Genomic DNA, 115,343 nt, shown 5'->3' with positions numbered 1-115,343 from the left:
CTTTTCGTGGTCAACTCGGACAACGTGCTCACCGGCGTCCTGCCGCTGCACTGGCTGCTGGTGAACTCGCCGGAGAAGATGGTCCACGAGATCATGGCGCCCGACGTGAACACGTTCCGTCCCGAGGACGACGCCTATGACGTGGCCCAGGCGTTCGAGCGCTACGACCTGGTCACGGCGCCCGTCGTGGATGCGCACCAGCGCCTGATCGGGCGTATCGCCGTCGACGCCATGCTCGATTTCATCCGTGAAGAGAGCGAAACCGAAGCCTTGTCGCGCGGCGGCCTGCGCGAGGAAGAAGATATCTTCGCCTCGGTATGGAAGTCCGTGCGCAACCGCTGGGCCTGGCTGGCCATCAACCTGGTCACCGCCTTCATCGCCTCGCGCGTCATCGGCCTGTTCGAGCACTCGATCGAGAAGCTCGTGGCACTGGCCACGCTGATGCCCATCGTGGCGGGCATCGGCGGCAATTCCGGCAACCAGACCATCACCATGATCGTCCGCGCGATGGCGCTGGAGCAGATCGGTGTTTCACAGGCCCGGCGCCTGTGGCGCAAGGAGATGGCGGTCTCCCTGGTCAACGGCATCGTGTGGGGAGGCGCGATCGGCATCGTCGCGTGGCTGCTCTACGGCAGCGTGTCGCTCGGCCTGGTGATGATGTCGGCGATGACTCTCAACCTGTTGCTCGCCGCGTTCATGGGCGTGGGTATTCCCATGCTGATGACGAAGCTCGGGCGCGACCCCGCGCTGGGTTCGAGCGTGCTCATCACCGCGATGACCGATAGCGGTGGCTTCTTCATTTTCCTCGGCCTCGCCACGCTGTTTCTGCTGTAAAGGCTTTCCATGAGCGACAACGAACTTCCTTTCGCCTTCGGCGTGCCGCCGCTGCGTGCCCGTTTGCGCTCGACGCCCGAGGATTTCTTCGTCGAGGAAATCCTCGGCTACGAGGCCGATGGCACCGGCGAACACGCCTTCCTCGTCGTGGAGAAGCGCGGCGCGAACACGGACTGGGTGGCGCGCGAGTTGGCGAAGTTCGCCGGTACCGCGCCGATGAACGTGGGCTACGCGGGCATGAAGGATCGCCACGCGGTGACCCGGCAGGTGTTCACGGTGCAGCTGCCGGGCAAGGCCGACCCGGACTGGTCGGCGTTTCCGCATGCCGACGTGACGATCCGTCCGCTGGGCCGGCATTCGCGCAAGATCAAGCGGGGTGCGCTGCGCGGCAATCGCTTCGTCCTCGTGTTGCGCGATATCGAAGGCGATCGCGCCGCCGCCGACGAGCGGCTGGGCGAGATCGGCCGGCGCGGCGTGCCGAATTATTTCGGTGAGCAGCGCTTCGGTCTTGGCGGCAACAACGTCGCGCAGGCGCGGGCCATGTTCGGCGGCCGCCGCGTCGATCGCGACAAGCGGTCGATCCTGCTCTCGGCGGCGCGCTCGCATATCTTCAATGGCGTGCTCGCGGAGCGCGTGGCCGCCGGTTGCTGGGATGCGCCGATGGATGGCGAGATATGGTCGCTGGAAGGCTCACGCTCATGGTTCGGCCCCGAGCCGTTCGACGATGCGCTGGCGGAACGGCTGGCGCGGTTCGACATCCATCCGTCCGGGCCCCTGTGGGGCCGTGGCGAAACGCCTGCCTCGGCCGCGGCGGGGGAGTTGGAGCGCGCGGTGGCGGCGCGCGATGAGGACCTGGCCAAGGGGCTCGCCGACGCGCGGATGGACCAGGAGCGGAGGCCCTTGCGCCTGCAACCGCGCGAGTTCTCGTGGCGTTGGCTCGAAGACGGAGCGCTGGAGGTTTCCTTCGGGCTTCCCGCCGGGGCTTATGCCACCACGGTGGTCCGCGAAGTCGCGGCGACCCTGTAGCCGTCGCCGACAAGGTCGGCTCCCATAGGGGAAGCCATCGCCGCTGAAGCGGCTCCCACGACGGCGAAACGTGCCGTTATCGAGGATGGATGATCCTGGCGGCAGGATGAGTGGACCTGTGGGAGGATGAGTGGACCGGTGGGAGCCGACTTGTCGGCGATCCCGCGGCAGCGGGCCAGGACGAGGCAAACACCCGTCACCCTTTCAACAAGACGACGACCGCCCCCGTGCCACCCTGCATCGGCCGCGCCGAGGCGAACGCCACCACGTCATCCCTTCGTCGCAGCAATCGATCGGTCAGTCCCTTCAACACCGGCCCGGCCGCCTTCGAGCGCAGGCCCTTGCCGTGAATGATGCGCACGCAGCGCACCCCGTCGCGACGGCATTCGGCGAGGAACTCCGCGATCGTCAGCTGCGCCGCCGCCACGTTCATCTGGTGCAGGTCGACATCGGCCTGGATGCTGAACTGCCCGCGCTTGAGCTGCTTCAGGAGCTTCGGCGGATAGCCGTCACGCAAGTACGACAGTTCTTCGCCGACCTCGAGGTCGGCGGGGTCATAGTCGAACAGCAGGGAATCGGCGGGCACGGCCGCCTCGTCGGCATCGCGCATGTGCGGATGCGGCTCCGGCCTCGGGCGGTCGGGCACGGCTTCGACGGGCGTCATGGGGCGAACGTCGCCGATCGCCTCGCGAAAGAGACGGCTATCGTCGTCATGTACCGTCGAAGGGCGTCGCTTCATGGCTCCCATCCTAGCGGGCTTTCGTGAATCCGGCTGCCCGGTCCGGTAGACTTGGACAGTCGGGCGGCTTTCCTGAGGTGGGGCCGCCGCACCCGTTTTTCGATCTGGATCAGCATGCAAGTTCTGGTTAGCAACGACGACGGCGTGGAGGCCCCTGGCATCCAGGTGCTGGCCGGGCGTCTGGCCGAGTTCGGTACGGTGACGGTGGTGGCGCCGGACCGCGACCGATCCGGCGCGAGCAATTCGCTCACCCTCGATGCGCCCATCCGCGTGCAGCGACTGGACAACGGCGCCTATCGCGTGGCCGGCACGCCCACCGACTGCGTTCATCTCGCGCTGTCCGGTCTGCTCGATCATGAAACGGACATCGTGGTGTCCGGCATCAACAACGTCGCCAACCTCGGTGACGACGTGATCTATTCGGGTACCGTGTCGGCCGCGATGGAAGGACGTTTCCTCGGGCTTCCCGCGATCGCCGTGTCGCTGGTGACGCAGGAGGGTTCGGGTCGCCACTTCCATGCCGCGGCGAACGCCGTGCTCATGCTGGTGCGTCGCCTGGTCGTCGACCCGCTGCCGGCGGACACGATCCTCAACGTGAACGTGCCCGACCTGCCTTGGGAGCAGATCCGCGGGTTCGAAGTCACCCGGCTCGGCAAGCGCCACCGGTCGGCGCCCGCGATCCGCACCACCGACCCGCGCGGCCGCGCGATGTGGTGGATCGGCCCGCCGGGCGAGATCGAAGACGATGGTCCCGGTACGGATTTCGATGCCGTCCGCCGCGGTTATGTCTCGGTCACGCCGATCCATACCGACCTCACGCGCTTCCAGGCGCTGGAGAAAGTCAGCAGCTGGGCACTTTCGCTGTCGTCGGCCATGGACAACGAGGAGGCGGCCTGAGGTGGTGAACCTGCATGCACTTCCGCCTTCCGCGCTGCGCGGCGAGGGGATGACTTCCCAGCGCGCACGCGATCGACTGGTGGCGAAGCTCGCCGAGGAGGGCATTCGCGACGAGCGCGTGCTCGAGGTGATCCGCCAGCTGCCGCGCCATCATTTCATCGACCAGGCGTTGCACAGCCGTGCCTACGAGAACACCGCGCTGCCGATCGGTCATGGCCAGACCATCTCGCAACCCTGGATCGTCGCGAGGATGACCGAGGCGCTGATCGAGCACGGCGTGCCCGATCGCGTGCTCGAAATCGGCACGGGTTCCGGTTACCAGGCCGCCGTGCTCGCCGGCATCGTGCCCACGGTCTACACGGTGGAGCGCATCGAGGAACTACTGCGCCAGGCACGGCGGCGTTTCCGCCAGCTGGGCATCGAGAACCTGCGGTCGCGACACGACGACGGCAAGCTCGGCTGGGAATCGGAGGCACCGTTCGAAGGCATCATCCTCACGGCGGCCGGCGATCGCATTCCGTCGAAACTGCTCGACCAGTTGAAGCCGGGTGGTGTGCTGGTGGCGCCCGTGGGCAGCCCCAGCCAGCAGATGCTCGTGCGCCTGCGCAAGGACGAGCACGGCGCCGTGATCCGCGAGGACCTGGGCGCCGTGAGTTTCGTGCCGCTTCTCGGCGGCATCGGTTGATGCGTTCCCATCACAAGGAAACCCGCTGAATGCGGATGTTCGCTTCGCTCTACGAGCGCGCCATCGTCTGGGCGCGCCACCGCCATGCGGTTCGCTATCTCGCCGGACTCTCCTTCGTCGAAGCCTTCATCTTTCCCGTGATGCCGGAAATCATGCTGGCACCGATGATGCTCGCCGAGCCACGCAAGGCGTTCCGTTTCGCCAACTGGAGCCTGCTGTTCTCGTTGCTGGGCTCGCTGGTGGGGTATGCCCTCGGCCATTTCGCTTACGAGGCGCTGAAGCCGTTGCTGGAATCGCTGCATCTGCTCGCGCCGATCCAGACGGGCGTGGCCAGCCTTCAGAAAGACATGCAGGCGCATTCGCTGGGCCTGTACATCGTCCTGGCCATGGCCGCCCTGCAACCGGTGGTGCCGATGAAATTCGTCACCTGGGCCTCGGGTATCGTCGGCGTGCCGGTGTTGCCGTTCCTCATCTGCATGATGATCGGCCGTGGCAAGCGCGTCTGGCTGCTGGCCCTGCTGGTCCGCCTGTTCGGTGAACGTGCGGAACAGATGCTGCGCAAACACATCGAATGGATAGGATGGGCTGTTATCGTAGCGATCATCCTCCTGGCTGCCTGGTGGTTCCTGTTGAGATGAGTGACCGTGAAGGGAAGTCCGCGATGCTCATGATCCGTCCGCTCGCGCTGGCCGCCGTGTTGGCCGCGGGCTTCATGCTTTCCGGATGCGACGTCACTCGCAGCTCGGTCGTCGTCACGCGCAGCCCGGGCAGCACCTACGCCCCCGCGCGGGCCGCCACGCCGGCACCTCCGCCGGGCGGCAGCTACCGGGTCGCCAAGGGCGACACGCTGTACAGCATCGCCTTCCGCAACAAGGTGGATTTCCGCGACCTGGCCAGCTGGAACGGCATCGCTTCGCCCTACACGATCTGGCCAGGTCAGGACCTGCGCCTTTCCCCACCGGGACACGAGGACAAGCCGGCGCCTTCACACGCCGCCCCCGTGGTCGCCGCGCCACCACCGGCACCGGCCGGGCGTCCCGCGCCGGCGCCAGCGGGTCAGGCGGTACAGCCGCCGGCCGCGACCCAACCGCCGCCGGCCCACGTGGCCGATACCGGGGCCGCCTTGCCACCGGCGGTCCCCGCGCCCGCGACCACGACGAACACCCCTGTCGTCATCGCGGGCAAGCCCGCGGAATCGCTGGTTCCCACGCCGCCACCACCGAGCGCTCCGGTGACGCAGCCGCCCGCGCCCGTCGAAAACCCGCCGGCCTCGACACCCATCGTGACCAGCGGGGCCACGCGCAATGCGGGCGGGATCAGCTGGCGCTGGCCGGCCGACGGTGCCATGTTGAAGAAATTCTCATCCAGCGATGCCATCCCTGGCATCGAGGTCGGGGGCAAGGCGGGCGATCCGGTCCGCGCCGCCGCCGATGGCGTCGTGGTGTACAGCGGCAACGGCCTGGTCGGCTACGGCGAACTCGTCATCATCAAGCACAGCGACAGCTTCCTTTCCGCCTATGGGCATAACCGCAAGCGCCTGGTGAAGGAAGGCGAGAAGGTGAAGGCCGGGCAGAGCGTGGCGGAGATGGGTTCCACCGGGGCCACGCGTGACGAGCTGCAATTCCAGATACGCCGCGACGGCAATCCGGTCGATCCGCTGCAGTACCTGCCGCCGCGCTAGGCATCGGTATCGGGCTCCCGTGGGAGCCGCTTCAGCGGCGATGGGTGCTGGCCTTCGCCTGGCCCGCTGCCGCGGGATCGCCGACAGGCTCCCACACCGAGGAGCGTCCGTCACTGGAGTGGCTCTTATGGTTTCAGCCGCCGCTCCGAGGTCAGCCGCCGCGCTTGCGCCTTGCTTCGAACGCCTGGAGGTGCACGAAGGCCACTTCCAGCATGGGTGCGTGGACACCGGCATCGCGGGCGCGCCGCAGCATGTCGCCGACGATGTGGTCGGACTCGATACGCTGGCCGGATTCCAGGTCGCGCAGCATCGATGCGGTCAGCGGCGAGCCCTCCTGCGTCAGCGTCTTCCAGGCGAACGATCGCGCGTTGTCCGGCACCGGGTGGCCTGACGCACGGGCCACGGCCAGGCACTCCTCGTACATCCGCTCGGTGAGGTGGCGGCCGTCGTCGGTGGCCACGATGTCGCCCACGCTGGCGCGGAACAGGCAGGTGGCGCCCGCGAGCGTAGCCAGGAAGGAGAACTTGGCCCAGAGGTCGCGCTGGATGTCGGTGGAATGGGTGTGGTCGACCTTCGCCGCGGCGAAGACGGCGGCGATGGCCTCGCAACGATCGCCGTGCTGCCGGCCGTCGCGCTCGCCGAAGGTGATCGAGGCGCCATTGCCCAGATGGAGGATCTCGCCTTCCGGGCCTTTCGCCGCACTGATGACGCAGAGGCCGCCGATGAGCTTGTCGGGCCCGAACCGCTTGTCGAGCACCGGGTAGTGGGCCAGGCCGTTGAGGATGGGCAGGATCGCGGTCGTGTCGCCCACGGCCGGATCGATCGCCTCGATGGCCGAGTGCAGGTCGTAGGCCTTGCAGGACAGCAGGACGAGATCGAAGGCCCCTGCGCCGGTCACGCTGTCGGCGGTGACGTGGTCGACCCGTACCGTGGCGTCGCCAAAGGGGCTGCGGATCACCAGCCCCTTCTCGTCCAGCGTCCTGGCCCGTTCGGGACGGACGAGAAAGGTGACGTCGGCGCCTGCCTGGGCCAGGCGGCCACCGAAGTAGCCGCCGGTGCCACCGGCTCCAAGAACGAGGATGCGCATGGGGATCCCTCAGGGGAGGATGAACGCCGCGACCACGCGCCGGCCTTCGCCCGCGAGCAGGCTGTAGGTCCGCGCCGCCGAACCGTTGGTCATCGCTTCGATACCGATGCCGCGGCGCAGGAAACCCGCCATCACCTCGCCCGGCGGGAAGACCTGGCGTTCGCCGGTGCCCAGCAGGACCAGCTCCGGCTCCAGGGCGACGATCTTCTCGACATCGGCCAGCGTGAGCCGGGAGGCATCGGTGGCGGTCCAGTCCTCGATGACCTCTTTCGGGGTCAGCAGGATGCTCTTGTGGAAGTCGCGGTCGACCACCGTGACCGTGTCGGCACCCACCCGGCGCACGAACAGGTACTCGCCGGGATGCTCGAACGACAGTTCCATGGGGGCTTACCGGGGCAGGGCCAGCTTCGGGTCCTGCTCGTTCCGGCGGAACAGGACGACGACGTGGCCGATTTCCTGGATCGTCTCCGATCCGGTCTGGCCGGTGAGGAAGGCGATCTGCGCCTGGCGCTCGTCCTTGTCACCCCCGGAGAGCTTCACCTTGACCAGCTCATGGATGTCGAGGGCCTGGGCCAGTTCCTTGGCGACCGCCTCGGTGGCGCCCTTGTTCCCCAGCAGGATGACGGGGCGGAGGTCGTGGGCGAGGCTGCGCAGGTAGCGGCGCTGTGTAGGGGAAAGCGACATTGCGTTCAGGTTCGATGTGCGGCTGACAGGCGTCAAAGGGTATCATGCACGACCTGCACCTTACTTATTGTTGGTCGAAAGCCCATGGCACGCAGCAAGAGCAGTTCCCGTTGGCTGCGGGAGCATTTCGACGATCCCTACGTCAAGAAGGCCCAGGCCGAGGGGCTTCGCTCCCGTGCCGTCTTCAAGCTCGAAGAGCTGATCGACCGCGATCGCCTGCTGAAGCCCGGCATGACCGTCGTCGACCTCGGCGCCGCTCCCGGCGGCTGGTCGCAGCTGGCGCGGCAGCGCATGGGCGACACGGGCACGGTCATCGCCCTGGACATCCTGCCCATGGCGGGCCTCGCCGGCGTGGACTTCATGCAGGGCGATTTCCGCGAGGAATCGGTCCTTCGCGAACTCGAAAGCAAGCTGGAAGGCCAGAAGGTCGATCTTGTCCTCTCGGACATGGCCCCCAATATGTCCGGTGTGGCACTCGCCGACCAGATCCGCGCCATGGACCTGTGCGACCTCGCCCGGCAGTTCAGCCTCGATTGGCTGAAACCCGGAGGGTCGTTCCTGGTGAAACTGTTCCAGGGGGCAGGGTTCGACGAGTACCTGAAGAACTTGCGCGCGGACTTCAGTCGCGTGACGATGCGTAAACCGAAGGCCTCCCGCGCACGTTCGCGAGAGGTCTATGCGCTGGCGACCGGCCTCAAGTCCGCGTCCCGGCAACCTGGCGAGAACCGCGCATGAATGAGATGGCGAAAAACCTGTTGCTCTGGCTGATCATCGCGGTGGTCCTGCTGACCGTGTTCCAGACGTTCAACCCGCGCGGCGGATCGTCGCAGGACATGTCCTACACGACCTTCGCCCAGCAGATCGACAACGGCAACGTGGCGAGCGGCACGATCACCTCGACCGCCCCGCCGACCATTACCGGCAAGTTGAAGGACGGCGGCTCCTACCGCACCGTGGTGCCGGTCGTGGGCCTGTCCACGAGCGACCTGGTCAAGCAGATGCGCGACAAGGGCGTCGAGCTTCGCCAGGAGCCGGCCGACAATGGCTTCTCGTTGCTCGGCCTGCTGTTCAACTGGCTGCCGATCATCATCTTCGTGGCCGTGCTGATCTGGTTCATGCGCCAGATGCAGGCGGGTTCGGGTGGCCGTGGCGCCATGAGCTTCGGCCGCTCGCGCGCCAAGCTGCAAGGCGAGGACCAGGTGAAGGTCAATTTCGGTGACGTCGCCGGTTGCGACGAAGCCAAGGAAGAAGTCAGCGAGCTGGTGGAATTCCTGCGCGATCCCGGCAAGTTCCAGAAGCTGGGCGGCAAGATCCCGCGTGGCGTGCTGATGGTCGGTCCGCCGGGTACCGGCAAGACCCTGCTCGCCAAGGCGATCGCGGGCGAGGCCAAGGTGCCGTTCTTCTCGATCTCCGGCTCCGACTTCGTCGAGATGTTCGTCGGCGTCGGTGCCAGCCGCGTCCGCGACATGTTCGAGCAGGCGAAGAAGCACGCGCCGTGCATCATCTTCATCGACGAGATCGACGCGGTCGGCCGCCATCGCGGCGCCGGCATGGGCGGCGGTCACGACGAGCGCGAGCAGACGCTCAACCAGCTGCTGGTCGAGATGGATGGATTCGAAGGCACCGAAGGCATCATCGTCATCGCCGCCACCAACCGTCCCGACGTGCTCGATCCGGCGCTGCTGCGTCCGGGCCGTTTCGACCGCCAGGTGGTCGTGGGCCTGCCGGACGTGAAGGGCCGTGAGCAGATCCTCAAGGTGCACATGCGCAAGGTGCCGACCGCGGCCGATGTCGAGGCGATGGTCATCGCGCGCGGCACGCCGGGCTTCTCCGGCGCGGATCTCGCCAACCTCGTCAACGAGGCGGCCTTGTTCGCCGCCCGCGAGAACGCGCGCGAAGTGCGCATGAGCCATCTCGATCGCGCACGCGACAAGATCCTCATGGGCTCCGAGCGCCGCTCGATGGCGATGAACGACGAAGAGAAGCGTCTCACCGCCTACCACGAAGCCGGCCACGCGATCATCGGCCGTCTCGTGCCCGAGCACGATCCGGTCTACAAGGTCACGATCATTCCACGCGGCCGCGCCCTCGGCGTGACGATGTACCTGCCGGAAGGCGACCGGTACAGCATCAACAAGGTCGCGATCGAATCGCAGCTGTGCTCGCTGTACGGCGGTCGCGTCGCCGAGGAACTCATCTTCGGCCACGACAAGGTCACCACGGGTGCTTCCAACGACATCGAGCGCGCGACGAAGATGGCGCGCAACATGGCGACCAAGTGGGGCTTGTCCGACGAACTCGGGCCGGTGACTTATGGCGAGGAAGAAGACGAGGTCTTCATCGGTCGCTCGGTCACGCAGCACAAGAGCGTGTCCAACGAGACCGCGCGCAAGATCGATGAAGTGGTGCGCACCATCCTCGACCGCGCTTATGCGCGCAGCAAGGAGCTGCTCACCACCAATATCGACAAGCTGCACGTGATGGCCGAGGCGCTGCTGCAGTACGAGACGATCGACGCTCGCCAGATCGACGACATCATGAACGATCGCGAGCCGGGCCCGCCGGCCGACTGGCAGAAGCCGGGTTCGACGCCGCCGCCTCCGCCGCCCCGTGGCGACGCCGGCTCCGCGCCGGACAAGGTCGGCAAGCCGGCCACGCAGCTGTAAAGGGAAGGGCGGCCAAGGCCGCCCTTCCTTCGTTCGGACGGCTATTTACAGCGACTGTTACGAATCCGAGAAAAAAAGATGCATAAAAGTGTTGACGGGTGCGTCCGATATCTGAATAATTCCGCTTCTCGGCACGGCGCTAACGCTTCACGGCGATAGTCACCGGGTCTAAAGTTTCAAGTGTGCGCCCGTAGCTCAGCTGGATAGAGTACCAGGCTACGAACTTGGTGGTCGGGAGTTCGAATCTCTCCGGGCGCACCATTTTTTAAGCAGCAAAGCCGTCGCCTTCGTGCAACGGTCGCGGTAGTTGAAAGTGTGGTGTGTTCATACAGATTGACGGGCTTGAGTTTGACCCGTAACATTTGAAGGCTTCACCCCGGTAAATCGGGATAGTGCTTTAAGTTTCGGGGTATAGCTCAGTCTGGTAGAGCGCCAGCTTTGGGAGCTGGATGTCGGGGGTTCGAATCCCTCTGCCCCGACCAGTTGGCGTTCTACATACAGTGCCTGCGCCTGTAGCTCAATCGGATAGAGCATCGGCCTTCTAAGCCGACGGTTGCAGGTTCGATTCCTGTCGGGCGCGCCAAATGGTGTTTTATGGTGGGCGTAGCTCAGCTGGTTAGAGTACCGGATTGTGATTCCGGATGTCGTGGGTTCGAGTCCCATCGTCCACCCCACTTACAACGTAGCTGCAAGTTTTAACGGGCCGTTAGCTCAGTTGGTAGAGCAGTTGACTCTTAATCAATTGGTCGTAAGTTCGAATCTTACACGGCCCACCAATTCAAGACGCCGGTAGCTCCCGCTACCGGCGTTTTCTTTTAGAATGGCTCGCTGCGCGAGAGTGGCGGAATTGGTAGACGCACCAGATTTAGGTTCTGACGGGGCAACCCGTGCGGGTTCGAGTCCCGCCTCTCGCACCATCCTGTTTCCCCTTGAATCAGATGCTTGGGGGTTGCAGCATCGTAAGGGTTACGTCTGATGCGGCTTTCTCTGTCCCGTAACGATTAACTCCTCGTAAGCGAGGTGCCGCGCATCAAAAAACCGCCTGTGCGGCGGGTTTCGTCGAGGATGCGCAGGTAGCGGCCAGGGCGCTACAGGACGCCCATGAGCTTCACGAAGCCGACGGTGGCAGCAAACAGGCCAGCAGTCGCGACGAAGGGATACCAGCGCGCTTCCGAGTTGATTTTCGCGGTCTCCGCCATGAGCTTGCCAATCTCGGCGCGGACTTTTGGTTATTTGTCGCCGAGTCTTCCGCGCTAGCCCCTTGTTGCCACGAACAGCCCCAGCGCGATCATGACGACGCCCGATACGCGGGACAGCAGGTGTTCTCGCCGCGCCTTGGCGTCCGATGCGAGGAAGCGGCTGGCGGCGAACACCGCGACCAGGTCGGCACTGGTGTTGAGCAGCACGCAGATCGAACCCAGCAGGATGAACTGCGGTGCGAAAGCATGTGCCGGCGAGACGAACTGCGGTATGAAAGCGATGAAGAACATGGCGGTCTTCACGTTCAGCGCTTCGACGACGATGCCGTCCCTGAAGGCTTTTTTCGCTCCGGCTCGGGCCAGGTGAGGCACGTCGGTGGCCTTCGGTCGCGCGAGCAGTATCTTCAGGCCCAGGTAAAGCAGGTAGGCCGCTCCCAGGTATTTGATCGCGGAGTACAGGACGGGCGATTCCGCGACGAGCAGGGACAACCCCAGCGCCGACAGCACGACGTGCACCATGCCGCCGCCGGCCGTTCCCACCGATGACGCGATGCCCTCTGCCCGGCCACCCGCCACCGTGCGGGCCACCACGTAAGCGATGCCTGGACCGGGCACGATCGCGAGGGTCGTCGCGGCAAGCAGGAACGATATCGAAGGGAGCATGACTGAGGCCGTCGCTGGGTTAATATATTGACCGTAAAGTTCAAGGTAATGACTAATGACCACAAAAGTCAATATATCGACCGCTCCGGATGCGGGCCTGGATGGAATCAGCGCGGCGCTGTCGACACGGATGAAGGCGCTTCGAGCGAACGCGGGGCTGACGCTCGATGGCCTTTCCAAACGCTCAGGCGTGAGCAAGGGCATGCTGGTGGAGATCGAGAAGGGGACCGCCAACCCGAGCATCGGCACGCTGTGCAAGGTCGCCGCGGCTTTCGGCGTGTCGGTCGCCGACATCGTCAGCGTCGCCCAGGCGTCGCCCGTCCGCCGTGTCGCCAGCGGCGATATTCCCACTCTGTGGACGGGAAGCGAGGGGGGTAGCGCGCGGTTGCTTGCCGGTACCTCGGGCCCCGACATGATCGAACTCTGGCGCTGGGTCATGCGCCCCGGTGAATCCTACGAGTCGCACGGGCACCCCACGGGAACGATGGAGTTGTTCCATGTGGAGAAGGGCGAACTTCACCTCGTCGTGGGTGACACGACGATCATGCTGCCGAAAGGCGACTCCGCGATCGCCCGCACCGACGTGCCGCACCGTTATGCGAACGAGGGAAGGACCGAACTCGTCTTCACGATGACGGTCGCGGAACTGCATCGACGCTAGCCGCCGACACACGCGACGACGATCAGAGCTTGATCAGGGTCGCGTCGATCAGGCGGTAGTCGGTATCGTTCACGCGTGTCCTTGCCATGAGTGTCCATGGAAAGACATTGTACACGCGCGATTCGAGGGGGATTTTCCGGCCAGGCCCGTTCGCGCGCGCGACTGCTCTATAGCGCGATCACGCCCCGACGCGCCGCGCGACGACCGTTCCCAGGACCGCCAGCACGACCGTGATAGCGAAATTCGCGGCGAACGCCGCGGTGTGCGAAACATCGAGCAAGGCGCCGAACAACGAGCCGCCGATCGCCAGCGTGGTCGCCACCATCAACGATTCGCATAGTTGCAACGCGGAACTGTTCGCACCTTGTTCGTGCTCGGCGGACATCGACAAGGCGAGCACGGCGACGGTGCCGTAGAGCATGCCCATGCCGAGGCCCGTCAGCAGCCAACCCGCGACGGAAGCGATGACCGGCATCCAGGCGAACGTGCTGAGCGACGCGACGATCACGCCGGTCACCATCAGGACGGTGCCGCGATTCAGCAGCGCCTGTCGCGAGATCTTCGCGTAATGACCCTGGTACCACGAACCCGAGAACCAGCCGATCGCGCCCACGCTGATGGCAATGCCCGCCCACATCGGCGACAGCCCGTGTTCGCTCGAAAAGGCCAGCGGCAGGAAGGCCTCGGTGCCGAAGAACGCGGAGGCGGCGACGCCACGCAGGGCGACCACGGCGGGCAGGCCGCGCGCCCCTCGCAAGGTGCCCGGCGGAAGCAGGCGTCGCCCGCAGAAATACAGCAACGCGATGGCTGGCGCGAACGACGCGACGGCGAGCCAGCCCTGTTCCTGCCCGGCGACGAACAGCAGGCAGACGCCGAGGGAGGCGCCGACCGCGTTCATCATCCGCCCGGGTGTTTCGCCGACGATGCCCGAGGGCTTGCCCAGGGAACGCAGCGCGCCCCGCAACCCCGCCGCGGCGGGAATCGCCAGCAGCGGCACGCCGAGGAAGACCCAGCGCCAGCCGACATGCTCGACGATGGCGCCGCTCACGGCGGGACCGATCAGCGCCGGCACGACCCAGCCGGCCGAGAATGAGGCGAATACCTTCGGTCTCAGCGATTCCGGATACAGTCGGCCCACGATCACGTAAAGGGCGGGCGAGAGACAGCCGGCGCCGAGGCCCTGGATCAGGCGACCGACCAGCAAGGTGGGCATGTCGTGGGCGAAGCCGGCGATGAGCAGGCCCACGACGAAGCCCGCCAGGCCGGTCCACATGGCCGGGGCGGGGCCCCGGCGGTCGCTCCAGCGCCCGGACAAGGTCATGCCGATGACGCTGGTGGCCAGGACACCGCCGAAGGCGAGGGCGTACGCCTTCAATCCGTCGAGGTCGCGCGCCACCGTGGGCATGGCCGTGGTGACCGCCAGGGCCTCGAAGGCGATCAGGGATATGAGGGCGACCATGCCGATGGTGGCCGCCCGGTAGGGAGGGGCGAGGATGCCGGGCGTGTGGGGTGGCGCTCCGGTGGCGCTCAAGATGTCTGGATCCGACGTACCCACGTTCATTCTGCTTCCTTGGGGAAAGGGGAGTTTCGCACGCTTGCGTGCCTGGCCCGGGAGGCGCAGCATGAGACCTCAACGTTTGTTGAGGTCAAGCGATGCGCGAACTGAGCGTGGGCGAGGCGGCGAAACGGTCCGGCCTGGCCGTGTCGGCGCTGCATTTTTACGAGCGCAAGGGCCTGATCCGCAGCCTGCGGACGGCCGGCAACCAGCGCCGCTATGGGGCCGATGTGCTCCGTCGACTCGCGGTGATCCGGGTCGCCCAGCGGGTCGGCGTGCCCTTGGAGGCCGTTCGCCGGGCTTTTTCCAGCCTGCCGGACGAGAGGACGCCTACGCGCGAGGAGTGGGCCAGGATGTCCGCCGCCTGGCGGGACGAACTGGAGGAGCGGATCACCCTGCTGGTCAACCTGAAGGATCGCCTGACGGATTGCATCGGCTGTGGCTGCCTGTCCCTGACGGCCTGCGCCCTGGCCAATCCGGGCGATGCGCTGGCCGTGGAGGGGGGCGGCCCCAGGCGCTGGGAGCCGGGTTGACGACGGTTGCGGCGGCAGGAGGCCAAAACGTAGAATGGGCAGTCATTTGCGGGGTTTTTCGCCGCCGGGGGGAAGGTCGCGGCGGCCGGCCCCGGATTCGCGGTGAATTCCTTTGTTTCGGTTACGGCGACGGATGTTCGCCATCGCGCCACGTCCGTGGTGGTTTCAGGAGAGGTCATGCAGGTTTCGGTTGAGAATGTCGGCAAGCTCGGGCGCAAGCTCACGGTGAAGTTCCCGGCGGAGCGTCTCGAGTCGCAGGTCAGCGAGCGCATCGCGGAAATGGGCCGTACGGTGCGGCTGAAGGGCTTCCGTCCTGGCAAGGTGCCGGCCAACGTGATCAAGCAGCGCTTCGGCGCGCAGGTCCGTGGCGAAGCCCTGTCCGAGCTCATCGGCAGCACGCTCCGCGATGCCGTCACGCAGGAAAAGCTGCAGCCGATCGCCAACCCGTCCGTCGACACCACGGGCAATGCCGAAAACGGCGAGATCGCCTACACGGCCACCTTCGAGGTGATGCCCGAATTCCCGGCCGTCGACGTCTCCGCCCTGGAGATCTCCCGTCCGAAGGCCGAGGTCAAGGACGCCGACATCGACAAGATGATCGAGACCCTGCGTACGCAGCGCCGCAGCTTCGACGAAGTATCGCGCGCGTCGAAGGAGGGCGATTTCGTCATGTTCGAATACGCCGCCGAAGCGGGCGAATACCGCTTCCCGGCCGAGGGCCTGGAGCGCGCGGGCAGCGTGCTGGGCTCGGGCACCCTGTTCAAGGCGTTGGACGAGGCCCTGACCGGCCGTGGCGCCGGCGAGGACCTGGTCCAGGATGTGGCCTTCCCCGAAGACTTCCGCAACCCGGACCTGGCCGGCAAGACCGCCAAGGTCACCTTCAAGATCGTGAAGGTGCAGGAGCCGAACCTGCCGGCCGTCGACGCCGATTTCGTGAAGATGTTCGGCGTGGCCGATGGCGACATCGAGACCTTCCGCAAGGAAGTCCGCGCCAACCTCGAGCGCGAGCTGAAGGCCACCCTGATGGCCCGCCTGAAGTCGGAAGTGGCGGAAAAGCTGGCCAACGCCTACCCGGACCTCGACGTGCCGGAGCTCATGGCCGACGCCGAGGCCCGCAGCCTCGCCGCCGGCAACCTGCCGCGTGGCCAGGAGCCGGGCCCGGAGATGATCGCCGAGGCGGCGCCGTTCGCCCGCAGGCGCGTCATCGCCGCTCTCCTGATGGGTGAGATCGCCCGCAAGAACGAGCTCCGCCTCGACCGCAAGCGCATGAGCGAGATGCTCACGGCGATCGCCTCGACCTATGAGGAACCGGAAAAGGTCATTGAACTGTATAACGGTGACCCCCAACTGATGTCGGGACTGCAGAACCGAGTGATGGAAGACCAGGTGGCCGAGTGGGTGGCGGACAATGCCAAGACCACCGACCAGGAACTGAGCTTCGACGAGGTGATGCGACCGATCGGCGCGTAAGCTCCATTCAGAGCACGCCGATCCACTGGCAACAACCGGGCCCCACACGAAGGAGAGACCCCATGTCCATGGCTCCGATCCAGAATCTCAACCTGGTGCCCATCGTCGTCGAGCAGACTTCGCGTGGCGAGCGTTCGTACGATATCTACTCGCGTCTCCTCAAGGAGCGCGTGATCTTTGCTGTCGGCCCGGTCGACGACTACATGGCCAATGTGATCGTCGCCCAGCTGCTGTTCCTCGAATCGGAGAACCCGGACAAGGACATCAGCCTGTACATCAACAGCCCGGGCGGCTCGGTCACCGCGGGCATGGCGATCTACGACACGATGCAGTTCGTGAAGCCGGACGTCAGCACGATGTGCATCGGCCAGGCCGCCTCCATGGGCGCCTTGCTGCTGGCCGCCGGCGCGGCCGGCAAGCGTTACTCGCTGCCGCATTCGCGCATCATGATCCACCAGCCCTGGGCTGGCGGCATCTCCGGCCAGGCCACGGACATCGAGATCCACGCCCGTGAGATCCTGACCATGCGCGAGCGGCTCAACGCGATCCTCGCCAACCACAGTGGCAAGACGGTGGAAGAGATCGCCCGTGACACCGAGCGCGACCGCTTCATGAGCGGCGCGGAAGCCCAGGCCTATGGCCTGATCGACTCGGTTCTCGACAAGCGTACGGTCGACACCGTCCGTTCAGCTTGATTGAACTTTTTCGCTTGTGAAAACCGGCACTTCGCCCCTGAGTCCAGGGGCGGAGGGCTGTGCTATTCTCAAAGCGCACCTGGATTCTCAGTAGGGCCCATAGCATGAGCGACGAGCGGCAAAGCCGTTCCAACGACGGCGGCAAGATCCTTTATTGCTCTTTCTGCGGCAAGAGCCAGCATGAAGTGCGCAAGCTGATCGCCGGCCCAAGCGTGTTCATCTGCGACGAATGCGTTGAGCTGTGCAACGACATCATTCGCGAGGAACTGGAAGAGAAGGCGGCCTCCGGTCGCACGCACCTTCCGAAGCCGCGCGAGATCATGGAAGCGCTCGACCAATACGTGGTGGGACAGACGCGCGCCAAGAAAGCGCTCTCCGTCGCGGTCTACAACCACTACAAGCGCATGGAGTCGCGGCAGAAGAACGACGACATCGAGTTGGGCAAGTCCAACATCCTCCTGATCGGTCCGACCGGTTCGGGCAAGACGCTGCTGGCCGAAACGCTGGCGCGCCTGCTCAACGTGCCGTTCACGATCGCCGACGCGACCACGCTGACCGAAGCCGGTTACGTGGGCGAGGATGTCGAGAACATCATCCAGAAGCTCCTGCAGAAGTGCGACTACGACGTCGAGAAGGCGCAGAGCGGCATCGTCTACATCGATGAGATCGACAAGATTTCGCGCAAGAGCGAAAACCCGTCGATCACCCGCGACGTCTCCGGCGAAGGCGTGCAGCAGGCCCTGCTCAAGCTCATCGAGGGCACGCTCGCATCGGTGCCGCCGCAGGGCGGGCGCAAGCATCCCCAGCAGGAGTTCCTGCAGGTCGACACGCGCAACATCCTCTTCATCTGCGGCGGCGCGTTCGCCGGGCTGGAGAAGGTGATCCAGCAGCGTTCCGAGACCACCGGCATCGGTTTCGGCGCCGAGGTGCGCTCGAAGGAGCGCACGGAGAACGTCGGCAAGATGCTCTCGGAAGTCGAGCCGGCGGATCTGGTCCGCTTCGGCCTGATTCCCGAGTTCGTGGGTCGCCTGCCCGTGGTCGCCACGCTCGACGAACTCGACGAGGCGGCCCTGGTACAGATCCTCACCGAGCCGAAGAACGCGGTCACCAAGCAGTTCCGCAAGCTGTTCGATATGGAAGGCGCCGAGCTGGAATTCCGTCCGGAGGCCTTGTCCGCCATCGCCCGTCGCGCGCTCAAGCGCAAGACCGGCGCGCGCGGACTGCGAACCATTCTCGAACAGGTATTGCTCGACACGATGTTCGAACTCCCTTCGCTGGAACATGTCAGCAAGGTCGTGGTCGACGACGCCGTGATCGACGGCCAGGCCGAGCCCTACCTGATCTACCGCGGCAACCTGCAACAGCAGCGGATCGCGGGCGAGGGCGGCGACGCGGCCTGATTCGTCAGGCGGAGCAAGTAACGGCGGCCCCGGCGTTTCACGACGCCGGGGCCGTTTTTGTTTGCATGCCCGGCTCTTGATCGGTCCTTCGCGAACCACCACTTGACGTCTATGGCGGCTCCGGCGCAGTGTCGGGGCGAGGCCCAAATCTTCCGAGGGAAACCCCAAGCACATGGCGAAGAATCGCAGCCAAACCACGAGCGGATCCGAGCTGGACCTGTTGCCGGTCCTGCCCCTGCGTGACGTCGTCGTCTACCCGCACATGGTCATCCCGCTCTTCGTCGGGCGCGACAAATCCATGCGTGCGCTGGAAAGGGCGATGGAAGGCGAGCGGCAGATTCTGCTCGTCGCGCAGAAGAGCCCGGACATCGACGATCCCTCCATCGGCGACCTGCACCAGGTGGGTACGCTCGCCGGTGTCCTGCAACTGCTGAAACTGCCCGATGGCACCGTGAAGGTGCTGGTCGAAGGACAGTCGCGCGTGCAGATCGACGCCTTCGAGGACGAGGCCGGCATGATGAGCGGCCGCGCCCGCGTCATCGAACCGATCTACACCAGCAACGAGCGTGAACTGGACGTGGTCTCGCGCTCGCTCGTTTCCCTGTTCGAACAACTGGTGAAGCAGAGCCGCAAGCTCCCGCCGGAGATCCTCGCCACGCTGTCGGGCATTGACGATCCCTCGCGCCTCGCCGATTCGATCGCCGCGCACCTCTCCGTGCGCATGGGCGACAAGCAGAAGGTGCTCGAGACGGCCGATGTCGGCCAGCGTCTTGAATTGCTCATCGGCCTGGTCGATGGCGAGATGGACCTGCAGCAGGTCGAAAAACGCATCCGCGGCCGCGTGAAGTCGCAGATGGAGAAGAGCCAGCGCGAGTACTACCTCAACGAGCAGATGAAGGCCATCCAGAAGGAACTGGGTGACGGTGAGGAAGGCGCGAACGAGATCGAAGAGCTGCAGAAGAAGATCGACGCGGCCGGCATGCCGAAGGCGGTGCTCGCCAAGGCGCGCCAGGAATTCAACAAGCTCAAGCAGATGTCCCCGATGTCGGCCGAGGCCACCGTCGTGCGCAACTACCTCGACTGGGTGGTGGGCGTGCCGTGGAAGAAGCGCAGCAAGGTTCGCAAGGATCTCGCGCTGGCCCAGGAAACGCTCGATGCCGACCACTTCGGCCTCGAGAAGGTGAAGGAGCGCATCCTCGAATACCTCGCTGTCCAGCAGCGGGTGAACACGATGAAGGGCCCGATCCTGTGCCTCGTCGGCCCGCCCGGCGTGGGCAAGACCTCGCTGGGACAGTCGATCGCCAAGGCGACCAACCGCAAGTTCGTCCGCATGAGCCTGGGTGGGGTGCGCGACGAGGCTGAGATCCGTGGCCATCGCCGCACCTACATCGGATCGATGCCTGGCCGGATCGTGCAGAACCTCAACAAGATCGGCACGAAGAATCCGCTGTTCGTCCTCGACGAGATCGACAAGATGTCGATGGATTTCCGCGGCGATCCTTCGTCGGCCCTGCTCGAGGTGCTCGATCCGGAGCAGAACAACGCGTTCAACGATCATTACCTGGAAGTCGACCTCGACCTCTCCGAGGTGATGTGGATCGCCACGGCCAACTCGTTGAACATCCCCGGGCCGTTGCTCGACCGCATGGAGGTGATCCGCATCCCGGGTTACACCGAGGACGAGAAGCTCAACATCGCGCAGAAGTACCTGCTGCCGAAACAGCTCAAGGCCAACGGCCTGCGCGCCGAGGAACTGGCGATAGGCGAGGACGCGCTGCGGGACATCGTGCGCTACTACACGCGCGAGTCCGGCGTGCGCAACCTCGAGCGCGAGATCTCGAAGATCTGCCGCAAGGTGGTCAAGGAGATCGCGCTGGGTACAGTACCGGCCAAGGCGAAGGCCAAGCCCAGGAAGGCGCCCGCGAAGGCCGCCAAGGGCAAGGCGCTGGCACCGGCCCAGGTCCGGGTCGATGGCGAGAACCTCGATCACTACCTCGGCGTGCGCCGCTTCGACTTCGGCCGGGCGGAGCAGCAGAACGAGGTGGGCCTGGTCACCGGCCTTGCCTGGACGCAGGTGGGTGGCGACTTGCTCAGCATCGAAGCCTCGGTCGTGCCGGGCAAGGGTAGGCTGGTCCACACCGGACAGCTCGGCGACGTGATGAAGGAATCGATCCAGGCCGCGTTGAGTGTCGTCCGGGCGCGCGTCGCGGCGCTCGGCATCGAGCCGGACTTCCACGAGAAGCTCGACATCCACATCCATGTGCCCGAAGGCGCCACGCCCAAGGACGGCCCGAGCGCGGGTATCGCGATGTGCACGGCGCTGGTCTCCGCGCTGACCAAGGTGCCCGTGCGCTCGGAGGTGGCCATGACCGGTGAGATCACCCTGCGTGGCCGCGTGCTGCCCATCGGCGGCCTCAAGGAGAAGTTGCTCGCGGCCCACCGTGGCGGCATCACCACGGTGATCATCCCCGAGGAAAACAAGAAGGATCTCGTCGACCTTCCGGAGAACATCACGGGGTCGCTCGACATCCACGCGGTGAAGTGGATCGATGAGGTGCTCGATCTCGCCCTGGAACGTCCGCTGAGCCCGAAGAAGACGGGAGAGGGTGGCGAAGACGTCGAGGTGCCGAGCCAGCCGGGCAAGCGTGGCAAGGGCAAGGCATCGCCGTCGCTCACGCACTGATATGTTTCATCGTTCCCCGTGACGAACAAGGGCACACATAAGTGTGCCCTTTTCGTTTTCGTCGTCCTGTCATGGCGCCTCCGCGATAATCGTTTTTCCCATCGCGCGCAAGCCTCCAAAGACCATGCATATGTGCTGAAAGCCTTGGTATACCTTGTCTTGCGATGGTGGGAGGGCGCTGGTATAAAGACGACACCGCAATCGCCCGCGCCGCAAGGGCGCCATGGATAGCGGGGTCGGAGAACGATGCCTCTGGGTTTCGATTCGACGATCTGCCGTCTTCTCGTACAGGATCGCTGTCCAGCGATTCGAATTACCTTTGAAGGGAGTTACGTAATGAACAAATCCGAACTGATCAATGCCATTGCCGAAAAGAGCGAGCTGTCCAAGACCGACGCCGGCAAGGCTCTCGAGGCGTTCATCGATGCGGTGAAGGACAGCCTCAAGAAGGGTGACGACGTCGCCCTCGTCGGCTTCGGCACCTTCAAGCTGCGCAGCCGCGCCGCCCGTACCGGCCGCAACCCGCGCACCAATGCGGAAATCAAGATCCCGGCGTCCAAGGCTCCGGCCTTCACCGCTGGCAAGGCGCTGAAGGATCACGTAAACTAATCGGTTCTTACCGTAGGGGGTGCTTAGCTCAGCGGTAGAGCGTCGCCTTTACACGGCGCTGGTCGGGGGTTCGATCCCCTCAGCACCCACCAAACGTAAGTGGAGTGGTAGTTCAGTCGGTTAGAATGCTGGCCTGTCACGCCGGAGGTCGCGGGTTCGAGTCCCGTCCACTCCGCCATTGGTCCGCAAAGGCGCCCGCGTGGCGCCTTTGCTTTATCTACCGCCGGTAAGGGTTATCGGCGTCACCTTCGCGAGTCGCATCATGCTGCAAGCCCTGCGTAACAAGATCCATGGCTGGCCCGCCGCCATCGTGCTCGGTATCTGTGTTTTCGCCGTCGCGTTCTTCGGTATCGAGTCGTACTTCGTGTCGCGCGTCGACACCTATGTCGCGAAGATCGGCGATCACGAGATCTCCCAGCAGGACTGGCAACAGCGGCTCAACGAGCTTCGCCAGCAGGCCGCGCAGGATCCGCGCTCGCCGTTCACGGCCGCCGACCTCGAAAAGCCCGAGCTGAAACAGCGCGTACTGGACGGCATGATCAGCCAGGCGCTGTTGCAGCAGGCCAACACCGACCTCGGCCTCGTGGTGTCCGATGCGAGCGTGCGTTCCGCGATCGGCAGCGATCCCGGGTTCCAGGTCAACGGCCAGTTCAGCCCGGAAGCGTATCGCGCGATCCTTTCGATGCAGGGCATGAGCCCCGGCATGTACGAGGCCAAGGTACGCGCCTCGCTCGCCACGCAGATCATTCCCGAGGCGATCGCGAACACCACGCTGGTCAGCGACGCCGATGTCGACGCGTTCTTCCGCCTGCGTTTGCAACAGCGCGACCTGCGCTTCGTCGAGCTTCCGCGTCCGTCGCTCACCGACGCCGGCGTCGCCGATGCCGACATCGACGCGTTCTACAAGGCGCATATCGCCGACTACACTACGCCGGAACAGGTTTCCGTGCAGTACCTCGAAGTGAAGCAGTCCGAACTCAAGGTGGGCGACCCCACCGACGAGCAGCTGCACGCGTTCTACGACAAGTTCAAGCAGCGCTACGCGCAGCCGGAACAGCGCGAGGCGTCGCACATCCTGGTCAACGTGCCGAAGAACGCCACGCCGGAGCAGCAGAAGGCCGCGCTCGATAAGGCGAAGAAGATCGCCGCGGAGGCCACGCCGGAGAACTTCGCCAAGCTCGCCGCCGAGAACTCGGACGACCTTGGCTCCAAGCGCAGCGGTGGCGACCTCGGCTGGTTGGAGAAAGGCGTGGCGAACGCCGCCTTCGACGCCGCGCTGTTCGGCATGAAGAAGGGCGATATCACGAAGGAGCCCGTGCTCTCGCCGGAAGAGGGCTACCACATCATCTGGTTGCGCGACGCGCGCGAAGGCGATGCCAAGCCGTTCGCCGAGGTGCGTGCGCAGTTGGCCGCGGACTGGGCCAAGAGCGAAGGCGAGCGCCTCTATAACGAGCGTGCGGGGCAGCTTGCCGATCTCGCCGACCGCAATCCCGGTTCGCTCGAACCGGCGGCGAAGGAGCTCGGCCTCGAGATCAAGACATCCCCGCTGTTCGGTCGCGACGGCGGCCCCGGCATTCCGTCGGATCCGAAATTCGTCGCCGCGGCCTTCGCCGACGACGTGCTGGCCCAGGGCAACAATTCGTCGCTGGTCCAGGTCGACAAGGGCGACGCGTTGGTGATGCACCTGGCCAAGCACAATGCCGCCGCGCCGAAGCCGTTGGCCGAGGTCGCCGATGCCGTGCGCCAGCGCATCCTCGACGAGCGTGTCGACGCGTTGGCGAAGAAGCAGGCCGACGATCTCATCGCGCAGCTGGCCAAGGGCGGCGACATCGCCACCCTGGTGAAGGCTCCGGTGCGCACGCTCGCCGGGCTGGAGCGCAGCAAGCTCGCCAGCATCAACGATGTGCCGCCGGCGATCCTGCAAGACGCCTTCACGCTTCCTCATCCGGCCAACGGCAAGCCCGCGTGGACCACCGTGCGGACCGGCAACGGCGCCTATGCGCTGGTGGCGGTCGACAAGGTCACCGACGGCGATCCGTCCAAGGTCGAGAAGGCCCAGCGCGACGCCCTCCGCGGCCAGATGATGGACGCCATGGCCCAGGCCGCCACGCTGGAATACATCCAGGCGTTGAAGGCCCGCGGCGAGATCAAGATCGCCCAGGACCGCATGTAGGCACCGCGGGTTCCGGCGCGTCGAGAAGCCCCTCTCCGGAGGGGCTTTTTTTGTGCGCCGACAAGGTCGGCTCCCACCCAGGTCCGCTTCCATGCGGAAGCGCATGGAAGCGGACCCGATTACAATGCGCGTCTCACTGCGTCAAAAGGACATTCCGTGATCATCCAGCCCAAGGTCCGTGGCTTCATCTGCACCACCGCTCATCCGGTCGGTTGCGCGAAGAACGTCGAAGAACAGATCGCCATCACCAAGGCCAGCGGCACGTTCGCCCATGGTCCGAAAAACGTGCTGGTGATCGGCGCTTCCACCGGCTACGGCCTGGCCTCGCGCATCACCGCCGCCTTCGGCCACGGTGCGGCCACGCTGGGCGTGTTCTTCGAGAAGCCGTCCAGCGAAGCGAAGACGGGTACGGCCGGTTGGTACAACTCCGCCGCGTTCGACACGCTTGCGCGTGAAGCAGGCTTGTTCAGCCGTTCGATCAACGGCGATGCCTTCGCGGACGAAACACGCGCGAAGGCCATCGAGATCATCAGGAACGAGATGGGCGGCAAGGTCGATCTCGTCGTCTATTCGCTGGCCTCGCCCGTGCGCAAGCTGCCCAAGACCGGCGAAGTGGTGCGTTCGGCGTTGAAGACCATCGGCGAGACGTTTACCGCGTCGTCGGTGGACACCAACAAGGATGCGGTCATCCAGGCGTCCGTCGAACCTGCCACGGAGCAGGAGATCAAGGACACCGTCACCGTCATGGGTGGCGAAGACTGGGCGCTGTGGATGGAAGCGTTGAGCGATGCCGGCGTGCTTGCCGAAAATGCCACCACCGTCGCCTACAGCTATGTCGGCACCGAGATCACCTGGCCCATCTACTGGCACGGCACGCTCGGCCAGGCGAAGCAGCATCTCGACCGTACGGCGAAGGAACTGCGCGAACGTCACGCGGCGAAGGGCCTGCGCGCCTACGTCGGCGTGATGAAGTCGGTGGTGACCCAGGCCAGTTCCGCGATTCCGGTGATCCCGCTATATGTCTCCATGGTCTTCAAGATCATGAAGGCGAAGGGTATCCACGAAGGCACGATCGAGCAGATCAATCGCCTGTTCCACGACCGGTTGTACCGCCTGGACGGAAAGGCCGCGGAGACCGATGCCGAGGGCCGCCTGCGTCTTGACGATTGGGAGTTGCGTGAAGACGTACAGAGCGAGTGCAAGGCGCTATGGCCCACCGTCACCACGGAAAACCTGTGGCAGGTCACCGACTATGCCGGTTACAAGCACGATTTCATCAAGCTGTTCGGCTTCGAGGCGAACGGTGTCGATTACGACGCGGACGTAAGCCCCGACGTGCAGTGGGACGTCGTGCAGCTCTGATGGAACGGGGATGAGCTGACCGCGTCGCGCCTCAGCGCGACGCGGTCAGCTTCAATACCTGTCCGGGCTTCACCGCCTGGGTCTGCAGGTCGTTCCACTTCATCAACTGTTCGACGCTCACCTGGTGCCGGCGCGCGATCGTCCACAGCGATTCGCCGTTGTCGACCTTGTGGATGACGACTCGCGGCTCGTCCATCTTGACGGGCTTCGAGGGCTTGGCCACCTTGGCCACCGCCCGCGCGTTCTTCGCGGCGGTACCGGCCTTCGCCTTGCCCTTCGTGGATTTCGCGGGAGCATCCACGCCCGCATCGTCGGCCGCGGGCCCGGCGACATCGGCGACCGGATCGACCGGATCGACCGGCCCGAGCTTGTACTGGTCCGCCGCCGACTTCGGCAACAGGAGGCTGGAACCGATCGTGCCCTTGCTCGTCCGGTAGGCCGGATTGAAATCGCGCAGGTCGTTCATCGACAGCCCGGATTGCTTCGCCGCCTGGGCCAGCGACTGCGGGCCCGATACCTTCACCACCTGCAGCGCGTCTTCGCGATCCTGGCGTGGCAGGCTCACGTTGAAGCGCGCGGGATCGCGCACGATGCAGGCCATCGCCATGAGCTTCGCCAGGTGTTCCCTGGTGCCCGCTTTCATCGGTACGTCCGGCAGGCCATCGTCATCCGACGGGCCGCCATGCTTGTCGAGTGTCTTCTTCAAGCCGAATTCGCCGGCGTTGTAGGCGACATCGACCAGGCGCCAGTCGCCGAGGTCGTCGTAGTAGCGGCGCATCATGTTCATCACCGATTCGGTCGACTTGGTGATGTCCAGGCGTTCGTCGTAGTTCTTCTCCACGCGCAGGCCGAGGGTGCGCGCGGTCTGCGGCATGATCTGCCACATGCCCGCGGGACGGTTCCTCTGTCCCGGCACGTGACGGTACTGGCTCTCCACCCAGGGCAGCAGGGCGAATTCGCCCGCCACGCCGTGCTTCATCGCCGACTTGTGTGCATAGACGATCAGCGGCAGTACTTCGTTCACCTGCTGCTCGAAACGGTTCGGCTGCTTCGTATAAGTGCGGGCCCAGGCCATCACCTGCGGATCGGCTTCGCATCCGGGCATGGCGAAGCTGTCGCGCATGTCGGACCAGAAGTCGGCCGGTGGAGCGGGGCGCAGCAGCTTCGGCTCCACGGCAACGTCCTGCACGGGAGCGACCGGTGCCGCCGTGACAGTGGGCGACGGAGGCGTAGGGTGCGTCATGCCGCCCGCGCAAGCCGTGAGCAGGAAAGGAAGGAGGGTAGGCAGCAGGCGCCGGTTCAATACGTTCATGCGCTGAAGGTGTCCTTGGCCCGGCGCAGCGCGGCGAAGCGCTGCGTCCGCGTGGCATGGTCCTGGCCCTGGACATGGAGCCAGCGGGCGATGGCCTCGCTGTCCACGCGCAGGAACGGATTGGTGGCGAACTCGTCGGCAAGGCGGGTCGGCACGCTCGGCCGGCCCTCCTGGCGAAGGCGCGCCACCTCGTCACGACGGTGGCGCAGGGCACCGTTGTCCGGGTCGACGCTGAGCGCGAAGCGGATGTTCGATGCGGTGTATTCGTGCGCACAGCAGACCAGGGTCTCGGGCGGGAGGCCGGCGAAACGGTCCAGGGAGGCGAGCATCTGCTCCGGCGTGCCTTCGAAGAGGCGGCCGCAGCCGACGCTGAACAAGGTATCGCCGCAGAACAGGAAACCCTCGCCGTAATAGGCGATGTGCGAGGTGGTATGCCCGGGCACGGCGATCACCTTGAAGCTGGCCTTGGGCGCATCCAGTGTGAAGGTGTCGCCATCCTCGACGATCTGGTTCTTCGGCTGGATGCGCGGATCGGCCGGGGCGTACACCTCCACGTCGTGGTGGCGGACCAGGTCCGACACGCCGCCGATGTGATCGTTGTGATGATGCGTCAGCAGGATGGCCGTCAGCCGCCAGCCTCGCTCTTTCAGCGCGGCTTCGACGGGGGCGGCTTCACCGGGATCCACGACGAGGGCGTTGCCTTCGTCGTCGGCGACCAGCCAGATGTAGTTGTCGCTCAAGGCCGCGACGGGAACCCAATGCATCGGGCGAACTCCGTTACGTCGATAGGGCGCGAACACCCAAGGAATGGCCGCCGGGGAGACATCCTTACCGGGCGGGGCGGCCGGACTATATCAGCCGGGTATATCTCGCTCGTTAGCAAGTCGTTAACCGGTGCGGCACCCGTTCAACCCCACTACACTCGTCCCGCATGCCTCATTTCGCTTCCGACATCTACGCGACCCCCCAGATCGGCAAGCTCCTGGCCGACGAAGCGCGTGCCCTCGCCCCGATGCTGGCCCGCTGCACGGGTGACCACGGCCTGCACCTGACCACGTCCGCGCCGGCCGAGCCCCCCGCCATACCGCTCCTGGGCCACTGGGCGACCGTCCGCGTCGCCGGGGCGATGCTGGGCGGCGATATCCATGCCAGCGGCCTGGAAGCCCTGCCGTTCGCCGACGAGGCCTTCGGCGTGGTGCTGTTGCGCCACGCACTCGAAACGACGGCCCGGCAGGACAACCTGCTGGACGAGGCCATACGCGTGCTGGCACCCGGCGGCATGCTCGCTATCACGGGTATCCATCCGGTCGGCCTGTGGTCGCCCTGGGTCGCCCGGCAGAGCCGCGGCACGCGGCCCCGGCTGACCTGGCCGTGGTGGTGGAGCCAGCGCCTCGTCCGTGACGAATTCGAACTGTCCATGCCGCGCCGCGTCGGTAGCGCGTGGCCCCGGACGGGCGGTGCGCCGGTTGGCGAGTCCATCGTCGGTGGCGGCTATTTCCTGTTGGCGCGCAAAAAACGTCCGGCGGCTGTACCCTTGCGCCCCCGTGCGGCCGCCGTGCCCGCACCCATGCCTGGCACGCTCGCCTCCGGCGCGCGTCGCAATGCCCGTGAATCGATTACCTGAAGTCCTCCATGACCGATACCGACACCGTTGAAGCCTTTACCGATGGCGCCTGCCTGGGCAACCCCGGGCCCGGCGGCTGGGCCGCGCTGTTGCGCGCCAGGGGCGTGGAAAAGATGATTTCCGGCGGTGAAGCCGAGACCACGAACAACCGCATGGAGATGATGGCCGCGATCTCCGCGCTGGAGGCGCTCACACGGCGGTGCAACGTGCACCTCATGACCGATTCCAAGTACGTCATGCAGGGCGTGCAGGAGTGGGTGCCGAAGTGGCGGCGCAACGGCTGGAAAACCGCCGACAAGAAACCGGTGAAGAACCAGGACCTGTGGATACGCCTGGACGAGGCCGCCGCGGCGCACACCGTCACCTGGGAGTGGGTGAAGGGTCACAACGGCCATGTGGAAAACGAGCGCGTCGACGTCGCCGCGCGCGACCAGGCGATCATCTACAAGGCGAAGGGGAAGGTGGCATGAGGCAGATCGTCCTCGATACGGAAACCACCGGCCTCGAAGCGCATCTCGGCCACCGCCTGATCGAAATCGGCGCGGTCGAACTGATCGGCCGCCGCCCGACCGGCAATCATTTCCACACCTACCTCAATCCCGAGCGGTCGATCGACGCGGAAGCGAGCGCGGTGACCGGTATCAAGGACGAAGACCTCATCGGCCAGCCGCTGTTCCGCGACAAGGTGGACGAGTTCCTCGCGTTCATCCGTGGCGCCGAACTGATCATCCACAACGCGGCGTTCGACGTGGGCTTCATCAATGCCGAGTTGAAGCTGTTGGGTCCGGCGTACGGACAGGTGACCGATCACGCCACGGTGCTCGATACCCTGGTCATGGCACGCACGATGTATCCCGGCCAGCGCAACAGCCTGGATGCGCTATGCAAGCGCCTGGGCGTGGACAACACGCGCCGTGACCTCCACGGCGGCCTGCTCGATGCGCAGCTGCTGGCGGAAGTCTACGTCGCGATGACCTCGGGCCAGGTGGCCCTCGATTTCGCCTTCGACGCCGACAGCGATCATCGCGGCAGTCACGTGCTGAACGACATCGTCATCACCCGTCGTCCGGTCGTCCTGCGCGCCACGCCGGAAGAGTTGGACCTGCACGCGAAGCGCCTCGACGCCATCGACAAGGCGGCCGGCGGCCAAAGCATCTGGCGCAAGCTCGAATCGGAAACGATTCACTAGAAGGCTGGGGCAAAACGGTTGGATGGGTGGGCGCTTCGCCGGCTCGGCTTCGCCCTCGCGCTCGTCGTGTGCGTGGCGGGGGAGCTGCCGGGCGCCACCCTCGGCGCGACGGTAGTCGCCGTCCCTTGGGAAGGGGTGCCGCTGGCGCGGCCATGTTTGATGGCTGCGCCCCTTCGGGCTCGGACGGTCGGGCGGGGGTTTCCGATTCGCCCTCCTGGCTCAGCGGAAACGATCGGCCGTCCTGGCCGATCCCCTACGGGCCTTCTCCGCCCGCCCCTCCTCGGCTCCTAATGTCGCGCCGAGGGTGGCGCCCGGCAGCTCTCTCGACACGGAGGTGGACTGGTGGGAAAGAGCGACGCTCGCCACGTGTCGCGTGCCGCACCCGGGTGGGAAGCGGGCTAGCCCGCGATTCGCCACCCTAATTTCGAGCGAATGAGGCGCAGTGCATCGCAACCTGGCGAGCGGTGACACGCCTCGCCCGATCAGTGCAACGCTTCCTTCGTCACCGGAGGGATTGAGGACTCGCGGGCCAGCCCGCTTCCCACCCGCGTGGGGGTGTTTCACACGGGGGCGGCATCCACCCGGGTCGCGGCCGTTGCTTGTGCCACACGCCCCCTCAGTGCTTGGAAGAGCCGTCGGCCGCCACCCTCGTCGCGACTTGTGGAACCGAGGAGCGCCGGGCGAAAAGGCCCGCAGGGGGCCGGCCTGGACGGCCGGCCGTTTTCGCCGAGCCACGGAAGGCGAGTCGAAAACCCCGCCCGGCGCGACGGGCGCGACGGGGCGCCAGCCATAAGACACGGCCGCGCAGCGGCATCCTTTCCCGAGCGACGGTGTAACCGGAGCGACGAGGGTGGCGGCCGACGGCTCTGCCCCACGCCGCCCGCTGTCGCGGGAGCGCCGACAGGGTAGGCTCCTGCCAAAAAACGTGGGGCGCCCAGGTGGGCGCCCCACTTCGCTACCGGCCGCCCCGGGGAGGGAGGAGGGGCAGGGAGACCGGGAACTCAGAAGTAGGCGCGGACGCCTACCGAAACGTTGCGACCGGGGAGCGGCGCCACGTCCTTGAACAACGACGTGGCGGGACGCGCGGTCTGGTTGGTGAGGTTGTTGCCGTCGACGAAGGCTTCCCATTGGCTGCGGTCATCGTTGATGAAGGTCCAGGCGAAGTGCGCGTTGACCAGCGTGTAACCCGCCGTATCCGTTTCGAACGCCGCGATCTTGTCCTGCTTCATGTAGCGCACCGCGCCGAGGCTGGCGCGCAGGCTGTCGGCGCTCCAGCTCAGCGTGGAGCCGATGCGGCCGGCCGGGATGCGTGGCACGTTGCCGCCGCCGTCGGCGAGCGTCGCGCGCACGGTATCGCAGAAGACGCGCAGATCCCAGTTGCCGGACGGGCCCTTCGACAAGTGGAACGTGGCCTCGGCCTCCGCGCCGCGGAACGTCGCATCGTTCTGCGACCAGATGCGTACGGGAAGATCGTCTTCCACTTCGCCCGTATCGGCGAGATAGATGAAGTTCTTGTACTTGTTGTAGTACACGGCGACCTTGCCTTCGACGACATCGCCATGGAAGTGCAGGCCGAGTTCCGCCTGGTTGGATTTTTCCTTGCCGAGGTCGCTGCCGATCTCGAACGTGTTGGATGCCGCGTGCGGCCCGTTGGCGAAGAGTTCTTCCTCGGACGGCGCGCGCTCGGCGTGGTCGAGGTTCAACGACAGGTGCCACTGTTCGGCGAAGCGCCAGGCGACGCCTGCGGAGAAGCTGTTCGGACTGAAGTCGCGCTTGGGCCCGTTCTCCGGATCGACGCTCTGCTTGTCGTGACGCGCACCGAGTTCGACCTTCACCGGGCCGAACTCGCGTTGTTCGGTGAGGAAGACGCCGACACCATCGGTGACCGTGGGCGGGACGAAGGTTTCCTCGCCCACGGCGGAAAACTGCCGGTGCTGGGTCTGCACGCCGAACGCGCCTTCCCATCCGCCGAGCGGGTCGTGCGTGACGACGAGGCGACCCTGGTTGCTGTTGGTCGAGAAGGTGGTGCCCGGCACGTCGCCCTCGAATTCCACATGCTGGTACGCGCCATGGCCGAGACTGAATTCGACCTTGCTGATGCCGTCGATCGGCTGCACGAGGCCGCCTTTCAGCGTGTAGTTGGTCTGCGCCATCTTGATGTGGACGGGATCTTCGCCTTCGGCCGGATCGCCGGGTTCGGCGGGGCTGCCGTAGAGATCCATGAAACGCGAGACGGACAAGCCGACATAACCCCACGAGCCGAGCAACGATGCGCCGACCGAGCCGGAGGTGGTCTTCACCGCGCTGTTGGCGAGGGTGCCACCGGGGATGTCGTAGTCCTCGTTGTCCCGGCGCATGCCGTCGACATGGATGGCGAACTTGTCGTTGCCCGCATCGAGGCGGAGCAGGCCGGTATGGCCATCGGAGACGGAATCGTGGCGTAGTTCGGCGCGTCCCGCGAAACCGTTGTCGGGCGCCTTCTCCGGAACGCGGCCATCGACGACGTTCACGACGCCGCCGATCGCGCCCGAACCATAGAGCAGGGTGGCGGGGCCCTTCAGCACCTCGATCTGGTCGGCGAGGAAAGGTTCCAGCGTCACCGCGTGGTCCTGGCTCACGTTGGAGACGTCCTGCGACGACAGGCCGTTCTCCAGCACCGCGACGCGCGGGCCGTCCAGGCCACGGATCACCGGGCGGCCCACGGCGGTTCCCAACGCGGAACTCTGCACGCCTGGAATGGAGGACACCGTTTCGCCCAGCGAGACACCCTTGGCGTCGTCGAGCGCCGACCCCGCCAGCACGGCCACGGGCGCCACGATCTGGTCCGCGTTCTGGCCCAGGGGCACGGCGTTGACCACGATCCCGTCGAGCTTCTCGGCGTTCTTGCGGCTCTTGCCCGGGGCCTCCTTGGCATCCACGGCAGGGGCCGTGGCGTCCTGGGTCGTGTCGTCGGCCATGGCGGGCAGGGCCGCGCCGCAGGTGGCGGCGATGGTCAGGGCAAGGAAGGTTCGGCGCATCGGGTGGAACTCCGGTTGGGTTTCGCAATGTTATAAAGTATCATCACTTGCCTCGACCTGTGCAACTAGTCACGCTATGTCCCCCATGACCGATCCGTCCGTCGCCCCTGAAGTCCGCCGCCGCTGGTGGCACGCCGCCGATCGACTCGGCGCGACGGCCTCGTTCCTGTGCGCGATCCATTGCGCGGCGCTGCCCTTCGTCATCGCGTTGCTGCCGGTGCTGGGACTGTCGTTCCTGGCCGACCATCGCTTCGAAGCCGGCTTCGTCGTCTTCGCCTGCCTGCTGGCCAGCGTGGCGCTCTTTTCCGGGTTCCGCCGCCATCGCCGACGCTTGCCGCTGGTCCTGGCCGTCCCGGGCCTGGTGCTCCTGCTACTCGGCGTCACCTTCCTGCATGGCAATTCGTTGTTCGTGCATAGCGTGCTGGTGACCTGCGGTGGTTTCCTCGTCGCCGCCGCGCACTTCGTCAACCTGAAGGTCGATCGCAGTGGCCATGCCGGGCATATCCATGGGCCGTCCTGCGCGCACCCGTGATTGTGTAACCGCCGCCGGATTACCTAGCCTTCGCCCCATGTCACACGATCACGCCCATTCGCACGTCCATGCCCATGGACACGTGCACGATCACGCCGAGGGCGGGAACGAGCGCAAGCTGCTGTTCGCCTTCGTCCTGACCACCGTGATGTTGATCGCGGAGGCGGTCGGCGGCGTATGGTCGGGTTCGCTGGCGCTGCTGGCGGATTCAGGGCATATGCTGGTCGACGCGCTGGCGCTGTTGCTGGCATTCCTCGGTGCGAGGTTCGCGGCGCGCCCGGCCGATGCGCGCCGCACCTATGGTTACGGGCGCATCGAAGTGCTGGCCGGCTTCGTCAACGCGCTCACCCAGTTCGCCCTGGTCGCCTTCATCGTGTTCGAAGCGATCCAGCGGCTGTTTTCGCCGCAGCCGATCCTGTCCGGCGTCATGCTGGTGGTGGCCGTCCTCGGCCTGGTCGCCAACGTGGTGGTGTTGCGTACCCTCCATGGCCACGACCCGGACGACGTGAATATCGCCGGCGCCAGCCTGCATGTCCTGGGCGACCTGCTCGGCTCGGTGGCCGCCGTGCTGGCCGCGCTGGCGGTGCGCTGGCTGGACTGGAACTGGGCGGACCCGGTGCTTTCGGTGCTCGTTTCGCTCTTGATCCTGCGCAGTGCGTGGTCGCTGGTGCGCCGTTCGGGACATATCCTGCTCGAAGGCATTCCCGAGGGCATCGACCTTGCCGACGTGCAGCGCGAACTGCATTCGGCCGATCCGGGCATCGTCAATATCCATCACCTGCACGTCTGGCAGGTGACCGCCGGTTCGCGCATGGCCACCCTGCACGCGGAACTGGCGCCCGGAACCGGGCAGTCCGACCAGGCCCGGGTGCTGGGTGCGATCAAGGCCATGCTCAGCGAGCGCTGGCGTGTCGGGCACGCCACCGTCCAGTTCGATCCGGGCCCCTGTCCCGACGAGCGGGAAGGGTGTGGCGAGAACGGCCGCCACGTTCACTGAACGAGCACTCTTGCGCTTTACGCAGCCGCTGCTACGATGATCGGCCGTTTCTCTCCCTCATTACGAATCAAGGAGTTTCCCATGGGCAAGGGCGACCGCCGCACCCGTCGCGGCAAGATCTACCGTTCCAGCTACGGCAATGCCCGTCCGCACATCGACGTCGTGACCGGCGCCGCCGTGGCCAAGCCGGCCGCTGCCAAGCCAGCCGCCGCCAAGAAGGCCGCGCCGCGCAAGAAGGCCTGAGTCTTCGGTAGCGTGAGACGAAAAGCCCCGCGATGCGGGGCTTTTTTCGTGATCACAGTTCCAATCGTTCCGCGAACTCGAAGCGGCTGTCGGCCGGTGCGGCTATCACGTTCTGCTGGACCAGGCCCGGGAAGATGTTCGCGTCGATGCCCGCATGGTTATCCGCGTTGTACAGGTAGGGCACGTGTGACCACGCGCGGTAACCCAGCGCCTTGATCGCCGCGACCTCGATCTCGGCGGTGTCCATCCCCGAAAGGCGTGCATAGATCAGCGGGCGATGCGTGCGCAGTGTCTCGGTCGCACCCGCGAGGACGTCGGCCAATGCGTTTGGCTGGTTCACCTTGAGCAGGTGCAGCGCTTCGAGCCGCAGGCTGTCGACGGTCGCCATGCGAACCTTTTCGTCGGCGTCCGTGCGCGTACCGGGCAACAAGCTGCCGAGCGAGGACAGCCCTTTGCCGCGACCCAGCCACACCGCATGGGTGAAGACGTTGTCGAGGCCGTTGATCGCCACGTTCGCGCATACCTGCTGGAAATGGATGCGGCGTGGTTCCGCCACGTGCACCTGGCCGAGCGGACCGACCGCCTGCGCCATCCACAACGCGTGCGCGGCGAAATCGCCGCCGAATTCCAGGATCGTCTGGCCTTCCTCGATCAGCCCGCTCAGCAGCGTGGCTTCGTGTTCGGCCCATTCGCCGTAAAGTTGCAGCGATCGCGCCACCGCGTTGTTCACCGTGACGGCGGTGGCGAGGCCGTAGCGGGTCTGCCAGAAAGGCAGGATCGGGTCGTTCGTGGCGTGCTTCATGCTCATGGGGGCTCGTGTGGATTCAGAGGGTGGAACGGGCGAGGGCAAGGTGGCGGAGCGACCGCGCGAGCGCGGCGGCGTCATGGTCGTGGTCGTCGGCCCAGCGGCGGCAGGCGTCTCGCCAGAGCCGGACGACACGGTCGTCGGGGGCATCCGTGCGGCAGATGGCTTCGCACCACGCGGCGGCACCGGCGTGGTCGCCGCCGCGTAGCCGGGCTTCGGCGACAGCGGTGCGCGCGGACGCGGGCAGCGGCCCCGCGGCTTCGAGGCTGCGGCCGAGCGCGGCGGTGACGCTTGCCTGCGCGGCGTGTTCGGGCAGGGCTTCATACGTCAGCTGTATCTCCAGGCGGCAGGCCAGTGCGTCGACGCGCCACGCGGGGTCGTGTTCCGCCAGGAAGGCGTGGAGGAGGGCGTGCGAGCAGGCCGCGGCCGCTTCCTCCGCGGTAAGCAGGCGTGCCCGTCGCTGCGCGGTGCACGCGACGAGCAAGGCGGTTTCCGCTTCGGCACGTCGCGCATGCGCGTCATCGAGCAACGATTGCGCACGTTCGAGGTCGGGCAGGCGTTCCGCGGGCTTGCGTGTATTCGCGCGGTGCAGCCAGGTCTCTCCGCGCCTGCGCAACGCGCGCGTCGCCGCATCCGGGCCGATGGCGGCGAGCCGGTCGCAATAGCGCTCGGCTTCGTCCAGGCGGGCCACGGCGGCGGCGCCGAGCAACCACGAGGCCCAGGCGAGCTGGACGTCGATGCAGGCATCGAGGGCCAGTGGATGGTCGCAGCGAGGATCGTGCGCGAGGCGTGCCAGCAGGTCTCGCGAGGCGAACAGGCGGTTGGCGCCGGACAGGCGCCCGATGCGCGCCAGCCGGAACCGGATCCAGCGCGCGAAGCCATGCGGTCGTTCCTCGCTGTCCATGCCGTCCAGGGCGCGGGCGGCGTCTTCTTCGATCGCGACGATCAGGCGTTCCGCGTCGCGCTGCGGCAAGTCGCGTGCGCGATGCATGCGCAAGGCGGGCAACAACCAGCGTGCGAGCCGCGCATCCTCGTCGTCGTGGCGTGCCTGGGCAACGAGGATGTTTTCCCAGGCGTGTTCCGCGTCGCTCGTTTTCCCGCTGCGGCGGATGTCGGGAAAACGCTCGTCGCCCACCAGGTGCAACGCGGCCAGTGGATCCGCCGCGGAGAGCCGTTCGCGCAAATCACCTCGTGGAACGCTGGATGCCGGCGCGGTGGCGTCGACGGCGGCACCGTCGTCCGGAGAAGGCCGCACGAGCAGGTCCACCGGTTGCTCCATCATGTGCAGGTCCGGCGTTTCGTAGGCGGATCGCCTGTATACCCAGGCCGGCGATACGGGTGGCGTTTGCGCGGGAGGTGGCTCGGATGGACGGTCGGCGAAATGGCTGGCGATGGATGGAGCCTTCTTGACGATGCGTTGTCGTGCACGCCGTCGCGACATCGCCAGCAACAACATGGCGGCCGTGCCGGTGCCCGCTCCGCCGAGGGCGATGAATGGCCAGTCGGTGATGACCCAGCCGCCGCGGGTGCGTGGTTGGGGGTGCACGTATGGCGTCGCGACACGCCGGCTGGTGGTCGGCAGGTCGGGAACGGGTGCCTGCATGATCGTCGCCAGGTCCACCGGTTCGGATGCTTCCATGGCATCGAGCATGCGTGCGACATCGCGCATCTGCCGCGCATGCCGGGCACGCTGTTCTTCCTCTTCCCGCGTGTCGCCGCATGCGCCGACGATGGATGCCAGGAGCACGAGGCATGCGATGCGCGCGACGACGAGGCGATCCCGCGAGCGGGATGACGATGAACCCTTCAACGATGTTCCTGACAATCCTTGGATGCCGGCGCGGCTAGCGCCAAGGCAACATCGATGATAGGTGCCGGGTCCCTCCGGATCGATGGAAGTTTTCGGAAACTTGCGACGAATGTGCGCGGGCTGTCAGCGTGTGGTGCGCTCGCCGGCGATCCAGGTCTCCCTGAGGAGGCCGCCGCCGATCCAGTAACACAGTTCCGCGGGCTGGCCGACGTTCCAGATCGCCAGGTCGGCACGCATGCCCACGGCAAGGCGGCCACGGTCGTCGAGGCCGAGGGCCCGCGCGGCGTTCACGGTCGCGCCGCGCAACGCTTCCTCGGGGGTAAGGCGGAAGAGGGTGCATGCCATGCCCATCGCCATGCGCAGGGATAGCAGGGGCGAGGTGCCCGGATTGAGGTCGGTGGCGACGGCCATGGGCACGCCGTGGCGGCGGAAGGCATCGATCGGGGGCGGGCGCGTGTCGCGCAAGGCATAGTAGGCGCCGGGCAGCAGCACGGCCACGGTGCCGGCATCGGCCATGGCGCGCACGCCGTCTTCGCCGATCCATTCGAGGTGGTCGGCCGAGAGGCCGCCATAGCTCGCGACCAGTGCCGCTCCGCCGAGTTCCGATAGCTGCTCGGCGTGCAGCTTCACCGGCAAACCGAGTTCCGTGGCCTTCCCGAACAGCCGCCGGGTTTCCTCATGGGTGAAGCCGATGCCCTCGCAGAAGGCATCCACGGCATCGACCAGTTCCTCCGCGGCGAGCGAAGGCAGCATGATGTCGCAGACAAGCGCGACGTATTCGTCGCGCCGGCCGGCGTATTCCGGCGGCAAGGCGTGCAGGCCGAGGAAGCTCGTGCGCACCTCCACGCCGAGTTCGTTCCCGATGCGCCGGGCCACGCGGAGCATGCGTCGCTCCGTCTCGGGTTCCAGGCCGTAGCCGGACTTGATCTCGAGCGTGGTGACCCCATCGGCCAGCAGCGCGCGGGCCCGGGGCAGCGACTGGCGCAGCAGCCTGTCCTCGCTGGCGGCGCGCGTGGCGCGCACGCTGGAGACGATGCCACCACCGGTGCGTGCGATCTCCTCGTAGGTCGCGCCTTCCAGCCGCCGTTCGAATTCGTGCGCCCGGTCGCCGCCGAACACGAGGTGCGTGTGGCAGTCGATGAGTCCCGGGGTTACCCAGGTCCCGGGCAGGGACTCGACGCGGTGTGCCAGGGCGTGCGGTTCGTCCTGCAGTTCCCCGCGCGGACCGGCGAAAACGATCCGGCCGTCGCGCCATGCGATGGCGCCGTCCTCGATGGCGCCGTATGGCGCGCCGTTGTCGGTCAGCGTGGCGAGGCCGACATCGAGCAGGAGGTGATCCCAGCGTTGGTCCGGCGTCATGGCGTGTGCGGTTCCATCGGAAGGGGGTTGGCGTGAGCGCTCGTTTCGTTCGCGGACGATGCGTCCCGTCGCATCCGTTCTTCCTCGTACTGCGCGATCAGGTTCTCGGCGAGCGCCTTGTAGACCGGCACCCTGCAGACGAGGCTGGAGAGCGCGCGGGCGAGCAGGCATGCGGCCATGATCGGCAAGGCCATCTGCCGGTTGGCTGTCAGTTCCAGGGAGATGACCGCCGCGGTGAGCGGTGCCTGGGTCACGCCGGCCAGGTAGGCGGCCATGCCGAGCAGGACCACCGAGGACACATCCGAGCCGGGCAGGAAGTGGGCGATGTTGCTGCCAAGGCCCGCGCCGACGGCGAGAGCCGGCGAGAAGATGCCGCCGGGAATGCCCGCCCACGACGAGGCGATGTTGCCGAGGAACTTCAGCGCGCCGAAGAACGGCCCGGTGTCGCCGTGGCCTTGCAGGATGTCGCGTGCCTGGGCATAGCCGGTGCCATAGAGGCCGTTCGCGCTGAGCAGGCTGAGCAGCACCAGTGCGAGACCGCAGGCGGCGGCGAAGACGACCGGCTGGCGCGCCCTTATGCGGCCCATCGCGCCGCGGAATCCTCCCGCCGCGGGGACGATCAGGCGCGCGAAGAGTCCGCCGGCCAGGCCGCCGACGATGCCTGTCAGCAGCACCGCGATCCATGCGCGGCCGAGTGGCAGGGTGGCTGTGATGTCGCCGAAATAGGCGTAGTTGCCGACGATGCCGAGCGAGACCACGCCGGCCACGATCACCGCCGTGAGCAAGGTGCCGCTCATGCGATGTTCGAACGTGCCCGACATTTCCTCGATGGCGAACACCACGCCCGCCAGCGGCGTATTGAAGGCGGCGGCCAGGCCGGCGGCCGATCCGGCCAGGACGAAGCGTCCCGCGGCCGTGGGATCGGCGAAGCCGAAGCGACGACCCATCGAGTACAGCAGTCCCGCGCCGACGTGGACGGTGGGGCCTTCGCGTCCCACGGAGGCGCCGCCAAGCAAGGCGGCCAGCGTGAGCGCCATCTTGCCCAGCGCGACCTTCAGTGAAAGCACGCGGGAACGGAAGCCTTCGTCTTCCACTTTCAATGCCGCTATCGCCTGCGGAATGCCGGAGCCGCGCGTGGCCTTCAGCGCGCCCTGGGTCAGCCAGCACAGCAGCGCGAACATCGCCGGTGTCACCAGCAGCGGCACCCACCATCCGTGCGACGCGACACGGCGGAACAGTTCGAAGGCGTAGTCGGCCGCCTTGGCGAAAAGCACCGCGGAGAGGCCGACGACGATGGCGCCAGCCCAGAACAGGATGCGCCGGCGCCATTGCCGTGGCGACAACCACTCGTGCCGGCCCAACTCCCGAAGGCGCTCCAGCGGCGAGGCCGCGCCGCGCGGCGGCGGTGCGTCCGGCGGTGGCGTACTCATCGGCTCTCCGTCGAGCGCGTCCAGCGCACCTGGTAGAGGTCGTAGCGGCGGTCCTTGAGGTTCTGCACCGCGCCGGAGTTGCGTGCACGGGCGAGGTTCTCCAGGCGAAGGTCGGCGAACAGCACCGTTTCTATGTTCGGCGTGGAGTCGGCGGCGATGCCGTCGCGCGCGAAGGGGAAGTCGCTCGGCGTGAGGATGCAGCTCTGGCCGTACTGGATGTCGAAATTGTTCACGCCGGGCAGGTTGCCGACGTTGCCGGAGAGGACCACGTAGCACTGGTTCTCGATCGCGCGGGCCTGCGAGCAGTAGCGCACGCGCAGGTAACCCTCGCGCACGTCGGTGCAGAACGGCACGAACAGGATCAACGCGCCCTGGTCGGTCAGGTGGCGCGCCACCTCGGGGAACTCCGAGTCGTAGCAGATCATCACGCCGATCGGGCCGCAGTCGGTCTGGATCGTGGCCGCCGAATCGCCGCCGGTGATGTTCCAGACATTGCGTTCGCTGGGCGTGGGGTGCAGCTTCTCGCGCTCATGGATCGAGCCATCGCGCAGGCAGACGTAACAGACGTTGTGGATGTCGCCGTTGGGCTGGCGCGTGGGGTGCGAGCCACCGACGATGTTGATGTTGTAGTGGACGGCGAGGCGGTGGAACAACGCCTTGACCTCGTCGGTGTACTCGGAAAGACGGCGGATCGAATCCACCGGCGACAGCTCGGCGTTCTCGATCGAGAGCAACTGCAGCGTGATCAACTCGGGAAAGGCGACGAAGTCGGCGTCGTAGTCCGCGGCGATGTCGACGAAGTACTCGACCTGCGTCGCGAATTCCTCGAACGAACGGATGCGCCGCTGCTGGTATTGCACCGATGCCACGCGCACCGAATCCGGCAGGCGGTGGCTCTGCGACACGCGTGGCATGTCGGGCTGGTCGAGCAGGTGCGGATTGCGCCACACCAGGTGCGCCGCATATCCGAGCGATTCATGGTCGGAGGGTACGTATTCGCGGAGCAGCCCGATGACCTCGAAGCCGTTGCGCAGCTGGAAACTTAGCGTGGGATCGCGCCGGCTGCCGTCGACCACGGCCTGCACATAGGCTTCGGCACTGCCGTAGCGGCCGATCGCGCGGGCGAGGCCGGGCATGCGGCCACCGAAGACGATGCCGCGCAACTTGAGGTCGGTGCACAGCCGCTTGCGTGCCAGGTACAGCCGCTGGCCGATGCGCATGCCGCGGTAATCGGGATGGACCACCACTTCCATGCCATAGAGCCAATCGCCCTTGGGATCGTGGCGCGAGGCGAAGCCACCGCCGGTGATCTGCATCCAGGTGTGCGGCGCGAGCGCCAGCGCCTCGTTGATGCGGAACGTGGCGCAGAAGCCGACGATCTTTCCCTCGTACTCGACCACGAACTGGCCCTCGGGAAAATGCGTCTGCTGGCCTTGCAGCATTTCCGCCGAATGGCCCCATTCCGCGGTGTATACCCGGGCGGTGAGGGCGACCAGTTCGGGCACGTCGCTGGGGCGCGCCAGGCGAAGCAGCAGCTTCGGGGGATGTGCGGCGTTCGTCTCGTTCATCCACCCATTATGCCCCGCCATGCACGGATGGGAGCCGACCCTGTCGGCGATTGGTACCATGCGTGCATCCACCCCCTCGAGGACACGCCATGTCGACCACCGCCTTCAGCGCCGACTTCTTCTGGCAGGAAGGCGCATGGCGCAGCGGGGACGCTCCGCTCGCCGTGGCCGGCCGGCGCTTCGCCGTGGCCACCGGAGAGGCCGGGCGTGTGGGCCGCTTCGTCCTCCCCGGCATGCCCAACCTCCATTCGCATGCGTTCCAGCGCGCCATGGCCGGCCTTGCCGAGCGTCGCGGCCCCGGCGAGGACAGTTTCTGGACGTGGCGCGAAACCATGTACGCGTTCGCCGAAGCGATCGATCCCGACGACCTCAAGGCCATCGCGACACAGCTCTACGTGGAAATGGTGAAGGCCGGTTACACGCAGGTCTGCGAATTCCATTACCTGCACCATGGCCCGCGCGGCGTGCCCTATGCCGATCCCGCGGCCATGTCGCTGGCACTCATGGAAGCGGCGAAGGAGGCGGGCATCGGCCTTACGCTGTTGCCGGTGCTTTACATGACCGGCGGATTCGACGGCCGTCCCCTGAACGAGCGACAGCAACGGTTCCGCCACGACGTGGGTGGATTCGTCAGCCTTCTCGAACGGCTGGCGCCGATGCAGGACGATATGTTCACCCTGGGTATCGCGCTGCATTCGTTGCGCGCGGTGCCGGAGGACGCCATGCGCGCGTTGCTCGCCACCGGTATCGCACGTGGCCTTCCCGTGCATATCCACATCGCCGAACAGATCGGCGAGGTGCAGGACTGCCTCGCCGTGCGTGGCGCACGCCCGGTCGAATGGCTGCTCGACCACGCTGACATCGACCCGCGCTGGACGCTCGTGCATGCGACCCACCTCACCGCGCACGAGACCGACCGGCTCGCCAAGAGCGGCGCGGTCGCCGGTCTCTGTCCCACCACCGAAGCCAACCTGGGCGACGGATTGTTTCCGTTGGCGGCTTTCATCGATGCGGGCGGTACCTTCGGCATCGGCTCCGACTCGCATATATCGGTGTCGCCGGTCGAGGAACTGCGCTGGCTCGAATACGGGCAGCGCCTGATCACGAGGCATCGCAACGTCGCGGCGCGGCGTCCCGAAGAAAGCGTGGGTACGGCCCTGTGGCAGCGTGCGTTGCAGGGCGGCGCACGCGCGGCGGGGCTCGACGTGGGGCGCTTGTCCCCGGGTGCGCGTGCCGACCTGCTCGTCCTCGACGACCGTTCGCCGTTGCTCGCCGCGCGCGAGGAGGCGGACGTCCTGGACAGCTTCCTGTTCGCAGGGAACACGCCCCTAGTGCGTGACGTGATGGTGGGCGGGCAGTGGCGCGTACGCGATTTCGCGCACGCGGCGGAGGCCTCCGCCGCGCAGGCTTATCGGGTCGTGGTCGAGAGGTTGGCGGCGGCCTGACCGACGGGGCCCGAGGGACACCTGGGCTTGCCGTAGAGGCCTTCCGCCGCTGGTGTGTTCTTCTTCGCCGCTTCGGGCGAGGCGTATATGCTCACGCCGAGGTCGCAACGATTTTCGCGCAGGGTGAAGCGCAGCGTGTCCATGCGCGTGGGCGGTTCGTCGTCGAGCGAGCACGTGCTACCGGGGGCCAGGCGTACCGTCACGCTGTGGGCCTCGGACTCCAGCACGTCGAAGTGGACGTTCTTGCAGCCTTTCCAGTTCAAGGTGTCCTTGCCGATGCTGAGCATGCGCAGGCCGACGAAGGCGTTGCTATAGGGTTCCCAATCACCGGCGAGCCAGGCTGGCGCGGGTTGGCCGGTGGAGATGAGGGCGAGGGCTAGCAGGGTGTTCATTCTGGCTCGTTTGCCTTTTGCTTCGACCGATATCGCCGCTGAAGCGGCTCCCACAGGATAAGCGAGCGGCTCCCGCAGCGTATGCGGCCTTCGTGGGAGCCGCCTTTGTAGGAGTCCCTTTTGTAGGAGCCGCTTTTGTGGGAGCCGCTTCAGCGGCGATGGGTGCTTGCATCACGCTCCGGATCATGCTCTAGTCGACCCATGATTCGCCTCGCCGCCAATAACGCCAATACCAATAATGCCCGGAACCTCGGGAGGGTCGGCGTGTAGGCGGTTGCAAGTGAAACCACCGGATACACCGAAGGCCCGCCCTCACCAGGCGGGCCTTTTTCTTTGCGCGTTTTCCTCATCGGGAGAGTAGGTCCATGTGTTCGATCTTCGGGATGTTCGGCCTCGCCGCCGGCGACGACCTGGTCGCCCTGCGCACGCGGGCGATGGAGCTTTCGCAACGGCAGCGCCATCGCGGGCCGGATTGGAGCGGCGTGTACGTCGACGAGGGCGCGATCCTCGTTCACGAACGCCTTGCCATCGTCGATCCCGCCAGTGGTGCGCAGCCGTTGCGATCGCCCGAGGGCGATCTCGCGCTGGCCGTCAACGGTGAGATCTACAACCACCGCGAACTGCGCGCCGCCAGCGATTACGCCTTCACCACCGGCTCGGACTGCGAAGTGATCAACGCGCTCTACCGCGAAGAAGGCGCCGGCTTCCTCGGCAAGCTCAACGGCATCTTCGCCTTCGCCTTGTGGGACGCCGGCAAGCGACGTTTCCTCATCGCCCGAGATCCGCTCGGTGTTTGTCCGTTGTATTGGGGACACGACAGGGAAGGGCGCCTGTGCGTCGCCTCCGAGATGAAATCGCTGGTGGGGGTATGCGCCGACGTGGCCCCGTTCCCGCCAGGGCACGTGTACGACAGCGAGCGCGGCGAGCCGGTGGCGTACTGGACACCCCAGTGGCGCGACTACGACGCGACTCGCGGCAAGTCGATCGAGCCCGCCGCGTTGCGCGCCGCGTTCGAGGCGGCCGTGCACCGGCAGATGATGACCGACGTGCCTTATGGCGTGCTGCTTTCGGGCGGCCTGGATTCGTCGCTCGTCGCCGCCGTGGCCGCGGGGTTCGCGCGCCGTCGCATCGAGGAGGACGACCGGGGCGAGGCGTGGTGGCCACGCCTGCATTCCTTCGCGATCGGCCTGGAAGGTTCACCGGACCTGAAAGCCGCCGAGATCGCCGCCGAGGCGCTCGGGACCGTGCACCACGGATTCCGCTATACCTTCGAGGAAGGCCTCGACGCGCTGCCGGAAGTGATCCGCCACATCGAGACCTACGATGTCACCACGATCCGCGCTTCCACTCCCATGTTCCTGCTTGCGCGGCGGATCAAGGCGATGGGGGTGAAGATGGTGCTCTCGGGCGAGGGTTCGGACGAGGTGTTCGGCGGCTACCTCTATTTCCACAAGGCGCCCTCGGCGCGCGCGTTCCACGAGGAGACGATCCGCAAGCTCGACGCGCTGCATTATTACGATTGCCTGCGTGCGAACAAGTCGATGTCGGCCTGGGGTGTCGAGGCACGGGTACCTTTCCTCGACACCGAGTTCCTGGAGACCGCCATGTCTTTCGACGCGGAAGCGAAGATGGTGGCACGCAGGGGCATCGAGAAGGGCATCCTGCGCGAGGCCTTCCAGGGTGCGCTGCCGGAATCGATCCTCTGGCGGCAGAAGGAGCAATTCAGCGATGGCGTGGGCTATGGCTGGATCGACGGGTTGAAGGCACACGCGGAAAAGATGGTTTCCGACCGCGAATTCGCCGCGGCTGCCGCCCGTTTCCCGGTCAACACGCCGGCCACCAAGGAAGCCTTCTTCTACCGGGCGCTGTTCGAGAAGCACTTCCCCGGCGAGGCCTGCGCCGCCACGGTGCCCGGCGGCAAGTCGATCGCCTGTTCGTCACCGGCGGCCCTGGCCTGGGACCCCGCCTTCGCGGCGGCGGCCGATCCTTCGGGCCGCGCGGTCCGCGGCGTACACCAGGAGGCCTTGCCCGCCTGACCCGAGGCCGAGCCCGACCCGAAGCCCGGTAAGAACCCGGCCCAAGCCTGGTGGGAACCGACCCTGTCGGCGAAGGGTGCTTGCGAAAGCACCCTCCAAACCATGCGGTGAACGCCCCGATTTGTTAGAATTCACCGCTTTAGCCGGCGCGCCCCGCGCCCGCACCACCAGGCATGCCAACCATGATCGAGACCAATCCGATCCTCGCGCAGATCGCGGACCTCCGGGGCCGCGTCGAGTCGCTTAGGGGGTACCTTTGACTACCCTGTCAAGAAAGAACGCCTAGAAGAAGTCAATCGCGAACTGGAAAGCCCCACCGTCTGGGACGATCCCAAGCGCGCGCAGGAACTGGGCCGCGAGCGCGCCCAGCTCGACGGCATCGTCACCGGCATCGACGAGATGACCGGCACCCTCGACGATTCGAAGGAACTGCTCGAGATGGCCGCCGCCGATGGCGACGAGGCCACGGTGCAGTCGATCGTCACCGACCTGAACAAGGTCGAAGCCCGCGTAGGCAAGCTGGAATTCCAGCGCATGTTCTCCGGCGAACTCGACTCGGCAGCCGCCTTCGTCGACGTGCAGGCCGGTGCCGGCGGCACGGAAGCGCAGGACTGGGCCGAAATGCTGTTGCGCATGTACCTGCGCTGGGCCGAGTCGCGCGGCTGGAAAACCGAATTGATGGAAGTCAGCGCGGGTGAAGTCGCGGGCATCAAGTCCGCCACCTTCCGCGTCGAAGGCGACTACGCTTACGGCTGGCTCAAGACCGAGATCGGCGTGCACCGCCTGGTCCGCAAGAGCCCGTTCGACTCGGACAACCGCCGACACACCAGCTTCACCTCGGTGTTCGTCTCCCCGGAAGTCGACGACGATATCGAGATCGACATCAATCCGGCCGATCTCAGGACCGACGTCTACCGCTCGTCCGGTGCCGGCGGCCAGCACGTGAACAAGACCGAATCGGCCGTGCGTATCACGCACGTTCCGACCAATACGGTCGTGGCCTGCCAGACCGAACGCAGCCAGCACGCCAACCGCGACCGCGCGATGAAGATGCTCAAGGCCAAGCTGTACGAGCTCGAAGTGCAGAAGCGCAATGCCGAGAAGGACGCGCTGGAAGCGACCAAGTCCGACATCGGTTGGGGCAGCCAGATCCGCAACTACGTGCTCGACCAGTCGCGCATCAAGGATCTGCGCACGGGCATCGAACGCTCCGACACGCAGAAGGTACTCGATGGCGACCTCGACGAATTCGTGGAAGCCAGCCTCAAGGCCGGCCTCGAAGCCGGTTCGAAACGCCTCGACGCCTGATCCACGCCGGGGGCGCGACAGCGCCCCCCGTTTCCTACCCAAGAAGCCGCCAAACCACGCCATGACCGAAAACGCCAACGCCGAAGCCTCCGCCATCGCCGCCGACGAGAACCGCCTCATCGCCGAGCGACGCGAGAAACTGAAAGCGCTGCGCGCGCAGGGCATCGCCTATCCGAACGACTTCAAGGTCGACAGCTTCGCGGGTGATCTCCAGGCCGAATTCGCCGACAAGGACACCTGGACCGCGGAGGCCATCGAGGCCTCGCCCCGCCGCGTCGCCGTCGCCGGCCGCATCATCCTCATGCGCGGGCAGGGCAAGGTCAGCTTCGTGCAGATGCAGGACGGCACGGGCCGCATCCAGTTGTTCGTCCACCAGGGCACGCTGGGTGAAGACGCTTACGAGACGTTCAAGCGCTGGGACCTCGGCGACATCGTCGGTGCCACGGGCGTGCTCATGCGCACCAAGACCGGCGAACTCTCGGTCAAGGTCGACGCTATCCGCCTGTTGACGAAGTCGTTGCGCGGTTTGCCGGACAAGCATCATGGCCTGGCCGACGTGGAGCAGCGCTATCGCCAGCGCTACGTCGACCTCATCGTCACCGAGGAATCGCGCCGCACGTTCGCGCTGCGCTCGAAGATCATCAGCCACGTGCGCCGCTGGCTCGAAGCCGAGCCACGCCGCTTCATGGAAGTGGAAACGCCGATGATGCACGTCATTCCCGGCGGTGCCACGGCGCGTCCGTTCACCACCCACCACAACGCGCTGGATATCCCGTTGTTCCTGCGCGTGGCGCCGGAGCTCTACCTGAAGCGCCTCGTCGTCGGCGGCTTCGACCGCGTCTATGAAATCAACCGCAACTTCCGCAACGAGGGCGTGTCCACGCGGCACAATCCCGAGTTCACGATGCTCGAGCTGTACCAGGCCTACGCCACGTACCACGAGATCATGGATATCACCGAGGGCATGATCCGCTCCGCGGCCACCGACGTGGTCGGCGGCACGGTCATCGAATGGGATGGCGCCACGGTCGACCTCGGCCCGGCGTTCCGCCGCTGGCGCATGGAAGACGCCGTGCTCGAACTCAACCCCGAGATCAAGCCGGGCGAACTGCGCGACCGCGAGGCCATGGCAGCGCACGCGAAGCGCCTGGGCATCCACGTGAAGCCATCGTACGGTTGGGGCAAGCTGCTGCTGGAGGTCTTCGAGGCCACCGTCGAGCACACCCTGATCCAGCCCACCTTCATCACCGACCATCCGGTCGAGGTCTCGCCGCTGGCGCGCGAGAGCGATACGGACAAGGGCATCACCGACCGCTTCGAGTTGTTCATCAATGGCAAGGAGATCGCCAACGGCTTCTCCGAGCTGAACGATTCCGAAGACCAGGCCGCGCGATTCCAGGCACAGGTGGACGCCAAGGACGCTGGCGACGACGAAGCCATGCACTACGACGCCGATTACATCCGCGCGCTCGAGGTCGGCCTGCCGCCCACCGGCGGCCTCGGCGTGGGCATCGACCGCCTCGTCATGCTGCTGACCGGCTCGTCGTCGATCCGCGACGTGCTGCTGTTCCCGACCATGCGTCCCGAGGCCTGATCCGGCCTCGTTACCCGGAGATTTCCATGTTCTATGCCATCGTCGCCCTCGACCATCCGAATTCGCTGGAGAGGCGTCTCGCGGTGCGTCCGGCGCACCTCGCCCGGTTGAAGGCCCTGCTCGATGAAGGACGCCTCAAGCTGGCGGGCCCGTTTCCGGCCATCGACTCCGAGGACCCGGGCGAGGCGGGTTTCGACGGGAGCATGATCGTCGCCCAGTTCGACGACCTCGTCGCGGCGAAGGCCTGGGCGGATGCGGATCCTTATGTGGAGGCGGGCGTCTACCGCGAGGTTTCGGTCCGCCCGTTCCGCGTGACCCTGCCATGACGATCGAGAAAGTCGAACGCATCCGCACCCTGCTGACCGAGGCCCTGGCCCCTGTCCAGCTGGATGTCATCGACGAAGGCCACAAGCACGCGGGTCACTCGGGAGAGGGCAAGGGCCATTTCTTCGCCCGGATCGTCAGCCCCGCCTTCGCCGGGAAGAACCCGATCCAGCGGCATCGCATGGTGTACGCGGCCCTCGCCGAGATGATGCCCGACGGCATCCACGCCCTGGCCATCGAGGCGAAAGCCCCTGGGGAGCCATAATCCGGACCGGGGAGCCAGCGCTCGGATCAGAGGGAGCCATCATGGCCCGGTGGGAGCCGACCTTGTCGGCGATCCCGCGGCAGCGGGCCAGGTCACGGCGAGCACCCATCGCCGACAGGGTCGGCTCCCACCTGAAAGCGGCTCCCACACCAAGGCTGGCTTATCGAACCGAAGGTGGCTTTTCGGTAAAACAACGGGTTAGCGCTTTAACCTCATGCTGCTTCGTGTATTGCGCACCCCGTCCCCCTTTGGCAAAGTGATCGATCAGCCAGGGGGAGGCTCCCGAACGGAGTCCACGGCCGCGTCCCAACGGAAACCATAATGCGTCTGACCACGATCAAGCTGGCGGGTTTCAAGTCCTTCGTCGACCCCACCACGCTGCACCTGCCCACCAACATGACCGGCGTCGTCGGCCCGAACGGCTGCGGCAAGTCGAACATCATCGACGCCATTCGATGGGTGATGGGTGAATCGGCCGCCAGCCGCCTGCGCGGCGACTCGCTCACCGACGTCATCTTTTCCGGTTCGAGCGCGCGCAAGCCCGTGGGCCAGGCCGCGGTCGAACTGATCTTCGACAACAGCGACGCCACCATCCAGGGCGAATACGCCAGCTTCGCCGAGATCTCGGTGAAGCGCGTGGTCAGCCGCGACGGCCAGTCCGCCTATTTCCTCAACGGCGCACGCTGCCGTCGGCGCGACATCACCGACCTCTTCCTCGGCACGGGCCTCGGGCCCCGTTCCTACTCGATCATCGAGCAGGGCATGATCAGCCAGATCATCGAGGCCGCGCCGGAGGAACTGCGCACGCACCTGGAGGAGGCCGCCGGCATCTCCAAGTACAAGGAGCGCCGCAAGGAGACCGAGAGCCGCATCAAGTCCACGCGAGAGAACCTCGACCGCGTGCGCGACGTGCGCGACGAGGTCGAGAAACAGCTCGACCACCTGAATCGCCAGGCCCGCGCCGCCGAGCGCTGGAAGGCCTTCAAGGAAGAGCACACCCGCCGGGAGGCCGAGTTGCGCGCGCTGGAATACCGCACGCTTCACCGTCGCCACGAGGGCGAGGGCTCCGGCCTGCGCGAGGCCGAGCTGGAGATCGAGAAACACCTCGCCACGCAGCGCCAGGTGGAGGCGCAGCTGGAAAGCGTGCGCGAGCGCCATCAGGGCGCCAGCGAACACATGAACCAGGTGCAGGCCGAGGTGTACAAGGTCGGCGCCGAGATAGCGCGCGTCGAGCAACAGGTGCGGCACAACCGCGACCTCAACGAGCGCCTTACGCGTTCGCGTGCCGATGCCGATCGGGAATACGAGGAACTGCAGGGCCACATCGGCGCCGATCGCGAACAGATCGAGGCCTTGCGCATGGCGCTGGCCGAAGGCGAGCCGAAGCTGGAATCGCTGCAGCAGATCCAGGACGAGACGGGCGAGGCGCAGCGCTCGACGGAAGCCAGGCTCGCCGACTGGCAGCAGCGCTGGGACACGCATACGCGCGGCGCCTCCGAATCCAGCCGCGCCGCGGAAGTGGAACGCACCAAGCTGGCCTACCTCGACCGTCAGGCGGTCGACCTGTCCAAGCGCCGGGAGGCCTTGGAAGCCGAGCAGCGCGCCACCGACGTCGCCGCGCTCGACGCGGCCGCCGAGCAACTGGACACCGAACACGAGACCCATCGCGAACGGGTGGAGCAACTCGGCGGCGTGCTCGACCAGCACAAGGTCGCCTATGAACGGGTGCTCGACGAGGAACGCCAGGTACAGTCGGCGTTGAACGATGCCCGCCAGCAGTTGCAGACCGCGCGCGGCCGGCAGGCTTCGCTGGAAGCCCTGCAAAGCGCGGCGCTGGGCCAGGAAGAAACCGCCGCCAGCGGCTGGCTGGCCCGCCTCGGCCTGGACCGCTCGCGCCGCCTCGGCGAATCCCTGCAAGTGGATCCTGGTTACGAATCCGCCGTGGAAACCGTGTTGGCCGGCGTGCTCGATGGCGTGCTGGTCGACGCCCCGGAAGCGCTGACGCCGGAATTCGAAGCGCTGGGCCAGGCCGACGTCGCCTTGTTCGCGCGCGAGCAAGGCGGCCCCGGCAGCGCCGGTACGCTGGCCGCCCATGTGCGCGGACCGTTGGCCGCGGTGAACCTGCTCGGTCATGTCTTCGTGGCCGATTCGGTCGAGGACGCCGCCTCGCGGCTCGCCTCGCTGGCGCCGCACCAGTCGGTCATCACCCGCGATGGCGCCTGGATGGGGCCGGGCTGGGCCCGTGTGTTGCGCGCGCAGGGCAACCAGGTGGGCGTGCTCGCCCGCGAGCGCGACATCCGCCAGCTCGCCGAACAGATCGAAACGCTCGAGGCCTCCATCGAGGAGCGCACCGAACAACTGGAAACACTGCGCACGCGCAAGTTCGAGACCGAACGCCAGCGCGACGACGCGCAGCGCGATCTCTACGCGGCGCATCGCCGACTTTCCGAACTGGCCGGCCAGTTGCAGAGCCATCGCGGCAAGATGGAAACGGCACGCGCCCGCGCCGAAAAGGTCGGCGGCGAGATCTCGGTCATCGTCGAACAGCTCGACGAACTCGAAGGACAGACCCGCGAAGCCCGTGCGCGCCTCGACGAGGCGGTGGGCCACATGGGCGATCGGGAAGACGAGCGCCGCGGGCTGGAAAACGAACGCCGCGAGCTGCTCGAAGCACGCGAGGAAGCGAGGATCAACGCGCGCGAAGCCGCCGAGCAGGCCCACCAGCTCGCGTTGAGCATGGAGTCCAAGCGTTCCGCGCTCGGTTCACTGGAACAGGCGCTGGGCCGCCTCGACACGCAGCTTCGCCAGGTCATGGCGCGCCGTGACGAGATCGACCAGCAACTCGCCGCGGGGTCCGACCCCATCGCCGAACTCGAGGCCGAGCGGCAGACCTACCTCGACCAGCGCCTGCTGGTCGACAAGCAACTGGTCGAAGCACGCCGTGCCCTGGAAGATTGCGACGCCGAATTCCGCCGCCTCGAACAGGAGCGGCAGCGTATCGAGCACGTGCTCAACCAGGTGCGTGAGAGCGTGTCGGAAAAGAGGCTCGCCGCGCAGGCCCTGCAACTGCGCGCGGAGCAGCTCGCCGGGGCCATCGCCGCCTCCGGGCTCGAACTGGAGGCCTTGCTCGCCGAACTCGCCGAGGACGCCGAACCGGAGCGCTGGCAGCAGCAGCTGGTCGAACTGTCGCAGAAGATCGCCCGCCTGGAGCCGGTCAACCTCGCCGCGATCCAGGAGCACGCCGAGCAGTCGCAGCGCAAGGAATACCTCGACGCGCAGCTGACCGATCTCGCCAGCGCGTTGGAGACGCTCGAAGGGGCGATCAAGAAGATCGACCGCGAAACGCGCCAGCGTTTCAAGGAAACGTTCGACCGGGTCAACGCGGGCGTGCAGGAGCTTTTCCCGCGCTTGTTCGGTGGTGGCCACGCCTATCTCGAACTCACCGGCGAAGACCTGCTCGACACCGGCGTGGCAATCATGGCGCGGCCCCCCGGCAAGCGCGTGTCGAACATCACGCTGCTTTCCGGCGGCGAGAAGGCACTTACCGCCGTGTCGCTGGTGTTCGCCATCTTCGGTCTCAATCCCGCGCCATTCTGCCTCCTGGACGAGGTGGATGCGCCGCTGGACGAGGCCAATGTCGGCCGCTTCTCGGCCATGGTCCGCGAGATGAGCGAGAAGGTGCAGTTCATCTTCGTGAGCCACAACAAGGCCACGATGGAAGCCGCGCACCAGCTCTGTGGCGTTACCATGCGCGAACCGGGCGTGTCGCGTCTCGTCCAGGTCGACCTGGCCGAGGCAACCAAGCTCGTCGGCGTCGCCTAAGCATCACATCCAAGGAATCGACCATGAACCCCGTCATCGGCCTCGCCTGGAATCCCGCGGTAGGCATCCCGATGCTCTTCGTCGGCATCGTCGTGCTCGTGCTGCTCTGGCTGTTCGGCCAGCCACGCAAGGAGCAAGGGCGCCGAAAACCGGTGCAGGAACAGCCCGAACGCGCGCGCGAGCGCCGCGAGCCGGTGTTCGGCGACGAGCGGGACGACCTGGACGCCGAGGCGCGGGAATCCTTCAGCGCGCGTGACGAAGACGCCGGCGACCCGCTGTTCAGTCCGAAGCCGGCGCAGGGCGAACTCGATGTCGACCTGCGTGCCGAGCTGGAGCGGCTGGGCGCCTCGCTGGCGGGCGAGCGCACGGCTTCGGCCGCCCCCGTCATCAAGGAGGAACCCGCCCCCCGTGGTCCGTCGTCCCGGGTCGATCCACGCCTCGACCTGCCGTTCGAGGTCGACGAACCGTCGGTCCACGCCTCCGCGCCAGCCCCGGCCCCGGCTCCCGCCCCGGCCCCAGTGATGCCGCCGGCACCCGTCAAGGCACCGCCCCGGTCCGACCTGGGCCGCCGCCCGCCGCATGCGCCGGTCGAGCGCATCGTCAGCCTGTATGTCGTCTCCCGCGAGGGCAGCAAGTTCAACGGTTCCGACCTCGTCGTGGCCGCGGAAAAAGCGGGCCTCGAGTTCGGCGACATGGGCATCTACCATCGCCTGGTCGATGGCCATCCGGAACAGGGCCCCATCTTCAGCGTGGCCAATCTGGTCAAGCCGGGTAATTTCGACATGGCACGCATCGCGACGCTGCAAACACCGGGCCTGTCGTTCTTCATGGCCTTGCCAGGCCCGGTGTCGGCACTGGATGCATGGGACGCGATGCTGCCCACGGCGCAGCGCCTCGCCGAACTGCTCGACGGCCTGGTCCTGGACGAGGAACGCAACGCCCTCGGCCGCCAGCGCATCGCGCACATGCGCGACGAACTGCGTGGCTGGGATCGCGGCCACGAGGGCGAAGAGATCAAGTTCGGCCAATAGTCGTGTACACGCCGAAAGCCTTCCGCGAGGAACGCCTGCCAACGCTGCACGAGGCGATCCGCGAGATCGCCTTCGGCACGCTGGTGACGGCGGGCGAGGGTGGCATCGAGGCCTCGCACCTGCCTTTCGTGCTGGCATCGGACGAGGGGCCGCTGGGCACGCTCTACGCCCACGTGGCGAAAGGCAACGACCATGTCGCCCGGCACGCCGGGGAGGCCTTGTCGATCTTCGCCGGCCCACATGCGTATATCTCGCCGAACGGCTATCCAGGCAAGGCCACGCACCATCGCGAAGTGCCTACCTGGAACTACATCGCCATTCATGCCTACGGCGTGCCGGAGACGTTCACCGACCCGGCCCGCCTTCGCGCCTTGCTGGTGCGCCTGACCAGTCAATCCGAGAAGGACGCGGCGCAGCCGCGGCCATGGCGGGTGGACGACGCGCCGGCCGATTACCTCGCGGGCATGCTCAACGGCATCGTCGGCATCCGCATCCCCCTCGATCGTGTCGAGGGCAAATGGAAGCTGGGCCAGAACCGCACCGCGGAAGACCGCCTCGGCGCGGCGGCCCTGCTCGCAGAACGGACCGGCGACGACGAACAAGCCATCGCGCGGGCCATGCGCTCGTTCGGAGCCTAGCGGGCCCGTTCCAGCCGGCCCGTCGTCCTTGCGACGTGCGTTCACACTGTCGCAACACCCCTCTGCGTCACTGTCGTGGCCTTCGCGTGCCCGGGTCATTGGCACGATGCATACATCCGGCCCGGCATGCTCGTCCCCATCCTGGAGGAACGCGAGTCACATGTCGGCCAGCCCGTGTGCGCCATTTCGCATCTATTACCTGCACCCGCTGCTGGCGGGGCCGCTGACCGCCTGGAACGCGTGGATCGAGCACGCGGCGGGGCTTGGATTCCGCCAACTGCTGATCGCACCGCCGTTCGAACCGTCGGCCTGTGGCGATGTCTTCGTGACACGCGACTTCGACCGGCTGCACCCCGCCCTCGGCGCGGACGGCGACGCGACGACGCGGCTGGCACAGATCGCCAAGGCGTGTCGTGCGCACGACCTCGAACTCTGGCTGGACCTTCCCCTCGACGAGCTCGCCGCGGATGCGCCTGTGCGCCAGGAACATCCGGAATGGTTTCGCGCGGTGGCCGCGCAGCACGGCACGCCCGACCCGCGCTGGACGCCGAGCGAAAGCGATAGCGTGCGCTGGCGGTTCAACGATCCCGACGTGGTCGATGCTGCCTGCCAGTGGTGGATCGACCGCTTGCGCCGCTGGACGGCCGCGGGTGTGTCGGGTTTTCGCCTGGTCCATCCGCAGCGCCTGCGCGCGACGGTGTGGAAGACACTGCTCGATGCCGTGCGGGCGGATGCGCCCCGGACGGCGTTCCTGGCGTGGACACCGGGGCTGACGCCGGAGGAAGTGGCTGCCTTGCGTGGCGCCGGCTTCGATGCCGTGGTCTCGTCGGCCAGCTGGTGGGACTTCCGTTCATCGTGGTTCGTGGAGGAGGCCGAACGCCTCGAAGCGTTAGCGCCCGTCCTTGCCTGCACCGAGGCGCCGTTCTCGACGCGGTTGGGTGACGCACTGGGTGAGGAGAACCAGCTCGATCATGCCTATCGTCGCGCCATCGCCTTCAGCGCTACGTCGCCGGCCGGATGGATGATGCCGCTCGGGTTCGAGTACGCCGTGCACGACGCACTGGACCCCCGTCGCGGTAACCCGGTGACGCCTGCGGCGCTGGCCAGGGACGCGGTGCTGGATGCCACGGAAGCGGTGAAGGCGGCGAACGAGTCGGTGGGTGAACGCATGCCGGGGCCGCCGCTGGTCCGGACGACCCATGGCGTGGCAATGTTCCTCACCGTCGATGGTGCGGACCCGCGCACCGCTGGACGCGCCACCCTGACGCTGGTGAACGCCTCGCTGGATCGCGAGGTGGCACTGGGCGCGGCGGAGGCATTGGCCGGCGCGGCGGCCCATTTCGCTCCCTGGACCACATCCGACGGCCGCAAGATCTTCGACCAGGGCGACGGGGTGATCCTGGAGCCGGGCGCCGTGCTGACCTTGCAGGGCACGCAGGCGGTGCCGGCGAAGCGAAAGCTCGGGGTCCTGGCCCAGAAGGAATTCCTGCAGGCATCCACCCGCGCGCCTCGGGTCGTCATCGAGGCGGTGGCGCCGACGGTGGATGGGGGGCGGTTTCCCGCCAAGTGCATCGTCGGCCAGCCGGTCGCGGTCACGGCGGACATCTTCATGGATGGTCACGACGTGCTTGCCGCACGGTTGCGATATCGCGCGCAGGACGAAAAGAGCTGGCGCGAAACGACGATGGCCTTCGTCGACAACGACCTCCATGCCGCCAGTTTCACGCCGACGCGCATCGGTCGCCATGAATTCCAGATCGAGGCGTGGCGCGACCCGTTCGCGACCTACCGGCATGAAATCGAGTTGAAGCACGCTGCGAACGTGCCCATCGCCCTGGAACTGGAGGAGGGCAGGTTGCTGGTGGAAGCGCGTGCGAAGGATGCCGCCGGCCCGAAGGCGAAGGCCTTGCGCAACCTCGCCGCGGCCCTGGCCAAGGCCGAAGGCGACGATCGCCTGGAAATCCTGCTCGCCGACAGCACGCTGGAGTTGATGAGCGCGACCGATCCGCGCGAGCGGTCGACCGTGGCGGGGTCGTACCTGCTCGAGGTGGACCGGCGCGAAGCCGGGTTCGCGAGCTGGTACGAGCTGTTCCCGCGTTCCATGACCGAAGCCAAGGAAAAGCACGGTACGTTCCGCGGCACGATCGCGCGCCTTCCGGCGATCCGCGACATGGGCTTCGACGTGCTGTATTTCCCGCCGATCCATCCCATCGGCACGGCGTTCCGCAAGGGGCCGAACAACACGCTCAGCCCGGGTCCCGGTGATCCGGGCAGCCCCTACGCGATCGGCTCCCCGGAAGGCGGCCATACCGCGATCCACCCGCAGCTGGGAACCATCGAGGACTTCCGCGCACTGCGCGACGCCGCCCACGCGCACGGGCTGGAACTGGCCCTGGACTTCGCGATCCAGTGCTCGCCCGACCATCCATGGTTGAAGGAGCACCCCGAGTGGTTCGACTGGCGCCCCGACGGCAGCATCAAGTACGCGGAAAACCCGCCGAAGAAATACCAGGACATCGTCAATGTCGACTTCTACGTCGATGGCGCGGTTCCATCGCTCTGGCAGGCGTTGTGCGACGTCGTGCTGTTCTGGGCCGCGGAGGGCGTGCGCACGTTCCGCGTCGACAACCCGCACACGAAGCCTTTCCCCTTCTGGGAATGGATGATCGCGCGGGTTCGCGCGAAGTATCCCGACGTGCTGTTCCTTTCCGAGGCCTTCACGCGTCCCAAGCCGATGTATCGCCTGGCCAAGGTCGGTTTCAGCCAGTCGTACACCTATTTCACGTGGCGCGATTCCAAGCAGGAATTCATCGATTACCTGACCGAATTGACCACCACGCCGCCGAAGGATTTCTTCCGGCCGAACTTCTTCGTCAACACGCCGGACATCAACCCGTATTTCCTGCAGACCTCCGGACGCCCGGGCTTCCTGATCCGCGCCGCGCTGGCGACGACGTTGTCGGGGTTGTGGGGCATGTACTCCGGTTTCGAGATCTGCGAATCCGCGCCGATTCCCGGGAAGGAGGAATACCTCGATTCGGAGAAGTACGAGATACGGGTCCGTGATTTCGATGCGCCAGGCAACATCGTGGCCGAGATCACCCGGCTGAACCGGATCAGGCGTGCGCATCCGGCCTTGCAGACCCACCTGGGCGTGCGCTTCCTGCCGGCGAACAACGACCAGGTGCTGTTCTTCGAGAAACGTGCCGGCGACGACCTCATCCTCGTCGCGATCAGCATGGACCCGCACAACGCCCAGGCGGCCGACCTGAGCCTTCCGCTCGGCGACTGGGGGTTATCGGCGGATGCTCCGCTCGACATCCACGACCTTCTGCACGACCAATCCACCACCTGGCGCGGGTCCACGCAGCACGTATGGCTCGGCCTCGGCCAGCCCTACGCGGTGTGGCACGTGCGGCTTCCGGGAGTCTGATCCATGGCAATGCGCGGCAAGGGAAAGAAGCAGGCGGTCGCTCCCGATTTCTCCAGCGATCCGCTCTGGTACAAGGACGCGATCATCTACCAGGTGCACGTGAAGTCGTTCTTCGACGCCAACGACGATGGCGTGGGCGATTTCCAGGGCCTGATCGAGAAGCTCGACTACATCGCCGAGCTGGGCGTGAACACGCTGTGGCTGCTGCCGTTCTATCCGAGCCCGCGGCGGGACGACGGTTACGACATCTCCGAATACAAGGCGGTCCATCCCGACTACGGCAAGTTGTCCGACGCCCGGCGTTTCATCGCCGAAGCCCACGCGCGGGGATTGCGCGTGATCACCGAGTTGGTCATCAACCACACCTCGGACCAGCACCCGTGGTTCCAGCGCGCGCGCAAGGCGAAGAAAGGTTCCGCCGCGCGGGATTTCTACGTCTGGTCGGACACCGACCAGGCCTACGACGGCACGCGCATCATCTTCATCGATACCGAGAAATCGAACTGGACATGGGACCCGGTGGCCGGCCAGTACTTCTGGCACCGCTTCTTCTCGCACCAGCCGGACCTGAATTTCGACAACCCGGCGGTGCTCAAGGCGGTGCTCGACGTGATGCGCTTCTGGCTGGACCTGGGCGTGGACGGATTGCGCCTGGATGCGGTGCCGTACCTGATCGAGCGCGAGGGCACCAATAACGAGAACCTGCCCGAGACGCACGCGATCCTCAAGCTGATACGCGCCGAGATCGACCAGCACTATCCGGACCGCATGCTCCTGGCCGAGGCCAACCAGTGGCCCGAGGACACCCAGGACTACTTCGGCAACGGCGACGAATGCCACATGGCTTTCCATTTCCCGCTGATGCCGCGCATGTACATGGCGATCGCCCGCGAGGACCGCTTCCCGATCACGGACATCATGCGGCAGACCCCGGCGATCCCGGATAACTGCCAGTGGGCGATCTTCCTGCGCAACCATGACGAGCTGACCCTCGAGATGGTGACCGACAACGAGCGCGATTACCTCTGGCAAACCTACGCCGCGGATCGCCGCGCGCGCATCAACCTGGGCATTCGCCGCCGCCTCGCGCCCTTGCTCGAACGCGACCGCCGCCGTATCGAACTGATGAACGCGCTGCTGTTGTCGATGCCTGGAACGCCGGTGCTGTATTACGGCGACGAGATCGGCATGGGTGACAACATCCACCTCGGCGATCGCGACGGCGTGCGCACGCCGATGCAATGGTCGGTGGATCGCAACGGCGGATTCTCGCGCGCCGATCCGGCGAGCCTGGTCCTTCCGCCGATCATGGACCCGTTGTACGGCTTCCAGGCCATCAACGTGGAAGCGCAGGCGCGCGATCCGCACTCCCTGCTCAACTGGACACGTCGCATGCTCGCCGTGCGCAAGCGCTACAAGGCGTTTGGACGCGGCAGCCTGAAATTCCTCTACCCCGGCAACCGCAAGGTGCTGGCCTACCTGCGCGAGTACGAGGGTGAGCACGTGCTGTGCGTGGCGAACATGTCGCGCTCGTTGCAGGCGGTGGAACTGGACCTCGCCACGTTCGACGGGCAGGTGCCCATCGAGATCATGGGTGGTTCCTCGTTCCCGCCGGTGGGACAGCTGCCGTACCTGCTCACCGTGCCGCCGTACGGTTTCTATGCGTTCCAGATCTGTCCAAACGCGCAGATGCCGGTGTGGCACGAGGTACCAGCCGAACCGATGCCCGACTACGAGACGCTCGTGCTGCGCGGCGCCCTCGTCGAAGGGCCGGTGATGGCTCATCACCGCGGCGTGATCGAGAAACAGGTGCTGCCGAACTACCTCGCCGTGCGCCGGTGGTTCGCGGCCAAGGATCGTGGCATCGAATCGGTGAAGATCCTCTACGGCGCCGCCTGGCCCGACCGTGGCGACGACCTCATCCTCACCGAGGTGGAAGCCACGCTGTCGGACGGGGGCAAGGAGCGCTACAGCCTGCCGGTGGGCATCGTCTGGGAAGACGAGAATCCGACCGCGCGGGCGCAACAACTGGCCCTGGCACGCGTCCGCCGTGGGCGCCGGATCGGCCTGCTCACCGACGGTTTCGCGCTGGAGGCGTTCGCCAGCGGCCTCCTCATCGGCTTGCGCAACGGCGTGGAGCTGGCGACGCAAGGGGGTGTCGTGCGCTTCGAGCCCACCATCGCCTTTGCGGGCATCGCGTTCGACGCGACGATCGAGAATCGCTGGATTGCCACCGAGCAATCGAACAGTTCGATGATCCTGCACGATGCCGGGGTGGTGAAGCTGTTCCGGCGTACCTCGGCCGGCGTCAATCCCGAAGTGGAAATGAGCCGCTTCCTCACCGAGAACGGCTACGCGAATACCGCGCCGCTGCTGGGCGAGGTGGTGCGCCTGGGTGACCATGGCGAGCGGACCACGCTCGCGGTCCTGCAGGGTTTCCTGCGTAACCAGGGCGATGCGTGGGCGTGGACGCTGGATTACCTGCGCCGCAGCTACGACGAATTCAGCCATTCCGGCGAGGAGGACCGCAAGGCGGAGATCGAGGGCGGCTACGACGCGTTCGCGACGGCCGTCGGTACACGGCTGGCTGAACTGCATGCGTTGCTGGCGAAGCCGAGCGAACTCCCGGCATTCTCGCCGGAGCCGGTGGGCGAGGCCATGGTGCGAGCCTGGCGTGAAAGCGTGCGCGGCCAGGTCGAGCGCGCGTTGCTGTCGGTGGATGCAGAGGCGGAACTGCCACCCGCCCTGGCCGCCGACGTGGACGCACTGCGCGGCCTCGCGCGCGCGCTGGACGAGCGCGTCGGCATGCTGGCGGCGGCCGGGCAGGGCGCGCTGGCCACGCGCACCCATGGCGATTTCCACCTGGGCCAGGTGCTGGTCGTGCAGGACGATGCCTACATCATCGATTTCGAAGGCGAGCCGGCACGTACGCTCGACGAGCGTCGCAGCAAGAGTTCGCCGCTGCGGGATGTCGCCGGCTTCCTTCGCTCGCTCGACTACGCCGCGGCGATGGCACGGCGCGGCGAAGACGGCCTGGCGCCGGTCGAGGACGAAGGATTCGGCGACTACCTGGCCCGCTTCCGCGAGCGCTCGGCGAAGGTATTCCTCGGCGCGTACCGCAGCGTGCTCGATGCCGCGCCCGTGCGCTGGATCGCGCCCGGGGCGCTGGCGCCCGTGCTCGAACTCTTCATCATCGAGAAGGCGGCCTATGAGGTCGTCTACGAGGCGGCGAACCGCCCGGGATGGCTCGACGTACCGTTGCGTGGATTGCTGCAGATCGCGCGTGGCGGGATGGCGAACGAACTGAAGGAGGATACGTGACCGATCCCCGCACCTACGGCCTGGCCGATCCCGCCGCGATCGATGCGCTGGTCGAAGGCCGGCACGGCGATCCGTTCGCGTTGCTCGGTCCGCACGCGGTGGACGGACGCCGCGTGGTTCGCACCTTGCAACCCGGTGCCCGGGGCGTCGAATTGATCGATGCCGGGGGCCACGTGATCGCCGAGCTGGCGCGGGTTCATCCCGGGGGACTGTTCGCGGGGCTCGTCGAGGCCCCCGCGTACCGGCTGCGGGTGCATTGGCCGGCGGCCACGCAGGATACCCACGATCCCTACGCCTTCGGCACCCTGCTGGGCGAGGACGACCTCCGCAGGCTTTCCGACGGTAGCCACATCGAATTGTTCCGTTGCCTGGGCGCCCATCCGGTCACCATCGATGGCGTGCATGGGGTGCGCTTCGCGGTGTGGGCACCGAATGCGAAGCGTGTCAGCGTCGTGGGCGACTTCGACAGCTGGGACGGGCGCCGTCACCCGATGCGCAAGCGCGTGCCGGCCGGCGTCTGGGAACTGTTCGTGCCGGGCCTGCTCGCGGGGGCGCGCTACAAATACGAGATATGGGGCGCGGACGGCTCGTTGACCCAACGCGCCGACCCGGTGGCGCTGGCCGCCGAATTGCCGCCCGCGACGGCTTCGATCGTGGCCGATCCCACGGCCTTCCACTGGACCGACGACGCCTGGTTGCGCCGGCGCGGAGCGCTGCATCACGCAGGCTCGCCGCTGAGCATCTACGAGTTGCACGCCGGGTCGTGGCTGCGTGGAAGGGATGGCCGCGAGCTGCATTGGGACGAACTCGGCGAACGCCTGATCCCTTACGTCGCCGGGATGGGCTTTTCGCATATCGAGTTGCTGCCGGTCTCCGAGCATCCGTTCGGTGGCTCGTGGGGTTACCAGCCGCTGGGGCAGTTCGCGCCGACCTCGCGCTTCGGTACCCCCGACGCGTTCGCACGTTTCGTCGATCGCTGCCACGAGTCAGGCATCGGCGTGATCGTCGATTGGGTGCCGGCGCATTTCCCGACGGACATCCATGGCCTGGCACACTTCGACGGCACGCCGTTGTATGAACATGCCGATCCGCGCGAAGGTTTCCACCAGGACTGGAATACGCTGATCTTCAACCTCGGCCGTAACGAGGTATCGGCCTTCCTCGTCGCCAGTGCGCTGGCATGGCTCGAACGCTTCCATGTCGATGGCCTGCGCGTGGATGCGGTGGCGTCCATGCTCTACCGCGACTACTCGCGCAAGCAGGGCGAATGGGTGCCGAACATGTACGGCGGCCGCGAGAACCTGGAATCCATCGCCTTCCTGCGCCGTGTCAACCAGCTGGTGGCGGAGCGCCATCCGGATTGCATGACCATCGCCGAGGAATCCACGGCGTGGCCCGGCGTGACCCAGCCGGTGGAGCAGGGTGGCCTGGGCTTCACCTTCAAGTGGAACATGGGCTGGATGCACGATTCGCTGGAGTACATATCGCGCGATCCGATCCACCGGCGCTGGCACCACGGCGAGATGACATTCAGCATGGTTTACGCGTATTCGGAGAAGTTCGTGCTGCCGCTGTCCCACGACGAGGTGGTGCACGGCAAGCGCTCCTTGCTCGGCCGCATGCCCGGTGACGAGTGGCAGCGCTTTGCGAACCTTCGCGCGTACTACGGTTTCATGTGGGGACATCCCGGCAAGAAGTTGTTGTTCACCGGTGGTGAGATCGCCCAACCCCACGAGTGGAACCACGATGCCCAGATCGCCTGGGACCTGCTCGACCATCCCCTGCACCTGGGCGTGCAGAAGCTCGTGCGCGACTTGAACCTCCTGTACGCCGCGACACCCGCCCTGCATGCGTGGGACACCGATCCGCGCGGGTTCCGCTGGGTGATCGGCGACGACGCCGCGCAGAGCGTCTTCGCCTGGCTGCGCCTGGCCGAGGGGGCGCGTCCCGCCCTGGTGGTCAGCAACATGACGCCAACGCCTCGCCACGGCTTCCGCATCGGCGTGCCCGAAGGAGGACGCTGGCGCGAAGCGATCAATTCCGATGCGGCGGATTACGGCGGATCCGGCGTGGGCAACGAAGGCGAACGACACGCGCAAGACGTTCCTTCGCATGGCTTCGACCGCTCGCTGGTGGTCAGCCTGCCGCCCCTATCCACGGTCATCTTCGTGGCCGACTGACGAGGAATCCGATGCCCGCCCTTCCCGAACGCATGCAGCCTGGTATGCCGTACCCGCTCGGTGCCACCTGTGACGGCATGGGAACCAACTTCGCCGTGTTCTCCGCCCACGCCGAGCGCATCGAACTGTGCCTTTTCGATCCGTCGGGCAAGCGGGAAATCGCACGCTACGAACTGCCCGAATGTACCGACGAGATCTGGCACGGCTATCTGCCGCGCGTCCGCGGCGGCACGTTGTACGGCTTCCGCGCCCATGGCCCTTATGCTCCCGAGGAAGGGCATCGTTTCAATCCCAACAAGCTGCTGCTCGATCCCTATGCGCGCTTGCTGCACGGGCAGGTGCGATGGTCGGATGCCCTGCATGGCTACCGGGTGTCTTCGCCGCGCGCCGACCTCTCGTTCGACCGGCGCGACAGCGCCGCGGCGATGCCCAAGGCCGTGGTCGTCGACGAACCGATGCACTGGACCCAGGGCAACCGGCCGCATACGCCGTGGAACGAGACGGTGATCTACGAGACCCACCTGAAGGGTTTCACGCGCACCTTGAAGCGCATCCGCCAGCACGAGCGCGGTACCTTCATCGCGCTGGCCGATCCCTATGTGATCGACTACCTGGTGAAGCTGGGCGTCACCGCCGTGGAACTCCTTCCCGTGCATGCCTTCCTGCAGGACCGGCGCCTCACGGAGATGAAGCTGCGCAACTACTGGGGCTACAACACGCTGGCCTTCTTCGCTCCCGAGCCGGCCTATCTCGCCGAGGGCGCGCTGAACGAGATTCGCGCGGCGGTGCAGGCGCTGCACGCGGCCGGCATCGAAGTGATCCTCGACGTGGTCTACAACCACACCTGCGAGGGAAGCGAGCTGGGTACCACCATGTCGTTCCGGGGCCTGGACAACAAGAGCTATTACCGGCTGATGCCGGACAACCCGCGCTATTGCATCAACGACACCGGCACCGGAAACACGGTGAACACCGCGCATCCGCGGGTACTCCAGCTGGTGATGGACTCCTTGCGCTATTGGGTGCAGACCTTCCACGTGGACGGCTTTCGCTTCGATCTCGGGGTGAGCCTCGGGCGCGAGGAACACGGCTTCGATCCCTGTTGCGGATTGTTCGACGCCATGCGCCAGGACCCGGTGCTGGCGAACGTGAAGCTGATTTCCGAGCCTTGGGACATCGGCCCCGGCGGTTACCAGCTGGGCAATCATCCCGCGGGTTTCGCGGAGTGGAACGGCCAGTTCCGCGACGACGTGCGCAAGTTCTGGAAGGGCGATTCCAACATGCGCGGCGTGCTTGCCGGGCGCCTGCAAGCCTCCGGTGAACTGTTCGACCATCATCGGCGCAAGCCCTGGGCGTCGGTGAATTTCCTCACCGCGCACGACGGGTTCACGCTGGAAGACCTGGTCAGCTACAACGACAAGCACAACGAAGCCAACGGCGAGGACAACCGCGACGGCGGCAACGACAACGAAAGCTACAACTACGGCGTGGAAGGGCCGACGGACGATCCCGGCATCCGTACCGCGCGCGACCGGGTGAAGCGCGCCATGCTGTCCACGCTGTTCTTCTCGCACGGCACGCCCATGCTCCTGGGCGGCGACGAGTTCGGCCGCACGCAGCAGGGCAACAACAACGCGTACTGCCAGGACAACGAACTGTCGTGGTACGACTGGAAGCTGGCCACGGACGAACGGGGCAGGGAGCTTACCGACTTCGTCGCGCGCCTGGTCCGTCTTCGTGAGAAGCATCCGACGCTGCGGGCCGCGCATTTCCTGCGCGGAGATACCGAAGTGGCGCCGGGCATGCGCGAGGTGGCGTGGTTCGACGAGAGCGGCACGGAAATGACCCAGGAGACCTGGGGCTACACGGAGGGCCGCCTGCTGGCGTTGCGCCGCGCTCAGGCGTACGGGGAAAAGCGCGCCGACGTGACCCTGGTGCTGATCAACGCCACGCCCGAGAAGCACGTGTTCCACCTTCCCCAGCCGGCCGTGAACTGGCGGATGAGCTGCAACAGCGCCATGCCGTCCGCGCCGGAAACGCCCTGGAGCGAGCCGTCGGTCGAGGTGGAAGGACGCAGCGTGATCCTCCTGACCGCGTCGGCGAGGACGGAGCCGGCATGAGCGATACCTTCGTCCACCCGATGCCGTATGGCGCGAGGCACCTGGGCGATGGCCGCACCCGTTTCCGGCTCTGGGCTCCCGACGTGGACGCGGTGTCGATCGAATGCGACGACGGCCACGTCTCGCCGATGCGCGCGCTGGACGACGGCTGGTTCGAATGCGTGTGTCCGGCCGAGGTGGGTTCCGGTTATCGCTTTCGCATCGACGACGACCTGGCGGTGCCCGATCCTGCCTCGCGCCGGCAGGTCGGTGGCGACGTGCACGGTTTCAGCATGGTCACCGACCCCGCCGCGTATGCGTGGCGGCACGCCGGTTGGCGCGGCCGGCCCTGGCACGAAACCGTGATCTACGAGTTGCACGTGGGTGCGCTCGGCGGGTTCCGTGGCGTGGAGATGGTCTTGCCGCACCTCGCCTCGCTGGGCATCACCGCCGTCCAACTGATGCCCATCGCCGAGTTCGCGGGTGAACGCAACTGGGGTTATGACGGCGTACTGCCGTTCGCCCCGGCGGATGCCTATGGGTCACCCGACGACCTGAAGTCATTGGTCGACGCGGCGCATGGACTCGGGTTGATGATCTTCCTCGACGTGGTCTACAACCACTTCGGACCGGAGGGCAATTACCTCGGCGCGTATGCGTCGCCGTTCTTCGACGAATCGGCGCATACGCCGTGGGGCGCGGCCATCGGCGTGGCGACGCCGCAGGTGGGCGATTACTTCGTGCACAACGCGCTGTACTGGCTGCAGGAGTTCCGTTTCGACGGCCTGCGCTTCGATGCGGTGCACGCGATCGGCAATGCCGGCTGGCTGGTGACGCTGGCGGATCGCGTGCACGCCGCCGTGGAGCCGGGACGCCATGTGCACCTCATTCTCGAGAACGAAGCCAACCAGGCCAACCTGCTCGGACGCGGCCGGTTCGACGCGCAATGGAACGACGATTTCCACAATGCGCTGCACGTGCTGCTCACCGGGGAGGGGGAGGGCTATTACGCGCACTACCACCCGCCGATGGACAAGCTGCTGCGCTGTCTTCGCGAAGGCTTCGCCTTTCAGGGCGAACCGATGGGCGGTCGCCGTCGTGGAGAGCCCAGCGCCCACCTGCCGCCATCGCGATTCGTGAACTTCCTGCAGAACCACGACCAGGTGGGCAACCGCGCGCTCGGGGACAGGTTGAGCACGCTCGTTTCCCCGGAAATGCTCGAGGCCGCTCTCGCGCTGCTCCTGCTGTCGCCTTTCGTACCCCTGCTGTTCATGGGCGAGGAATGGGCCAGCCGGACGCCGTTCCTGTTCTTCACCGACTTTCCCGATGAGGCCTTGCGCGCGGCGGTGCGCGATGGCCGGCGCAAGGAGTTCGACGCCTTCACCGGATTCTCCGGCGAGGACATTCCCGATCCCAACGAATACGCCACGTTTACCGCCTCCATTCCCGCGAGGGATCGCGAACGCGGCGAACTGCGCCGGACGCTCGTTCGTGAGTTGATCGCGGCGCGGCAAAAGCACGTTTCCCCGCATATCGGGCAGGCGCGCAGCCTCGGGGCTGAAGCGGTGGGCGAGCGCGCCTTCGTGGCGTCCTGGTCGTTGGGCGGGTCGTCGCTCACGTTGTTCGTCAATTTCGCCGACATCGACGTCACCCTCGTGAAGCCACCATCGCCGTCTGCGGCCTGGTTGCATGGCGATGCCGCCGATGTCGCTTCCGTTTCGCGCGGGCTGCTTCCCGCCCGCCGCACGCTTGCCTGTCTGGAGTCCTGATTCGTGAACGAGCCCCTCGACGATCGCCTCGCGTTATTGGCCGAACAGGCCGGGATCGACGTGAACTGGCGCGATGCACTCGACCGGCCGCAATCGACCCCGGCGCGCACGGTGCGGGCCGTCCTGCAGGCCCTGGGGCTGCCGGCGGACAACGCGGACGACGTCGAGGCGAGCTTGCGGCGCATCGAGGAAGAACGCACTGGACGGCAGCCGCCGAGGCTGCTGACCGCCGACGCGGGGGGGCGGGTCGAGCTGCCGGCGGCGGCACGCGGCCGGTCGTGGAAGATCGTGACGGACGAAGGCGGGCGGGTCAGCGAGGGCGCATTGCCTTCCGGCGAACGGCTCGTCGACGCACCGGTCGTGCCGGGTTACTACACTTTGTTGATCGACGAGGAGCCGGTCACGCTCGCCGTCGCGCCACCGCGCGCATTCGGCATCGGTGACATCGCCTCCGCCCATCGGCCTTGGGGCATCGCCGTGCAGATGTCCAGCCTGCGCCGTCCCGGCGATGGCGGCATCGGCGATTTCACCGCGCTGGAACTGTGTGCGAAGGCCGCCGCGGAGAAGGGCGCGGACGCGCTGGCGATCAGTCCGCTGCACGCGTTGTTCGCGGCGGCCCCCGAACGCTACAGCCCGTATGCGCCGTCGAGCCGCCTGTTCCTCAACGGCCTGTATATCGACCCGGTGCGGACCAGTGGCGAGCAGACCGTGCGCGCGGTGATCGACACGCACAACCTGCGCCAGGAGCTGGCCGAACTCGAATGGCTCGAGTTGATCGACTGGCCGCGCGCCGCGCGTGCGCGGATGACGATCCTCCGTTCCGTGTTCGAGTGGGCCTCGGTGGATATCGCGCACTCGGAGCGGTTCGCCGCGTTCCGGCGCGAGCAAGGCGAACCGCTCGAACGCCACGCGCGTTTCGAGGCATTGCATGCCGACTTCACCGCGCACGGGCGCGCGGGCGGATGGCAGGGCTGGCCGGAGGCGTTCCATGATCCGGCGGGCCTCGAGGTGGCGGCGTTCGCCCGCGAACACGCGCGTGAGGTCTCGTTCCACGCCTGGTTGCAATGGCTTGCCATGCAGGGCCTGGAAGGCGCACAGAAAGCCGCGCGCGACGCGGGCATGGCGATCGGCCTGGTGGCGGATCTCGCCGTGGGTGCCGACGCGGGTGGCAGCCATGCCTGGGCACACCAGAGGGAGGTGCTCGACGGCCTGTCCGTGGGTGCGCCGCCGGATGCGCTCAACCGGCTGGGCCAGGACTGGGGGCTCACCACGTTCTCGCCGCGAGGCTTGCGCGAGACCGGTTTCAAGGGATTCATCGGCATGCTGCGCGCCGCGCTGGCGCATGCCGGTGGCGTGCGCATCGACCACGTGTTGGGATTGAAGCGCCTGTGGATGGTACCCCGTGGCGCGGGCGCGACCGAAGGCGCTTACGTGCGCTATCCACTCGGCGACATGTTGCGGCTGATCGCGCTGGAATCGCATTTGCACCGTGCCATCGTCATCGGCGAGGACCTTGGCACCGTGCCGGCCGACTTTCGCCAGGCGATCGCCGACAAGGGCGTCCTCGGTATTCGCGTGCTCTGGTTCGAGCGCGCCGCGGACGGCGGCTTCATCGCCCCGGCGGAATGGTCCGGCAAGGCCATGGCGACGACCAGCACGCACGATGTGCCGACCGTGGCGGGATGGTGGAGCGGGCGAGACGTGGAATGGCGTAAACGCGCCGGGCTCGACAATCCCGATGTCGACGAGGCGGCGCAGCGCGAGGTCGAGCGGGCGATGCTCTGGCGGGCGTTGTACGCGTCCGGCTCGGCGTGGAACGAGGACGCCCCGCCCGCGCCTGACGACATCTCGCCCGTGGTCGTAGCCGCGGCCCGGCATGTATCGCAGGCACCCGCGCCCCTGGCGGTCTTTCCCGTGGAAGATGTGCTCGGCCTTCACGAACAACCGAACCTTCCCGGTCCCACCGACGCGGTCCATCCCAACTGGCGCAGGCGAATGCCCGATTCGTCGTCGCGCCTGTTCGATGGCCCGATCGCCCACGCCGTATGCGCCGCGATCGACCAGACCCGGCATCGCGCATGAACGCTCCGCGTGCGCTGGCGCGTCTGCAGTTCCATGCGGGCTTCACCCTCGACGATGCGATCGGCGTCGTGGGCTACTACGCACGACTGGGCGTGAGCCATCTGTACGCGTCACCGATCCTGCGCGCGCGGGCCGGTTCAACCCACGGCTACGACGTCGTCGACTGCCACGAAGTGAATCCGGAGATCGGCGGGGAGGATGCCTTGCGTCGTCTCGTCGCGGCCCTGCGCTCGCGTGGCATGGGCCTGATCGTCGACATCGTGCCCAACCACATGGGCGTGGGCGTCGAGAACGCGTGGTGGATGGACGTGCTCCGCCACGGACGGGAAAGCCGTTACGCGGGGTATTTCGACATCGAGTGGCAGGCGCCCGATCCCTTGCTGAAGGGGCGCCTGCTATTGCCGATCCTCGGCGCGGGTTATGAGCAGACCTTGCGCGATGGCCATGTACGATTGGCGCGGCGGCGCAACGAATGGGTGCTGCGGGTCTATGACGATCACCTGCCGTTGTCGCCCGCCTCCTCGGCGACATTGGGCGAGGACGCGCAGGCCGTGCACGATCCGGAGACGAACGAGGGCAGGGCGTCGCTGCACGCGCTGATCGAACGGCAGCACTATCGCCTGGCGTTCTGGAAGCTCGCCAGCGACATGGTCAACTATCGCCGCTTCTTCGATATCAACGAGCTGGCGGGCTTGCGCATCGAGCGGACCGCCGTCTTCGAAGACACGCACAAGACGATCTTCCGGCTGTACACCGAAGGCTTGATCGACGGTGTGCGCTGCGATCACGTCGATGGGCTGGCCGACCCACGGCGCTACTGCCGCCAGTTGCGTCACCGGTTCGAGACGCTGCGCGCGAGGCGTCCACCGGATGCTCCGCGCGGCGCGGCCTACCTGGTGGTGGAGAAGATCCTCGCGCCGGACGAGACCCTGCGCCTCGATTGGCGCACCGATGGCACCACCGGCTATGAGTTCATGGACCAGGTGTCGGCCTTGCTGCACGACGAAAACGGCGAGGCGCCACTGACCGGTTTATGGCGCAAGCTCACGGGCGAAAGCACGGACTTCGGAACGCAAGCGGTGCGTGCGCGACGGCAGATCCTCGTGGACAGTTTCGAAGCGGAACTGGACCGCACGGCGCGTGCCTTGTTCGCCGCGGCGCGTGCCGATATCGCGACGCGGGATGTATCGCTGGCCGCCATTCGCCGCGTGCTGGTGGAGCTGCTCGTGCATTTCCCGGTATATCGCACCTATGCGAGGGGCGCCGGCCGCGATGCGTATGACGAAACGGTGTTCTCGCGGGCCGTCGAAGGCGCACTGCGCACCAATCGTCTCGAAGACGGCGAGTTGCTCCATCTCGTCGCGCGATGGCTCGGCGGCGAGGCGCCGCGCTCGTTGCCACCGGGCCCGGTGCGTCGCGCCCGCGAAAGGGCGTTGGCGATGTTTCAGCAAGCCACGTCGCCGGTGGCCGCCAAGGCCGTGGAAGACACCGCCGGCTATCGGTATGGCCGTCTGCTGTCGCGCAACGAGGTGGGCGTCGATGCGGCGAGGCTGGCGATCGCTCCGGAACATTTCCATCGTCACTGCGCGGAGCGCGCCGCCACGCTGCCGAACAACCTGCTGGCTACCGCCACCCACGATCACAAGCGGGGCGAAGACCTTCGCGCGCGCCTGGCCGTGCTCTCCGAAGTGCCCCAACGGTGGATCGTGACGGTGGATCGCTGGCGCTCCCGCCACGCCGTGTTCCGCCAGCGCGCGGAAGGGCGGATGGCGCCATCGGCGGCGGATGAACTCATCCTCTACCAGATGCTGGTCGGTGCATGGCCCTATGGGCTGTCGCAGGACGACGTGGACAACGTGGAACGCTTCGCCACGCGCATCGCCGCATGGCAACGCAAGGCCTTGCGCGAAGCGAAGCGCTGGACCCGCTGGACCTCGCCGAACGAGCCGTACGAGGACGCCTGCGAGGATTTCCTGCGTAGCGTGCTGTCGGGCGAATCGGCGGCGGAAGTGGCGGCCTTCGCGGACTACATCGCCGCCCCCGGGGCGGCCAACGGACTGGCCCAGACCGTCCTGCGGCTGACGACGCCGGGTGTGCCCGATCTCTACCAGGGCACGGATTACTGGGACTTCAGCCTGGTCGATCCCGACAATCGTCGTCCCGTCGATTTCCTGGCCCGGGCCGTCTCCCTTGAACGCGACAGCGCGCCGTCGGACCTGTTGCCGGCATGGAGGGATGGCGCGATCAAGCAGGCGGTGATCGCTAGGTTGCTGCGGCTGCGCCAGGCCCATCCCGACCTGTTCGCGCGCGGCAGCTATCGTCCACTGGCGGCCGAGGGGCCGGCGGCGGGGCATCTCGTGGCCTTCGTTCGCGAATGGCGGGGACAGCGGCTGGCGGTCGCCGTGGCGCGGCATACCGCCGGGTGGCTGGCGGGAGCGGAAACGCCGGCGATCCCTGGCGAGCGGTGGGAGGGGACGACGTTGCGCTTGCCCGAAGGCCGGTGGACGGGGGTGCTCACCGAGGGCCGGCTGGAAACGGCGGCGACCGGACGGGGTGCTCCGGCCAGTGCCGCGGCGGTGTTCGGTGGCCTGCCGGTCGCCGCCTGGATCTCGCTCCGCGCTTCGTAGGATCGCCGATGAATCGGCTCCCACAAGAGCGCCGCGCTGCGGACCGACCGGTGGATGGTCGACCTATCCGGTGGGAGCCGACCCTATCGGCGGCGGTGCCTGCCATGACCGGTGGGAGCCGACCCTGTCGGCGATGGGTGCTTGCCTCACCCCGGCCCGCTGCCGCGGGATCGCCGACAAGGTCGGCTCCCACCGAGCGAGGGGGCGCTCAACCTCCCAGCGACCTCACCAGTTCGATGTAGTCGCGCATCGCATCCTCCCGTGGCACGCCTTTCAGTGCCGCCCAGGCCTCGTACTTCGCGGTGCCCACGAAATCGAAGAAGCCGGGCTTGTCGCCGCGGACGTCGCCCTCGGAACCCTGTTTATAAAGGGCGTAGATGCGCAGGAGGGTATCGTTATCGGGCCGTCGGCCAAGACGGGTGAGGTCCAGGTAAGCCTGCTCGAACTGGCTCTGGAGGTGGTCGGACATGGAGCGCTTCAAACCCGTGGCGCATAGGGATGGGGGGCTTTTAGCACGGCCCCCGGAGGCTGTCCATGGTCCGGTTTCGGGCGGTCGACGCGATATCATGGGTGTTTCGCGAACGAGGTTGATCCCATGGCCCATCCGGCTGCCGTCCCCGTGCTGACCATCGACGGCCCGTCCGGCTCGGGCAAGGGCACCATCAGTCGCCTGGTGGCCGAACGGCTCGGCTGGCGCCTGCTCGATTCCGGCGCCCTTTATCGCGCCGTGGGTTATGCGGCGGGGGAGGAGGGCATCGACCTCTCCGACGCCGAGGCCGTCACGCGCTGCGCGCAGACCGTGAAGATCCGCTTCCAGGCCAGCCCGGACGGCGGGGAGACCCGGGTGCTGGTGAACGGCCACGATGCCACGGACGAATTACGCACGGAAACGGCAGGAGCGGCCGCTTCGGCCATCGCCGTCATCCCCTCGGTCCGCCAGGCCCTGGTGGACCTCCAGCACGGTTTCCGCAAGGCGCCGGGCCTGGTGGCGGACGGGCGGGACATGGGGACGGTGATTTTCCCCGATGCCGCCCATAAGTTCTTTCTTACGGCCAGTGCCGCCGAGCGCGCGAAAAGGCGCTATAAGCAGTTGAAGGATAAGGGCCTGAGCGTTACACTTACCATTCTCCAACGAGAGATCGAGGCACGTGACGAAAGGGATGCGTCGCGGCCGGTCGCCCCGTTGAAGCCCGCCGAGGGCGCCGTGGTGATCGATACCACCGGCATGCCGATCGAGACGGTGGTGGAAAAAGTATTCGCCGTGGTGCGTCCTTAAAACGCATCCGGCACAACCCCCGCGCACGCTGTGTGCGCGGGATATTGGCAACGGTGCAGGGTGGTTTCCCCAACAGGCTTCCCCCATGCGCCCACGACCGGTGGGTCCCCCGTCCGCTTGCGCTCGACAACCGAGGCAGACGCCGGGTACGACCTTTCATAACCCTGGAATCAACATGACTGAAAGTTTTGCCGAACTGTTTGAACAGAGCCAGCAGGCCATTTCCAAGCTGAAGCCCGGCTCCATCGTCACCGGTATCGTTGTGGAAATCCGCAACGACGTGGTGGTGATCAACGCCGGCCTGAAGAGCGAAGGCATCGTCCCCATCGAGCAGTTCAAGGACGAGTCCGGCGCGCTGGAAGTGGAAGTGGGCGACGAGGTCAAGGTCGCGCTCGACGCGCTCGAAGACGGCTTCGGCGAGACCAAGCTCTCCCGTGAGAAGGCCAAGCGTTCGATGGTGTGGGACGACCTCGAGCAGGCGTTCGACAAGGAAGAGACCATCACCGGCAAGATCTCCGGCAAGGTCAAGGGTGGCTTCACGGTCGACATCAAGGACGTCCGCGCATTCCTGCCGGGTTCCCTGGTCGATGTGCGTCCGGTCCGCGACCCGGTCTACCTCGAGGGCAAGGATCTCGAGTTCAAGATCATCAAGCTCGATCGCAAGCGCAACAACGTCGTCGTCAGCCGCCGCGCGGTCGTCGAGACGGAGTTCTCGGAAGAGCGCGAGAAGCTGCTCGAACGCCTGACGGAAGGCGCGGTCGTGAAGGGTGTGGTGAAGAACCTCACCGATTACGGCGCGTTCGTCGACCTCGGCGGCATCGACGGCCTGCTGCACATCACCGATATGGCGTGGAAGCGCGTGCGTCACCCGTCCGAAGTCGTCAACGTCGGCGACGAGCTGGACGTCCGCGTGCTCAAGTACGACCGCGAGCGCAACCGCGTGTCGCTCGGCCTCAAGCAGCTCGGCGACGACCCGTGGGTCGCCATCGCCCGCCGCTACCCGGTCGGCAGCCGCCTGTTCGGCAAGGTCTCCAACGTCACCGATTACGGCTGCTTCGTCGAGATCGAGCCGGGCGTCGAAGGCCTCGTGCACGTCTCCGAGATGGACTGGACCAACAAGAACGTCAACCCGGCCAAGGTCGTGCAGGTCGGTGACGAGACGGAAGTCATGGTCCTCGACGTGGATGAAGAGCGTCGCCGCATCTCCCTCGGTATCAAGCAGACCCGCTCGAACCCGTGGGAAGCGTTCGCCGCCATGCACAAGAAGGGCGACAAGGTGTCCGGCCAGATCAAGTCGATCACCGACTTCGGCATCTTCATCGGCCTGGAAGGCGGCATCGACGGTCTCGTCCACCTGTCCGACATCTCGTGGCAGGCATCGGGTGAAGACCTCGTGCGCAACTTCAAGAAGGGCGACGAAGTCGAGGCCGTGGTCCTGGCCGTCGATCCGGAGCGTGAGCGCATCTCCCTCGGCATCAAGCAGATGGAGCAGGATCCGTTCGGCCAGTTCATGGCCACGAATCCGCGCGGCACGGTCCTGACCGGCACGGTCCGCGAAGTCGACGCCAAGGGTGCGGTCATTGATCTCGGCGAAGGTGTCGAGGGCTACATTCGCGCGAACGATATCGCCAAGGAGCGCGTGGACGATGCCACGCAGTATCTGAAGGTTGGCGATGCGGTCGAGGCGAAGTTCACCGGCATGGATCGCAAGGGCCGTCAGCTCCAGCTGTCGATCCGTGCGAAGGACGAGGAAGATCTGGCCGATACCATGGCCGACTACCAGTCCGCCGCTGGTGGTACGACCAAGCTCGGCGCGCTCCTCAAGGAGCAGATGAACAAGGCCGACTAACCGTCGGGCGAGGGGCGGCCGTGCCGCCCCTCGCCGTTGTTTGACAGATTTGCGTCAGCTTCGAGAACCACCAGGGGACCCATGACAAAGTCGGAACTGATCGAGGCGCTGGCGCGGCGCCAGACCCACCTTGCCTACGGCGACGTGGAACTTGCCGTCAAGAGTGTGCTTGAGCAGATGAGCCACGCCTTGTCCACGGGTGAACGCATAGAGATCCGCGGCTTCGGCAGCTTTGCATTGCATTTCCGCCCGCCGCGCATGGGGCGTAACCCCAAGACCGGTGAAGCGGTAGCTCTGCCGGGCAAGCACGTACCCCATTTCAAACCCGGCAAGGAATTACGCGAACGCGTAAACCTTATCGAGGAAACCGACGCCGCGCAGTGACGCGGCGTTTTTTTTGGAGCTTCACCGGCTCGGCTTCGCGGTTGGGGTGGTGTGGGGGCAGAGCCGTCGGCCGCCACCCTCGTCGCTCCGGTTGCACCGTCGCTCGGGAAGGGACGCCTGTGGGAGCCGACCCTGTCGGCGATGGGTGCTTGCCTCAATCTGGCCCGCTGCCGCGGGATCGCCGACAAGGTCGGCTCCCACAATGGGGTTTTCGATTCACCCTCCGTGACTCAGCGAAAACGCCCGCGACCCGGGTGCGGCAAGCGACACGCGACGAGCGGTGCTCTTTCCTTCCCACCCACCCCAGGGTCGAGAGAGCTGCCGGGCGCCACCCTCGGCGCGACATTAGGAGCCGAGGACGGGCGGGCGGAGAAGGCCCGCAGGGGGCCGGCCAGGGATGGCCGGCCGTTTCCGCTGAGCCAGGAAGGCGAATCGGAAACCCCCGCCCGACCGTCCGAGCCCGCCGGGGCGCAGCCATCAAACATGGCCGCGCCAGCGGCATCCTTGCCCAAGGGACGGTGACTACCGTCGCGCCGAGGGTGGCGCCCGGCAGCTCCCCTCGCCGCACACAACGAACGCGAGGGCGAAGCCGAGCCCGTCAAAGATCCACATGGCAACCAAGCGCCTCATCCAGGGCACCCAGTCCTGAACGTGCCGCCGAAGCTGTATGAAAAGCCAACCGCACCGCACCATGTTATTCAGGATTCGGGTAGAGTCCCCGGATGCGTCTGCTAGCCATCATCTTTCTCTTGCTGTTCATCGCCGCCGGGATCGTCTTCGGCGCGCTGAATGCCGACCTGGTGCCGTTCGACCTCGGCTTCGCCCAACTGTCCCTGCCCAAGGGTGGGGCGATGCTGGTGGCCGTGCTGGTGGGATGGATCCTTGGCGGAATCACCGCGTGGCTGGGAACGTCGTTCGCCCATCGGAGGCGCCGGCGCAGTCGTGGCGAACGCAAGGCGGACAACGCGACGACCGCATGAATCCGATCTGGTTGTTGGCGCTCGTTCCCCCGCTGGCCTTCGCCTGCGGCTGGTGGCTCGGCCGGCGGAGCCACGCCAGGCGCTCCGGAGAGCGGGTCAACGAGCTTTCCTCCGATTACTTTCGTGGCCTGAACTACCTGCTGAACGAAGAGCAGGACAAGGCGCTCGAGGTATTCCTGCGCCTTGCCGAATACAACCGCGACACGGTCGAGACCCATCTTGCCCTGGGCAACCTCTTCCGCAAGCGCGGCGAGGTCGACCGTGCCATCCGCCTGCATCAGCATCTGGTCTCGCGCCAGGGACTGTCCGATGAAATGAAGACGGTGGCCTTGCTCGAACTGGGCGAGGACTATATGCGGGCCGGGCTGCTCGACCGGGCGGAAACGCTGTTCTCCGACCTCGTGGCCATGGATGCGCTGGCGCCCTCCGCATTGCGGCACCTCATCGCGATCTACCAGCACGAGCGCGAGTGGCACAAGGCCATCGATCATGCGCGCCGGCTGGAGACCATGACCGGTGAAGACGAGTCGGCGATGATCGCCCAGTTCTATTGCGAACTCGCCGAGCAGTCGCGCCAGCACGGGGCGCGCACCGAGGCCCGCGAGTACGTCAAGGAAGCCTTCGCGTGCCAGCAGGACTGCGTCCGCGCGCACATGATCGCCGGTCGTCTCTCCTCGGAGGACGACGAACTCGAACCCGCGATCGCCTCGTACGAGGCCGCCATCGCGGCGGACATCGCCTTCGTTCCCGAGATCCTGCCCCCGCTGCTCAACTGCTATGCACGCTCGCAGCAGATGGATCGCGCCGAGACCTTCCTGCGCGAGATCATGGAGCGTTACCACGGCATATCGCCCGTGTTGGCCCTGACCAGGCTCTACGAGGGCAGGGACGGTGAACGGACGGCCATCGATTTCCTCACCGGGCAGTTGCGCAAGCGTCCGTCCGTGCGCGGCCTGATGGCGCTGATCGACGCGACGATGGACAAGGTCTCCGGCGAGGCCCGTGAGAACTACCTCATCCTGCGCGACCTGACGCGCAAGCTGCTCGAAGGGCAGGCGATGTACCGTTGCAGCCGCTGCGGCTTCGGCGCCAAGGCGCACCACTGGCAGTGCCCGAGCTGCAAGAGCTGGGGCACGGTCCGTCCCATCCACGGCGTCGCGAACGAATGACGGGCACAGTCGCGAGCGCCGGCTCCCTGCTGATCGGCTGCGTCCTGGCCGCCTTCCTCGTCTCCTTCGCCAGCGTGCGCGTCGCCATCGCCTATGCGCATCGCCGCGGCATGCTCGATGCCCCCGGCCATCGTCGTTCGCACACGATGCCGACCCCCCGCGGTGGCGGCATCGGCATCGTCGCCGGTGCGCTGGCCGGCATGCCGGCGGCGTTCCTCCTCCTGCCGGGCTCGCCCGGTGCCGCGGTCGTCGGCGCTTTCACCGTGGCGGTGATCGCCGTGGCGGCCATCGGCTGGCTGGACGACCACGGCTCGCTGCCGATCAGGCCTCGCCTGCTCATCCAGCTCGCAGCCACCCTTCTGTTCTGCGTCGCGCTGGCGACGGGTACCGCCAGCCTGCTCTGGTCCTTGCCCCTGCTGGTGGCCGGTGTCTGGTGCATCAACCTGCACAATTTCATGGACGGGATCGACGGCCTGGCCGCGCAACAGGCGATGTTCTTCGGGGCGGCCTCGGCGGCCCTGGCCTGGGCCGCCGGCAACCCGGCCATCGCCGCTGCCGCCTTCGCCCTGGCCTTGGCGGCGACCGGCTTCTGGTGGTTCAACCGCTCCCCGGCCCGGATCTTCATGGGCGACGTGGGCAGCGGCACCGTCGGCCTCATGGTTTTTGCGATTTCCGCGATGTTATGGGCTTTTCGTACGAATTTGCTCTGGCCGGCGCTGATTTTCTCTTCCGCCTTCGTCATCGACGCGACCTTGACATTGCTCGTGCGAATGCTGCGCGGTGCGCGCTGGTACACTCCGCACCGCGAACACCTTTACCAGTGGCTCGTGAGGCGAGGGGCGTCACATCGGAAGGTAGCCGCGGGCTACTTCGCATGGAACGCGCTCGTCTGCGTTCCCGTCGCATGGATCGCGTTCCGCTTGCCAGCGGCGGCGCCCCTGTGCACGGGAGCGGTGTACCTGTTGGGAGCAGCGATCTGGCGTATTGGCAAGCGAACCTGCTTGCGTCGAAGGGAGCGACATGTTTCTGCGTAAGTTCATCGGCATCATCCACCCCCGCACCGCGGTCGTCGCGCACGACCTGGCCATGGCGGCGCTCGCCTGGTGGATCGCGAAAGCCCTGCGCTATGCCTTGATGCCGGACCTCGCGCCGGTCACGTACCTGCCGATGGAGTTTCCCATCGTGCTGCTGGTGCAAGGCGCGGTGTTCAACTGGACCGGCCTTTACAAGGGTGTCTGGCGGTTCGCCAGCCTGCCCGACCTGTGGAACATCATTCGCGCGACGGTGATCGGCGCGCTGATCATCGGCCTGGCCATGGTCATGTATGCGCGCCTGGATGGCGTGCCCCGCTCGGTGCTGCTGGTGTACCCGGTGGTGCTGGTGGTGCTGCTCGGGCTGCCGAGGCTCAGCTACCGTTTCTGGAAGGACAGCCGCATCGACCTGTTCCAGTCGGCGCCGACCAAGCGCGTGCTCATCGTGGGTGCTGATCGGGCGGGCGAGGCATTGTCCCGCGACCTTCGCCGCGACAGCCGCTACAGCGTGATCGGATTCGTCGACGACAACCTCGCGCTTCGCGGCGCGCAGATCGGCGGCATCCCCGTGCTGGGCACGGTGGACCAGTTGGCGGAGTTGTCGAAAGCGGTGGCGGTACAGATGCTGCTGATCGCGGTGCCGGGTGCGACCACGGCGCAGATGCGCCGGATCGTGGCCTTCTGCGAGAGCACGGGGCTGCCGTTCCGTACCGTCCCGCGCCTCGAGGATGTGGTCGCGGGGCGTGCGCAGTTCAACGAGATCAAGGAAGTGGCCATCGAGGACCTGCTCGGCCGAGATGCGGTCGAGCTGGATTGGACGGCCATTCGCGAGAACATCAGCGGCCGCCGCGTCCTCGTGACCGGCGGCGGCGGCTCGATCGGTTCGGAACTCTGCCGGCAGGTGGCGCGCCTCGGCGCCAACTCGCTCACCGTGGTTGAGATGTCGGAGTACAACCTGTACCGCATCGGCCAGGAGCTGACCTCGGCCTATCCGGAACTGATCTTCAACGGCGTCCTCGCCGACGCGCGTGACGCCACCGCGGTGAATCGCCTGTTCGAGGAGACCCAGCCGCAGATCGTCTTCCACGCCTCCGCCTACAAGCACGTGCCGATGTTGCAGGGGCAATTGCGCGAGGCCTTCCGCAACAACGTCCTCGGCACGCGCATCGTCGCCGATGCCGCGGTGCGCTGCGGCGCGGAATCGTTCGTGCTGATCTCCACCGACAAGGCGGTGAACCCGACCTCGGTGATGGGTGCCTGCAAGCGCATGGCCGAGATCTGGTGCCAGAACCTCGCAGCGCATACTTCGACACGTTTTATCACGGTCCGCTTCGGTAACGTACTGGACTCCGCCGGTTCGGTGGTCCCGCTGTTCCGCAGGCAGATTCGCCAGGGCGGTCCGGTGACGATCACGCACCCGGAGATCTCGCGTTATTTCATGACCATTCCCGAGGCCTGCCAGCTGATCCTCCAGGCGGCCAGTCTCGGCAAGGGGGGTGAAATCTTCGCGCTCGACATGGGCGATCCCGTGAAGATCCGCGACCTCGCCGAACAGATGATCCGTCTGGCCGGCAAGCGTCCCGGTTCCGACATACAGATCGTCTATACCGGACTGCGATCGGGCGAGAAGTTGTTCGAGGAACTGTTCCACCCACTGGAGAACTACACCAGCACGACCCACGCGAAGATTTTCCAGGCACAGCACCGCCAGGTCTCGTGGGAAATGTTGCAGATACAGCTGGCACGCGCCGAGGAGGCCGTGGCCGCGTTCGATGAAGAAACCCTGCGCCGGTGCGTGTCGCAGCTGCTGCCTTCCTTCCGCTGGAGCGAGCCGCAGACCGACAACGTGCTGCCGCTACGCCGAAACGAAAGTGGAGACAACGCATGACCCAACCCCTGCGCAAGGTCGTATTTCCCGTCGCCGGCCTCGGTACGCGCTTCCTTCCCGCGACCAAGGTGGTGGCCAAGGAAATGCTGCCCGTGCTCGACCGTCCGCTGATCCAGTACGCAGTGGATGAAGCCGTCGACGCGGGTGCCGATACGCTGGTGTTCGTCACCAACCGCTACAAGCATGCGATCGCCGACTATTTCGACAAGGCCTACGAGCTGGAAGAGAAGCTCGCGGAAAAGAACAAGGAAGAACTGCTGTCGATCCTGCGTGGCATCCTGCCGCGCCACGTCCGTTGCGTGTTCGTCACCCAGCCGGAGGCCCTCGGCCTCGGCGATGCCGTGCTGCGCGCCGCACCCGTGGTGGGCGACGAGCGCTTCGGCGTGATGCTGCCGGACGACCTGATCTGGACCAAGGGCAAGGGCGCGTTGCGCCAGATGGCCGAAGTGGCCGATGCCAACGACGCCGGCGTGATCGCCGTCGAGGAAGTGCCGGAGAACGACACCGACAAGTACGGCATCGTCGATACCAGCGAACAGCTCAGCGATCGCGCATCCGTGATCACCCACATGGTGGAGAAGCCGAAGCCCGCGGATGCGCCGTCGAACCTCGCCGTGGTCGGCCGCTACGTGCTGCCCAGTGGGATCTTCGAGTACCTGCGCAACACCAAGGAAGGCGCCGGCGGCGAGATCCAGCTCACCGATGCCATCGAGAACCTGCTCAAGGACAAGGGCAAGGTGCTGGCCTACCGTTTCGAGGGCACGCGCTTCGATTGCGGCAACAAGGCCGGCCTGGTCCGCGCCACGATGGCCATGGCGCTGGAAGACCCGAAGCTCGCACCGATCGTGCGCGAGTTCGCCAATAAGGCTTGATCGCCGTCGCCTGTCGGCGGAAGTCCCTGTGGAAGAGCTGGCTCCAGAAGAGTCGGCTCTAGAAGAAGAGCCGGCTCAAGAAGAAGAGCCGGCTCTGTGTGGGAGCCGCTTCAGCGGCGATCCTCGCGGCAGCGGGGCGGGTTGCGGCGAGCACCCATCGCCGCTGAAGCGGCTCCCACAACTGACTCGGTTCCCACAACTGAACCGGCTTACATGTGAGTCTCTTATTTCGTCGGCAGGGTCGGCAGGAACTTCGGGCGGCGGAAGGCGTTGGCCTTCCGCTCCACGCCATAGGCGATCGCGATCAGGGTGGGTTCGCTCCATTTCGCGCCGAAGAACACCACGCCAACCGGTAACTCGTGCGCGAATTCCACCGGCAGCGTGATCGAGGGATAACCGGCGATCGCGGCCGGGGCGGACACGCCGCCGACGGTCGGGTCGCCGCTCACGACGTGGTCGCCCAGCACCAGGTCGTTGACGAAGGCGGGGCCCCAACTCGGCGCGAGCAAGGCGTCGAGGTGGTCTTTCGCCAGCGCCGCGTCGATGCCTTCCGGGCCCGCCAACCGTTTGTTGGTGTCGCGCATCTGGATGTACTTCGGATCGTCCAGGTCGCCCTTGGCCTGTGCGGCAAGGAACAGCTCCTGGCCGAACCACGGCATTTCCCTGGCCGCCTCGCGCTGGTTGAAGGCGATGAGGTCGGCCAGTGTCTTCATCGGCTGGTCCGGACGCGTGGCGAGGTAGGCCTGGATGTCGTGCTTGAACTCGAACAGCAGCACGTTCAGTTCGTTATCGCTCAACTCCTTGAGGTGTGGAATTTCCACCGGGTCGACCACCGTTGCGCCTTGTGCCTTCAACAGGGCGATGGTGGTTTCCAATGCATGGTCCGCATTCGGTTCGATGCCCGCCAGCTGGCGTACCACGCCGATGCGCTTGCCGCGCAGCGCTTCCGGGTCGAGGAATTTCGTGTAGTCGGTGGCGTGTTTGTCCGCCTCGGCCGTGGCCGGATCACGAGGGTCGCTGCCCGCGATGGCGCCAAGGACGGTCGCCGCGTCCGCCACGCTGCGCGCCATCGGGCCCGCCGTGTCCTGGCTGTGCGAGATGGGAATGATGCCGGCACGGCTGACCAGCCCTACCGTCGGCTTGATGCCGACCAGGCCGGTCATGGCGGCGGGGCAGATGATGGAGCCGTCGGTTTCGCTGCCGATCGCCACGGTGGCGAGGCCCGCGGCCACGGCGGCGCCGGAACCGGCGCTGGAACCGCAGGCGTTGCGATCGAGCACATAGGGATTGACCGTGAGGCCGCCACGCCCGGTCCAGCCGCTGGTGGCGTGGTTCGAGCGCATGTTCGCCCATTCGCTGAGGTTGGTCTTGCCCAGGATCACGGCGCCCGCCTTGCGCAAGCGGGCGGCGACGCCCGAGTCGCGTGGCGCGGGCTTGCCGACGAGGGCCAGTGAACCCGCCGTCGTCATCATGCGGTCGCCCGTGTCGATGTTGTCCTTCAGCAATATCGGGATACCCGCCAGCGGACCGTACTTGCCGCTCTTGCGCGCGATGGCGAGTGCGTCGGGGTTGGTCTCCAGCACGGCATTGATCGTGGGGCCGGCCTGGTCGATCGTCGCGATACGTTCGATGAAGAGCCGGGTGAGACCTTCGGGCGTGAGCGCGCCGGACGCATACGCCTGGTGAATCGTGGCGATCGAGGCGAAGGCGTCGTCCTCGCCGGCATCGCGGGCGGCGACGGCGCCGCTGGCAAGCATCAGTACGACGGCGGCCGCGAGGGCGACGGGCTTTGACCAGACATGCGGCATATGACGTTCCCCTTGGCGGATCGGACGGCGGATCGCGTCAATCTTACCCGCGCGGCGCCCGGCTATACTGTAGCGACGCCGTGCCCGCCCGTTTATCCGGCGCGCGTGGCCCACGTTATCCAGGGAGTCCCACATGCGCTGTCTCGTCCGCCGGCTCGCCGTCACGGCTGCCGTGCTCTGCGCCGCATCGGCGATGGCCACCGATTCGCCGACGGTGCCCGACACGCTGGTCCAGCGCATCGCCGCCTGCACGAGTTGCCATGGCGAACACGGCGAGGGCGGCGACAATGGATTCAATCCGCGCCTGGCGGGGAAGCCCGCAGGCTACCTGCACCGCCAGATGCAGGACTTCCAGCGCGGCCTGCGCCACTACGACATCATGGAGTACACGGTCGCGCCGCTGACCGACGACTACATGCGGGAGATCGCCGAGTACTTCGCGGCGCAGGAGGTGCCTTATGCGCGGCACCCGGTGCCGGCGACGACTCCGGCCGCCATGGCGCGCGGCGAACAGCTGGTCACGAAGGGCGACCCCGCGCGTGGCATTCCCCCGTGCATGGCGTGCCACGGACCCAACCTCACGGGCGTGCAGCCGGACATTCCCGGGCTGGTCGGCCTGCCGTACGACTACATCAGTGCGCAACTCGGATCGTGGCGCACCCATACGCGCAGCACGGTCGAACCCGATTGCATGGCGACCATCGTCAGCCGCTTGAGCGACGCCGACATCAGCGCGGTCTCCGCCTGGCTGGCACAGCGCCCGGTGCCCGTCGACGCGCATGCGGAACCGGCCGGTAGCGTGACGCCACCGCTGCGTTGCGGCGTGCTGGGAGGCTGAACCCATGACCGCGATATCCCGCCTCCTCGTATTGCTCTCGCTGGCCCTGGCCAGCACCTTCGCTTTCGCCGACGACACCGTGCAACGTGGCCGGTACCTCGCCGCGGCTGGCGATTGCGCCGCCTGCCACACCGCGCGCAATGGACAACCCTTCGCCGGTGGCCGCGTGGTACCGACGCCGTTCGGAGCCATCCCCGCGCCGAACCTCACGCCCGACCGGGAGACCGGGCTCGGCGCGTGGAGCGCCGACGATCTCTACCGGGCCATGCATTCGGGCAAGGGTCACGATGGCACGTCGCTGTATCCGGCGTTTCCCTTCACCTCTTATACGAAGGTCACGCGCGCCGACACGGACGCGATCTTCGCCTACCTGAAGACCCTGCCCGCGATAAAACGCGCGAACACGGACGACACGTTGCGCTGGCCTTACAACATGCGTTCGCTGATGGGCGCCTGGCGCACGCTGTACTTCGAGGAGGGCGAGTTCCAGCCGGACCCGGCGAAGTCCCCGGCTTGGAACAGGGGCGCCTATCTCGTCCAGGGCATCGGCCATTGCAACGAGTGCCATGCGCGTCGCAACAGTTTCGGCGCGATGGTGGACGATCCGTTCCTTGCCGGTGGCATCGTTCCGGTGCAGAACTGGTACGCGCCCGACCTGTCGATGGGCGCTGGCGGTGGGCTCGCCGGGTGGACCGAAGCCGACGTCGTCGCCTTGCTGAAGACCGGCCGTTCGCGCAAGGGCACGGCATTCGGGCCCATGGCCGAAGTGGTGATGCGCAGCACGCAGCACTTGAGCGACGGTGACCTCGCGGCCATGGCCACCTACCTGAAGTCGCTGCCTCCTCGCGACCCGCCACGCCTGCGCGAATCGGCCGCCGACGCGCGCGAACTCGCATTGAAGGGCCGCAAGGTCTACACCGACCAGTGCGCGGAATGCCATGCCGACGACGGCCGTGGCAAGGGAGAGGCCTATCCGCCACTCGACGGCAACGGGTCGGTGACCGATCCCAGCGGTATCAACGCGATTCGCATCGTATTGTCCGGGGGCTTCGCACCCGCCACGGCGTCGAACCCCCGGCCTTATTCGATGCCCCCGTTCTCGCAGAAGCTCAGCGACGACGATGCGGCCGCGGTGGTCACGTACATCCGGCAGGCCTGGTCGAACAAGGCGCCGTCGGTGTCACCGAACGACATTCGCGCTTACCGTTCGGTCCCGGGCGGCTGAGCAGCGACGAAATCGGCCAGCGCCTGCCACACGTCGATGTCCCATGAACGCCGTGCCTGGCCGGAGGGCGAGGGCAGCACGAAGGCGGGGACGCCAGCGAAAGGCGCTGCCTGCAATCCGTACCCCGCGCCTTTGCCGAGCGCCGACACGCCGGCGTGTTTGCTGGTGAAGGCGATCACGCGCGGCGCGTAGTGTTCGATCTTGCTGCGCAGGGCCGCGACATCGAAGGCATCGACCGGAAGTTCGGCGTCGTTGCCGTAGTGGAATTTCGAAAGATCGGTGAGGCCGATGCCGAATGCCGGCAACAACGGAAATTCCGGCGGCGCGAGCAGGCGTGGCGTCAGCCCCACGGCGAAAAGCGTGCGCCAGAACATGTTGCCGGGATGGGCGTAGTAGGTGCGCTCGCGCGCGGAGCGCGTGCCGGCGGCGGTCCCGCAGATGACCAGGCGCAGACCCGGTTGCAGCAGGTCGGGAAGGACGAAGGATGCGGTGCCGGGACGCGTGACCATGGCGCCACTTTACCTCGTGCTTGCTGCGTCACAACAAAACGTGGACATCGTTCGTCCTAAGGTAGGTGCCCATGAACCCTTCCGACGGGATGCCCGATTTTGCGCATCCGTGGACGCGTTTCGCGCTGGCCGTGGTGGTGGCGCTAGCGGTCGCGGGTCTGCTCCGCCGCGTGGTGCTGGCCTTCCTGCGCCGTTTCGCCCTGCGCCATCCGCGGGGCGCGAGCATGATCGCGCGGGCCAATGCACCCATGGAGGCCATCGTTCCGCTGGCCATGCTGTTGCTGGCGTTCCGTGCCGCGCCGGACGAACCGGCACGACTGATCGGCGCGCTCGAGCACATGGTCGGCCTGAGCCTGATCGTCGCCTGCACGTGGTTCGCCGTGCGTTGCGTCGGCGCGCTGGACGCGGTGGTGTCCCGCTTCCATCCGACCGACCTGGAGGACAACCTGCGGGCGCGCCGCGTGCAGACCCAGGTGCGCGTGTTGAGCCGCACCGCGATGGTGGTGATCGTGGTGCTGGGCATCGGCGTGGCCTTGATGACGTTCCCCGCCGTGCGCCAGTTCGGCGCGAGCCTGCTCGCGTCGGCGGGACTCGCAGGCCTGGCGGTGGGCCTCGCCGCGAAGCCGGTGCTCGGCAACCTCATCGCGGGCATCCAGATCGCACTCACCCAGCCGATCCGTATCGACGACGTGGTGATCGTCGAGAACGAGTGGGGCAGGGTGGAGGAAATCACCAGTACCTATGTCGTGGTGAGCATCTGGGACGAGCGGCGGATGATCGTTCCGTTGCAGTATTTCATCGAGAACCCGTTCCAGAACTGGACGCGGACCAATTCGCGGATACTCGGCTCGGCGATGCTCTGGTTCGACTACGGCTTGCCGCTCGATCCCCTGCGTGCGGAACTGGAGCGGCTGTGCAAGGCCGCACCCGAATGGGATGGGCGCGTCTGCGTGCTGCAGGTGGTGGACACCAACGACAAGGCGATGCAATTGCGGGCATTGGTGAGTTCGCCCAACTCCGGCAAATCGTGGGACTTGCGCTGCAAGGTTCGCGAAGGGTTGATCGATTATGTAAGGCGTGAATTTCCGGACTTCCTGCCGCGTGTCCGCGGCGAGGTGGCGAGCGACGTCCGCATGGCCGACGCAGGGACACCCCCTTTCGGGCACCGGATGACGTCAGCGCGACGCTGAACCCCGCGAGATATCGCGACAAGCGGTGCCCTCTCGCGGCGTGCTAGCGTCACGCCGGAATCGATCCCCTTACCCCTTGAGAGGACTGCCCCATGTCGGTGAACGAACACCCCAGCGAACACGCGGCGCGCCGCTGGTTCGCCAAGAGCTTGTCGGACCTCGGCCACGCCGAGCAGCGGCTCCTCGATCGGCTGGTCCAGCGCAAGTTGGTCGCCGAAGATGTCAACGAGGTATTCAGTTCAGACCTGACCTATGGCCAGCGGCTGGCGGACAAGGTCTCGAGGTTCGGTGGCTCGTGGACCTTCATCATCGTCTTCGCGATCGTGCTGGCCCTGTGGACGGCCCTGAATTCCTACCTGCTGCACCGACCCTTCGATCCTTACCCGTACATCTTCCTCAACCTGCTGTTGTCGATGCTCGCGGCCATCCAGGCGCCCGTCATCATGATGAGCCAGAACCGCCAGGCGGCGAAGGACCGGCTCGATGCGGAGAACGATTACAAGGTGAACCTGCGCGCCGAGATCGAGATCATGGGGCTGCACGACAAGCTCGACCAGATGCGCAGCGACGAGCTCGAACGCATGCTGGTGAAGCAGCAGGAACAGATCGACCTGTTGTTGAAGCTGGTCGGCAGAGGGGAGGGGTGAGGCCGGCATCCATCGCGCCCGGGAAGCGCGATGGTGGGAGCCGACCCTGGTGGGAGCCGACCCTGTCGGCGATGGGTGCTCGCCTCACCCTGGCCCGCTGCCGCGGGATCGCCGACAGGGTCGGCTCCCACCAGCAGTGCGGCCCGTCAACGAAAAGGCCCGGCTATTCGCCGGGCCTTTTCTTCAACACCTGCGGAGCAAGCGGTCAGCCGCCGCGCGATGCCTTCTTGCGGTCGTTTTCCGTCAGGTGCTTCTTGCGCATGCGGATTTCCTTCGGCGTCACCTCGACGAGCTCGTCGTCGTCGATGAAGTCGAGCGCCTGCTCCAGCGTGAACTTCGTGGCCGGGGTCAGCTGGATGGCGTCGTCCTTGCCCGATGCGCGCATGTTGGTCAGCGGCTTCGGCTTGATCGCGTTGACCGTGAGGTCGTTGTCCTTCGCATGGATGCCGATCAGCTGGCCTTCGTACACGGAATCACCCTCGGCGGCGAACAGCTTGCCGCGCTCCTGGAGGGGGCCGAGCGAGTAGGCCGGGGTGGTGCCGGCGGCGTTCGCGATCATGACACCGTTCTGGCGCTTCGCGATCGGGGCCGGCGTGTACGGACCGTAGTGGTCGAACACGTGGAACAGCAGGCCGCTACCCTGGGTCAGGGTCTTGAACTGGTTCTGGAAGCCGATGAGGCCACGCGCCGGGATCAGGTACTCCAGGCGCACGCGGCCCTTGCCATCCGACACCATGTTCTTGAGGTCGCCCTTGCGGATGCCCAGGCGCTCCATGACGCCACCCTGGTGGACTTCCTCGATGTCGACCACCAGCTGCTCGATCGGCTCCATCTTCTGGCCGTCGATTTCCTTGATGATGACTTCCGGACGCGACACGGCGAGCTCGTAGCCCTCGCGGCGCATGTTTTCGATGAGCACGGAGAGATGCAGTTCGCCGCGGCCCGAGACCAGGAACTTGTCGGCATCGGAACCGTCTTCCACGCGGAGGGCGACGTTGTGCACCTTCTCGCGGTCGAGGCGCTCGCGCAGCTGGCGGCTGGTCAGGAACTTGCCGCCGGAGAGATCCTTGTGGCCGACGAAGGGCGAATTGTTGACCTGGAAGGTCATGCTGATCATCGGTTCGTCGACGCTCAGCGCCGGCAGCGCTTCCGGCACGTCGGGCGAGGTGACCGTATCGGAAATGGTCAGGTCGGGAATACCCGAGATGGCGACGATGTCACCCGCCTCGGCGGAATCCTGTTCGATGCGCTCGAGACCGAGGAAGCCGAGCACCTGCACGATCTTGCCCTGGCGCTTCTTGCCATGGCGGTCGATCACGGCGACCGGCATGCCCTTGCGCAGGGTGCCGCGCTGGATGCGGCCGATGCCGATGACGCCGACGAAGTTGTTGTAGTCCAGCTGGCTGATGCGCATCTGGAACGGGCCGTCCGGATCGACGTCCGGCTTCGGCGCATGCTGCATGATCGCTTCGTACAGCGGGGTCATGTCGCCTTCGCGGGCGTTCTCGTCGAGCGAGGCGTAACCGTTCAGCGCCGACGCGTAGACGATGGGGAATTCCATCTGCTCGTCGTTGGCACCGAGCTTTTCGAAGAGGTCCCAAACCTGTTCGACCACCCATTCCGGACGAGCGCCCGGGCGGTCGACCTTGTTGACGACGACGATCGGGCGGAAGCCCATCGCGAAGGCCTTCTGCGTGACGAAACGGGTCTGCGGCATCGGGCCGTCCATCGCGTCGACGAGGATCAACACCGTGTCGACCATCGACAGCACGCGCTCGACCTCGCCACCGAAGTCGGCGTGTCCCGGGGTGTCGACGATGTTGATGCGGTTCTTGACGCCTTTCTTCTTGTCTTCCCAGGTGATCGCGGTGTTCTTGGCGAGGATCGTGATGCCACGTTCCTTTTCCTGGTCGTTCGAATCCATGACGCGCTCGGCCAGCACGGTGCGCTCGTTGAGCGTGCCCGACTGCTTCAGAAGCTGATCGACGAGGGTGGTCTTGCCATGGTCGACGTGAGCGACGATGGCGATATTGCGCAGGTTTTCGATCGACATGCGTTATGCGCCGGCAATGGGCCGGATCGCCTCTTTGGTTTGGGAAGCCGCCGATTATAAAGGAAAAGCGTGGCGTCCGCATGACCGGCGGATACGGCCCCCGGGCGGGGCCATTCAGGGCAATCCCCTACGGCCCGCTCCGAGATTGGCCTACATTTTCAGAATTCTTCTATATGAGATTCGCGGACAGATCGCCAGCATGGCGTGGCCCATCCGGGGGCGTTCATATAATTAAATAAAGTGAGGTTCCATGATTTCCGTTCGTCATATCGCCGCTGGCTGCGTCCTCGCCCTCGTCACCACCTCGGCATCCGCCGGTAACGGCCCGTTTGGATCGGCGCTGACCATCAAGGGCGGCGTTTCGACGACTTCTGTCGAGAATTTCGAGGCTGTCCCCGTGGGTGAAATGCCCGCCGCAGGGCTCGATCTGCCGTCGATCACGGTCCGTTACGCGGGTGGGGCCGCCTCCGGCGTGCAAAATGGCAATTCGCCCAACGACTGCCCGCAACTGGTGGCCGATGGTTACGCCCTCGGCCCGGTCGAGAAGGCGGAGCCTTACGACATCGTGATCAATTTCAAGGAAGCGCCCACGGACCTCGGGATCGGCCTTTGCGGCTCGCCGTTTCCCCCGTCCAAGGACACCACGGTCGAGATCTTTGCCGCCGACGGCAGGAGCTTGCAGTCCACCACGTTCGCCGCCGGCCGGATCTTCGCCGAGCGCGTGACGTATAGCGGCAGCACGCCGGCCGGATATGCCGTCATCCATGCTGGCGGTCACGTATACGTCGATAACATCCTCACGGGGCAGCCCGTCAAGCACTAAGTCCAGCTAGCGAATCGGGCGGCCGCCGCGAAGCGGCCGCCCATGCCGTCAGGGCAGCAGTGGCTCGTCCCGGCAGCTCGCCGGCAGGTATTTCGCGTCCACTCCCTCGCCGGAGCAGCCCCACGAGACCGTATGCCCCTCGACCCTCGGAGTGAGCACCAGCGTGGCGGAATCCAGCCGCGCGTCGGTCTTGTGCGGCGGCGTGGCGTCCATGGTGACGACGATCTCGCCACCGGGACCCACTTCGACCGACCCCGCGTAATCGTTGCCCAGGCTTTCCGGCGCACCGAGGCCGGCGGCCTTGTTGCTGGCCGGGAACTTGCCCGTGCTCTGCCGGTGCTCCGCCACCGCGACTTTCACGGTATCCGCGGCGGCGAGCGCCCCGCTGACCTGGCTGCGCAGCGTGTAGTTCTGGTACTGCGGCACGGCGATGGCCGCCATGATGGCCGTGCCGGCCACGATACCCATGCCGCCCACCGAACCGACCAGCTCGACCGGGCTCTGCTCGTAGGTGAACGAGATCGCGAGCGTTTCCGGATCGACCTCCACCGCCGCGCCGATCACGCCCTTCTCCGGGAGGTTCAGGGTATGCGCGGAAGGCAGGCGGCTGATATCCACGTCCGCCCCCGAGGCGGCACCGAGGAACTGCAGGATCTCCAGGTAGCTGTAATAGGCTTCGCGTTGGGCATCGCGGCTGGTGGCGGTATAGCCGATGAGGGTCCGGTCGCCGGGATAGGCGCGCGCCTTGAACCAGTCCTCGAGTGAGGTCTCCGGTTTTGCCGCGGCACGGTCGGCCAGTGCCTGCGGCACCTTCGCCATGACGATCCAGTCGCCGTCCTCGACCCAGTACGAGCGGCCACCGAGGCGGCCGGTGAGGGCCAGCAGCGGCTTCAACGAGGGATCGGCATCGGCTGGCATGTCCTCGGTGCCCGGACCCGGCATGTACAGCCAGTGCACCTCGGTGCCGTCGACCGTCGATACGCCGGTCTTCCATCCCTTGCCCGCCAGGGCGTCGATCCGTGCGTACCAGTCCTTGCGGTCGGGTGTGCGCATGGCGAAGAACAGGCCCGCGTCGTCGGAGAACACGAGGAATTCCGGTCCGAACCAGCGGAACCAGTCGGCGGGCTCGGCACCGTAGCGGTCCTTGATCTTCGCCACGCCGGCGCGATAGTTCTTTGCGGCGTCCTGGCCGAAGTCGAGGTTGAGGTTGTCCTCGAAGGTCTTGTACGCCTTGGCATCCGGCAGTGACAGCGTCATCGCCCAGCGCGGCTCGCCGGCCGCTTTCAGGTCGGGCGCGAAGGCGTGCGGTGCGAGGTACTGCAGCAGGCGGGCCTGCGGCGCATGCGCGATGACCCGGAACTGGGCGCGTCCGTCGACCGTGCCACCGCCGAATGCGATGGCGTCCGCCTTCGAGGCGAAGTCGGCAGGCAGTTTGCCAAACGGGGAATCGCCGGCCTGCGCCGCGGCGACACCGCCGACACCGCGCACGCTGACCCAGCCGAACAGGCCTTCGCCGGAGGTATCGATACGCTGTTCCAGCGTGCCCAGGGTGGCGGGTGCCGTGGCCGGCGTGGACTTGCCGATGGTGGCGATCACTTCGTCGAGTTTTGTCTTGTCGCTCGGTTCCTGCGCCGACTGGGTCACCCAAAGGCGGCGTTCGGCGACGACGTAGCGGATGGCTCCCCCGCCGGTGAGCTGACCGTTGCCTTGCGCGTCCAGCGGCGCGGCGAGTAGCGGCGAGGTCGTGTCCAGCGAAGCGGCGCGTGCGTTGAACGCCTCGATCGAAGGGACATCGAGCAAGGCGGTGAGGACCACGCGGGAGGTGGGCGCCGGGATGCCGACGGGATCGATCAATGCGGCTTCCACCGGCGAGCGCAGGTCGCCCAGCAGGAGGTTCACGACGGGCGCGAGCTTGAGATCCGCGAGCACCTTGTCCTTGGCCATGCCTTCGCGAATGCGCGCGACGGTGTCGAGGTGGGCCTTGGACGAGAGAGCCGCATCGAGGGGGCGTCCGTTGGGTACGCCTCCGATCGCCGCCCAGGGCGACGGAATGCGCAGGTAGGCCACGGTCTGCGCGGGCAGGTGCTGGCGCAGCCAGGCTGGCGAGGCGATGGCCGCCTGGGCGGCGGCGACGGCTTTCGGGTCCGCGGCGGGTGTTTCGTCTTTCTTGTGGCAGGCGGCGAGGCCGAGCGCCGCGACGATGGCGGCGGACAGCAGGACGGTACGACGGGCAATCATTGCTCTATCCCCTTGGTGTCATCCGGCTCCTGCCGGGCGGCGAAGAGGATAGCAGCGCCTCCGTCTCATATCGCGCATGCAGGATGCCGATCCGGCACGACCGGTTCCGCGCGGAGCTCCGGCCGGTCGTAGGGGATATAGCTGTTCCAGTACCAGGGAAAGCAGGTCTTTCCCAGGACGTCGTCCAGCAGGTAAGCGAAGATCGATTCACCGCGCGAGCTGTTGCTCATCAAGAGCACGCAGGTCTTCGACCGTTCCAGGCAGACGAACAGGTTGTTGGTGCCGTCGTCGTGGCCTTCCTTGAAGAACGCCGGGCCACGCGGTGACTCGAACGTCCCCACGCCGATGGCGTAACCCAGCGAAATCGAATCGTTGTCGTGGCTGTCCGCCAGTCCGATGGTAGGGAATTGCCGCACGGAGCGGATGCGCACCACGGGCTTCAACCAGGTGCGGTACGTGGCTGCCTTCAGGCCGTCGCCGCGCGACATGGCCGCAAGCAGGCGTGCGTAGTCGGTGATCGTCGTATCCATCGAACCGGCGGCGCGGACCGATTCACGCTTCTTGTGCCCGAGCGGCTTGCCCTCTTCGTCGTATCCGATGGCGAAGTTTCCCGCGAAGTCGTCGCGCCAGGTCATGCTGGTGCGGGTCATTCCGTAGCGCTCGAAGAGGCGGTTCTTCATGAGGGTGTCGACGTCGATCGACTTGCCGTTCTCCAGCACGAACTGCATCAGGTTGATGCCTTCGCCCGAGTAGCCGAAGCGGGTGCCCGGATCGAAATAGAAGGAAAGCTTCCCGTTGGGGTCGTAGTCCTTGCCGGGCTGCCAGAAGCGGAAGTTGGGAAAGCCCGTGCGATGGCTGAGCAGGATGGATGGCGTGAGCCGGCGCCACCGCTCGTCGCCGGCCAGATCGGCGTACTTCGGATAGTCCGGGAGGGGCTTGGGCAGGTCGTCGGCGATGCTGGCGTCCAGTTTCAGCGTGCCCGCGTCGACCAGCGACATGGTCGCGTAGGCGAACGCCGCCTTGGTGAGCGACGCGGCGTACATGACGGTGTCGGTGGTCAGCGGGAGTCCCTGCTCGACATCGCGCCGGCCGTAGGCCTTCACGGAGACGACCTTGCCATCCTCGACGATGGCTACCGCCAATCCCGGTACCTTCGCCTCCTTCATGAGGAAAGCGATGCGTTGGTCGAGTGCCGTGCCGCGAAGCGGCTTGTCGGCGGCCGCGGCTGGCAGGGCGAGCAACAGACAGGAAAACAGAAGACCGGTACGAAACATGGCGACTTCTCCCCGTTCAATAAGAAGACGGCTCCCGGAGGAGCCGTCGCGATTGTCATGCCATCAGCTGTCGTCGCGCCAGCGGCGGAACCAGACGGCACCGGCGATCATCGCCACGCCTGCCGCGGCACCGATCCAGAGGGACGGGCTGGCCAGCGCGCTGTAGTGGTAGGACAGGTCCAGGGCCTCCAGCACCGCGGCGGGATCGTCGTGGCTCGGCACCACCAGCGGAGAAGCGTTACCGATCCAGCCACCCGGGATCAGGCTACCCAGCATGCGGCCGACCACGTTCTTCCAGAACCAGCCGCTCGACAGTCCCGCGATACCCATGAGGCCGAACCAGGAGACGATGACACCGGCGCCGACGGGCAGGGCGATCGCCCAGAGGAAGGGCTTGCCGCGCGCCCAGGACGAGCAGAGCAGGAGCCAGCCGATCGTGGGCAGCGCCCAGACGGCGTACAGCGGGATCAGCAGCACCAGGTTGAGCACGACCCGGAACGGATGCGCTTCCATCAGCAGGCTCCACACCCCGATACCGTGCATCGTCGCCACGATGGCCACCAGGACGGCCAGGGCCAGCCCGACGACCACGCCGACCACCACCGCGATCGCGGGAGCGAGCAGGATGGCGCTGACGACCTTGGACAAAACCGTCGAGGTATCGGACAGCGGCAGGGATTTCCAGAACAGCACGCTGCGGTCGCGGCGGTCATCGTAGAGCGCACCGAGGCAGTAGAAGAACACGACGATCGCGGTGACGGCCAGGACGATGCCGGCGATGGCGTAGAGCATGACGTCGATGCCGGCGCCCGCGTTGTGCAGGTCTTCCGGGGAGATGTTGCTGCCCTGGAAGTGCAGGTCGCCGTTGTACTTGAAACCGCCCCAGTTGGACCGGCGGCCGAACACCTCGCCGAGGATGATGCCCATGGTGTTGAGTACCAGGAACACGATGCCGGTGACCACGGGGGCCCAGAAGAAGCCGCCCTTGTGTTCCCAGAACTCGCGCTTGACCAGCCAGTAGAAGGTTTTCATGCGTAGGTGCCCTTCATGGTGGCGACGAAGAGGTCGCCGATCGACGGCCGCCGTACCTCGCCCAGCTGTTCCAGCTGCGGGCGGCTGACGTTGTCGAAGAGGAAAATGCTCTTGCCGAAAACCTGGCGTTCGTCCAGCGGCTTCAGTTGGCGTGCCGCCGCGGCGAACTCGGCGCCGACCAGCACTTCGGCGAAACGGTCGCCCAGGCTGTCCATGTCGGTGTCGAGCACGATCTTGCCGTCGCGGATGAACATGAGGTCGGTGAGGATGTGTTCGATCTCCTCCACCTGGTGCGTCGTGACCAGGATGGTCTTCTCCTCGTCGAAATAGTCTTCGAGCAAGGACTGGTAGAACTGCTTGCGGTAGAGGATGTCCAGGCCCAGCGTCGGTTCGTCCAGTACCAGCAGCCTCGCATCGATCGACATCACCAGGGCGAGGTGCAACTGCACGATCATGCCCTTGGAAAGCTGCTTCACCTTCTGTCCCGGCTGCAGCTTCGTGCGGGCCAGGAAGGCATCGCACTTGGCGCGGTCGAAGCGCGGATGGGTGTTTGCGACGAAATCGACCGCATCGCGCACCTTCAGCCAGCGCGGCAGCACGGCCACATCGGCGATGAAGCAGACCTGCTCCATCAGCTTGTCGCGGTCCTTGCGCGGGTCGAGGCCGAGGACGTTGAGCTGGCCGTCGAACGTGGTCAAGCCCAGGATGGCCTTCAACGCCGTGGTCTTGCCGGCGCCGTTCGGTCCGATCAGGCCGACGATGCGGCCCGAACCGATCTGGAACGTGGCGCCGTCCAGGGCCAGCGACGACTTGTAGCGCTTGGTCAGGCCAGTGGCGGTAACGACCGCGGTCATGACGGGTCCTCCGTGGAGCCATTGGCTTCACGCATCAGGGTTTTGAGATCGAGGCCCATGCGCTGCAGGCGGGCGAACAAGGCCGGCCATTCCTCGCGCAGGAAGCGCTCCCTTTCACTCTTGAGCAGCGCGTCGCGCGCCCCATCGATCACGAACATGCCAAGACCCCTCCGTTTCTCAACCAGTTGTTCGTCGACCAGCTCCTGGTACGCCTTGGATACGGTCAGCGGATTGATCTGAAAATCCCCCGCGACCTGGCGTACCGACGGCAGCGGATCGCCTTCGTTCAAGGCGCCGTCCAGGATCATCGCCACCACGCGTTCGCGGAGCTGGCGGTAGATCGGGACGCTGTCGTTCCAGGTGATGGACATGTATGTCATTCCTTCGCCGTGTGGCGCAGTGCGTTGCCGAACGAATAGTAGGGCATGGCCAGCTGCGCACCGATGAGCGCGGCGGCACGGTCTTCGGCGCTGCGCTTGAGTGCGGCCGCGGCCGAATCGAGTGTGGCCTCGCCCAGGAGCATGGCCTCGCGCACATCGGCGTCGGTGGGCCGCACTTCGAGAGAGGGCAGGTCGACGACATGGATGCCGTTGACGAAGTGCGGCGCGGCGAGCATCGCGGCGGCGCGGTCATCGAAGGAGCGCATGGCGAACACGCTGGTGCCGGCAATCAGGATGGAAGCGGTCAAGGCGATGAGGTTCGGCGCTTTCATGGGACGACTCCGATGACTTGTTGCTGGACTCGGTTAGAGGGAGGCGACGTTCGCGCCGGCGTCGGCGTAGACGACGATGGGGGCGAGGTCGGTGACCTTGGCGCCGTTGATCTCGGTCAGCGGGGCGGCGGTGGTCGAGGTGCTGCTGAAGACGGCCAGGGCGGCGGTGGCGATGGCGAACGAGGCGGCCAGGGCGATGTAGTTGGGGCTTTTCATGGTGCTCTCTCCAGTAGTGGTCTGGGTGACCGGTGTTGTAGTGAACTATAACACCAGATTTTCGGTCGTCAACGGGAATTTCGTTAAATCCCCTATGACTTATGGCCTATGCCGTGAAGCGCTGTGCTGGTGGGGTGCGTCTGTGGCACCCGTTCTGATGCGGGTTTGGCGGGAAAGGTTTAGGCGGTATCAAAGGTTTAGTCCGCAGCGCGGCCGGAAACGAAAGCGGCCGGCCCCCGAAGGAGCCGGCCGCCACCTACCCATCTACCGCGAGCCCGCTTACAGCTCCGCGCGGAACTCCACGCCCACCACGCGCGGATCGTTGACGAACGCGGTGCGGTTGTTGAAGTCGATGCCGCCGGTGATCACCTTCTTGTTGGTGATGTTGCGGCCGTACAGGGCGATCTCGCGCTTGCCGAATTCCCAGTTGTAGCCGATGCGGATGCCGCCTTCGAGGAACGGCTTGCTGCGGAACTCCTGCGAGTCGTACAGGAAGAAGTTCACTTCGCTGCGGTAGTTCCAGTCGGTGTACACGAAGAACTCGCCACTCTCGCCATAGGGGATGCCATAGCGTGCGGTCCAGGTGCCGATCCACTTCGGTGCGTTGGGCAGCACGTTGCCGTCGATCAACGCATTGCCGGTGGCGTTGAGCGGGTCGAGCACGGTGCAGCCGCCGCCGCACGGTGCCACCGCGAGGTTGCGATCCTTCAGCTCCGTATGGTTGTAGCTGCCGCCGGCGGTCATGTAGAACTGCGGCGTCAGGTAGGCCTCGAGGTCGAACTCGGCGCCGTAGCCCTCGGTCTTCTTCGCGTTGATCAACTGCGTGACGTTGGTCGCACCACCCACGGCGGTGAGCTGCTGGTTGTGCATGTTGTACTTGTAGACGTCGGCGTTGAAACGCAGCTTGTTGTCGTCGGTGGTCGACTTGAAGCCGATCTCGTACGAGGTGATCGTCTCCGGCTTCGCCGTGGAGATGCTGTTGGCGAAGTTGATGCGGCCCTGCACGCTCGGTGCGCGGAAGCCATTGGCGATGCGCGCATAGACGTTCGCGTTCTTCGACAACTGCCAGGTGCCGGTCAGGTCGCCGCTCCAGCGGGCGTCGGTCGGATCCGAGGTGAGCGGGCCCACCGGGCCGGTGAAGCCGAGAAAGCGTTCGGCCTTGAAGTCACGCTTGTCGTGCGACCAGCGCGCACCGGCACGCACGTCGAATTCGTCGGTGAACTGGAAATCGGCCGAACCGAACACGGCCCAGGCCTTCGTGCGCTGGCTCTGGTCCACCCAGCCATTGAGGACATGGTTGTTCAGGGTGTCGTACGAGAAGTTGGTGATCGCGATGTCTTCGTCGAAGTAGTACGTGCCCACCTGCCACTTCAGGCGCTCGGCGCTGTCGTTGGAAAGGCGGAATTCCTGGGTGATCTGGCGGTCCTTCGGCAGCGCATCGGCGGTCTCGGAGTAGAACGGCGTGACGCGGTTGGTGAAGCTGGCCTTCGCCGGCGTGCCCGATGCGTCATAGCCGCCGTCGACGTCGCCGAGGCTGTACGTGGTCGCGCGTTCCAGGCCCGTGATCGAGGCGAAGTTGAGGTCGCCGAAGTGCCAGTTCAGGTGCAGGTTGCTGCCCCAGGTGAACAGGTGCTGCTTGTTGCGACCGTCCTGCGAGACGGAATCGCGGTCGAAGCCGGGGACGAACTGGTCGCCACCCAGGGTGATCGAGTTGGCACGGTTGACCATCGCGCTGCCGTCGAGCCAGCGGCCGTGCACGTTGATCAACGCGTTGAAGTCTTCCGTGGCCTTATAGAGCGCCTGCAGGCGGATGGCGCGATCGTTGTAGCCACCCAGGTCGTCCTTCTTGCCCGTGTAGTCGTTGTCGATCCAGCCATCGCGGTGCTGGGCGAGGGCGGAGACGCGGCCCGACCAGCTCGAACTGATCTTGCCGCCGATCGCGGCTTCCGCATTGGCGGTACCGTACGAGCCATAGGAAACGCGCGCGTAGCCTTCGGTTTCCTGCGTGGGCTTGCGCGATTCGAACTTGATCACGCCGGCCGGGGAGTTACGGCCGAACAGGGTGCCCTGCGGACCGCGCAGCACTTCGACCTGCTCGAGGTCGAACAGGGGGAAGCCCTTGAGGATGGGGTTTTCCTGGACGACGTCGTCGTAGACCATCGACACCGGCTGCGACGCGTTGAGATCGAAATCGCTGTTGCCGAGGCCGCGGATGTAGAAGCGCGGAAACTCGCGGCCATAGGACGTCTCGGCGTACACGCTGGGTGCGCGGGAAGCCAGTTGCAGCACGCCGTCACCCGCCTGGCCGAAGGACTCGAGCTTCTCGGCCGTCACCACGGTCATGGAGATGGGCACCTTTTGCAGGTCTTCCGTACGCTTTTCCGCGGTCACGTTGATGGTCTGCAGGGTGGCCGTACGGGTCGGAGCGCTGGACGGCTGCGTGTTGGACGAGACGTCCTGGGCGATGGCCGCGCCGGCGGTGAGCGCCGTGGCGATGGACAAGGCGATGACGAGACGTCGCGGCATGCGGCGCGAGCTTGCGAGAGACATGTTGTGGTTTCCGCCTGGAATGGGACTGGGTGAGAGTGCCTCGCCGACGACGGCCGGGCCGTCGTCCCCTGGCGAGGGCGCGTCTGGCCCGAATTATCCCTGTGTCACCGTCATGACGAAAGTGTTGCGCTGCGGTAACGGCCCGCTGCCACATGGCGTGGCGTGTGTCACGTAAGTGAAATGCGCGGACGTTAACGTGCGCCGGATCGACGCGGATAACGCTGTTTGCCACTTTTAGGCACGTTATCGGCGACGTTTGAGGTTTTTCTCAATCCATTCGGAGCATGAGCGCGATGAAGAGACTTCCCCTGGCCGCCGCCTTCTGGACGATGTGCGGTACCGCGGCCGCCGAGGGCGCCCCCCAGGCTGCCGTCGAGTTGTACGTCGATACGAACACGCGGCAGATATTCGCGGAGCCGGGCCCGGGCCGTCAGCGCCTGGGCCGGTTCGTGCAGGCGAGCGACGAGGCGGCCCCGGCGGCGAGCGTGGCGACGACGGGAACGGCCACCCCGGCAGCCTCCGGCGCGGCCGGCACCACGGCTTCCTCGTCTCCCGCCATCGCCACGGCCAAACCCGCATCGTCGTCGGCCAAGGCCTGGTACGAGAAGATCGGCATCCGCGGTTACGTGCAGATGCGTTACAACCAGGAACTCGGCGAGGACGCCAAGGACCTCAAGTCGCCGGGCGATCGCTTCATCGGCCGCGAACAAGGTTTCGGCATCCGCCGTGCGCGCGTCGTCATCAGCGGCGATGTCACCGACAACATGTCGATCTACATCCAGCCCGACCTCGCCAGTACCCCGTCGGGCTCGAGCACCACCCACTTCGCCCAGCTGCGTGACGCGTACGCCGACCTCTGGCTCACCAAGGACAAGACCTGGCGCATTCGCGCGGGTCAATCCAAGGTTCCGTACGGTTGGGAGGATCTGCAATCGAGCCAGAACCGTCTCGCCCTCGACCGTGCCGACGCGCTGAATTCCGGCGTGCGCGACGAGCGCGACCTCGGCGTGTTCGCCTACTGGTCGCCGACGGTGGCGAAGGAGCGCTTCGCCTATCTGCAGAAGTCGGGCCTCAAGGGTTCGGGCGACTATGGCGTGATCGGTTTCGGCGTCTACAACGGGCAGGGCGCGAACCGCCCGGATCGCAACGACCAGCTGCATTCCGTCGTCCACTTCTCGTATCCGTTCAAGTTCGCCAACGGGCAGTATCTCGAGGTCGGCGCGGATGCGTACTCCGGCCGCTACAAGGTGAGCACGGGCTCCGCGACGATCGATGGCCGCACGTTCACGCCCGGCGTGGATGCGCCGGAAGCGGGATCGACGGATCGCCGCGTGGCCGCGCATGTCGTGTATTACCCGCAGCCGTTTGGGTTCCAGGCCGAATGGACCGTGGGCAAGGGGCCGGAACTCGACATCGCCCGGCGCATGGTGCGGACGAAGTCGCTGCGTGGCGGCTATGCGCAGGTGATGTACAAGTTCGACGGCGGCTTCGGTTCACTGATGCCGTATGCGAAATGGCAGACCTATCGCGGCGCGGCCAAGTTCGACACGAACGCACCGCGGATGGAAGTCGACGAACTCGAAGCCGGCGTCGAGTGGCAGCCGTCGAACGCGATCGAGCTGGCGGTGGCCTACGCGAACATGCGCCGCACCGATGTCAGTGCCGCGCCGTATCGCAAGATCGACGGGCAGTTGTTGCGGGTACAGCTGCAGGTCAATTACTGACAGCAGAAAGGCAAGCCTGGTGGGAGCCGGCCCTGTCGGCGATGCTCTGGCTTCAGGAGGGCTTCGCTCCGCAGGAATCGCCGACAAGTCGGCTCCCACACAAAGCCTGTTCCCACACAAAGCCTGTTCCCACACAAAGCCGGCTTCCACACAAAGCCGCTCCCACACAAAGCCGCTCCCACACAAAGCCGCTCCCACACAAGGTCGGCTTCCATCCAAAGCCGGCTTCCCTAAGAAGTGGTTGCCGCCATGGAGGCGGCTGCAACGAAAACCTGGTGGGAGCCGCTTCAGCGGCGATCCCGCGGCAGCGGGCAGGGTTGGGGCGAGCACCCATCGCCGCCAAGGCGGCTTCCCACCATGAGTGGCTTCCCGCCCTTGGACGGCATCCCACCGTCGAGTGGCTTCCTACGATCGGGCCGCTCCCAGAGGGAGCGGCCCGCGGATCACTTCTTCTTGGAGCCGGCTGCCAGCGACTTCTCGCGTATCGCCTTGAACTCGCTGCCGTCCTTCCAGGCTGGCCACATGTCGCTGTTGGCCAGTTTTTCGCCGAGGGCGTAGAACGCCTTCACGTTCTGCGTCACGCCATCGAAATTCCAGCGCATGTCGTAGACGTCGGTGGGCTGGTGGTAGTGGTTCTTCACGTAGTCGGCCTCGGCCGCCTCGCCGGCGGCCTTTCCACCGTTCACCATGTCGATGCCGCCACCAGCGGAAAGCGCGGGCACGCCGGCCTTGGCGAAATTGAAGTGATCGGAACGGAAGTAGTGACCTTTTTCGGGCGACGCGTCGCCGCTGACGACGCGGCCGTCGGCCTTGAGAACCTCCGCGAAGGTATCTTCCAGGTCGCCCTGGCCTAGCCCCACCACTTCCATGTCCCGGGTCGGGCCGGTGATCGGCAGGGCGTCCATGTTGATGTCCGCGACGGTCTTCGCCAACGGGAAGGGCGGATGCGCCACGTAGTATTTCGAGCCGAGCAACCCGGACTCCTCCATCGTCACCGCGGCGAAGACCACCGTGCGCTTCGGCTTGTCCTGGGCGAACTTGCCGGCGATCTCGAGCAGCGCGGCGATGCCGGTCCCATTGTCGATCGCGCCGTTGTAGATCTGGTGGCCATTGAGCGCGGGGTCGCGGCCGAGGTGGTCCCAGTGCGCGCTGTAGACGATCGCCTCGTCGGGCTTCTCACTACCCTTGACCATGCCGATGACGTTGTTGCTGAGCGAATGGGCGATGGTGCTTTGCAGGTGGATCGAGGACTTCGCGTCCAGCGGCACGGCCTTGAAGCCGCGCATGTCCGCCTGTTTCGCGAGTTCGTCGAAGTTCTTGCCGGCCTTGGCGAACAAGCGCTGGGCCGCCTCATGCGTAAGCCAGCCCGCGACGGGCAGGCGCGGCGCCGGATCTTCGCTCTCGGGGAGGTCCAGCCGGGGCATGGTCCAGCCGCTTTGCACCACGTTCCAACCATAGGCGGCCGGTTCGGTCTGGTGCACGATGAAGGCTGCGGCGGCGCCTTGACGGGCGGCTTCCTCGTACTTGTAGGTCCAGCGGCCGTAGTAGGTCATTTCACGACCCTTGAACAGGCTCGGGTCCTTGCCGTCCCAGCCCGGATCGTTGACCAGGATCACCAGCGTCTTGCCCTTCACATCGATGCCGTCGAAGTCGTTCCACTGCGCTTCGGGTGCGTCCACGCCGTATCCGACGAAGACGATGTCGGAATCCTTCAGGTCGACATCGGCCTTCGCCTGAAGCGTGCCCGCGACCATGTCCTTGCCGAAGGCGAAGCCTTCGTTACCGCCGCCTTCGGCCACGTTTAGAGTGAGTGAATCCTGGCCATTCAACGTGGTGGAGACCGCGGGAACGCTCTGTATCCAGTCGCCCTTGTTGCCCGGCTCCAGGCCCATCCGCTTGAACTGCTCGATGAGATAGTTCGTAGTAAGCCGCTCGCCCAGCGTGCCGGGTTTGCGCCCTTCGTACTCGTCCGAGGAAATGACGCGCAAATGTGCAGAGAAATCGCCGCCGGTGATCTCGGGACTGAACTCGTGATGCTCGTTGGCCACGGCGGGCAACGGCGGCGGTGGCGCGGTGGAAGGGCCGGCCGGGGCGGGCGCGGGCGCCTGGGCGGTCTTGTCTTCATCGTGGGACTGGCAGGCGGCCAGGGTGAGGACGGTCAGGCAGGCGAGAACGAGGCGTCGCATCGTCGGGGCTTTCCCTTATGGGCTGGAAACACGGCACCGAGTGTAGCCGCAGCGGAGCCCTGGCTGCCCATCCTGTCCCAAGCACTAGTTCTGCCAAGTCTTCCAGGGGTTTGTAAGGTCGATATGCCGAATCGGCAAATTCACAAAGTACTGGCATTTGCTCCCATACACCGTTAGTTATAGGCAGCGCCGATGATTTCATTCGGAAGGGAGTGCTTCGGCGCATGGAGCAAGACCGCGGGTCCAGTGCCTGCGGTATGACGCAGGGGGTGGGAGATGTGTGTCATGGGGTATGTCCGGAAAAGTACGGGCAACGACAGGGGCGTTGCCGGGAAACGGTATCCGCAATGGAGTCCGTTCCCGTCGATGCAGACGAGGACAACGAGGTCAATCCGCAGGGAGGTTATCGCATGAGCCGTCCTTCCGATGTGCTTGGTCTGGAAGACTACGATCTGGTGACACTGGGCGCTTCGCTGGGTCTTTGCGAAGTGGACTTGTTGACATTGAGCCCTGCGCGACCTCGCGCATACATCGCGTCGAAGATGCAAGATGGCGTGACCTATCTCACGGCGCATATCGACTTCGACGTTCGCGGCTCGCTGACGGTTCCCGAAGACGCTTGCATGCTCGTCTACCTGCATGAGGCCGGCGAGCGCAGCTGGTGCCAGGGCATCAGCGTGGAGTCGGACATGGCGGTCACCTTGTTGCGAGGGACCCCCACCGACTTCATGTTCGAACGCGGCACGCGCTTCACCATGGTGGTGGCCCCGTACGCGCGCTTTCGCTCGCGTTTCCTCGCCTCGGACCACGCCGATGTCGACATGGCCGCACAGCGCCTGCGCCTCTTCTCGGTGCACTCCGGTCATCTCAAGCGCGCGTACCGGCAGATCGCGAGCCAGGTGAAAGAGGCGGGGGATCCGGTCATGGGTCCGATCGAGGACCTGCTGGACGAGCATATCCGCGTCGCCCTGGCCTCGTCGCCCGAGGAGCGGCCCGTGGCATCGCGCGGCAGGCGCGCGCATTACCAGGTGGTGCGGCGGGCCGAACGCTTCATGCGGGCGAACCTGCGTCGCGACATCTATTCACAGGAGCTTTGCCAGGCGGCCGGTGCGAGCGAGCGCGGGTTGCGTTATGCCTTCGACGACCTGCTGGGCATTCCGCCCAACCGTTACCTGGCGATGCTTCGCCTGTGCACGGCGCATCGCAGCCTGGTGACGGCGGAAGCCGGCCGCCGTTCGGTGAAATCGGTCGCGCTCAGTTGCGGCATGTGGGACCTGTCGCGTTTCGCGGAAAAGTACCGCAGCGTGTTCGGTGAACAACCACGTGAAACGCTCACTCGCAGCTCGCCGACGGAGGACCTCTCCGCGGTCGAGGAATACGACGGCTGGTAATGCATCGCGGCACAGGGAGGTGCCGTTTCCGATTAGCGCGTTGCCGCATCCGACTACGCCGTTGCCGCAATTGATCAACTCCGCACCCCGGTCGATCCTCTAATCGAGCCGTCCGCGCACGACGCGGTCGACCCATCGTTAGGGGAAAGAACAATGAATCTTCGGATCCTCGATCTGCCGGGGCGCGCCGTGTGGTGCGCGCTCCTTTACCGGCGCGTGGCGGCGCAGGCGGCGATGATGTTGATGACCTCTTTCTTCGCGGCTGACGCCCTGGCGCAAGAGGCGCAAGTGGACGGCTCGTCGAGTCCGCCACCCGCACCCGTCGCAAGCACCGCACCCACCGTTACGCCCACGTCGAGCGCGGCGTCCACGGCGCCATCCGATACGACGGCCGAGACCACGGAGGAGGACGAGGACGACAACGCGGCCACGGTCGCGATGCAAGGCATCCTCGCGACCTCGCCATCGATGCGCGCGGCGTTTACCTCGACCCCATATGCCACCACGGGCCCGATCGTGTCGCCCATGGCGATCGCACCGGGGGATCCCCGCTACCCGTTGCCGGCCGAACCCAACCCTGCCGGCCTGATCCTGGGAACCGGCGGCCTGGTCGGTAACGTCGGTGGCGCGCTGTCGCCCACGCTCACCTCCTTGCTCAATCCCAATGCGCAATACCTGAGCAGCGGCGCGCTGAACCTCGCCGCCGTCAACGTCACCGGCACGTTCCAGACGATCGGCATCGGTAGCCTCAGCCTGGTCAACCTGACGCCCGTCTCCACGGCGATCAACGGCACCCTCATGGGGCAGAACCAGCATCTGACCTTGCTTGGCGGCGTCACGTCGGCAAGCTATATCACCAACGTCAACCGGGGCACTGATGGATTCTTCGCCGGTGGCGGCGGCATCCTGCTGCCGAACGGCGCGCCTGCCTGGTCGTCCGACTGCGCAAGCCTGCTGGGTATTCCGCTGGTTCGTTGCTGGGCCGTGAATCCCGCCCAGGACAACCAGGTGATCGTCGGCGACAAGGCGACGGCCAACGGATCGCAGGAAGTGGTCATCGGCCGCGGTGCGAGCCATACGCTTCCCGCGGAAGACGCCGATACGGTGTTTCCCGGCTCCGGCCGCAACGACCCGAACGATCCGACCGGCGTGCCGACCAACGATTTCGCCGCACGCAAGGGCAACTCCGTCGTGATCGGCGACAGCGCCTCGGGCACTGCCAATGCGCAGACGATCGTCGGCGCGAACGCCACGTCGTCGCAGGTGAACAGTGTCGCCCTCGGCAACGCGTCGATCGCCGATCGCGCCGCGGCCACCGGATACATCGCATTCGGGCTTGCCGCGCCACAGACATCCGTCGGCGCCGTGTCCATCGGCAGCGCGGGCAACGAACGCCAGCTCACCCATGTTGCCGCGGGCACCGACAGCTACGACGCCGTGAACGTGTTGCAGCTCCAGGGTGCGATCTCGCAAGTCTCCGCGCTCGATCCGCTCGCGGTGACCTACGACCCCGACGGCGGTGGCTTGCCGACGAACTCGGTGACCCTGGTCGGCGCGGGCACGGGCGCGGTGGGCGTGCACAACCTCGCGGCCGGATCGCTCGCCGCCGGCAGCCTGGATGCCGTCAACGGCACACAGCTCAATACGACCAACCAGGCGGTGGCGACCTTCCTGGGTGGTACCACGGCCGCCGGTCCCACCGGCGTGTTCACCGCGCCGACGTTCAACGTCACGCACGTCGATGCGGCGGGAGCGGTGAGCGTCGGTACGCACGCCGACGTGACCAGCACCTTCACCGATCTCGGCACCTCCATCGGCAACCTCAATCTCCGGCTCAACACGTTCTATACCAATGGCGTGGATTACGTCGCGATCAATTCCACGGGCGTGTTGCCTTCGGCGACCGGCACGGAGGCCATCGCCATCGGCGGTGCCACCACCGCGTCGTCGAACAACGCGATCGCGATCGGCAACGGCGCGACCGCGTCGCATGCCGACAGCATAGCCATCGGCAATGGATCGGCCACCAGCGTCGGTGCCGAAGCCGGTTACACGGCTTTTGGGCTGACCGCGCCGCAAAGCTCGACGGGTGAGGTGAATCTCGGCGGTCGCAAGGTCACAGGCGTGGCGGCAGGCACCCTGGATACCGATGTGGCGAACGTGGCGCAGCTGCGCGCGGTATCCACCGGCCTCACCGATCTCAGCCGCCTGTCGGTGCTCTACGACAATGATGGCGCGGGGAACCCACTCAACTCGCTCACGCTGGTCGGTGACGGCTCCGGCACAGCCGTCGCCGTGCACAATCTCGCCGCCGGCAGCCTCGCCCCGACGAGTTCGGATGCCGTCAACGGCGCCCAGCTCGGATCGATCACCCAGGCCCTGGCGGGTTATCTGGGCGGCGGTGCGGCTTTCGACCCCGTCACCGCGATCTTCACCGCGCCCGCGTATGCGTTGCGCCCGGTGGACGCAGGCGGCAACGTCTCGTCGGCCTCGTTCGCCAATGCCGGCGATGCGTTCACGTCCCTCGACGACTCGGTCTTCGCCTTGAACAGCCGGGTGAATGCCATCGCGGCAGGGCTCTCGCCCTATCTGGACGTCCAATCCGTCGCCGTGGCCGCCGACGCGACAGGCAACGAGAGCATCGCCTTGGGTGGCGCGGCGCAAGCCTCCGGCGACGACGCCATGGCGGCGGGCGCCCAGGCCAATGCCAGTGGCACCGGTGCGGTGGCGCTGGGTGCGCGGGCATCGGCTTCCGTCCAAGGTGGCGTCGCCATCGGCAGCGACTCGGTGGCCGATCGCACGGGCGGCGGCAACGAGGCATTCAGCGGCGTCGCGGTGCCCGTGCAGGGCGTGGTGTCGGTGGGCAGTGCGGGAGCGGAGCGGCAGATCGCGAACGTGGCCGGCGGCAGCGCCGATACCGATGCCGTGAATGTTCGCCAGTTGCGTGCGGTGGCCGACTTCGCCGGCAGCATCGGCGCATCCGCCGTGCAGTATGACGATGTCTCCCACACGAGTGTCACGCTCAACGCGGGCGGCGCCGCCACGGTGATCGGCAACCTGGCGGCGGGCAGCGTCGCGCAAGGCAGCGCCCAGGCTATCAACGGCGGGCAGTTGTGGGACTGGACCCAGAACGCCTCGAACGTCTACAGCAATCTCGCTTTGTACACGCGCATCCAGGCCTTGCAGGGAGGGGGTACGAACGGCGGCAGCATCGGCCTGAGCGTGAACAACTCCAACAACTTGCCGGCGGCTTCGGCCAGTGGCGGCAACACCATCGCCGTGGGCGCCGGGTCGACCGCCAGCGGAACCGATAGCGCGACGCTCGGCAACGGCGCCCAGGCCACGGCGGGCAATTCGGTGGCGATCGGCGCGGGTTCGGTGGCCGATCGCGCGAATACCGTGTCGGTGGGCGCGGCGGGCGCGACGCGCCAGATAACGAATGTCGCGGCGGGTACCGTCGGCACGGATGCGGCCAACGTGGCGCAGGTGAATGCCGTGCGCGAAGGCAGCGTGGGCTACGACACCCGCCCGGACGGCAGCGTCGACCGGGGAAATGTCACCCTTGGCTCGCCCGGTGCGCCAACCGTCGTGCACAACGTGGCACCCGGCACCGCGGCGACGGATGCGGCCAACGTGGGCCAGCTGGACCAGGTAGCCGACTGGTCGCGCCGCTACACCGATGAACGGGTGGGCGCGATCGACCGCGATATCCAGCGTACGAACAACCGGGCCAGCGCGGGCGTCGCCTCGGCGATGGCCATGGCGGGGCTTCCACAAGCCACGACGCCGGGACGCAACATGGCCGCGGTGGCGGGGGGCACCTTCCGTGGCGAGTCGGGCATCGCCGTCGGTATTTCCACGGTCACGGACGGGGGAGGGTGGGTCTACAAGCTCAGTGGGTCGGCGAATTCGCGTGGCGATGCGGGTTTCAGCGTGGGCGCCGGCATGGAATGGTGAGGTCGTCCGGCACCTTTCGATTGCCTTCTCGGGGCGGTCGAGGTATTGCTAGGCCGAATCATTCACTGCCAGACATGCCGACACGACTCGATATACGGCTCATTGCCCCCTCCGGATATGCGGATGACCGTGCCGCTTGCGCTCGGGGCATTGAACGGCTGCAAGCCGCCGGACATACCGTCCATGGCGGCGAGGTGGCCGATCGCGTGATGCTGCGGTTCGCCGGCGGTGACGCCGAGCGCGCCGCGGACATCAACCAGCTGGCGAGAACCGACCGGCCATTGCCCGATCTCGTCATGGCCATCTGCGGTGGCTATGGCGCGATCGCCTTGCTGGAGCGGCTGGACTATGACGGCCTTGCCGCCCGTTTCCTCGACGAATCCTGCGTGTTGGTGGGGCACGGGGACTTCACCGTGCTCCAGTGCGCGCTCTATGCCCGCAGTGCGATCGGTACGTTGCACGGGCCCATGCTCGTGCGCGACTTCGGCCAGGGTTACCTGCGCGAAAACACCTGGCGGCATTTCTGGCATACGGTGCTGTCGCCGCGAACGGAAATGAGCTGGGCCTGTGGCGATGAGCAGCACGACATGCTCGTCGAAGGCACGCTCTGGGGTGGCAACCTCTCCGCACTGTGCAGCCTGATCGGCACGCCTTACCTGCCCAGGATCGACGGCGGCATTCTCTACGTGGAGGAAACCGGCGAGCAGGCCTACCGGGTCGAACGCATGCTGTACGAACTGAAGCTGGCGGGAGTACTCGACCGCCAGCGCGCGATCCTCATCGGCGGGCTCGGTGGCCAGCGCATCAGCGAGTACGACAACGGCTACGACATCGACCATGCGCTGGAGCGTTTCTCTCGTGCCTGTGGCTTGCCGATGTTGCGCGGCCTTTCCTTCGGACACGGTCCGGACAAGTGGACGCTCCCGTTCGGCGGCCACGCATCATTGGAAGTCGTCGCGGGTGCCGCGACGTTGGCGGTGTTCGACTACCGCCATGCCGGAGCGTCCCTCGACGGGTCGACCGCTTCGGCCTGAGCGGCCTTCATCCGTGGTTCCGTAGATCGTCAGCCGAGGGCGGTGAACTGGGTCGCGCCGATCACGCCGATGAAGACGATGGACAGCATCCAGAAGCGGGCAGGGTCGCGCCACACGCAGACTCCGAGGCAGACCAGGCCCAGCACGCACGACACGATGCCGGCGGCGGTAAGGCCAAGCGTGACCAGCGACGGATCGCCACCGCCCGAGGCCAGCAACATGGGACGGAAGATCGCATACCAGGCAAGAACCAGGCAGGCTCCACCGACGATGCCCAGCAGCCAGTTGGCGGGATGATGCTTCGGCAAGGTACGGATGCCGAGGAAGATCGCAAGTACGACGACAGCGAAAACGACGAGCAACAAGGCCATGCAGTAACCCCTTTGTCGTGGCTTGCGGTCCCCACCGCGAAAGCCGTTTCCCGAGAATGGCCCATCGGGCGGCCCAGGTCATGCTGCGCCGCGCAAGGAGGGCGTTTCGTCGGCGCATGCGGCGTTTCGTCGGAATCGGCGCCGGGCAGGGCGAACCGCGTCGTATGCTCCACGCCAATGCAGGGTGGGAGTACATGTGATGGCAAGCCTGAAGTTCCTTGGACGCATCGTCGTGGCGTGGGTGGCGGCGCTATGCGTGCTAATGGTCGTGTGGTCCGGAACCGGCTGGAATCGCGGCGAATTTCCGTGGATATTCACGCTGGCGTGGTTCGTCGGCCTGCTCGTGGCGCTGTCTCGCGGCGTCACCCATCTTTACCGTGTCCGGGTGATCGCGGGCCGCGTCGATGCGGAGACCGTGTCCAACCGGCAGCGTCGCCGCGTGGAAGTGCCTTATCCCGCCGACGAGGCCTTCGCCATCGTCGACGAGGTGATCCGGGAACTGCCGAACGTGCACGATGTGAGCGGAACACGCGGCGGGCTCCAGTTGCGCGCGATCATCCGCCAGCTGGCCAACGAGCAACCACGCCGCCGTGCCCGGCCACAGTGGCAGGCATCGCTCGACCGCCACACGAAGATATCCGCCACGATCACGCCGACGGACGGATCGAGCAGCGTGATGTTCGTCTGCGAGCCGGACAGCGGCGCATGGACCGACTGGTTCAATCCCGATGGCGGTGCGTCGCTGGAGTACGTGGAAACGCTGGTACGGGCCATCACGCAGCGCCTGTCCGAACGCCGCAACCGCGAGCGTGCCGACGTACGCCAGACCGCGATGGAAAAGGAGTTGACCGCCGCGCAACTCGGTCTCCTGCAGGCGCAGGTGGAACCGCACTTCCTCTACAACACCCTGGCCAGTGCGCAGGAGCTGGTTCGTACCGACCCCGCGCGCGCCGATCGGATGCTCGGCCACCTCATCGATTACCTGCGCCGCTCGCTGCCGCGCACGGATGGTTCGCTCTCCACCCTGGGGGAGGAACTGGAGCGTTCCACCGCGTGGCTGGAGATCATGCGCCTGCGCATGGGCGACCGCCTGGCCGTGCATGCGGACGTGCCAGCGGATGCGTTGAAAGTGCCCATGCCGTCGATGATGTTGCAGACCCTGGTCGAGAATGCGATCAAGCATGGGCTCGAACCGAAACCGGGCGGTGGTGGCATCTGGATCCGCGCTGGCGTGGATGGCTCGGGCCTGTCCCTCACTGTCGCCGACGACGGCATGGGTTTCCGTAGCGACGGTGCGGGCACGGGCATCGGACTGAAGAACCTGCGCGAGCGCCTTCGCCTCATGTACGGCAGCGCCGCGGCGTTCTCGATCGGCAACAATTTTCCCCATGGTGTCGCCGCGACCATCACGTTGCCGGTGACGGGAGTGGTCGAACATGCCTAGGTGCATCGTCGCCGAAGACGAGAAGCTGCTCGCCGCCGCCTTGCAGCGCGAGCTCGCCATCGCCTGGCCCGAACTGGATGTGCTGGAAGTCGCGGAGGATGGCGGCACCGCCTTGGAAGCCATCGCGTCGCACCGGCCCGAGGTGGCCTTCCTCGACATCCGCATGCCCGGGCTCACCGGCATGGAAGTGGCCGCCGCGGCTGCCGAGGCGAGCCCGGACACCCTGGTCGTCTTCATCACCGCGTACGACCAGTACGCCGTCGACGCCTTCGAACGAGGTGCTGTGGACTACCTGCTCAAGCCGGTCACATCGGACCGGCTCGCGCAGACGGTTGCCCGCTTGCGCGGCCGTCTCGCCGACGCGGCGCGGCATGTGGAGCGGACGGCGCGGATCGCGCGCGATATCGGCGCGCATTTCGACCGTCCGCCCGACGAGCCGCTGACATGGCTCACCGCCAGCACGGGACGCGCGACACGCCTGATCCTCGTCGAGGACGTGATCTATTTCCGCGCGGACAACAAATACACGTTGGTGGCGACCGCCGATGGCGACGCCCTGCTGACGAGGCCCATCCGGGACCTGCTCCGTCAACTCGACCCGAAGATCTTCCGGCAGATCCACCGTTCGACGATCGTCAACCTGCGCCAGGTCGCCTCGGTGGAACGCGAGGACACCGGCAAGGGTTGCCTGCGGCTACGCGGCCGCCCCGAAACCCTGAGCGTGAGCCAGCCGTTCATGGCCATCTTCCGCGCCATGTGACGAAGGAGACTTCCATGCGCCTGTTTCTTGCCATCGTCTATTGCTTCATGAACCTCGCCGGCTGCACCGACGCGCAGAACCGCACGATCGTGGCCACATCCCAGGAGAACGGCGTGGTCACCCTGGACAGCCGCACGGAAGTGCGCATGGGCCGCGCACGCTTCGCCTGCCAGGCGAGCAGCGCGGGGCGCTGCTACTACACCGTGTTCGATGGTGCGGCCGAAGTGAAGGCCTTCTCGCTGGCGGTATCGGAGGAACGACTGGTCGACCGGCTGCCCGCGGGCTTCACACTGTGCGTGACGACCACGGCGGAGAAAGTCTCCGCCGGGTGCAAGCCGGCCTGATCCGGGTTACGGGTTGCTTCGCGGCACCACCGTGAAGGTGATCTTCGACGGATGGGCGGCGTCGTGGTGCACGGCGTTGTGCGCGATCACGCCCTTGGCCTCGTCGTAGTTGTTGCCGCCCGTGTTGAGGTTGCGGTCGAAGCGCGGGAAGTTGCTGCTCGACACGGCTACCCGGAGCTTATGGCCGGCGAAGAAGAAGTTGCTCGTGTCGATCGGCTGGAAGGTCACCTTGTAGACCTCGCCGTCCTTCATCCACACCGGCGACTTGTCGTATCCCTCGCGGTAACGCATGCGCTGGATGTTCTCGGTGAGGTTGAAGGCGCGTCCGTCGGGATAGACGTCCATCACCTTGAAGGTGAAGTCGGTGTCCTTCGCATCCGACGACACGTACAGCGTGACCGTGATCGGTCCGCTCACCTCGGTGCCTTCCTTGAAGGGCTCCGAATCATAGACGAGGATGTCGTTGCGGGCGAGCTGCGGGTTCTGGTCGAACGAGCCGAACTTCACCGCCGTGCCCTGGCAGCACCCGCCGCCACCGAGCGTGGTGACCGGATTGGCCGGGTCGTAGAGGAACTGGTCGGGATGGTCCGTGCCGCCCGCCGCGTCCACCAGCTTGCCGTCGCCATACAGCGTGTTGGCCTTGCCGCCGCTGGTGAGGAAGAGCTCGCGCGTGGTGGCGCCCGCGGGAGGCCACGTCGGCGAATCGCGCCACTTGTTCTCGCCCATCACGTAGTACATGACCTTGGGCTGCTTGTCGACGATGGAGCTGTCCACGCCCTTGAGGAACTTGTCGAACCAGCCGAAGACCAGGCCTTCATAATCGAAGCGCGCGTCGCCCACGTCGAGGTCGCCGATGACGGTGTGCTCGGTCGCACGCGTATAGGCGCAGTGCAGCACCGGCGCGATGATCGCGTACTGCTGGTCCGCGACCTCCTTGGACGCCGTGGCGCGCACGTGGTTGTAGGCGGCGAGGTTGGGCGAAACGGAAACGTCGAACCAGCTCATGAACCACAGGCCGGGCTTGTCGATCTTCATGTCGTCGTGCCACAGGCCGCCCTTGTGCCAGGCGGGGCTGTTGGGCGTGCGCGCGATCATGTTGCCGCCCGTCGGTACGTCCATCGCGTCGGCGAAGATGCCCTTGGGGCCGTCGACGGACTTCATGATGTCCTTCTCGGGCAGCACCCAGAACGCCTTGTCCCAATCGGGTTCCGGCGGCTGCGAATCGAGGTCGAACATCTTCGAGGCACGGATGAGGTCGGCCTGCGACAGGTTGGCCGGGAACATCGGCCGCACCTGGTTCTGTTCCTTGTAGAGCCAATCGATGAAGAGCATCTGCACGGCGCCACCGCGGTACCAGTTGCCCTGCTCGTAATAGGGGCCGACGCGACCCACGCCGGCACCGAAGCCCTGTACGTTGAACGTGGCGAGACCCGGCTCGTTCTGCGCGACGACGGCCATCTGCCACTCGGCGGTGGACGAGCATCCGGTGGTGCCCACCTTGCCGTTCGACCAGGGCTGGGAGGTCATCCAGCGAATGGCGTCGACGCCGTCGCTGAGCGGCGCACCGAGGATTTCGTAGTTGCCCTCGGAGAAATAGTGGCCGCGCTCGTTCATGTCGACATAGGCATAGCCACGCTTCACCGCCGCGAGCTGCCGGCTCATGTCACGCGGCGCACCGAGCTTCACGTCCCAGAAATTGAAGTTGTACGGCGTGCGCACGAAGATGGTGGGCACCTTGCCCGAGGCATCCTTGGGCCGGTACACGTCGGCCGCCATGCGCTTGCCGTCGCGCATCTTCACCATCACCTTGCGGTCGACCACGGCGATGGCTTCGAGTTGCCGCTCGATGTCGTTGCGCTTGGCGATGGTCGCCTTCTGCTCGGGGGTCAGCACGGTCTGCTGCGCGGCGACGGGGCCTGCCACGAGGGCGAGGCAAACGGAAGCCACGCCGACCGACAACGCGGTCCTGACGTGGTGGAGGGCAGGGCGCATCGGTCGCATCAGGCAGGCCTGTTTTTCAGGGACGGTTCATCGAGTCTGGCAAAATGTCCCCGGCAGGTAAATGCATGACTTCCGGCAGGGGTAGGCGTACAACCGGTCCAATCGGCGGGCCAGGCGATACGGATAAGATTGCCTCCGATATGCCTGGAGGGCGCATGGCCTCGACCGAAACATTCAAGTTCGTACTGATCCTTCTCGTCGCGATCCTCGTGCTGGAGTTGATCGCGCGCCGCCTGCGCCTGCCTTCCGCGGCGGCCTTGCTGGCCGGTGGCATCGGCATCGCCTTCCTGCCCGGTATCCCGGAGGTGAGCTTCGATCCGGAGCTGGTGCTGACGATCTTCCTGCCTCCGCTGCTCATGGACGGCGCCTTCTATACGGTGTGGTCGGAGTTCCGCAGATACCTCGGCGGCATCCTCTGGCTGGCGATAGGCGCCGTGGTATTCACCACGTTCGCGGTGGGCGTCACCGTTCACTGGATGCTGCCTTCCTTGCCGTGGGCGGCATGCTTCGCGCTCGGTGCCGTGGTGTCGCCACCCGACGCCGTGGCGGCGAAGGCGGTGCTGGGCAAGGTACGCCTGCCGCGCAGGCTGATGGTTCTTCTCGAAGGGGAGAGCCTGCTCAACGATGCGACGGGCCTCGTGCTGTTCCGCTTCGCCACGGCGGCCGCGCTCACCGGCGCTTTCAGCACGCATGAAGCGGTGCTCAGTTTTGCCGCGCTGGCGCTGGGCGGCATCGTCGTGGGCGTGGCACTGGGTTTCGCCCTGATCTTCGTGCTGCGCCGGATCGACCACCTCTTCCTCGCCATCACGGCCGCCTGCCTGTCACCCTGGGCCGCGTACATCGGTGGCGAATCCTTGCATGTGTCCGGCGTGATGTCGGTGGTCAGCTGCGGCATCATCTTCGGGTGGTACCAGCACGACGTCTTCTCGGCGCGCGTGCGGGTCAACAGCTTCGCCTTCTGGGAAGTGATGATCTTCCTGCTCGAGGCGCTGGTCTTCATCCTGATCGGATTCTCGCTGCGTGGTGTCGTCGCGCGCATGGGCGGCGTCGGCGAGGCGTTGTCGACCTTGGGCATGCCCATCCTCGCCGTGCTCGCCGCGGTCATCCTGTCGCGCTTTCTCTGGATCTACGTCACCGAGTACCTGCGCGTTCCGCTGGC

The 115,343-nt window shown here is 66.3% G+C and carries 90 protein-coding genes and 8 tRNA genes (2 of these 98 cut by a window edge); 68 read left to right on the top strand and 30 right to left on the bottom strand.

Annotated features, from left to right (window positions below; translation table 11 throughout):
* Window positions 1-834, top strand: partial view of a magnesium transporter gene (gene mgtE, locus ACR9Y6_RS08260; RefSeq protein WP_481280856.1) — the 3' portion only. It extends 594 nt beyond the left edge of the window; 834 of the gene's 1,428 nt are visible here — the last part of the coding sequence; the start codon falls outside the window, past its left edge; it ends in the stop codon at window positions 832-834.
* A 9-nt stretch (window positions 835-843) separates the two neighbouring features.
* Window positions 844-1,860 (top strand): tRNA pseudouridine(13) synthase TruD, encoded by a 1,017-nt coding sequence (truD, locus tag ACR9Y6_RS08255; RefSeq protein ID WP_481280855.1) that lies wholly within the window; start codon window positions 844-846, stop codon window positions 1,858-1,860.
* 196 nt (window positions 1,861-2,056) lie between these two features.
* Here the strand turns inward: truD and ACR9Y6_RS08250 are convergent, their stop codons facing one another.
* Window positions 2,057-2,599, bottom strand: a complete 543-nt coding sequence (locus ACR9Y6_RS08250) for a Smr/MutS family protein (RefSeq protein ID WP_481280854.1) — start codon at window positions 2,597-2,599, stop codon at window positions 2,057-2,059.
* Window positions 2,600-2,713: 114 nt separating this feature from the next.
* On the opposite strand from ACR9Y6_RS08250, the gene surE reads away from it, so the two are divergent.
* From surE to ACR9Y6_RS08230, 4 genes are read left to right on the top strand one after another with little or no spacing between them, the layout of a single operon-like run.
* The gene (surE, locus tag ACR9Y6_RS08245; protein WP_481280853.1) at window positions 2,714-3,496 is read left to right on the top strand and encodes a 5'/3'-nucleotidase SurE; all 783 of its coding nucleotides are present in this window, start codon (window positions 2,714-2,716) and stop codon (window positions 3,494-3,496) included.
* 49 nt (window positions 3,497-3,545) lie between these two features.
* On the top strand, window positions 3,546-4,181 hold the full coding sequence (locus ACR9Y6_RS08240; protein WP_481280852.1) for a protein-L-isoaspartate(D-aspartate) O-methyltransferase: 636 nt from the start codon (window positions 3,546-3,548) through the stop codon (window positions 4,179-4,181).
* 29 nt (window positions 4,182-4,210) lie between these two features.
* Complete coding sequence (locus tag ACR9Y6_RS08235) at window positions 4,211-4,819, top strand: YqaA family protein (protein WP_306847738.1); 609 nt, start codon at window positions 4,211-4,213, stop codon at window positions 4,817-4,819.
* 23 nt (window positions 4,820-4,842) lie between these two features.
* Window positions 4,843-5,862, top strand: a complete 1,020-nt coding sequence (locus ACR9Y6_RS08230; protein ID WP_481280851.1) for a peptidoglycan DD-metalloendopeptidase family protein — start codon at window positions 4,843-4,845, stop codon at window positions 5,860-5,862.
* Between the two features lie 151 nt (window positions 5,863-6,013).
* Here ACR9Y6_RS08230 and panE read toward each other — a convergent pair whose 3' ends face one another.
* Genes panE through ACR9Y6_RS08215 form a run of 3 tightly spaced genes read right to left on the bottom strand, consistent with a single transcriptional unit; the run spans window position 6,014 to window position 7,633 of the window.
* A complete protein-coding gene (gene panE, locus ACR9Y6_RS08225) occupies window positions 6,014-6,955 on the bottom strand; it encodes a 2-dehydropantoate 2-reductase (RefSeq protein ID WP_481282706.1) in 942 nt (313 codons plus the stop codon).
* A gap of 3 nt (window positions 6,956-6,958) precedes the next feature.
* Complete coding sequence (locus ACR9Y6_RS08220) at window positions 6,959-7,330, bottom strand: Mth938-like domain-containing protein (protein WP_306847732.1); 372 nt, start codon at window positions 7,328-7,330, stop codon at window positions 6,959-6,961.
* Window positions 7,331-7,336: 6 nt separating this feature from the next.
* Complete coding sequence (locus tag ACR9Y6_RS08215; RefSeq protein ID WP_306847730.1) at window positions 7,337-7,633, bottom strand: YhbY family RNA-binding protein; 297 nt, start codon at window positions 7,631-7,633, stop codon at window positions 7,337-7,339.
* A gap of 84 nt (window positions 7,634-7,717) precedes the next feature.
* On the opposite strand from ACR9Y6_RS08215, the gene rlmE reads away from it, so the two are divergent.
* The 8 genes from rlmE (at window position 7,718) to ACR9Y6_RS08175 (ending at window position 11,216) form a co-directional block, all read left to right on the top strand.
* Window positions 7,718-8,368, top strand: a complete 651-nt coding sequence (gene rlmE, locus ACR9Y6_RS08210; protein ID WP_371024668.1) for a 23S rRNA (uridine(2552)-2'-O)-methyltransferase RlmE — start codon at window positions 7,718-7,720, stop codon at window positions 8,366-8,368.
* Window positions 8,365-10,299 (top strand): ATP-dependent zinc metalloprotease FtsH, encoded by a 1,935-nt coding sequence (gene ftsH, locus ACR9Y6_RS08205; RefSeq protein WP_481280850.1) that lies wholly within the window; start codon window positions 8,365-8,367, stop codon window positions 10,297-10,299. The genes rlmE and ftsH overlap by 4 nt, the downstream gene beginning before the upstream one ends.
* Before the next feature lie 184 nt (window positions 10,300-10,483).
* Window positions 10,484-10,560: transfer RNA gene (locus tag ACR9Y6_RS08200), tRNA-Arg, on the top strand.
* A 144-nt stretch (window positions 10,561-10,704) separates the two neighbouring features.
* Window positions 10,705-10,781: transfer RNA gene (locus tag ACR9Y6_RS08195), tRNA-Pro, on the top strand.
* Window positions 10,782-10,805: 24 nt separating this feature from the next.
* Window positions 10,806-10,882 (top strand) — tRNA-Arg (locus tag ACR9Y6_RS08190).
* A 14-nt stretch (window positions 10,883-10,896) separates the two neighbouring features.
* Window positions 10,897-10,973: transfer RNA gene (locus ACR9Y6_RS08185), tRNA-His, on the top strand.
* A 26-nt stretch (window positions 10,974-10,999) separates the two neighbouring features.
* Window positions 11,000-11,075: transfer RNA gene (locus tag ACR9Y6_RS08180), tRNA-Lys, on the top strand.
* A gap of 56 nt (window positions 11,076-11,131) precedes the next feature.
* Window positions 11,132-11,216, top strand: a tRNA-Leu gene (locus ACR9Y6_RS08175).
* A gap of 336 nt (window positions 11,217-11,552) precedes the next feature.
* On the opposite strand, the gene ACR9Y6_RS08170 is transcribed toward ACR9Y6_RS08175, so the two are convergent.
* Window positions 11,553-12,161, bottom strand: a complete 609-nt coding sequence (locus ACR9Y6_RS08170) for a LysE family translocator (RefSeq protein WP_481280849.1) — start codon at window positions 12,159-12,161, stop codon at window positions 11,553-11,555.
* Between the two features lie 55 nt (window positions 12,162-12,216).
* Between ACR9Y6_RS08170 and ACR9Y6_RS08165 the strand changes: the two genes are divergently transcribed.
* Window positions 12,217-12,822 carry an XRE family transcriptional regulator gene (locus ACR9Y6_RS08165; RefSeq protein WP_481280848.1) on the top strand — a complete coding sequence of 202 codons (606 nt, stop codon included), beginning with the start codon at window positions 12,217-12,219 and terminating at the stop codon, window positions 12,820-12,822.
* A gap of 178 nt (window positions 12,823-13,000) precedes the next feature.
* On the opposite strand, the gene ACR9Y6_RS08160 is transcribed toward ACR9Y6_RS08165, so the two are convergent.
* Window positions 13,001-14,383 (bottom strand): MFS transporter, encoded by a 1,383-nt coding sequence (locus ACR9Y6_RS08160; protein WP_481280847.1) that lies wholly within the window; start codon window positions 14,381-14,383, stop codon window positions 13,001-13,003.
* 92 nt (window positions 14,384-14,475) lie between these two features.
* Between ACR9Y6_RS08160 and soxR the strand changes: the two genes are divergently transcribed.
* The 10 genes from soxR to fabV all read left to right on the top strand — a co-directional run bounded on the left by soxR (window position 14,476) and on the right by fabV (window position 25,302).
* Window positions 14,476-14,910, top strand: a complete 435-nt coding sequence (gene soxR / locus ACR9Y6_RS08155) for a redox-sensitive transcriptional activator SoxR (RefSeq protein ID WP_481280846.1) — start codon at window positions 14,476-14,478, stop codon at window positions 14,908-14,910.
* A 177-nt stretch (window positions 14,911-15,087) separates the two neighbouring features.
* Window positions 15,088-16,380, top strand: a complete 1,293-nt coding sequence (gene tig / locus ACR9Y6_RS08150) for a trigger factor (protein WP_481280845.1) — start codon at window positions 15,088-15,090, stop codon at window positions 16,378-16,380.
* A 68-nt stretch (window positions 16,381-16,448) separates the two neighbouring features.
* Entirely contained in the window at window positions 16,449-17,075 is a 627-nt protein-coding gene (gene clpP / locus ACR9Y6_RS08145) for an ATP-dependent Clp endopeptidase proteolytic subunit ClpP (RefSeq protein ID WP_371024703.1), read from the top strand.
* 104 nt (window positions 17,076-17,179) lie between these two features.
* Entirely contained in the window at window positions 17,180-18,475 is a 1,296-nt protein-coding gene (gene clpX / locus ACR9Y6_RS08140) for an ATP-dependent Clp protease ATP-binding subunit ClpX (protein WP_371024660.1), read from the top strand.
* A 172-nt stretch (window positions 18,476-18,647) separates the two neighbouring features.
* On the top strand, window positions 18,648-21,158 hold the full coding sequence (lon, locus tag ACR9Y6_RS08135; protein ID WP_481280844.1) for an endopeptidase La: 2,511 nt from the start codon (window positions 18,648-18,650) through the stop codon (window positions 21,156-21,158).
* A 336-nt stretch (window positions 21,159-21,494) separates the two neighbouring features.
* A complete protein-coding gene (locus tag ACR9Y6_RS08130) occupies window positions 21,495-21,767 on the top strand; it encodes an HU family DNA-binding protein (protein ID WP_481280843.1) in 273 nt (90 codons plus the stop codon).
* A 17-nt stretch (window positions 21,768-21,784) separates the two neighbouring features.
* Window positions 21,785-21,859: transfer RNA gene (locus ACR9Y6_RS08125), tRNA-Val, on the top strand.
* Between the two features lie 9 nt (window positions 21,860-21,868).
* Window positions 21,869-21,945 (top strand) — tRNA-Asp (locus ACR9Y6_RS08120).
* An 84-nt stretch (window positions 21,946-22,029) separates the two neighbouring features.
* The gene (locus ACR9Y6_RS08115) at window positions 22,030-23,940 is read left to right on the top strand and encodes a SurA N-terminal domain-containing protein (protein WP_481280842.1); all 1,911 of its coding nucleotides are present in this window, start codon (window positions 22,030-22,032) and stop codon (window positions 23,938-23,940) included.
* Window positions 23,941-24,096: 156 nt separating this feature from the next.
* Window positions 24,097-25,302, top strand: coding sequence for an enoyl-ACP reductase FabV (gene fabV / locus ACR9Y6_RS08110; RefSeq protein WP_481280841.1), 1,206 nt, complete (start codon window positions 24,097-24,099; stop codon window positions 25,300-25,302).
* 31 nt (window positions 25,303-25,333) lie between these two features.
* On the opposite strand, the gene ACR9Y6_RS08105 is transcribed toward fabV, so the two are convergent.
* Together ACR9Y6_RS08105 and gloB are read right to left on the bottom strand one after the other, a co-directional pair.
* On the bottom strand, window positions 25,334-26,614 hold the full coding sequence (locus ACR9Y6_RS08105; RefSeq protein ID WP_481280840.1) for a transglycosylase SLT domain-containing protein: 1,281 nt from the start codon (window positions 26,612-26,614) through the stop codon (window positions 25,334-25,336).
* Window positions 26,611-27,378: a hydroxyacylglutathione hydrolase gene (gene gloB / locus ACR9Y6_RS08100; protein WP_481280839.1), complete on the bottom strand. Its 768-nt coding sequence runs from the start codon at window positions 27,376-27,378 to the stop codon at window positions 26,611-26,613. Before gloB ends, ACR9Y6_RS08105 begins: the two co-directional genes overlap by 4 nt.
* 167 nt (window positions 27,379-27,545) lie before the next feature.
* Between gloB and ACR9Y6_RS08095 the strand changes: the two genes are divergently transcribed.
* From ACR9Y6_RS08095 to dnaQ, 3 genes are read left to right on the top strand one after another with little or no spacing between them, the layout of a single operon-like run.
* Entirely contained in the window at window positions 27,546-28,238 is a 693-nt protein-coding gene (locus tag ACR9Y6_RS08095; protein WP_481280838.1) for a methyltransferase domain-containing protein, read from the top strand.
* A gap of 8 nt (window positions 28,239-28,246) precedes the next feature.
* A complete protein-coding gene (gene rnhA, locus ACR9Y6_RS08090) occupies window positions 28,247-28,708 on the top strand; it encodes a ribonuclease HI (RefSeq protein ID WP_481280837.1) in 462 nt (153 codons plus the stop codon).
* Entirely contained in the window at window positions 28,705-29,427 is a 723-nt protein-coding gene (gene dnaQ, locus ACR9Y6_RS08085; RefSeq protein WP_481280836.1) for a DNA polymerase III subunit epsilon, read from the top strand. The genes rnhA and dnaQ overlap by 4 nt, the downstream gene beginning before the upstream one ends.
* A 1,001-nt stretch (window positions 29,428-30,428) precedes the next feature.
* Here the strand turns inward: dnaQ and ACR9Y6_RS08080 are convergent.
* On the bottom strand, window positions 30,429-32,444 hold the full coding sequence (locus tag ACR9Y6_RS08080; RefSeq protein WP_481280835.1) for a TonB-dependent receptor domain-containing protein: 2,016 nt from the start codon (window positions 32,442-32,444) through the stop codon (window positions 30,429-30,431).
* Between the two features lie 85 nt (window positions 32,445-32,529).
* Here ACR9Y6_RS08080 and ACR9Y6_RS08075 point away from each other — a divergent pair, with 85 nt between their 5' ends.
* The 3 genes from ACR9Y6_RS08075 to ACR9Y6_RS08065 all read left to right on the top strand — a co-directional run bounded on the left by ACR9Y6_RS08075 (window position 32,530) and on the right by ACR9Y6_RS08065 (window position 34,216).
* Window positions 32,530-32,976: a MerC domain-containing protein gene (locus ACR9Y6_RS08075; RefSeq protein WP_481280834.1), complete on the top strand. Its 447-nt coding sequence runs from the start codon at window positions 32,530-32,532 to the stop codon at window positions 32,974-32,976.
* Window positions 32,977-33,013: 37 nt separating this feature from the next.
* Window positions 33,014-33,973 (top strand): cation diffusion facilitator family transporter, encoded by a 960-nt coding sequence (locus ACR9Y6_RS08070; RefSeq protein ID WP_481280833.1) that lies wholly within the window; start codon window positions 33,014-33,016, stop codon window positions 33,971-33,973.
* An 81-nt stretch (window positions 33,974-34,054) separates the two neighbouring features.
* On the top strand, window positions 34,055-34,216 hold the full coding sequence (locus ACR9Y6_RS08065) for a 30S ribosomal protein THX (RefSeq protein ID WP_306847696.1): 162 nt from the start codon (window positions 34,055-34,057) through the stop codon (window positions 34,214-34,216).
* A gap of 52 nt (window positions 34,217-34,268) precedes the next feature.
* On the opposite strand, the gene ACR9Y6_RS08060 is transcribed toward ACR9Y6_RS08065, so the two are convergent.
* The 5 genes from ACR9Y6_RS08060 to ACR9Y6_RS08040 form a co-directional block, all read right to left on the bottom strand.
* Window positions 34,269-35,024: a class I SAM-dependent methyltransferase gene (locus ACR9Y6_RS08060; protein ID WP_481280832.1), complete on the bottom strand. Its 756-nt coding sequence runs from the start codon at window positions 35,022-35,024 to the stop codon at window positions 34,269-34,271.
* 16 nt (window positions 35,025-35,040) lie between these two features.
* Window positions 35,041-36,831 (bottom strand): hypothetical protein, encoded by a 1,791-nt coding sequence (locus tag ACR9Y6_RS08055; RefSeq protein ID WP_481280831.1) that lies wholly within the window; start codon window positions 36,829-36,831, stop codon window positions 35,041-35,043.
* A gap of 123 nt (window positions 36,832-36,954) precedes the next feature.
* A complete protein-coding gene (hutI, locus tag ACR9Y6_RS08050) occupies window positions 36,955-38,190 on the bottom strand; it encodes an imidazolonepropionase (protein WP_481280830.1) in 1,236 nt (411 codons plus the stop codon).
* Complete coding sequence (locus tag ACR9Y6_RS08045) at window positions 38,187-39,620, bottom strand: chloride channel protein (RefSeq protein WP_481280829.1); 1,434 nt, start codon at window positions 39,618-39,620, stop codon at window positions 38,187-38,189. Before ACR9Y6_RS08045 ends, hutI begins: the two co-directional genes overlap by 4 nt.
* The gene (locus ACR9Y6_RS08040; RefSeq protein WP_371024980.1) at window positions 39,617-41,188 is read right to left on the bottom strand and encodes a GNAT family N-acetyltransferase; all 1,572 of its coding nucleotides are present in this window, start codon (window positions 41,186-41,188) and stop codon (window positions 39,617-39,619) included. The genes ACR9Y6_RS08045 and ACR9Y6_RS08040 overlap by 4 nt, the downstream gene beginning before the upstream one ends.
* A gap of 89 nt (window positions 41,189-41,277) precedes the next feature.
* Between ACR9Y6_RS08040 and ACR9Y6_RS08035 the strand changes: the two genes are divergently transcribed.
* The gene (locus ACR9Y6_RS08035) at window positions 41,278-42,633 is read left to right on the top strand and encodes a formimidoylglutamate deiminase (protein WP_481280828.1); all 1,356 of its coding nucleotides are present in this window, start codon (window positions 41,278-41,280) and stop codon (window positions 42,631-42,633) included.
* On the opposite strand, the gene ACR9Y6_RS08030 is transcribed toward ACR9Y6_RS08035, so the two are convergent.
* Window positions 42,597-43,025 carry a hypothetical protein gene (locus tag ACR9Y6_RS08030; protein ID WP_481280827.1) on the bottom strand — a complete coding sequence of 143 codons (429 nt, stop codon included), beginning with the start codon at window positions 43,023-43,025 and terminating at the stop codon, window positions 42,597-42,599. The two genes, ACR9Y6_RS08035 and ACR9Y6_RS08030, sit on opposite strands and share 37 nt — an antisense overlap.
* A 365-nt stretch (window positions 43,026-43,390) precedes the next feature.
* Between ACR9Y6_RS08030 and asnB the strand changes: the two genes are divergently transcribed.
* The 15 genes from asnB to treY all read left to right on the top strand — a co-directional run bounded on the left by asnB (window position 43,391) and on the right by treY (window position 71,554).
* Entirely contained in the window at window positions 43,391-45,061 is a 1,671-nt protein-coding gene (gene asnB, locus ACR9Y6_RS08025) for an asparagine synthase B (RefSeq protein ID WP_481280826.1), read from the top strand.
* A 182-nt stretch (window positions 45,062-45,243) separates the two neighbouring features.
* A protein-coding gene (prfB, locus tag ACR9Y6_RS08020; RefSeq protein ID WP_481280825.1) for a peptide chain release factor 2 occupies window positions 45,244-46,369 on the top strand; the annotation gives its coding sequence in 2 pieces (ribosomal slippage) (window positions 45,244-45,318 and window positions 45,320-46,369; 1,125 coding nt in all).
* Window positions 46,370-46,430: 61 nt separating this feature from the next.
* On the top strand, window positions 46,431-47,963 hold the full coding sequence (gene lysS / locus ACR9Y6_RS08015) for a lysine--tRNA ligase (RefSeq protein WP_481280824.1): 1,533 nt from the start codon (window positions 46,431-46,433) through the stop codon (window positions 47,961-47,963).
* A 26-nt stretch (window positions 47,964-47,989) separates the two neighbouring features.
* The gene (locus ACR9Y6_RS08010) at window positions 47,990-48,289 is read left to right on the top strand and encodes a YciI family protein (RefSeq protein ID WP_481280823.1); all 300 of its coding nucleotides are present in this window, start codon (window positions 47,990-47,992) and stop codon (window positions 48,287-48,289) included.
* A 2-nt stretch (window positions 48,290-48,291) separates the two neighbouring features.
* Window positions 48,292-48,552, top strand: coding sequence for a BolA family protein (locus tag ACR9Y6_RS08005; RefSeq protein ID WP_426287884.1), 261 nt, complete (start codon window positions 48,292-48,294; stop codon window positions 48,550-48,552).
* Window positions 48,553-48,873: 321 nt separating this feature from the next.
* Window positions 48,874-52,374 (top strand): chromosome segregation protein SMC, encoded by a 3,501-nt coding sequence (gene smc, locus ACR9Y6_RS08000; protein ID WP_481280822.1) that lies wholly within the window; start codon window positions 48,874-48,876, stop codon window positions 52,372-52,374.
* 23 nt (window positions 52,375-52,397) lie between these two features.
* Window positions 52,398-53,405 carry a cell division protein ZipA gene (zipA, locus tag ACR9Y6_RS07995; RefSeq protein ID WP_481280821.1) on the top strand — a complete coding sequence of 336 codons (1,008 nt, stop codon included), beginning with the start codon at window positions 52,398-52,400 and terminating at the stop codon, window positions 53,403-53,405.
* A gap of 2 nt (window positions 53,406-53,407) precedes the next feature.
* Complete coding sequence (locus ACR9Y6_RS07990; RefSeq protein ID WP_481280820.1) at window positions 53,408-54,043, top strand: FMN-binding negative transcriptional regulator; 636 nt, start codon at window positions 53,408-53,410, stop codon at window positions 54,041-54,043.
* Between the two features lie 160 nt (window positions 54,044-54,203).
* Entirely contained in the window at window positions 54,204-57,476 is a 3,273-nt protein-coding gene (locus ACR9Y6_RS07985; protein WP_481280819.1) for a maltotransferase domain-containing protein, read from the top strand.
* Between the two features lie 3 nt (window positions 57,477-57,479).
* The gene (gene treS, locus ACR9Y6_RS07980) at window positions 57,480-60,797 is read left to right on the top strand and encodes a maltose alpha-D-glucosyltransferase (RefSeq protein ID WP_481280818.1); all 3,318 of its coding nucleotides are present in this window, start codon (window positions 57,480-57,482) and stop codon (window positions 60,795-60,797) included.
* A complete protein-coding gene (gene glgB / locus ACR9Y6_RS07975) occupies window positions 60,719-62,977 on the top strand; it encodes a 1,4-alpha-glucan branching protein GlgB (protein WP_481280817.1) in 2,259 nt (752 codons plus the stop codon). The genes treS and glgB overlap by 79 nt, the downstream gene beginning before the upstream one ends.
* Before the next feature lie 11 nt (window positions 62,978-62,988).
* Window positions 62,989-65,097, top strand: coding sequence for a glycogen debranching protein GlgX (gene glgX / locus ACR9Y6_RS07970; RefSeq protein WP_481280816.1), 2,109 nt, complete (start codon window positions 62,989-62,991; stop codon window positions 65,095-65,097).
* A complete protein-coding gene (gene treZ, locus ACR9Y6_RS07965) occupies window positions 65,094-66,845 on the top strand; it encodes a malto-oligosyltrehalose trehalohydrolase (protein ID WP_481280815.1) in 1,752 nt (583 codons plus the stop codon). Before glgX ends, treZ begins: the two co-directional genes overlap by 4 nt.
* A gap of 3 nt (window positions 66,846-66,848) precedes the next feature.
* A complete protein-coding gene (malQ, locus tag ACR9Y6_RS07960) occupies window positions 66,849-68,927 on the top strand; it encodes a 4-alpha-glucanotransferase (protein WP_481280814.1) in 2,079 nt (692 codons plus the stop codon).
* The gene (gene treY, locus ACR9Y6_RS07955) at window positions 68,924-71,554 is read left to right on the top strand and encodes a malto-oligosyltrehalose synthase (RefSeq protein WP_481280813.1); all 2,631 of its coding nucleotides are present in this window, start codon (window positions 68,924-68,926) and stop codon (window positions 71,552-71,554) included. The genes malQ and treY overlap by 4 nt, the downstream gene beginning before the upstream one ends.
* Before the next feature lie 208 nt (window positions 71,555-71,762).
* On the opposite strand, the gene ACR9Y6_RS07950 is transcribed toward treY, so the two are convergent.
* Window positions 71,763-72,023 (bottom strand): acyl-CoA-binding protein, encoded by a 261-nt coding sequence (locus tag ACR9Y6_RS07950; protein WP_481280812.1) that lies wholly within the window; start codon window positions 72,021-72,023, stop codon window positions 71,763-71,765.
* A 126-nt stretch (window positions 72,024-72,149) separates the two neighbouring features.
* Between ACR9Y6_RS07950 and cmk the strand changes: the two genes are divergently transcribed.
* The 8 genes from cmk (at window position 72,150) to galU (ending at window position 81,003) form a co-directional block, all read left to right on the top strand.
* Window positions 72,150-72,830: a (d)CMP kinase gene (cmk, locus tag ACR9Y6_RS07945; protein WP_371024962.1), complete on the top strand. Its 681-nt coding sequence runs from the start codon at window positions 72,150-72,152 to the stop codon at window positions 72,828-72,830.
* Between the two features lie 175 nt (window positions 72,831-73,005).
* Window positions 73,006-74,679: a 30S ribosomal protein S1 gene (gene rpsA / locus ACR9Y6_RS07940; RefSeq protein ID WP_481280811.1), complete on the top strand. Its 1,674-nt coding sequence runs from the start codon at window positions 73,006-73,008 to the stop codon at window positions 74,677-74,679.
* Between the two features lie 81 nt (window positions 74,680-74,760).
* Complete coding sequence (locus ACR9Y6_RS07935) at window positions 74,761-75,063, top strand: integration host factor subunit beta (protein ID WP_481280810.1); 303 nt, start codon at window positions 74,761-74,763, stop codon at window positions 75,061-75,063.
* Between the two features lie 722 nt (window positions 75,064-75,785).
* Entirely contained in the window at window positions 75,786-76,043 is a 258-nt protein-coding gene (locus ACR9Y6_RS07930) for a LapA family protein (RefSeq protein ID WP_481280809.1), read from the top strand.
* Complete coding sequence (gene lapB / locus ACR9Y6_RS07925; protein WP_481280808.1) at window positions 76,040-77,212, top strand: lipopolysaccharide assembly protein LapB; 1,173 nt, start codon at window positions 76,040-76,042, stop codon at window positions 77,210-77,212. The genes ACR9Y6_RS07930 and lapB overlap by 4 nt, the downstream gene beginning before the upstream one ends.
* Entirely contained in the window at window positions 77,209-78,246 is a 1,038-nt protein-coding gene (locus ACR9Y6_RS07920) for an MraY family glycosyltransferase (protein ID WP_481280807.1), read from the top strand. The genes lapB and ACR9Y6_RS07920 overlap by 4 nt, the downstream gene beginning before the upstream one ends.
* Window positions 78,233-80,131: a polysaccharide biosynthesis protein gene (locus ACR9Y6_RS07915; RefSeq protein WP_481280806.1), complete on the top strand. Its 1,899-nt coding sequence runs from the start codon at window positions 78,233-78,235 to the stop codon at window positions 80,129-80,131. The genes ACR9Y6_RS07920 and ACR9Y6_RS07915 overlap by 14 nt, the downstream gene beginning before the upstream one ends.
* A complete protein-coding gene (galU, locus tag ACR9Y6_RS07910; protein ID WP_426287428.1) occupies window positions 80,128-81,003 on the top strand; it encodes a UTP--glucose-1-phosphate uridylyltransferase GalU in 876 nt (291 codons plus the stop codon). Before ACR9Y6_RS07915 ends, galU begins: the two co-directional genes overlap by 4 nt.
* Window positions 81,004-81,227: 224 nt before the next feature.
* Here galU and ACR9Y6_RS07905 read toward each other — a convergent pair whose 3' ends face one another.
* Window positions 81,228-82,811, bottom strand: a complete 1,584-nt coding sequence (locus tag ACR9Y6_RS07905; protein ID WP_481280805.1) for an amidase — start codon at window positions 82,809-82,811, stop codon at window positions 81,228-81,230.
* Window positions 82,812-82,944: 133 nt separating this feature from the next.
* Here ACR9Y6_RS07905 and ACR9Y6_RS07900 point away from each other — a divergent pair, with 133 nt between their 5' ends.
* Window positions 82,945-83,649: a c-type cytochrome gene (locus tag ACR9Y6_RS07900; protein WP_481280804.1), complete on the top strand. Its 705-nt coding sequence runs from the start codon at window positions 82,945-82,947 to the stop codon at window positions 83,647-83,649.
* A 4-nt stretch (window positions 83,650-83,653) separates the two neighbouring features.
* Window positions 83,654-84,874: a c-type cytochrome gene (locus ACR9Y6_RS07895; RefSeq protein WP_481280803.1), complete on the top strand. Its 1,221-nt coding sequence runs from the start codon at window positions 83,654-83,656 to the stop codon at window positions 84,872-84,874.
* Here the strand turns inward: ACR9Y6_RS07895 and ACR9Y6_RS07890 are convergent.
* Window positions 84,850-85,383: a mismatch-specific DNA-glycosylase gene (locus tag ACR9Y6_RS07890; protein ID WP_481280802.1), complete on the bottom strand. Its 534-nt coding sequence runs from the start codon at window positions 85,381-85,383 to the stop codon at window positions 84,850-84,852. The two genes, ACR9Y6_RS07895 and ACR9Y6_RS07890, sit on opposite strands and share 25 nt — an antisense overlap.
* 71 nt (window positions 85,384-85,454) lie before the next feature.
* Between ACR9Y6_RS07890 and ACR9Y6_RS07885 the strand changes: the two genes are divergently transcribed.
* Entirely contained in the window at window positions 85,455-86,573 is a 1,119-nt protein-coding gene (locus ACR9Y6_RS07885; RefSeq protein WP_481280801.1) for a mechanosensitive ion channel family protein, read from the top strand.
* 92 nt (window positions 86,574-86,665) lie between these two features.
* A complete protein-coding gene (locus ACR9Y6_RS07880) occupies window positions 86,666-87,220 on the top strand; it encodes a DUF1003 domain-containing protein (RefSeq protein ID WP_481280800.1) in 555 nt (184 codons plus the stop codon).
* Between the two features lie 205 nt (window positions 87,221-87,425).
* On the opposite strand, the gene typA is transcribed toward ACR9Y6_RS07880, so the two are convergent.
* A complete protein-coding gene (gene typA / locus ACR9Y6_RS07875) occupies window positions 87,426-89,273 on the bottom strand; it encodes a translational GTPase TypA (RefSeq protein ID WP_481280799.1) in 1,848 nt (615 codons plus the stop codon).
* Between the two features lie 250 nt (window positions 89,274-89,523).
* Here typA and ACR9Y6_RS07870 point away from each other — a divergent pair, with 250 nt between their 5' ends.
* A complete protein-coding gene (locus tag ACR9Y6_RS07870; protein WP_481280798.1) occupies window positions 89,524-90,096 on the top strand; it encodes a hypothetical protein in 573 nt (190 codons plus the stop codon).
* Window positions 90,097-90,144: 48 nt separating this feature from the next.
* Here ACR9Y6_RS07870 and ACR9Y6_RS07865 read toward each other — a convergent pair whose 3' ends face one another.
* The 8 genes from ACR9Y6_RS07865 to ACR9Y6_RS07830 all read right to left on the bottom strand — a co-directional run bounded on the left by ACR9Y6_RS07865 (window position 90,145) and on the right by ACR9Y6_RS07830 (window position 98,972).
* Window positions 90,145-92,334, bottom strand: a complete 2,190-nt coding sequence (locus ACR9Y6_RS07865) for a pilin (protein ID WP_481280797.1) — start codon at window positions 92,332-92,334, stop codon at window positions 90,145-90,147.
* Between the two features lie 65 nt (window positions 92,335-92,399).
* Window positions 92,400-93,608, bottom strand: a complete 1,209-nt coding sequence (locus tag ACR9Y6_RS07860) for a serine hydrolase domain-containing protein (RefSeq protein WP_481280796.1) — start codon at window positions 93,606-93,608, stop codon at window positions 92,400-92,402.
* Between the two features lie 63 nt (window positions 93,609-93,671).
* Window positions 93,672-94,640: a hypothetical protein gene (locus tag ACR9Y6_RS07855; RefSeq protein WP_481280795.1), complete on the bottom strand. Its 969-nt coding sequence runs from the start codon at window positions 94,638-94,640 to the stop codon at window positions 93,672-93,674.
* Window positions 94,637-95,494, bottom strand: a complete 858-nt coding sequence (locus ACR9Y6_RS07850; protein ID WP_481280794.1) for an ABC transporter ATP-binding protein — start codon at window positions 95,492-95,494, stop codon at window positions 94,637-94,639. Before ACR9Y6_RS07850 ends, ACR9Y6_RS07855 begins: the two co-directional genes overlap by 4 nt.
* On the bottom strand, window positions 95,491-95,865 hold the full coding sequence (locus tag ACR9Y6_RS07845) for a GntR family transcriptional regulator (protein ID WP_029213371.1): 375 nt from the start codon (window positions 95,863-95,865) through the stop codon (window positions 95,491-95,493). The genes ACR9Y6_RS07850 and ACR9Y6_RS07845 overlap by 4 nt, the downstream gene beginning before the upstream one ends.
* Window positions 95,866-95,870: 5 nt before the next feature.
* Window positions 95,871-96,206: a protein-tyrosine phosphatase family protein gene (locus ACR9Y6_RS07840; protein WP_429197323.1), complete on the bottom strand. Its 336-nt coding sequence runs from the start codon at window positions 96,204-96,206 to the stop codon at window positions 95,871-95,873.
* A 33-nt stretch (window positions 96,207-96,239) separates the two neighbouring features.
* The gene (locus ACR9Y6_RS07835) at window positions 96,240-96,422 is read right to left on the bottom strand and encodes a hypothetical protein (RefSeq protein ID WP_306847627.1); all 183 of its coding nucleotides are present in this window, start codon (window positions 96,420-96,422) and stop codon (window positions 96,240-96,242) included.
* A gap of 279 nt (window positions 96,423-96,701) precedes the next feature.
* Window positions 96,702-98,972, bottom strand: a complete 2,271-nt coding sequence (locus ACR9Y6_RS07830) for a TonB-dependent receptor (protein WP_481280793.1) — start codon at window positions 98,970-98,972, stop codon at window positions 96,702-96,704.
* Between the two features lie 293 nt (window positions 98,973-99,265).
* Here ACR9Y6_RS07830 and ACR9Y6_RS07825 point away from each other — a divergent pair, with 293 nt between their 5' ends.
* Window positions 99,266-100,696: a porin gene (locus tag ACR9Y6_RS07825; RefSeq protein WP_481280792.1), complete on the top strand. Its 1,431-nt coding sequence runs from the start codon at window positions 99,266-99,268 to the stop codon at window positions 100,694-100,696.
* 443 nt (window positions 100,697-101,139) lie between these two features.
* Here the strand turns inward: ACR9Y6_RS07825 and ACR9Y6_RS07820 are convergent, their stop codons facing one another.
* Window positions 101,140-102,882, bottom strand: a complete 1,743-nt coding sequence (locus ACR9Y6_RS07820) for a M28 family metallopeptidase (protein ID WP_481280791.1) — start codon at window positions 102,880-102,882, stop codon at window positions 101,140-101,142.
* 347 nt (window positions 102,883-103,229) lie between these two features.
* Between ACR9Y6_RS07820 and ACR9Y6_RS07815 the strand changes: the two genes are divergently transcribed.
* From ACR9Y6_RS07815 to ACR9Y6_RS07805, 3 genes are all read left to right on the top strand, one after another.
* Window positions 103,230-104,273, top strand: coding sequence for a helix-turn-helix domain-containing protein (locus ACR9Y6_RS07815; RefSeq protein ID WP_481280790.1), 1,044 nt, complete (start codon window positions 103,230-103,232; stop codon window positions 104,271-104,273).
* A gap of 153 nt (window positions 104,274-104,426) precedes the next feature.
* A complete protein-coding gene (locus ACR9Y6_RS07810; RefSeq protein WP_481280789.1) occupies window positions 104,427-108,230 on the top strand; it encodes a YadA-like family protein in 3,804 nt (1,267 codons plus the stop codon).
* Between the two features lie 74 nt (window positions 108,231-108,304).
* Window positions 108,305-109,264: an LD-carboxypeptidase gene (locus tag ACR9Y6_RS07805; RefSeq protein ID WP_481280788.1), complete on the top strand. Its 960-nt coding sequence runs from the start codon at window positions 108,305-108,307 to the stop codon at window positions 109,262-109,264.
* Between the two features lie 29 nt (window positions 109,265-109,293).
* Here ACR9Y6_RS07805 and ACR9Y6_RS07800 read toward each other — a convergent pair whose 3' ends face one another.
* Window positions 109,294-109,635, bottom strand: a complete 342-nt coding sequence (locus ACR9Y6_RS07800; RefSeq protein ID WP_481280787.1) for a hypothetical protein — start codon at window positions 109,633-109,635, stop codon at window positions 109,294-109,296.
* Window positions 109,636-109,834: 199 nt separating this feature from the next.
* On the opposite strand from ACR9Y6_RS07800, the gene ACR9Y6_RS07795 reads away from it, so the two are divergent.
* From ACR9Y6_RS07795 to ACR9Y6_RS07785, 3 genes are read left to right on the top strand one after another with little or no spacing between them, the layout of a single operon-like run.
* Window positions 109,835-111,079 carry a sensor histidine kinase gene (locus ACR9Y6_RS07795; protein WP_481280786.1) on the top strand — a complete coding sequence of 415 codons (1,245 nt, stop codon included), beginning with the start codon at window positions 109,835-109,837 and terminating at the stop codon, window positions 111,077-111,079.
* A complete protein-coding gene (locus ACR9Y6_RS07790) occupies window positions 111,072-111,839 on the top strand; it encodes a LytR/AlgR family response regulator transcription factor (protein WP_481280785.1) in 768 nt (255 codons plus the stop codon). The genes ACR9Y6_RS07795 and ACR9Y6_RS07790 overlap by 8 nt, the downstream gene beginning before the upstream one ends.
* A gap of 14 nt (window positions 111,840-111,853) precedes the next feature.
* Window positions 111,854-112,183 (top strand): hypothetical protein, encoded by a 330-nt coding sequence (locus ACR9Y6_RS07785; protein ID WP_481280784.1) that lies wholly within the window; start codon window positions 111,854-111,856, stop codon window positions 112,181-112,183.
* 6 nt (window positions 112,184-112,189) lie between these two features.
* Here the strand turns inward: ACR9Y6_RS07785 and ACR9Y6_RS07780 are convergent, their stop codons facing one another.
* A complete protein-coding gene (locus ACR9Y6_RS07780; RefSeq protein WP_481280783.1) occupies window positions 112,190-114,175 on the bottom strand; it encodes a CocE/NonD family hydrolase in 1,986 nt (661 codons plus the stop codon).
* Between the two features lie 164 nt (window positions 114,176-114,339).
* Between ACR9Y6_RS07780 and ACR9Y6_RS07775 the strand changes: the two genes are divergently transcribed.
* Window positions 114,340-115,343, top strand: partial view of a Na+/H+ antiporter gene (locus ACR9Y6_RS07775; RefSeq protein ID WP_481280782.1) — the 5' portion only. It continues 592 nt past the right edge of the window; only the first 1,004 of its 1,596 coding nucleotides appear in the window; its start codon is at window positions 114,340-114,342; the stop codon falls past the right edge of the window.

This window comes from Luteibacter sp. TLI7-4A, from assembly GCF_056754745.1.
The sequence above is the reverse complement of the archived record's forward strand: the minus strand, read 5'-3'. Positions and strand labels throughout refer to the sequence as shown.

Coding starts and splice junctions, on each gene's coding strand:
- ACR9Y6_RS07915 (WP_481280806.1), top strand. CDS start 78,233: ATGTTTCTGCGTAAGTTCATCGGCATCATCCACCCCCGCACCGCGGTC.
- treZ (WP_481280815.1), top strand. CDS start 65,094: ATGAGCGATACCTTCGTCCACCCGATGCCGTATGGCGCGAGGCACCTG.
- ACR9Y6_RS08060 (WP_481280832.1), bottom strand. CDS start 35,024: ATGAGCATGAAGCACGCCACGAACGACCCGATCCTGCCTTTCTGGCAG.
- lysS (WP_481280824.1), top strand. CDS start 46,431: ATGACCGAAAACGCCAACGCCGAAGCCTCCGCCATCGCCGCCGACGAG.
- ACR9Y6_RS07780 (WP_481280783.1), bottom strand. CDS start 114,175: ATGCGCCCTGCCCTCCACCACGTCAGGACCGCGTTGTCGGTCGGCGTG.
- ACR9Y6_RS08220 (WP_306847732.1), bottom strand. CDS start 7,330: ATGGAACTGTCGTTCGAGCATCCCGGCGAGTACCTGTTCGTGCGCCGG.
- zipA (WP_481280821.1), top strand. CDS start 52,398: ATGAACCCCGTCATCGGCCTCGCCTGGAATCCCGCGGTAGGCATCCCG.
- typA (WP_481280799.1), bottom strand. CDS start 89,273: ATGTCGATCGAAAACCTGCGCAATATCGCCATCGTCGCTCACGTCGAC.
- tig (WP_481280845.1), top strand. CDS start 15,088: ATGCAGGTTTCGGTTGAGAATGTCGGCAAGCTCGGGCGCAAGCTCACG.
- ACR9Y6_RS08035 (WP_481280828.1), top strand. CDS start 41,278: ATGTCGACCACCGCCTTCAGCGCCGACTTCTTCTGGCAGGAAGGCGCA.
- truD (WP_481280855.1), top strand. CDS start 844: ATGAGCGACAACGAACTTCCTTTCGCCTTCGGCGTGCCGCCGCTGCGT.
- ACR9Y6_RS08040 (WP_371024980.1), bottom strand. CDS start 41,188: ATGAACGAGACGAACGCCGCACATCCCCCGAAGCTGCTGCTTCGCCTG.
- smc (WP_481280822.1), top strand. CDS start 48,874: ATGCGTCTGACCACGATCAAGCTGGCGGGTTTCAAGTCCTTCGTCGAC.
- ACR9Y6_RS08105 (WP_481280840.1), bottom strand. CDS start 26,614: ATGAACGTATTGAACCGGCGCCTGCTGCCTACCCTCCTTCCTTTCCTG.
- ACR9Y6_RS08235 (WP_306847738.1), top strand. CDS start 4,211: ATGCGGATGTTCGCTTCGCTCTACGAGCGCGCCATCGTCTGGGCGCGC.
- glgX (WP_481280816.1), top strand. CDS start 62,989: ATGCCCGCCCTTCCCGAACGCATGCAGCCTGGTATGCCGTACCCGCTC.
- ACR9Y6_RS08075 (WP_481280834.1), top strand. CDS start 32,530: ATGACCGATCCGTCCGTCGCCCCTGAAGTCCGCCGCCGCTGGTGGCAC.
- ACR9Y6_RS08240 (WP_481280852.1), top strand. CDS start 3,546: ATGACTTCCCAGCGCGCACGCGATCGACTGGTGGCGAAGCTCGCCGAG.
- ACR9Y6_RS08165 (WP_481280848.1), top strand. CDS start 12,217: ATGACCACAAAAGTCAATATATCGACCGCTCCGGATGCGGGCCTGGAT.
- clpX (WP_371024660.1), top strand. CDS start 17,180: ATGAGCGACGAGCGGCAAAGCCGTTCCAACGACGGCGGCAAGATCCTT.
- ACR9Y6_RS07935 (WP_481280810.1), top strand. CDS start 74,761: ATGACAAAGTCGGAACTGATCGAGGCGCTGGCGCGGCGCCAGACCCAC.
- ACR9Y6_RS07805 (WP_481280788.1), top strand. CDS start 108,305: ATGCCGACACGACTCGATATACGGCTCATTGCCCCCTCCGGATATGCG.
- ACR9Y6_RS07950 (WP_481280812.1), bottom strand. CDS start 72,023: ATGTCCGACCACCTCCAGAGCCAGTTCGAGCAGGCTTACCTGGACCTC.
- ACR9Y6_RS08030 (WP_481280827.1), bottom strand. CDS start 43,025: ATGAACACCCTGCTAGCCCTCGCCCTCATCTCCACCGGCCAACCCGCG.
- rlmE (WP_371024668.1), top strand. CDS start 7,718: ATGGCACGCAGCAAGAGCAGTTCCCGTTGGCTGCGGGAGCATTTCGAC.
- ACR9Y6_RS07825 (WP_481280792.1), top strand. CDS start 99,266: ATGAAGAGACTTCCCCTGGCCGCCGCCTTCTGGACGATGTGCGGTACC.
- ACR9Y6_RS08045 (WP_481280829.1), bottom strand. CDS start 39,620: ATGAGTACGCCACCGCCGGACGCACCGCCGCCGCGCGGCGCGGCCTCG.
- ACR9Y6_RS08070 (WP_481280833.1), top strand. CDS start 33,014: ATGTCACACGATCACGCCCATTCGCACGTCCATGCCCATGGACACGTG.
- surE (WP_481280853.1), top strand. CDS start 2,714: ATGCAAGTTCTGGTTAGCAACGACGACGGCGTGGAGGCCCCTGGCATC.
- treS (WP_481280818.1), top strand. CDS start 57,480: ATGGCAATGCGCGGCAAGGGAAAGAAGCAGGCGGTCGCTCCCGATTTC.
- ACR9Y6_RS07820 (WP_481280791.1), bottom strand. CDS start 102,882: ATGCGACGCCTCGTTCTCGCCTGCCTGACCGTCCTCACCCTGGCCGCC.
- ACR9Y6_RS08170 (WP_481280849.1), bottom strand. CDS start 12,161: ATGCTCCCTTCGATATCGTTCCTGCTTGCCGCGACGACCCTCGCGATC.
- clpP (WP_371024703.1), top strand. CDS start 16,449: ATGGCTCCGATCCAGAATCTCAACCTGGTGCCCATCGTCGTCGAGCAG.
- ACR9Y6_RS08215 (WP_306847730.1), bottom strand. CDS start 7,633: ATGTCGCTTTCCCCTACACAGCGCCGCTACCTGCGCAGCCTCGCCCAC.
- ACR9Y6_RS07930 (WP_481280809.1), top strand. CDS start 75,786: ATGCGTCTGCTAGCCATCATCTTTCTCTTGCTGTTCATCGCCGCCGGG.
- ACR9Y6_RS07900 (WP_481280804.1), top strand. CDS start 82,945: ATGCGCTGTCTCGTCCGCCGGCTCGCCGTCACGGCTGCCGTGCTCTGC.
- ftsH (WP_481280850.1), top strand. CDS start 8,365: ATGAATGAGATGGCGAAAAACCTGTTGCTCTGGCTGATCATCGCGGTG.
- ACR9Y6_RS08130 (WP_481280843.1), top strand. CDS start 21,495: ATGAACAAATCCGAACTGATCAATGCCATTGCCGAAAAGAGCGAGCTG.
- ACR9Y6_RS08230 (WP_481280851.1), top strand. CDS start 4,843: ATGCTCATGATCCGTCCGCTCGCGCTGGCCGCCGTGTTGGCCGCGGGC.
- ACR9Y6_RS08080 (WP_481280835.1), bottom strand. CDS start 32,444: ATGCGCCGAACCTTCCTTGCCCTGACCATCGCCGCCACCTGCGGCGCG.
- ACR9Y6_RS07920 (WP_481280807.1), top strand. CDS start 77,209: ATGACGGGCACAGTCGCGAGCGCCGGCTCCCTGCTGATCGGCTGCGTC.
- ACR9Y6_RS07905 (WP_481280805.1), bottom strand. CDS start 82,811: ATGCCGCATGTCTGGTCAAAGCCCGTCGCCCTCGCGGCCGCCGTCGTA.
- ACR9Y6_RS07795 (WP_481280786.1), top strand. CDS start 109,835: ATGGCAAGCCTGAAGTTCCTTGGACGCATCGTCGTGGCGTGGGTGGCG.
- ACR9Y6_RS07885 (WP_481280801.1), top strand. CDS start 85,455: ATGAACCCTTCCGACGGGATGCCCGATTTTGCGCATCCGTGGACGCGT.
- ACR9Y6_RS07860 (WP_481280796.1), bottom strand. CDS start 93,608: ATGTTTCGTACCGGTCTTCTGTTTTCCTGTCTGTTGCTCGCCCTGCCA.
- ACR9Y6_RS08160 (WP_481280847.1), bottom strand. CDS start 14,383: ATGAACGTGGGTACGTCGGATCCAGACATCTTGAGCGCCACCGGAGCG.
- ACR9Y6_RS08095 (WP_481280838.1), top strand. CDS start 27,546: ATGCCTCATTTCGCTTCCGACATCTACGCGACCCCCCAGATCGGCAAG.
- ACR9Y6_RS08250 (WP_481280854.1), bottom strand. CDS start 2,599: ATGAAGCGACGCCCTTCGACGGTACATGACGACGATAGCCGTCTCTTT.
- ACR9Y6_RS08010 (WP_481280823.1), top strand. CDS start 47,990: ATGTTCTATGCCATCGTCGCCCTCGACCATCCGAATTCGCTGGAGAGG.
- rnhA (WP_481280837.1), top strand. CDS start 28,247: ATGACCGATACCGACACCGTTGAAGCCTTTACCGATGGCGCCTGCCTG.
- ACR9Y6_RS07810 (WP_481280789.1), top strand. CDS start 104,427: ATGAATCTTCGGATCCTCGATCTGCCGGGGCGCGCCGTGTGGTGCGCG.
- ACR9Y6_RS07855 (WP_481280795.1), bottom strand. CDS start 94,640: ATGAAAACCTTCTACTGGCTGGTCAAGCGCGAGTTCTGGGAACACAAG.
- lapB (WP_481280808.1), top strand. CDS start 76,040: ATGAATCCGATCTGGTTGTTGGCGCTCGTTCCCCCGCTGGCCTTCGCC.
- ACR9Y6_RS07840 (WP_429197323.1), bottom strand. CDS start 96,206: ATGAAAGCGCCGAACCTCATCGCCTTGACCGCTTCCATCCTGATTGCC.
- asnB (WP_481280826.1), top strand. CDS start 43,391: ATGTGTTCGATCTTCGGGATGTTCGGCCTCGCCGCCGGCGACGACCTG.
- ACR9Y6_RS07845 (WP_029213371.1), bottom strand. CDS start 95,865: ATGTCCATCACCTGGAACGACAGCGTCCCGATCTACCGCCAGCTCCGC.
- treY (WP_481280813.1), top strand. CDS start 68,924: ATGAACGCTCCGCGTGCGCTGGCGCGTCTGCAGTTCCATGCGGGCTTC.
- glgB (WP_481280817.1), top strand. CDS start 60,719: ATGGCTCGACGTACCGTTGCGTGGATTGCTGCAGATCGCGCGTGGCGG.
- ACR9Y6_RS07985 (WP_481280819.1), top strand. CDS start 54,204: ATGTCGGCCAGCCCGTGTGCGCCATTTCGCATCTATTACCTGCACCCG.
- ACR9Y6_RS07790 (WP_481280785.1), top strand. CDS start 111,072: ATGCCTAGGTGCATCGTCGCCGAAGACGAGAAGCTGCTCGCCGCCGCC.
- ACR9Y6_RS07890 (WP_481280802.1), bottom strand. CDS start 85,383: ATGGTCACGCGTCCCGGCACCGCATCCTTCGTCCTTCCCGACCTGCTG.
- dnaQ (WP_481280836.1), top strand. CDS start 28,705: ATGAGGCAGATCGTCCTCGATACGGAAACCACCGGCCTCGAAGCGCAT.
- hutI (WP_481280830.1), bottom strand. CDS start 38,190: ATGACGCCGGACCAACGCTGGGATCACCTCCTGCTCGATGTCGGCCTC.
- lon (WP_481280844.1), top strand. CDS start 18,648: ATGGCGAAGAATCGCAGCCAAACCACGAGCGGATCCGAGCTGGACCTG.
- galU (WP_426287428.1), top strand. CDS start 80,128: ATGACCCAACCCCTGCGCAAGGTCGTATTTCCCGTCGCCGGCCTCGGT.
- ACR9Y6_RS07870 (WP_481280798.1), top strand. CDS start 89,524: ATGATTTCCGTTCGTCATATCGCCGCTGGCTGCGTCCTCGCCCTCGTC.
- ACR9Y6_RS07865 (WP_481280797.1), bottom strand. CDS start 92,334: ATGATTGCCCGTCGTACCGTCCTGCTGTCCGCCGCCATCGTCGCGGCG.
- ACR9Y6_RS07895 (WP_481280803.1), top strand. CDS start 83,654: ATGACCGCGATATCCCGCCTCCTCGTATTGCTCTCGCTGGCCCTGGCC.
- ACR9Y6_RS07850 (WP_481280794.1), bottom strand. CDS start 95,494: ATGACCGCGGTCGTTACCGCCACTGGCCTGACCAAGCGCTACAAGTCG.
- ACR9Y6_RS07830 (WP_481280793.1), bottom strand. CDS start 98,972: ATGTCTCTCGCAAGCTCGCGCCGCATGCCGCGACGTCTCGTCATCGCC.
- rpsA (WP_481280811.1), top strand. CDS start 73,006: ATGACTGAAAGTTTTGCCGAACTGTTTGAACAGAGCCAGCAGGCCATT.
- soxR (WP_481280846.1), top strand. CDS start 14,476: ATGCGCGAACTGAGCGTGGGCGAGGCGGCGAAACGGTCCGGCCTGGCC.
- ACR9Y6_RS07785 (WP_481280784.1), top strand. CDS start 111,854: ATGCGCCTGTTTCTTGCCATCGTCTATTGCTTCATGAACCTCGCCGGC.
- ACR9Y6_RS07835 (WP_306847627.1), bottom strand. CDS start 96,422: ATGAAAAGCCCCAACTACATCGCCCTGGCCGCCTCGTTCGCCATCGCC.
- ACR9Y6_RS08115 (WP_481280842.1), top strand. CDS start 22,030: ATGCTGCAAGCCCTGCGTAACAAGATCCATGGCTGGCCCGCCGCCATC.
- cmk (WP_371024962.1), top strand. CDS start 72,150: ATGGCCCATCCGGCTGCCGTCCCCGTGCTGACCATCGACGGCCCGTCC.
- ACR9Y6_RS07800 (WP_481280787.1), bottom strand. CDS start 109,635: ATGGCCTTGTTGCTCGTCGTTTTCGCTGTCGTCGTACTTGCGATCTTC.
- gloB (WP_481280839.1), bottom strand. CDS start 27,378: ATGCATTGGGTTCCCGTCGCGGCCTTGAGCGACAACTACATCTGGCTG.
- ACR9Y6_RS07815 (WP_481280790.1), top strand. CDS start 103,230: ATGGAGTCCGTTCCCGTCGATGCAGACGAGGACAACGAGGTCAATCCG.
- ACR9Y6_RS08065 (WP_306847696.1), top strand. CDS start 34,055: ATGGGCAAGGGCGACCGCCGCACCCGTCGCGGCAAGATCTACCGTTCC.
- ACR9Y6_RS07880 (WP_481280800.1), top strand. CDS start 86,666: ATGTCGGTGAACGAACACCCCAGCGAACACGCGGCGCGCCGCTGGTTC.